The sequence below is a fragment of the Paenibacillus sp. MY03 genome (assembly GCF_002165585.1).
GTDB lineage: Bacteria > Bacillota > Bacilli > Paenibacillales > Paenibacillaceae > Pristimantibacillus > Pristimantibacillus agaridevorans.
Genome location: NZ_MXQD01000014.1, coordinates 115,344 through 230,686, shown reverse-complemented (window position 1 = coordinate 230,686; position 115,343 = coordinate 115,344). Strand labels below are relative to the sequence as shown.

The following is a 115,343-nucleotide window of genomic DNA, read 5'->3' as shown; positions in this document are numbered from 1 at the left end:
GTTGCGGGACAAAAAGAACGTGGATGGTCTGTGCGATGTGATGGTGCGCGCCGAGGATGCCTCCAAAATTAATCGAATCGTGGAACACTTCCAGTTGGCGACCGTGGATACGGCTAGCATCAGGCAGGAAATTGAACAAGCCCGTCAAGAGAAGCTGCCGGACAGCCTGGAAGCGGAACGAGCGATGGAAGCTGCGGAGCATCAAGAGCCGGTAGCAGAGGAGCAAGAGGCTCCTGCAGCGGCAATCAGCGAGGAGTTTTTGGACGAACTTCTGGGAAAGCCGGAACCGCCGGAAGGGGTGGAGCAGGGAAACGAGGCGCGGGAAAGAGATCAGCAGGTGCACGAGGAAGAGCCGCGGGCCGAAGCGGAGGAGTTGGAGCAGTTATCTCTGTCTCGCCAATCCGAGAGCCAGAACCAAGTGGAACGCCTCTCTCCGTCCGTGCCTATCTCCGCGCACAGAGAGGCATCCGAAATGATTTTTGAACAGCCGAAGGCGAAGGTGTCTGTACGGCAATTGCTGCGCGAGATTCGGGAAGAGAGCCGTGCCGTGGAGAAACAGCGGCAGCAACAGCAGAAGGAGAGGGAGCTCGGCTTGCCCAAACGGAAGAATCGGGGCATGGCACCTGTTGCCATTAACGCACCTATCGAGACACCGAAGCGTAGCAAGCGAAAGGGGAAATCGAAATGAGCGAATGGGATGATTTGTTTCGTCAAGAAGCACCACCCGTGATCGCTACCGCACAAGATCAGCCCTTCGACAAGGAAGCCTGGGTGCAGAAGAAACAGGAGCTGCGCCAATGGACTTATGAAACCATTGACGTGACCACGGCATTGGCCGTGCAAACCGGCGAACAGTTTCAACAGTATTTGAATATACAAAGCCGCTTTGGCCGGTACAGTGTTTCTAATGCATTACTTATTATGGCGCAGCGGCCGGAGGCAACGCGAATTGCCGATTTCGAGGGCTGGAAGGCAATGGGTTTTCGCATACGTCGGAAAGAAACAGGCTTCTATATTTTGGAGCCGGGCGAGACTTATAAACGGGAGGATGGCAACGCAACAGTAAGCTACAATCCGAAAAAGATGTTTGACGTTGCCCAAGTTATCGGAGAGAAACCGGATCTACCCCCTCCACCGGATGAACGAACCCAGATCAAGGCGCTCATGCATCGCTCTCCCGTTCCGATTCAGATGGGCGACGCCTTGCCAGAGGGCATGCATGCTCTTTATCAGCCGGATGTCCGCCAGATTGTGATTCGGCGCGGGCTGTCGGCAAGTGATATTTTTCGTTCGCTTGCGCAGGAACTGGCGCATGCGGAACTAGATCAGGGTAAGGCCGACTACAGCCGCTCGGATCACCAGGCCCAAGCGTACAGTGTTGCATATATGCTGAGCAAGCAGTTTGGCGTGGAGACATCGTGCTTTCGCTTAAACCGTGTTGTAGAAAGGCTGAAAGGGCTGGAGCCTCAACAGATTCGTACGGAACTATCTATCATTCGGGACACAGCCCATACGATGAATAGCCGAATGTACCACCTGCTAGGCCAATTGCGGCAGCAGCCGAGTCGCCGTGACACGGTTCGTTAACGCTATGGCTGGCAAATGAACATTTCGATGACGTGGGAGGAAGGCCAATGAAAGAGGACGAGCGTATTCTTAGCTTGGATCATTACGAGCATGGTATCGTCATCAACGCCCTGAATACCCTGCGTAATGGCTTGATCGGGGAGCGGCGGTCGACAGATGCCGTGGATGACCTGCTGCTGAAAACGATAGATGCCCCCTATCGAAAAGCGAAGCATCGGAGCGAGCATGCGGCGCGCTAATTCCGCAACGAGTCAGCTTATACTCGTTGCGGTATTTTTATTGCCGGTCATCTGGCTGGCGCTGCATGCTGCCCCTGCCCTATCGGAAGGCTTGCCTGCCTTGCTGTTGCAGCTCAACGCAGCAATGGAGCATCCCCTCCATATCCGTTGGGTGGCGGATACGCCGCGCAGCCTACTGCTCTTTACGCTGGCGTATGCCGTCTGTATAGGTGTGTATATGTCCTCGTTGCGTAATTATCGCAGGCGTGAGGAGCATGGCAGTGCCCGCTGGGGAAAAGCAAAGCAGCTCAATGCCATATACCGAAGTAAAGAGCTGGAGCAAAACAAAATCCTGACGCAACACGTTCGGATCGGCCTTGACGGCCACAAGCATCGGCGAAATGTGAATGTACTGGTGGTCGGCGGCTCGGGAGCCGGTAAAACGCGCTTTTATGCAAAGCCGAACGTAATGCAGGCCGCAACGTCTTTTGTAGTGCTTGATCCCAAGGGAGAAATTTTGCGGGATACCGGCGGCTTGCTCCAGACAGAAGGATACGATATCAAGGTGCTGGATCTCATCAACCCTCACCTGTCGCACGGCTACAATGCGTTTGCCTACTTACGGGACGACAAGGACGTACTAAAGCTGGTAACGAACCTCATTCGCAACACGACACCGAAGGGAAGCAATACGAATGATCCGTTTTGGGAGCGTTCCGAAACGGCGCTGCTGGAAGCGCTTGTGCTATACCTGCTCTACGAAGCGCCGCCCGAGGAGCAAAATTTCCCCATGGTGATGGAGATGATCGCAGCAGCGGAGGTTCGCGAAGAAGATGAAACGTATCAAAGCCCGCTGGATGAACTTTTCGAGCGGCTGGCCATGCGAGAGCCAGAGCATTTGGCGGTTAAGCAATACAACATTTTCAAGCTGGCAGCAGGCAAGACGGCCAAGTCCATTCTCATCGGTCTCGGGGTACGGCTGGAAAAGTTCAATTTGCCCACCATTGCAGGCATGAGTGTGGTGGATGAACTAGACTTGTCCGCTATGGGCACGAAAAAGACGGCGCTTTTCGCCGTCATTCCCGATAACGACAGCAGCTTCAACTTTATCGTCGGCATGCTGTACACGCAGCTGTTCCAGAGCTTGATGTATGAAGCCGATTATCGGCATGGGGGGCGCTTGCCCGTTCATGTCCATTTTGTGATGGACGAGTTTGCGAACGTCGCGTTGCCAACAGAGTTCGACAAGCTACTCTCGACCATGCGGAGCCGGGAAATTTCGGTGTCCATCATCCTGCAAAATTTGGCCCAGCTCAAGGCGTTGTACAAGGATGAATGGGAATCGATTGTCGGCAACTGCGACCTGTTCCTGTATCTCGGGGGCAATGAGCAATCCACGCATAAGTATGTGTCGGAGCTTCTGGGCAAGGAGACGCTTGACACGAATACGTATGGACTCAGCAGAGGACGCAATGGCAGTTATTCGATCAATTATCAGCAAACAGGTCGGGAACTGCTGATGCCGGACGAGGTTCGGCTGTTGGACAACCGTTATGCCATTTTGTTTATCCGCGGCGAACGGCCGGTGCTGGATGAGAAGTATAACGTGCTTCGGCATCCCAATGTTTCATTGACGCTGGACGGTCATGGAGAAGCCTATCGTCACGGAGACGCGGAGCACGCTGTGGACTGGACGAAGGTGATGCTGCATGAGCAAGGCGACTATGAATTGCTGTCAGAGAGAGAACTAGAAGAGTTGATTTTACAAGGAGATGATCGGCATTGAAGCGTAAAATGCAGGGGTTGCTAACGTTGGGTGTGATGCTTGCATTCGGAACCCTGTGGGCTTCGACGGCCTATGCTGCAGGCGATCCGATGGAGACGGTCAATAACTTCTCTGATTTCATTTTTGGCCTGATCAGGGCGGTAGGGATGATCATCTTGGGTTTCGGCATCGTTCAGATCGGCTTGTCGCTCAAGTCGCATGACCCGTCTCAACGAGCCAACGGATTTTTAACCCTGGCAGGTGGCATCATTATTACGTTTACGAAGGAGATTCTAGCTTTAATTGCGGGATAACGATCACGCCGGAGGGGAGTACTCGCTACTCCCCTTCTGTACTAAAGGGTGAGAGCATGTCGAAAAACAGTTGGGTCGAAGAAAATCTGGAGAACGCGTTAAACACCTGGAACGACAAGATGAACGAGATTTGGCAGCTAGTCACACAGTCGCCAGCTGATTTTAAAGGTGGAGCGATCTGGCAGGTCGTCACGGATATCCATGGTGCGCTGCAGGCGACCGGGCTTGCGCTGCTGGTGCTGTTTTTCGTGGTAGGTGTGATGAAAACAGCGGGCAATTTTGCCGAAATCAAGCGGCCCGAACTGGCCGTCAAACTGTTTATTCGCTTTATTCTCGCCAAGGCGGTTGTGACCTACGGGTTGGAGTTGATGATGGGGCTGTTCACCATCGTACAAGGCGTCATATCGACCATTATGGGGAACTCCGGCTTTGGGGCGATGGAAGGGATCAGCCTGCCGGGTACGATTTCACAGGCGATTGAGGACGTTGGGTTTTGGGAGAGTATCCCGTTGTGGATTGTCTCCTTGCTTGGCAGCCTGTTTATTACCGTGCTGTCGTTTATTATGATTCTATCTGTCTATGGCCGATTTTTCCGTATCTATTTGTATACCGCGATAGCGCCTGTTCCATTGTCAGCATATGCTGGTGAGCCGAGCCAAAGCATTGGAACCTCCTTCCTCAAGGGATATGCGGCGGCATGCCTGGAGGGGGCGATCATTGTACTGGCCTGTATCATTTATGCAGCTTTCGCCGAAGCGCCCCCTGCTGTTGCAGATGGAGCCGGAGCGGTGACGATGGTTTGGACCTACATTGGCGAGTTGATCTTTAACATGCTGGTTCTGGTTGGTGTTGTCAAAATGGCAGATCGAGTCGTGCGAGAGATGATGGGCTTGTAGAGAACGGAACTCTTACTCCGTTTCCTCGCCGAGCAAATGGCCGACAGTAATCTCCAAGGCTTTGGCAATAATCAGTACTTCGAAGTCTTGTACCAGTCGATCTTGGCCTTCTAGACGTGATAGACTGGTCGGACTGAGATCAAGACCCAAAGTCTGCAGACGAGCCAGAAACTCCTTTTGCTTCATCTTCCTTGCTTTGCGAATGACAACAACCCGGGAACCGATAATATTTTTGTCGCCAGGCGGGTCTTTTCGATGCTTCATGGTGGACACCTCACAATGGTTTACATTGTACGAAATGGCATGGTTGTTTTAATGCGAATATCGAATTAAAATAAAATAAACCGATAATCGCATTAAAATCTGCCGTCGTTGTCTACTATTTACAAAGGAATGGGTATGTAAACCGAACAGAGGAGTGGATGAATGAGCCGTTTTCTAAAAATATTGGAAAAGGAACGGCAAAAGCTGAACCAACTTGGATTAGAATCGTTAAAACAATCAATTCCGTTGGCAGATAATCCAAAGGTTCAGAAGCAAAGCCGTATCGTAGATGAATTGGTTGCTCAATATCAACAAAGAAAGGCCAAACGACGTCATACGGTGAGATAAAGGGAGGAAGGGGGCAGGGGCATTTGAGTTACTGCCCCATTGTCAGTTTTTTTTAGAGTAGCAGCAAGATGAACAAGGTTTAGGGCTCGTGGTCTGATTAATCGTTAGCTTGGGAGTGATGCAGATGGAGATCAAAATTAACCGGGAGATCCGGGCGTATACGGAAAGCTTATTCTTTGGACTGTCCTTGCGGCAGTTCTTTTTTTCTGTTTTGGCTGTAGGAGCGGCGATTGGCCTGTACTTTGGCTTACGCAACCATTTTGGAATCGAAACGGTGAGTTGGATGTGTATCCTGGGGGCTGCTCCTTACGCCGCGCTGGGCTTCATTGAGTATCACGGCATGACCGCAGAGCAATTGTTATGGGCGTATATAAAGTCGGAGTTTTTGATGCCGAAGCGGCTCGTCTTCCATTCGACCAACCATTATGTTGAAGCGTTGCGGGTGAAGCTACGGCAGCGTGGTCTGGAGGAGACACGATGATTAAAACGCTCAAGCGCATCCTGAGCCAAGACAAGGAACGTTTTGTCGTTCCAAAGGGTGTTCAGCAAGCGATCCCGATTCGAGCCATGTGGCCGGACGGGATTTTTTTGGTTGGCAACAAATTTTCTAAGTCTTTTTGCTTTGAGGATATTAATTATGCTGTGGCCTCACGAGAGGACAAGGAAGCGATGTTCCTCGCATACGGAGAGTTGCTTAATTCGTTGGACAGCGGTGCAACGACGAAAATTACAATCAACAACCGCCGACTGAACCGGACGGACCTGGCCGATTCGATTTTGATCCCGTTGCGGGAGGACGGCTTAGACTCGTACCGGGAAGAATATAATCGTATGCTGCTCGACAAAGCGACCGGTGCCAATGAAACGTATCAGGAAAAATATATCACCGTCTCGATTGCAAAAAAGAACATTGAGGAAGCGCGGCAATATTTTGCGCGGATCGGTGCCGAGTTGTCCGGGCATTTTACACGGCTCGGCTCCAAATGTACGGAGCTGAATGCGACGGATCGCTTGCGCAGACTACATGATTTTTACCGAATAGGCGAAGAGGGCGGATTTCGTTTCGATTTGTCGGAAACGATGCGCAAGGGGCATGATTTCAAGGACTATATCTGTCCAGATACGCTGGAGTTTGAGCGGGATCATTTTCGGATGGGGCGTTTCTACGGCCGCGTGATCTTCCTGCGGGAATACGCCAGCTATATCAAGGACAGCATGGTTGCCGAGCTGTGCGACCTGAATCGAAACCTGCTGCTGTCGCTCGATGTCATCCCGATCCCGACCGACGAGGCGGTGAGGGAGGTGGAAAACCGGCTGCTTGGCGTGGAGACCAACATTACGAACTGGCAGCGGCGGCAAAATAAGAACAACAACTTTTCGGCGGTTATCCCTTATAACATGGAGCAGCAGCGCAAGGAGAGCAAGGAGTTTCTGGACGACCTGACCACCCGGGATCAGCGAATGATGTTCGGATTACTCACGATGGTGCATATTGCAGAGAGCAAGGAGCAGCTTGACCAGGATACCGAAGCCTTACTGACGACAGCCCGCAAGCATCTGTGCCAGCTTGCTCCGCTGACCTTCCAGCAGATGGACGGCCTGAATACAGTGTTGCCGTATGGGCTGCGCAAGGTACAGGCGTTGCGGACGCTCACGACCGAAAGCACGGCAGTCTTCATCCCGTTTCGCGCCCAGGAGGTCATGCATCCCGGCGGCGTTTACCAAGGGCAGAACGTCATCAGCAAAAACATGATCTTTGCCAGTCGCAAGCAATTGCTTAACGGAAACAGCTTTATTTTGGGCGTTCCCGGCTCCGGCAAAAGCTTCACGGCAAAACGGGAAATCGTGAATCAGGTGCTGGCAAGCGACGATGATGTGATCCTGATCGACCCGGAAAGGGAATATTCCGCCTTGGTGAAGGCGCTTGGCGGCGAGACGATTCATATCTCGGCCACATCGCCGAACCACATTAATGCCATGGATTTGAACCGGCAGTATGGCGACGGAGCCAATCCGATCATTCTGAAGTCCGAGTTTGTGTTGTCGCTGTGTGAGCAGTTGATGGGCGGGTATCCGCTCGGGGCGAAGGAAAAATCGCTGATCGACCGTTGCACCGCCAGTGTCTATCGAAGTTTTTTGCAGAGCCAGTATAAGGGGGAGCCTCCGACGCTACGAGACTTCCATGCGGAGCTGCTTAGGCAAGCGGAGCCGGAGGCACAGGACATCGCACTCGCGATAGAATTGTTCACGTCGGGTAGCCTGAACACCTTTGCCCAACCGACCAACGTGAATGTTCATAATCGGCTGATCAGCTACGACATATTGGATTTGGGCAAACAATTGCTGCCGATTGGGATGCTGGTTGTGCTAGATAGCATTATCAACCGCATCACGCAAAACCGGGTAAAGGGCAAAAACACGTATATCTTCATTGATGAAATCTATTTGCTGTTCCAGCACGAATATAGCGCTAACTTTCTGTACGCCTTGTGGAAGCGCGTCCGAAAGTATGGTGCTTTTTGTACGGGCATTACGCAGAACGTGGACGATTTGCTGCAAAGCCATACCGCCCGAACGATGCTGGCTAATAGCGAATTTATCGTGATGCTTAACCAGTCCAGCACCGATCGGAAGGAGCTCGCTGAGCTGCTGAACATTTCGGACTTGCAGCTCTCCTACATTACCAATGTGGACGCCGGAAACGGATTGATGAAGATCGGCAACTCGTTGGTACCCTTCGCCGATCAGTTCCCGCGGGACACAATGCTGTATCAATTGATGACGACGAAGCCAGGGGAATAAACATGCCTGATTTCGCCGCGTTCTACTTGAGCTAGATAGCTGCCCGCCATGCCAATGCGCTCGCTAAGTAACAATCAGTTCAAAGTATGATGAAACCTCAAAAGGGAGGAACTGTGGCACTGGGCCTAGGTTCCTCCCATTTTATCGTAGAATCAAGTATTCCAGCTATCCAAAGAGAGTTTGGCGAGCCGTTTGCTTGATCTTTTTTCGCAAGCGATAGATTCGCGTTGTGACAGCCGTTTTCGAGAGGTTGTATTTTTGGCTGAGCGCGTGTATGGAAAGGTGATCCTTGAAGTAATCAACATAAAATTCCGTTTCCGTGCGGCTGAGCTGCTGCAAGACATGACGAACCATTTTGTTCATGTCCAATGTGCCGATTAAAACCTCGTACAATTCACAACTATTGGCTGTCAGTTGATTGGCTATGCTGTCGCTGATCGCAATTTCGTACTTTCGTCGTCGATAGAGCTTCCGGTAATAAGCGTTCACTTGATTCCTCGCGGTCTTGCACAACCATCCCGCTAGATTAGGATGAGCCTGCAAGGCCGTGATATTCTCTTGCACCTGTACAAAGGTGTTCTGCGCACATTCCTCGGCCATCTCGATAGCCTGTCCCCTCATTAGCCTCTTGCAGTAGTTCAAAACTCGGGTGAAATACTTGCGAAACACATCCACGAAAAACGTTTCATTACTCCTGAGCTTCATCAAATTCGCGTCCTCCTTCTAATTCAGGTACAAAGACAACGACTAATGGAACGGAGCGGCTGGCAAATCCCCTCCGTAATCTAAATTGGTTCCAAAGGCGTTGTTCATTCCTAGATGGAGTGCCTCCTGCGAGCGGACACTCCCGATATATGGTGTCGAATCCCTAATCCCTTCGTCATAGAGCAATAATTTTTTGACGTTTTATGTGATTTTGCGACTATAAAGCGACATTATATATAAGGGAATATTAACCTAATTTAGATTCTTCAACCAATAGTCTTTTAGAACTAAATAATTTAAGTGGAGTATCAGGCTTGAGGTTTCGATCATCCATCATTTGCATCTCGGTTAGCGCCAAGACAACTCGAGACAAGCAATCACAGTGGTGCTGCCTTGCAGGCAGGAGCTGATAGATATGCGATCTCCTCGAACGCACGATCGTTTAGTTACTTTCCGATTTCTTGCTGCCGGTAGTGGGCAGTCTGCTTTCTTGAGTCAATCGGTTATTCGTTGGCCGAAATATGTTGGTGCCGGAACCTCTCAAGCTGGAGGTTCTTTTTGTTTGCCAGAACGTCGAAGGAAGCGATGGGCAAGCAGCAAGGGCTGCCGTTCTCCGCCTCCGGTTTGGTTTATCAAAAAAACCAATCTGGAGGCGGTAATAATGAAGCTAAAAGTCAACCTGCGCGAAATCTATCCCTTCTATCAAACGGATGTTTGGGTGGAGGTAGAAGAAGAGATGGCTCGTGAACTGAGACAGTTTGAATTAGATGAAAACGCATATATTTTAAAGCGATATCGTAATCGTGCCTATTTCTCCCTGAATCGGGAGGATGGTATTGAGCAAGAAGCCTTGTACAATACGGCTTCTCCAGAGGAGCTGCTGTTACATAAGGCTTCCCGTGAAGAATTGTACAAAGCCCTGTGTCAATTGCCGGACAAATGGGTGCAACGCATTTATGCGCATTATATGTTGGGTATGAGCAAAGTAGCGATCGCGCGATCGGAGCAAATTGATGAAAGTACCGTTCGTAAGTCGATTGAACGGGGACTTCATCGACTAGCACGGTTGTTAAAATCGGAGTAGATGAGCCGTGAGATCGGTAGAAAGATCATCATTTGAAACATAACATATGGAACGTAGAGTGCCCGATTCGAGCTCCAAAATGAAACGGATAGTAGAAGGACTTTTTTGGCCTTCTTGCTTCTATCGATTATTTTGAGAGGTGAATAAACATGAAGCCCACTTTATTCCTAGACTCCGAACACGAAGCCTTCTACTATCGGATGCTGGATGAATGTCGAAACGTAGACGGCTATCATCGCGCATTGTTTTACACGCTGGGTATATCCAAGGATACCCGCGGAAACATTCACGACGTATTCGACTTTTCTAACGGGGGGATTAAGCCGGAGGGCTTGTCCGCCCCATGGCAAACGGGCAGTTCTGTCCGTACTTGCCGCTTGGCATTTAATCTCTGGAATGGCTGGAGCCAGGCTGGAGCGGAACGATATTCCACTCCGCACGAGCTTTTCGATTGTGGTTTTGCTCCTTACTTTGTTGAAGCAATCCGTCTTCGCTATCCCGAATACTGCAAGGTTCAAATCCCTCCCGTTAAGTTCAAAGCAGAACGCAGCCGGTAGGTAGGGAGGGTAATAGCGGTGAAAAAGCTAAAAACCAAACGTATCGTCAAGTCGATCAAGCAGATTAACAAGCAGGCTCGCGTACTCCAGAGAGGGGTACTTCGAAGGAACAACACCGCCCGCTACAGAGAGCAGGAGCGGCCTCGTTCTACTTCGGAGGAGATACAGGACCGCAATGATGCGAATATGCAGCGAGCAATAGGAAGCATCGTACGTGTATCAATGGTAGCTGCAACCATTATCCGAAAGCGATGGCACCTTGTCGATCAGGCATATCATTCTCATCCAGAAGCCGACCGAGATTCGCGGGCGAGCATGCCTATCCGATTAATGCGGTGGCCAATTAACGGGATGAAACCACGAAACGCAAGGCGGAAATCGCAGCGCTTAACTGGAAAGGCGGTGGGTCAACACCTGCCTGAGAGGCAACCAGCTGGGAAAAAGAGGGTTGGACATGAAACAGCCAGTATCAAAGCGGCCCACAACGTAAAAGTGAAAGGATATGCGCCGCGGCGGATGGCCGCTGCGGCGGCTTCTCCGTTAGCGGAGAAGATGAAACAGAAAGGAACAATTCGCCAGAGGATAGCGCTTAAGATGGTGGATCGCACGATTAAGTCTGTTCATCTCTCCGCATCAGAGGCAGGTCATGCTCGTAAGGAAGCAAAGCATGATGTTCAGCAGAAGCGAATGCTACAGACTGTAACCCAGGCTCGGCATTCGATTCATGCGGCACGAGCAGTCGCTCACATGAATCTTCGTTTGATGAAAATACTCGTTCGAGCCATAGCACTATTGGTGAAGGGAATGGCTGCTCTAATGGGAGTCAGCAGTAGCGTTATTATCCTGCTATGCATCATTATGATCATCGCGGCGCTTCTCTCCTCCCCGTTTGCCATATTCGTGGCAGATGAAAATACAGAACCCGGTACACAGAAGCTATCGTTGATTGTAGAGGAGTTGGATGAACAATTTAAGACTCGATTGGTGCAGGAACGTCAGGCGGCTGGAAATGTAGATCGCGTAGAAATGCATTACGTTGGCAGCGCGGACAACAGCCGTATCGACAACTGGCCGGAGGTATTGGCCGTTTTTTCGGTCAAAACGTCCATGTCCACGGTGGGCATCGACGTGGCAACGATGGATCGCAAGCGGGTAGAACTGTTGCAAACGGTTTATTGGGATATGAATCAGCTCGATTCGCATGTGGAGACGCTGGAGCTTACGGAAATGGTAGTCATTGAGCAGGAGGATGGAAGTACAGAGGAACAACAGGTGACACAATATGAACGTGTCTTGCGTCTATCGATTACAGCCCGAACGGCAGAGCAGCAAGCGGCTTTCTATGATTTTAATTCTGAGCAGACCGATATGATAAACGAATTGTTGTCAGCCGAATTTCGTCCCATGATGCTTGCGCTACTTGGCAAGGACGAGCATGTAGGCTTGTCATCCGGGGAGCTTGAGGCGGTCCGAACAGACTTACCAGCGGGGGTGCTTGGAAGCCAGGCTGTTGATATGGCGTTGACTCGGCTGGGTGATCCTTACAGTCAGCTAAAGGCAGGACAGGGCAACTTTACAGATTGCAGCTATCTCGTTCAGTGGGTGTATCAGCAATTGGAAGTCGGTTTGCCAAGAACGGCGGCAGAGCAGGCGCGTTTTATCGTAGAAATCGGACTGACACTAACTGCTGATGAACTAATGGCTGGCGACCTAATTTTCTGGAGCTACGAGCAAAATGGGCGATTTATGGATATAACGCATGTCGGCATTTATGCCGGTAACGGCATGGTCATTGACGCATCCTCCAGTCGCTTGCAGGTTGTATATCGGAAAGTATTCGACGCCGAACTTCAAGTGATGTATGGCAGGCCATATTTTCAGGGGGAGAAAACCGGAATTTATTAAACGAGGTTTTGTGAAGTGGCCTGTAAACGTATCACAGCCCTGCAGCCCTTCGGTCATTTTACAGATGATCTGTACGGTTTTCATAAAAAACATAATTTTTCGAACCGTTTTTTGACTCGTTTAATATGCCAGAATCCCATGTACCATAATGCTCCGAAAATGCAGGATTACGTGAGGCCACAAGTGGCAATCGGTAGAAACTATACAATAACTACAAAAGCACCATGCACAATCATTATGCGCATTCTAGAGTGATAAATCTCTACGATCGCTTGGCCGAATCAATTGGAGCAGGACCCGACTTACCTGGTGCCAAGTCCTCATTTATCGGATGAGTTTCCCTGGCTATCGACCCTCTCAGGTATCTCATCCACCAAACGCGAGACATCGATCGTGATCACATAATAAGGGTATATTCAGGCTGTATTGAGCGGAATAATGAAGCTTAAAAAAGCTAATATATTTATAGAGCCTCATTAATATATTCGTACTGCTTAAAAGAGGGAAGAGTTTAAAATGATGAAATCCTACAATTAAGAGGTGAAGGTTATGATGACGGGGACAAAAGGGAATACGACCTATTATCGACTTTATATAGACGGACTATGGATGGATTCGGCCTCCGGGCGCTTGACTGAGGTGTTGAACCCGGCCAATGAAGAAGTGATTGGATATGTCAGCGATGCGGACCTGGAGGATGTGCAGAAGGCGCTGCTCTCCTCGGAGAAAGCTCAGCGCTCGTGGAAGCTGCTGCCTGCTGTTGAGCGGGCTCGGTATTTGGTCAAGCTGGTGGACCGCATCCAAGAGGAGCGGGAGCATTTCGCCCGGCTGCTTGTGCTTGAGCAAGGCAAGACCTATCGCGAGGCGCTTGGCGAAGTCGACGATACGATGGCTTATTTCATGTACGCGGCGGAATCGGCTACCCGCTTGAAGGGCGATGTGCTGCCGGCTAACCGTCAGGGCGAGATGCTTATGATTCAGAAGGTGCCGTACGGCGTCACTGTAGGGCTGTGCGCCTGGAACTATCCCCTCGCGCTCATTGGCCGCAAGCTGGGCCCGGCGCTGGTGACAGGGAACACGATGATCATTAAGCCGCATGAGCTCACGCCGATTGCGTCTGCCGAGCTGTTCCGTCTCATTGATGAGGTTGGCTTCCCGCCTGGAGTGGCCAATCTCGTTACGGGCACAGGCGTGGAGGTCGGAGGGGCGCTGGTCAGCAGTCCCATTACGAAGCTAGTCACTGTTACGGGCAGCGTTAGAGCGGGACAGGCGATCTACAAGGCGGCGTCGGACAACATTACGGCGTTATCTCTGGAGCTGGGCGGCAAAGCGCCGTTTGTTGTGCTGGAGGACGCTGATGTGGATCAAGCGGTAGAAGCGGCTGTTGGCGCGCGCTTCGCGAACTGCGGGCAGGTGTGCATCTGCAATGAGATGGTGCTTGTGCATGAGAGCATTGCCGATGCATTTACGGAGAAGCTGCTGGAGCGAGTGAAGTCCATTAAGCTAGGCGATCCCTTCGACGAGTCGGTGACGATGGGGCCGAAGGCGAACGGGCGGGATCTGGAGAAGATTGATGCTATCGTGCAGGAGACGGTCCGACAAGGCGCTACTCTGGCTGCCGGCGGCAAACGTCCAACAGGAGACGGGTTCCAGAAGGGCTACTGGTACGAGCCGACGGTACTCACGAATGTTACGCCTGATATGGCTGCAGCACGAGAAGAGATCTTTGGACCGGTCCTGCCGATTGTTCGGATCGGAAGCTTCGAGGAAGCGGTGAGCATCATTAATGCCAGCGAGCTTGGCTTATCGGCTTATCTGTACACCAATGATTATCGCAAGCTGATGCAGGCAATCCAGGTGCTGGAGGTGGGAACGGTATTCCTGAACCAAGGCATGTCAGGCTGCATGCAGGGCCATCACAGCGGCCATAAGCTGAGCGGCATCGGCGGCGAGGATGGCGAATACGGTATTGAGGGCTATCTCCAAAAGCGTACTGTTTACTTGAATTATGCCTAATAGAGGTTAAGAAGCCATATAGGAGCAGCGGGGCTGAAAGGTTAAGCCCTCGCTGCTCTTTCTTGTACAGGCTGGGAGAACGCTTACGATTTTTATAGGATTGCCATGCAAATGCTTAAGATATTTATGCGATTGGCCCAGCATAGTTCGATAGAATGAAGGGGCAGATGAATCGGAAAGGGGTTAACAAGGAATGAAGCGACACAGTTTGATGATTCTGGTCTTCCTCCTCATGATGGGAGCGTTCTCATCGCAGGCGTATGGCATGTCCTCCAAGCACTGGGCGGATGGCACAATACAGGCTTGGGTGCAGGCGGGATATGTTGAGGCGGCATCAGAAGAGGTAAAAAATCCGAATCGCGCGCTCTCTCGCGAGGATGCGGCGAAGCTGATTGGGAGCTCCATCGGCTGGGAAGCCATGGATGCTTCGAGACAGTCGAATGCGGGAGCAGCGGCTTGGGCTGTTCAAGCGTCCCAAGGTAAGTCTATTGATCAGGCCAATAAAGGAGTTACTCGAGAGGAAGCTGTCATTGTCGCTTCTGCATTCATAAGCGATGATGCTGCAGGAAGCGTTGAGCTGGACCGGATTTTCCGGGATATTGCCGGTATGAGCGCTGAAGGGAAGGCGGCGCTTAAGACCGTATATGGTGCTGGAGTGTTCGTAGGCAACGGGAGCAAGCTGCGCCCTCAAGCGAAAATTACGTTCGCAGAGCTGGTGACAGCGCTTGACCGTGTCATCTCGCATCGATATGGATTCCCTTCTCTTGATTTCGAGAATGGTGCAATTCCAGACTTTGTAACGACAGGAGATTCCACGATTGAGGTTGTCCACAACGAGGCAACGGACTCCAAGGCGCTAAAGGTCGTGTACGCCGCTGCGGACTTCCCGACTGTCAAATTCACGGCGACTACGCCTTGGCAATTCGGCAGCGGCAAAGCATTGTCCTTCGAGGTCACGAATCCGACGGACAAGGACATTACCTTCTATCTGCGTATGGATGATGACAAAAGCGCGGACGGCGTGGCGCATTCCACTGTAAGCGCTGCCGTTGCGAAAGCAAACAGTACACAAAAATATTTTCTCAGCATGGGCTCGGAAGCGCTGGATCTCGGGATGCGGTTTCTGCCGCCCAATCCTGCCGGCAGCCAGCTTGGCTACGGCTGGGGAGAGAAGGGGCTGGACAGCAGCCATATCGTGGAATTCCAGCTGTGGCAAATGTATACGAAGCAGGAATCCACTCTCCTATTCGATAACATTGCCGTAATCGGCGATCCCAATACGGATCTCAGCTACATGGACGACCTGGTGGATGGCTATGGCCAATACAGGGGCTTGGACTGGGAGGGCAAGGTACATACCGATGGGGATTTCCTTGCTGACAAGAAGGAAGAGGCTGCTGCGCTCGCCAGCGCCAAGCCGTTGGAAACAAGCAAATATGGCGGTTGGCTGAACGGACCGAAGCTTGAAGCTACCGGGCACTTCCGTGTGGCGAAGCATGAAGGCAAGTGGACGCTGGTGGATCCCGAGGGCTACTTGTTCTTCTCCAATGGTCTTGATATCGTTCGACTGGATGATATGAATACCTGGATCTCAGGCCGGGAAAATATGTTCACGGAGCTCCCCTCCAAGGATGGAGAGCTGGGCGAGCATTACACTTATACATCCATAGTAGGGGCTCCTCCACTGGGGCAAACAGAGGGCTGGCTGTTCAACCATTACCAGGCCAATCTGGAGCGCAAATACGGACAGGACTACGTGAAGGCATGGAAGGACATCTCTGTGGATCGCTTCAAGAGCTGGGGCTTCAGCTCGCTCGGTAACTGGTCGGACCCGGCATTATTCTTCGGGAAGGGCGATGAGCATGGTATCGCTTATGTTGCCAATGGCTGGACGCATTGGGGACAGCATGCCACCATTCCAAGCGGAGGCGGCTGGGCGCCGGTAGCAGATCCATTCGATCCGGCGTTCAAGACAAGCGTGGACGACATGCTGGACGAACAAATATTGGCGTATGGCGTTGAAGATGACAAGTATATGATTGGGGTGTACATCGACAACGAGATCGCTTGGGGCAATCCCGCCAATACGGGAAGCAAGTACGCGCTGATCAGCAACATTATGGCCATGGACAGCTCAGCCAAGAGCAGCTATGCCAAACGCACAATGATTGCCCACCTGAAGTCTGTTTATCAAAACAAAATTGAAAGTCTGAACAGCCAATGGGGCACCAGCTTCGCCTCCTTTGACGCTCTTGGCAAGCCTTATCAGCCGGCAGAGCTGTCCGAGGGCATGCTGCCTGACTATTCGACCATGCTGAGTCTTCTGGCGGATGAGTACTTCCGCATTGTGGATAAAGCGGTGAGCGCGAAGCTTCCCGATACCCTTTATCTGGGCTCGAGATTTGCGGAGTGGGGCACAAGCGAAGAGGTGCAGAAGGCAGCGGCGAAGTATGTGGACGTCATCAGCTTCAATGTGTATAAAGAGGATGTGGAAGGCGAAAACTGGATGCATCTTGAGGAGCTCGATATGCCGGCGATTATCGGTGAATTTGCTTTCGCTTCGGATGACAGAGGCATGTTCGGAACGGGACCAAACGCGGATACGTCGGCTGTGGATCAAGAGAATCGCGGCGAGAAGTATGTTCATTATATGGAGACTGTACTGAACAATCCTTATTTTGTCGGTGCGCATTGGTTCCAATATGTGGATCAGCCGCTGCTTGGACGCGCATGGGACGGGGAAAATTACAACCTAGGTTTTGTGGATGTAGCCGATGTGCCTTACGAGGAAATGGTTAGCGCTGCAAAGGATGTGCATGCGAGAGCATATGACATCCGGTTTCTTGGCAAGGGCACAGGTACAGGAGGCGGCCAGCCAGGCAAGGAGTGGCTGATGTCCTTTGAGTCGAACGAGGATTTGTCCATCGTTACAGCCTACAAAACAGCCGTTGTTCAGTATGGAGCCACTGGCGCAACGGATGGCAAACGGGCGATGAAGGTTAGCGTAGGTACGCTAGACGCGGATTACTCCGGAGTGGAGATCAAGCCGGCAGCCCCATGGAACCTGGGAAGCAAGCCGCTCGTGGTCGCCGATGTGACCAATCCCAATGCGCTGCCGATCCAGCTTCGCGCGAATGTAACGGATAAGAAGGGCGCGCTTCGTACGTATTATTTTGCCATTGGGGCCAAGGAATCCCGCACGATTTCGATAGCCCAGTTCAAGGCCTCCGACCCTGTATGGGGGGAGCAAGAGGGCTTCTGGGGAGCGGAAGCGACGGGGCTCGACGCTTCGGGAATCGCCTCCATTCAGCTGTATCTGTGGGAGGATGCGCCGGAGAGCGGAGATTCGTTCGTGATCGATAACCTTCGTTTGTCACAGAAGTAGGCTGTCCCGCTGGTTTGAGCACTTTGTTTCCAATTGGAAACGGGTGCTCTTTTCCACTTTGTATCTCATCCCTTACAATAAGAGGACGTGATACTGGGAAGGAGAGGTGGAGCATTGCGAGTCTTGTATGCTATAAGCCGATACATCGGCAAGTCCCTGTATCGCAAAATATTATTGTCTTATTTGATTATTATCGCTTTAATTGTATTCGTGCTCCTGTTCGACTTCTATTTCCGAACGGCTAATGACTTGCGGGCACAGGCAGTAGATAGTCATCTTCGCCTGACGCAGCAATCCGCTTCCACGCTGAACGCAAATATGACGAACGTCAAAAGCTTTGCCTGGAACTACTTTGGAGACTTTGACTTTCATCAGTTTGTGCGCGGTATGGGCACGGATCCGGAGGGACAAAGCTCTTACCGCGGCAAAATATCCAATTTTGTATACAATCATCCCATTGTATCGAATGTGGTGATCTCGCAGCTTGACGGCTTCGCTATGCGGGTAGGCGGTCTGGTATCCACCCTGATTGCCCCCAGTGAAATGCAGCGCTTGACGGAAGTCGCGATTGGAGCCAATGGCAAAGGCTTGTGGCTGCCTACGGACATGTACAATCCCAGCGCGTCAGGACAGCGGGTCGGTTACACGCTGTCGTATGTCCAAGCGATTCGACAAATTACCTTGACATCGCCCGGTCCCATTATTGGTGTGATGCATTTTACGCTGTCATCGGAATCGCTGGAGCAGTGGCTGGCGGAAAGCGAGGGGAGCCGAGAGGGCAGAACCTATCTGGTGGATAAGGAGCTTGGCACCATCGTGTATTCCAGGCATGCCGCTGAGCGGGGCAAGCGCATCTTGACCGCTGAGGAGCTGCTGATGGTGGGCAGCCAGAGCAAAGGCCACTATTACCGTTCCAGCTTAGGAGAAAACCAATTGATCGCTTATGACAGTCTGGGTCATACGGGCTGGCTTGTCGTTACGGAGGTGCCTACTCGGGTGCTGACGGAGTCTGCCGACAATTTCACGAAGCGGACGATCTGGATTGGCGTGTTCACCCTGCTGTTCTCCATGCTGTTGGCGGGATTTATATCGTCCCGCACCATTACGCCGCTTAAGCTGCTCAGCAAAGGCATGAAAGCGATTGAGAAGGGTAATTATTCCGTCGTGCTTCCCGTGCGTACCGAGGATGAGATCGGGTATCTGAGCAAATCCTTCAATCGTATGACCAGGGAGATTAACCGTCTGATCAGCAAGGTATATGAATCGGAAATAGTGAAAAAAAATGCGGAAATCAAATCGCTGCAATCGCAGATTAATCCCCATTTCCTGTACAACACCTTAGGCATTATCGATAGTATCTCCTCGCTGCACGGGGACGATCGAGTATCTCTGATCAGCCGCTCGCTGGCCAAGATGTTCCGTTATAATATAAGCGGCAATGATGTGTCCAAGCTGGATGCGGAATTTCAGCAAATCAGGCTCTATTTGTCCATACAGAAAATCCGGTTCGACAGCAGGCTGGACTACACCATTTATTTGGAGCCGGGTCTGGAGCAGGTGCCGATCCCAAAGCTTCTGTTCCAGCCGCTAGTGGAGAACAGCGTCAATCATGGAATCAGCCATAGCATTGATGGCGGGATTGTCCGAATTGAAGCGATTTCTCTGAGTCAGGACGAGCTTCAGGTGAAAATATGGAATAATGGTTTGGTCATTGATGAGGAGCGGCAGCAGTGGCTGAGGGCGCTGCTGCAACTGGAGGATGCTCCTGCAGGGCTTGAACATCAACAGGCTTCTATTGGCCTTCACAATGTGCAATCCCGTATCCGCATGTTATATGGTTCGGAATGCGGCATTACGTTCAGCAGCGACGAGCAATATGGGACAACCTTTTCAATTACGATCAAAACCTATTTGCCCGACCAGGAGGCTTAAACGATATGAGAATTATGGTGTTGGATGACGAGCCCATTATTCGACAAGGCATCATCCATAAGATTCGTCAAACCGGTCTGCCTGTAGAGGTCGTAGCGGAAGCGGGGGACGGGCTCAAGGGGCTGGAGCTGATGAAGACAGCGAAGCCGGAGCTGATTGTAACGGATATTCATATGCCCGGCATGAACGGTCTGGAATTTATCCGACATGCGTTGGAGCTGGATGCCCGGGTTAAGCTGATCATTGTCACCGGCTATGATCAATTTGATTACGCCAGGCAAGCGATCAAATACGGAGTCAGCAATTATCTGGTGAAGCCGCTGGAGGACGATGAGCTGTATGCTACGCTGATGGAGCTGTTGGAGCGCAGAGAGGCGGAGCAGCAGACGGATCAGATGATTCAGGAGCTGAAGTGCGTGGCTGAAACAAGCCAGGAGGCTTCCCGTCAGCAGGCGCTTACCCAATTCCTGCAGGAAGAGGACTTCGCGGAGGCCAGCAGCGAGCTGAATGAGCTTGCGAAGCATGGAGCTGCATTTACGGCGGTTGTCCTCCAATTGGAGCCGTTCAAGGTGCCTCATGGCTCCTTTGGTCCAGGTGAGGAGGAGCTGCTCTGGTTCGCAATCAAAAATATTGTAACGGAGCGCTTCCTGTCCAATGCTATCAGGGGCATCCTTGTGCATCATTCGCTGAGGCGCTTCGAGCTGGTGTACGTGCTTGGACTTCAGAAGGGGCAGGACAGCGCGGGAGTGACCTATACGCTGGAAGCGATTTCGTTCGGCATTCGGAAGTATCTCAAGCTGGGAGTCACGATAGGCATAGGGCCTTATCAGCCACAAATGGCGAAGGTGCAGGAGAGCTACCGGGAAGCGAAGCAGATCGCCAGGAACGCGATCCTTCATGGAGGGAATCGGATCTATCAGGCCCAGGGCGCAGCGAATGGGGGCCAAGAGGCGCAACGGAAGTCCTTTATCGGCCAAGAGGATGTCAAGCTTCTGGAGGATTGGCTGGGCAAGTGGGAGAAGGACAAGGTTCACAAGTGGATCGAGCGGCGGCTTGGCGCCATTGTGCAGGAGCCCGCCTCCAGCTATGTGATGGTGGAATGGTTCTGCGTGGATTTGTATCTATTCCTCAACAAATATTGGATCACCCATGCCACGGATTCGCAGTGGGCGATCGGCGAGCTGACAGATTTGCAGCGAGAGCTGCAGCAAGCGACAGCATGGCATGAGATTGTCGAGCAGATGAAGCGGCTCGTTACGAATATGATTGGCTTATTGTCCAAATCCAATAATATTGAAGGAAAAGAAATTATGGAGGCGGTTCGGCTCTACTTGGAGCGCCATTACGCAGAGCCTATCCAGCTGGCGATGATTGCGGAACGGTTCTTTATTCATCCCAATTACTTCTCCAAGCGCTTTAAGGAGAAATACGGGGAATCCTTTGTTGATTTCTTGAATGGGCTTCGGATGAAGGAAGCGGCGCGGCTGCTGGTGGAGACCGATATGAAGATACGCGATATCAGCGAGAGGGTCGGTTTCGACGATGCGGCTTATTTCGGAAGCGTATTCCGCAAGCGCTTTGGCGCTACTCCAGGCCAATATAGGGATAAGAGCGCTCCGCATGCGTAGAAAGGAGGGGAGAAGGATGGTTGCAGGTATTGTGACAAGAGCGACATTAGCGGCGGGCGCTGTCCTATGGTTCCTATTGTCTTTGACCGCGTGCTCCGGAGATAACCATCTGAAGCTGGAAGATGGCTTGACGGACCCTGTTATCGAAATTGTTGTCTGGGACAAGCCATTCGCGGGCTCGGCAGAGAAGGCGTATTACGAGCGCATGTTTCAGGAATTCGAGCAGGCCTATCCCCATATCCGGGTGATTCATATGGAGGCGGCCTTCCAGAAGGAACGCGAGCAGTTTATGACCGCTGTCGCAGGGGGCGAGCAGCCGGATTTGTACAATGCCGCATTTCCCGATATGGAGTCGTACATTGATCAGGGCATTCCTGCCGATATTACAGAGCTGTGGACACAATATCCGGACAGCGCCGACTATTCCTCCATTGCTATGACGACAGCGGAGAAGGATGGACGAATCTATGGTATTCCTAACTTCATGTATGTGACAGCCTTGGCGTATAACAAACGGATTTTTGAGGAGAATGGCATCAACCCGGAGGAAGCGTTCTTGAATTGGGACTCCTTCGCAGCGGCGGCGGAGCAAGTGACCGACCGCTCCAGCAATCAATATGGCTATACCATTCTGGGAACCGAGTGGGCGGATTGGTTCTATGAATATTATGTGTGGCAAGCCGGAGGTGATCTTACCAGCAAGAATCCTGATGGAACCGTGCAGCTGACCTTTAATTCCAATGCCGCGGTTCAGGCGCTGAGCTATTATCAGGATTTGAAGTTCCGCTATGGCGTGACGCAGCCCAACACGCTGCAAAGTCTGGATGACAACAAAAAAGACTTCTACGCTGGGCGCGCCGCGACGATGATTACAGCCTCCAACTGGTTCGGGGAAATGCTGGAATCGGGTGTTGACATGGATGATATCGGTGTGATGACGTTTCCGAAGGGTCCCGCCGGCGTGTCACTCGCACAAGTGGGCGGGGGCATCTGGATATTGAACCCGAACGCAACGGAAGAGAAGCAGCGGGCAGCCTTCACCTACGCGACCTTCATGACATCCAAATACGCGTTGGAGGAGATGCTTCGATTCCAGAAGGAGCACGGTATGCTGCCCAATCTATTGTCAGTGCGGGAGGATGTTGATCCTATCTCTTACGCCGAAGGGATGCCGGAGGAGCTTGTCCGCAGTATTCAGCGGGCAGCCGAGGGGAGTCGGCTTGAATATTTCCTGAAGTCCCGTCTAAGCCCTTATGTCTCTGCTGCGGTTCAGGAGGTTCTGCTGAATGAAAACACAAAGCCATATGATGCCCTCACCCGAGCGCAGGAGAAAGCTCAGCGCGAGGTCATTGACGCTTATAATATGGAGTTCGACTAATCCAGGCGAGCGGACAGCCTTCCAAGGCTTCCGCTCGTTTCTGTATGTATGGTTAAGATTTTCGTATGAACCGCCTAATATATTCTTACAGCTCACGCCCCCATTCCTTCTACAATAAGAAGTGTAAAGCAAAGCAAAGCAAAGTTTAAGCACATCACTCGAATGGGGGAACTATCAGTGAAAAAGAAAGCAAAGCTAATGGCTGTTCTGGCCCTGACTCTTGTTGTATCGCTGTTCATGGCAGCATGCTCCGGCAACAACGGCGGCGGCAATAATGGAAGCGGCAACGGAGATGATGCCGCGTCAGCACCGCCTGCTACGGATGAAGTGGTTGAGATTGTATCATGGGACATGCCGCAGGACGGCGACCCGGCTAAGCCATATTGGGAGCAGGTGTTCAAGGATTTCGCCGAGAAGTATCCCAATATCAAGGTTGAACACGTCATGCAGACGCTGACCAAAGAAAGAGAGCAGTTCATGACAGCCGTTGTAGGCGGCGAGCAGCCGGATCTGTACGCAAATGCGTTCCCGGATATGGAATCCTACATCGACCAAGGCATTGCGGCTGATATTACGGAGCTGTGGAACAACTACGCGGAGAAGGATATGTTCCTGCCATCCGCTACACAGGCAGCTACAAGAGACGGCAAAATTTACGGCATTCCGAACTTCATGTATGTAACGGGACTGGCTTACAACAAACAAATGTTTGCTGACGCGGGCCTGGATGAAAAAGAAGCCTTGAAGGACTGGGAGTCCTTTGGAGAAGCGGCGCAGAAGCTGACGGACGCCTCCAAAAATCAATATGGCTACGCTCTGCTGGGTATGGATTGGGCGGACTGGTTCTTCGAATATTATGTATGGCAAGCCGGCGGCGACCTGACCGAGCAGCAGGAAGATGGAAGCGCTAAGCTGACCTTCACATCTGAGCCTGCCGTAAAGGCGCTTCAATACTACCAAGATCTGAAATTCAAGTATAAAGCGACACAAAAAAATGTGGTACAAAGCCTGGATGAGAATACCAATGACTTCTATCAAGGACGCGCAGCTTCGATGATTGCGGCATCCAACTGGTTCGGCGGTATGGTATCCTCGGGCATGGATATTGAAAATATTGGCTTCTCCGCACTGCCTCCGGGCCCAGGCGGAACATCCCCAGCACAGGTAGGCGGCGCGGTGTGGATCTTTAATCCGAAGGCAACGCCAGAGAAGCAGCAAGCGGCGTTCACATACGCAACGTACCTGATGTCAAAGGAAGTACAGGATGGCCTGCTGCAATATCAAATGGATAACGGAATCTTCCCGAATCTGCTGAATGTAAGATCTGATGTTGACGCATCCCAATTCGTAGAAGGTATGCCCCAAGAGCTGATTGAGAACGTGCAAGCGGCTGCCGGCGAAGGGCGTCTGGAATACTTCCTGAAAGCGCGTCTGAGCCCTTATGTGGTCAAAGCTGTTCAAGAGGTGCTTCTGGATGAGAAAGCGGATCCTATGGCGGTTATGCAGAAGGCGCAGGGTCTGGCACAGCGTGAAGTCGTAGACAAATATAATCAAGAAGTTAAAAAATAATAGCCATTGGGATTCTCCCGGCAGGGGGAATCCCGATAGCCGTTCCTGGGGTGAGGGAGACATATGTTGCGTACATTAAACATTCGCTGGGTGCCTGTTCTGTTTCTGTTGCCTTCCGTCGTATGTTATTTGCTGTTCAAATATTATCCGTTGTTGAATATGGCGTATATTAGTTTTTTTGACTATAGCATCGTTAATCCGCCTGGCAAATTCATCGGCTTCGCCAACTATACAGAATTTCTGAGCTCAACCACGTTCTGGCAAGCGATTTCGAATACATTTATATTTTTTGCGCTTTATTTGGGCCTGACGTTCTGGATTCCTATTGTTCAGGCTTTGTTCCTATACGACATTCAGAAGGGTAATGCGTTTTTTCGATTCATGTATCAAATGCCGACAATCATGCCGCTTGTAGGCGGGGTGCTCGTGTGGAAGTGGATGTACAACCCGGATTTTGGTCTGCTCAACTATTGGCTTGATTTTGTAGGATTAGGTCCATACCTGTGGCTCAACGACGCCACGATGACGAAGCTTGCGATTGTGTTGCCCGCTGTATTCGCCGGCAACGGCATATCGCTGCTCCTGTATTATTCTGCGCTGAAGTCCATTCCAACGGAAATATTGGAGGCGGCGAAGATGGATGGAGCTGGTCCATGGAGAAGAATGTGGACGATGCTTCTGCCCAACATCAAATTTATTATAGTTATTCAATTTGTAGCCTTTATGTCAGGCGTATTGCTGGCTTATGACCATATCTATATTATGACGCAAGGCGGACCGGCCGGAAGCACAACCGTGGTGTCCATGCTCGTGGTCAACTCGGCCTTCCAGCAATCCCGATTCGGCATATCCGGTGCGGTATCCGTATTTATGTTTATCGTCATTGCGGTGCTGACCCTCATTCAGAATAAAATTTCCGCAGAAAAGGATTGATCATATATGGAACGTACACGCATCAGGGAAAAAGGCGGAAGATCGCTTAGGATTACGGCCTATGTGGTGACGATATCATTCGTAATCTTTGCGTTGATCCCCATTCTGTGGATGTTCGCCTCCTCGCTTAAGACGGAGAAGGATATTAACTCCTATCCGCCCAAGTGGCTGCCGACGATTCCCCAATCCATTGAAGTGACCATCGATTATACGGGGATCAATGAAAGCGATCCGGAGTTTTACGAGAAGGACGCCATGAGAGCCATGTGGTACCCGTGGATGAAAAATATTCGGGAAAGCATCGGCGATGTGACCGTGACTGGCGTGAAGGACGGGCGAACGCTCTATACGGCAGAGACCGTCTCCTCCATGTTCTTCGTAGGACAGCCCAAGGTTGTGCCAACCACGATCTTCAACGACAAGATGATGGATAAGAAGCTGCCGATTATTCGGGAGAACAAGCTGTCCAAGTTCAATTGGGAGGGGGAGGGCGGCAAGAGCATAGCGGTAACGCCTTCTATAGCGGAGTCGGATCTGTCCACTCGCTTCTCGGCCTTCTACGGATCCAATGAGCTGGTTAAAGGTCAAGTAGTTGCCATTAGCGAGACATCCAATTGGATTCGGATATTCAGCAGCTATACGGCGCTGAACAAGGTGGCGCAGGATACGGCCGGGGCGCTGGGCTTCGCCCAATACTTCCTGAACAGCGCCATTATTACAGTGGCGAGCGTGCTTGTGCAGATGGTGCTGGGCGGGCTTGCCGGTTATGCGCTGGCTCATCTGATCGAGAGCAAGAGATGGAAGTTTATATGGGTGATGTTCTTCTTGGCCACTATTATGATTCCGGATATATCCTTGCTGCTGCCCCTGTACCTTCTAATGAAAGACTTGGGTCTCGTCAACTCTCTGCTTGCGGTTATCCTGCCGCACACCGCGTGGGGGATTGTGATCTTCCTGTTCAAAGGCTTCTTCGATCAGGTGTCCAAGGAGCTGCTGCAGGCGGCCAGAGTGGATGGCGCATCAGAGCTCAGAACCTTTCTGCAAATCGTGACGCCACTGTCCATTCCAATCTTCACTACGGTCGGCGTTATGACCTTCATACCGGTATGGAATGAGTTTCTGTGGCCGCTTGTCGTCAACAGCTCGCCGAAATATTGGACCTTTACCGTTGCGCTCAACGATCTGCAAAATCAGCCAAGCGTGCTGCAAAACATGCTGATGGCCAGCGCGTTCGTATCTATGATTCCACTGCTGCTGATCTTTCTGTTCGCGCAGAAGTATATTGAGAAGGGCGTTGCGTTCTCTGGCGTGAAGGGTTAAGCAGCTTCAGGACAAGGAGGCCGATTAGCGATATGAAAGGAAAGGTTGCGATTGTAACGGGCGCCGCTGGAGGCATTGGCAGAGGCATCGTCGAGGTGCTGCTTCGAGAGGGCTGCCGCGTCGCTATGCTGGACTGGAACGAGGATGCTGGCGAAGCGGCCATGTCAGAGCTGACTGCTACCGGCGGTGAAGTGCTGTTCATACGTACGGATGTAGCCAAGGAGGAGGAATTGCAGGCGGCTGTGGAGCAGACCGTCTCCCAATTCGGTGATGTTCACATTCTGGTTAATAATGTAGGAACTCATTATTACAGGCCGGTGGAGCAGATTCATTCGGAGGAATTGGATCGTGTGTTGCGGACGGACCTGAAGGGGCAGTTCCTCCTAATTCAACAGGTGCTGCCTCATATGAAGCGGAACCAGTCAGGTTCCATTATTAATATCGCCTCCGTACATGCGCATGTTACGCTTCCGGGCTTCAGCTCCTATGCGGCGATCAAGGGCGGAGTAACGGCCATGTCGAGGAGTCTTGCGTTGGAGCTGGCGCCATTCGGCATCCGGATTAATGCCGTTCTGCCAGGATTAACGCGGAACATAGCTATGGATCGATACCTGAGCACCATTCCCGTTGATAACCGCAAGACGAGGGAAGCGGAGCTGACCCGGAATATCCCGCTGGGAAGAATGGCGGAGCCTGACGAGATTGGCGAGCTGGTCGCCTTTCTTGCAAGCGACAAGGCATCCTATATGACGGGCTCCTCTCTTGTGATTGACGGCGGGGTTTCGATCCGGCTGCATAATGATTATTGACTGCGTGAACAAGACGCTTCAGCGCTGTAAGCTGGAGTGTCTTGTTTTACCTACTTAAGTTTATATATAAAATTGTGTTTGACATAAAAAATGAAGGGGGTATAATTGAAGTAATCGAACGCAAAGGGGAATGCGGGATGCGGATAACAAACGTTCAAGTGCATGTCATGAAATCGCTGCTGGAGGAACCTTTTTATTTCTCTCAAGGCTGGGTGAAGCAGCGCTCGTCGGTGCTGGTGGAGATCGAGACGGATGCCGACATTACAGGGTGGGGAGAGTGCCTGTGCCATGGGCTCCAGCCGCCGGAGATTGCCGCCGCCTTTATTAGACACGCGTTTGCGCCACTTCTAATAGGAAGAGATCCTCATGACACGGATGTGCTCTGGGAGGAAATGTACAATCTGTCGCGTCCTTACGGCCAAGGCGGCGCGGCGGTGAATGCTATAAGCGGCATTGATATCGCATTGTGGGACATTAAGGGCAAAAGCTGCGGCCTTCCCGTCAGCAAGCTGCTCGGCGGCACGTTCCGCACGCAGGTTATGCCGTATGCGACCGGCTTCTACCGGACGGCGAAGGGCAGCTACCCCGCGGATGGCGTAGCAGAGGCGTTGCAGCATAAGGCGAATGGTCTTCGTGCCATGAAGCTTAAGATCGGCTTCGGCATAGACGAGGATCTGGCCTTGATCACCTCCGTCCGGGAAGCGGTGGGACCGGAAATGCGGCTCATGGCGGATGCCAATGGCGCCTATAACACGGGACTGGCAAGAAGGCTGCTGCTGGAGTCGGAGTCGTCTAAGCTGTATTTTATGGAAGAATTGCTGGCTCCGGAGGATATAGACGGCTACAAAGCGATTCGTCATGCTACAGGAACATTAATTGCATCCGGTGAGAATCTGTTTGGCAAGATGGGCTACCGTCACTGGATTGCGCAAGGCGCGCTTGACATTGTGCAGCCTGATCTCTGCTCCTCGGGAGGCTTCACGGAATGCAAGAAGATTGCAACGCTCGCACAAGCCTGGAATACGATGATGGTTCCTCATGTTTGGGGTTCGGGAGTTGGCCTGGCGGCCTCGCTCCAATTCATTGCGTCCCTGGCGCCGACCCCGCTGGGCCTGTTCCCTGAGGAGCCTATGCTGGAATACGATCAATCGTCCCATCCATTCCGTGCGGATCTGATCGGTCATGCCATTACGATGAAGGACGGTATGGTGTCGATTCCGGATGGACCTGGTATTGGTGTGGAGATCAATCGCGAGATTATTGAGAAATATGCGGTGAAGGATTTAAAGGGCATGATTTTGCCGTTTAAAGAGGAAATGAAGTGATGCTAACCGCACAGCAGTAGACAGAGACTAGCAAGGGCGTGGCGATACTTCGCAAGCAATGATGTAAAAAGGCAGCGGCCGGGAATGCTCCGTTACGCTGCCTCTTTGGCGTGTGCATAAGTATATTCATCAGAGTCCTCGCTTATATATAAAAAGCCAGCCGCTCCCGAATAACAGAGGGCCTGGCCGGCTTTTCACAAGCTGATGCTAGATTAATGGCAGCCAGACCGACATGTCGCTGTGGCTGCGGTTGTTCCAGGCATAGTAAGGAACGAGATTAATCTCGATATCTTCCGTCTGCAAAGGCGAGAACGGCTTGTATAGAGCATCGCTATGATCAGCAGGCGGAAGCTTTACGGCAGTTCCCTTCAGTCTCGTTACACCGCCCAGCAACTCGCTGTCGTACTGTGCCGTAAGCTTGATCTGATGCGGAATACGGATCTGGTCGATGCAAGTGTCTTCCGGAAGGTCGACGCTCTCCAGGCAGTATACGAAGGGACCGTACGTAAACGCAACTTGTCCGCGCGCTTCCTCCACCATCGGATTGGCTGCGATCATGCGAACCTGCATCGGCAAGACGAGCTCAATAGCATCGCCCGCCTTCCAGGCCTGACGGGTCTCGAAATAGTTACTAGCCGTAACGCCTTCAAGCGCTTGCCCGTTCACCTTCACGGAAGCTCCCTCCGCCCAAGTCGGAATGCGCAGGAAGATGGAGGTTTCTTGCTTCAGGCTGCTCTTGACCGTGATGCGGACGGTTTCCTCGGCCGGGAAGCGGGTCTGAACGTCCAACTCCAGCGTTTCTCCGGATTCCAGCACCGTCTTCAGCTCATTGCCGCTGTAGAGGTGGAAGTACAATCCGTCAATGGATTGTCCGTAAGCCCACTGATTCAGCTTGGCCACTGTACGCAGCACCTGCGGCGGGCAGCAGTAGCAGGTATGCGTGAACCAGCGCTGCGTCCGGAAATGTTGGGTCTGGAGCGAGGAATGGTTGAACAGCTTGCCGCCGCGGGTTTCCAGTGGGTTGGTGTAGCAGAAATGCTGGCCGTCAAGGGACATGGAGCCCAACAGATTGTTGTAGACGACTTTTTCAAAAACATCCATATATTTAGGGTTCTGGGTCAGGTCAAACATCCGCATGGACCACATGGCATTCCCGATGTTTGCGCATGTTTCGGTATAAGCGGAACGATTCGGTAGATGATAGTCGGTGCCAAAGGCTTCCCAGATTTTGTCGCCGTTCGGAGAGAGACCGTTGTAAATGGAACCGATTCCTCCGGTGATGTACATCTTCTTAAGGTACATATTGTCCCATATTTTCTCCAGCGCGTTCATAATGGATTTCTCTTGGGTGTGGGCGTACACATCCGCAGCACCAGCATACAGATAAACAGCGGTAACCGCATGGCCTGTGGCCTCGATCTCCTCACGAAGCGGTGTGCGGTCCTGGTTCTGGTCTTCGCCGCCGTAGCCTGCTCCTCTCATGGTCATAAAAATATCTGCCAGCTTCAGGTGCTGCTCATTGTCTGTTATACGGTATAGTTCCACAAGGCCCATAATGTTGGATGGGTTCCAGCCATAGTGGATCAGGTGCTTCGGACAAGGGTTGAAGGTATGGTTCAGATAGTCCGCCGCTTTGATAGCAACGTTGAGGAAATTGTCCTTGCCGGTCGCTGTATGGTGCACGCACGCCGCCGTCAGGAGGTGCCCGAAGTTATAATCCTCATGGAAAATCCGTTGTCCCCAGCGCTGCTTGTGGCTGAGCTGCACGTTCGTGCTGATGTAGCCGTCTTCTTCCTGAGCCTTCGCGATAAAGCCTATATACTTGTCCATCTTTTGGTTCAGCTCAGTGTCCTTGGTCAGGCCATATACGTGCGCACACGCTTCCAGAAACTTGTAGCAGTCGCCGTCAGACCAGTCCTCGCCGTAATGCCTGTCGGTTTTCAGACCAGCAGCCACCTCGAAGTTCGGCATATATGCACCGTTCTCCTTTACCTGCAGTGCCTTCTCCATGGAATCAATCATCTCGTTGTGGCAAAGTCCAAAGCGGTCCGCCCAGAATCCAGTCGTCCAGCGGGCGGCTGTCATTTGAAGAGGTTTTACTTTACGAATGTCTTGTTTCAAGGGTAGTCCTCCTGTATGAAAATGTGATGTTCTTAAAGCCATTGTAGTCATATTTCACACCCTCATCCATGCAGTAGAAGGAACAAAAGTAGTACTATTTTTACCTTTTAGGTTACAAGGGACAGTGGCGGGATACGGGTGTTGATTTAACTCAGTGACTGAAAAATGCTTGTTTTCTTTTGCCATAAACTCTAGAATATCCAGCCTGCGGGAGCAGTTTTAAATCTTGTTTGTAGAAAACGAATTCAACTAACCAACTATATATAAAATAATTTTTAATATTTAAATTTATTTAAAGTTAAGCATTGACAGCTGAAAATGCTGTCGCTATCATTTAAATATAGAATGAAAATTTAAAAATGGAGTTGGGGCCAATGTACAGTCATTATATTGGTGGTATTGCCGTAGAGGGTGTGGGTGATGTGATGCTCGTCCACAATCCTGCGACAGAGCAGCTGGCCGGAGAACTGCGCATGGCAACAGAGGTTCAAGCCGAAGCCGCATTAAAGAGCGCCGAGAAGGCATTCCCGGAATGGTCGCGCACTCCGCTACAGAAGCGTGGAGATTGGATGGAGCGTCTGGCACAAGCAATTGAGGAGAAGCGGGAGCTGATCCTGGATGTACTGATGAGCGAGACCGGCAAGCCGCTGGCCCAGGCGGAAGAGGATTTCGAAATGCTGCCTCGCTGCTTGCGTTACTATTATGAGGAAGCAAAGCGCCTGCATGGGCGAATTATCGAAGACGAAGACAATTCATATATGAATTTGATCAAAAGGCAGCCGGTAGGCGTAGTGGTCGGTTATCTGGCCTGGAACTTTCCGATGCTGAACCTCGCCTACAAGCTCGGTCCGGTATTAGCCTCGGGATGTACATGCGTGCTGAAGCCATCGCCGTTGACGCCACTCTCTACGCTGATGATCGGCGCAATTGCCGAGGAAATCGGATTCCCAGCTGGCGTCATTAATGTAATTACAGGGGATACCCTGAAGCTGGCAGCCGTCATGAACCAAAGCACCATTCCACGAATGATTACGTTGATCGGCTCGACTGCAGCCGGCAAGGCCATCATCGGGCAATCGAATACGTCGATCAAGCGCTACTCGCTAGAGTTGGGTGGCAATGCGCCGGCCATCGTGCTTGCTGATGCAGATCTGGAGCAGGCAGCCAGCCAACTGGTGTCCCTGAAGTTCGGCAATGCCGGCCAGATCTGTGTATCGCCGAATCGGGTATTTGTCCACGAATCCGTGCAGGAGGCTTTTAAAGAGAAGGTTGTGGAGAAAACGAAGCAGATCGTTCTGGGCTGGGGACGTGAGCCTGGGGCAGGTATGGGTCCGATGATTACAGACGGCCACCGTTTGCGGGTGCAGAAGCTGATCGCTTCCGCTGTATCGGCAGGGGCTGAGATTGAAATCGGCGGCAACGTACCTGCAGACAAGAGGGCGGGCTACTACCTGGAGCCAACCGTTATCAGCGGTGTACGTCCGGATATGGACATCTTCAAGGAAGAAATTTTTGGTCCGGTGTTGTCGCTCCTGACGTTCCGTGAGGTGGAGGATGTGGTGAAGGAAGCGAACAGCACGGAATTCGGCCTGGCTTCGTATGTGTTCGGCACGAATCTTCAGCATGTTCTGAATATTTCAGAGACGCTTGAGGCAGGCACTGTATGTGTCAACGGCCCGCACTATAATGTGACCCTTCCGCATGGCGGGATGAAGGAAAGCGGCGTAGGCAAGGACTGCTCAACCTATAGCCTGGAGGAGTACTACTACATCAAGCGTATTTCTATTCGAAAATAAGAGATCCCATCAAGCGGGGGGCGGGCTGATCGACATCTGCCCGCTCCCTGCTATTAACTTAGGGGGAAGCATCGTGAAGTTGTTAGTCATTGACTGCGGAACGACCAACTGCCGCATGAGGTTGTTGGATCATCATACTTTGGTTGTAAGCATCAAGAAACCGGTAGGAGCTAAGGATGTTGCAATCTCTGGCAGCAGCGATCCGTTAAAGGCCGCGTTGAAGGAAAGCTATATGCAGCTATGCACCCTCCACCCGAAGCTCATGTCACAGGTGGAAGCGGTCATTGCATCCGGTATGATTACGTCCAATGCTGGGCTGTATGAAGTGGCTCATGTGCTTGGGCCGGTGGATGAAAGGTCTGTGGCGGCACGGATGGAACGGCAGTTGTTATCAGAAGTCATTCCCTATCCGATCCTGTTCGTACCCGGGATTAAATTCATTCGGGAGCAGGAAGAAGAAAGTGATATGATGCGGGGAGAAGAAACGGAAATATACGGGTATCTGAGCCGTCAAGAACGACCGGGCCAGGATAACGCGTGCCAGCTCGTCATGCACTATGGCTCTCACCACAAGTGGATCAAGCTGCGGGAGCAGTCCATTGAGGGCTGCTTGACCTCGGTGTCAGGTGAGCTGCTGATGGCGGTGTCCCAGCATACGATCCTAAAGGACAGCGTTCTTTCACTGGACGAGGTGGTTCCTGAGCTTCCCTGGGTGAAGAAGGGGCTCCAAGCAGCCAATACGTATGGCACGGGCCATGCGCTGTTCTCTGTTCGGACTTTAGGGCTGCTGTCCGGCCACAGCAAGCAGGCGGTGACGAGCTTTTTGCTGGGCGTGGTGATCGCTATGGATCTGTCGATGCTGACTCCGCACATGCTGGAAGGCGTGAAGCGGATTGTGCTGTACGGAAAGCCGCTGTTTCCGTCGCTTGTCGCCCCTATCCTCGTTGAAGCTTATCCCGGCCTGCAGATTGAAGTGGTTTCCGAGCAGGAGTCCGATTTGCTGAGTATGTATGGGGCTGCCAGGCTGTATCAATACTACATTGGAGGTATGCCGTCATGCTGAGTACCGTACAGGAAAAAATCGAACAACATCAAGTTATTGCCATTTTGCGTAATGTTCCCCCGGATCGCTTGAACAAGGTGATGGACGCGTTGTACGCCGGAGGAGTGCGCCTTGCCGAAATTACGTTGAATTCGGAAGGCGCGCTGTCCGGCATTGCTTCCATGCGGAAAGCCTTTCATGGCCGCATGCTGATTGGAGCGGGGACGGTCATGAACCGCGAAGATGCGAAGGAGGCCATGGAGGCGGGAGCGGAGTTCCTGATCTCCCCCCACGTCAGTGAGGCGGTCATTGAGACGGCCCTTGCCCGTGATGTGCTTCCGCTTCCGGGTGCCATGACGCCGACAGAAATTGTCCGTGCGATGGAAGCCGGCTCTAAATATGTCAAGCTGTTTCCGTGCTCCTCCTTCGGACCCGGATACGTGAAGGAAATTCTGGCTCCATTAAATCAGGCCAAGATTATTGCCGTCGGCGGCGTGAACGCACTGAATGCTGCGGAGTATATCCGCAATGGCGCTGTCGGTGTCGGTCTAGGCAGCAGTCTGGTTACGATGAAGGATATTCTTGCCGGCGATTTCGAGACGATCGAGCGAAATACAGCCAGGATGATTCAAAGCCTCTCCGGCGACTAAGCCATTCAAGGTGCAGCTTCATACGCAAGGAGGTGAATGCCAGGGATGAACGGCGTTCAATTCAATCTGGATGTTCTTCCCGACGTGCAAAATATGGGGCTGTTCCGCACCCAGGACGTATGGGCACATATGGACCGCGTAGTGGATAGCGACGTGCTGATTTTTGTCAGAAAAGGGCTTGTCCATATTATTGAAGCGGACGAGGAGTACTATATCGGCCCCGGACAGGTGTTTTTTATGAAGCACGGGGTCCGGCATTACGGCCACAAGAAGACCCAGGCGGGTTCGGAGTGGAACTGGATCACGTTTACGCCCGCGGCTTCCCCCACACCCGGCTCGGTGGATATGAAATGGCTGGAGGTTGAGGATTACCAGCGTACCTGTGTCAGGCTGACCAAGCTGCTAGACCATTATATCAGCGGCTCCGATTATGATGAGCTCAAGTTGAAGGTCGGGACGCTAGATTTGCTGCTGGATCTGTACCGGGAGATAAATCGGAAGAGAAGCGGCAATCAGAAGCTGGTGACCGATGTGAAGAAATTCGTGCACAGCCATGTTCACGAGGAAATCCGTTCTACGGACTTAACCCGGTCGTTGGCAATGAATTACTCCTACATCAGCCGAGTGTTTTCCAAGACGGCTGGCCTGTCCATTCAGCGGTACATTATGGAGCAGAAGATCAAGGAAGCGATTCGCTTGTTCAGCGAAAGTTCTATGAACATCTCGCAAATTAGCGAGAAGCTGGGCTACTCCAACCCTTACTATTTTACGAGAGTGTTCAAGCAGGTGACCGGCACCAATCCTACTTCATTTCTGAAAAAGGGTTATTACGATTACACTTCAAGCGGCGAATTCACAGGATCGGTCGTAAACGGGAGAGGAGACGGACATTTTTGAGGCCAAATATTTTGTTCATTATGACGGATGAGCAGCGGTTCGACACCTTGGGAGTCGTAAATCCTGCGGTAAGAACACCGGTACTGGACCAGCTGGCAGAGGAAGGAATATTGTTCACGCGTGCATATACAACGAACCCGTCCTGTGTGCCGGCGAGAGCTGCCATTAATACCGGGAGGTATCCTAGCAAGTGCGGCGCTCCAACCTACATTACCCATCTGCCCTCCTCCGAGGTCACATTTACCTCCCTGCTGCAGCAGCAGGGTTACCACACCGCGGTATTGGGGAAGCAGCATTTCGGCGATTCGCTCATTGATCAGGGCTACGATCATGCAGACATCATCGATTTGCACGGGCCGGGCGAGTGGGAGCGTAGCGGGGAGTCGGAAACCTCGTACATGAAATTTCTGAAAGCGTCCGGCTTCACCAAGACGTCTGAGTTTAGTGAGCCTGTCAACCGTTTCTGCAGACGATGGACGGCTGATGTCAAGTACCATATCGACGATTATATCGGAGAGCTGGGCAAGTCGTGGATCCGGCACCAAAGGCCGGTAGACAAGCCTTGGTACTGCTGTGTTTCCTTCCCCGGGCCTCACATGCCATTTGATGGCGCGGGGCTCCCACAGGAGGAAGCATACCGGTTGGAGCAGATCGATCTGCCCCTGACCTCGGAGGGCGACCTTGATGGCAAGCCGCCTCACTTCAAGGAGCAGCTCCGGACCGGGCAGGGCAATCCCGGCGGGGCCAACGCCTTTGGCATGACCGAGCAGGAACTCAAGGAGACCCGGCTGACCTATTATGCGAACATGACATTAATTGACCAAAAGATTGGCGAAATTATTGCAGAGTTGAAGGCAGTCGGCGAGTATGATAATACGCTCATCCTGTTTACGTCCGATCACGGCGAATATATGGGTGATTTTGGAATGATGGGCAAGGGCCAGTATCTGTCCGAGGTGCTCATGCGTGTGCCGTTCATCGTCAAGCCGCCGGGTTCCGGGTTTGCCGGGAGGACGGAGGAAGCTTTCGTCTCGAACCTGGACATTGCAGCGACCTGCCTAAGAGCCGCCGGGGCAGAGGTGCCGGAACGCATGGACAGCGTTGACCTGAATCCCTTCTGGGAGCGGCCGCCTGCGGCACCGCGCAGGGAGACCATGTACATGGAGGCCGGAGATTTGCGCGCCGTGCGGACGGAGGAGTGGAAGCTGGTCTATTACCGGGGACGGCCATACGGTGAGCTGTACCACATCAAGGAGGATCCCTGGGAACGGTATAACCGGTGGGAAGATGCTGCGGCGGCCGGCGTCAAGGAGCAACTAAAGACGTTGCTAATAGATGAGTTGCTTGCGTTAGGAGAGTGCTCATGCATGCCGTGGAATTACGGAGCTCCACAAATATAACGGAAGGAGAGTCAACATCACATGACTATTAAAAAAAGACCAAATATATTGTTTCTTATGACCGACCAGCAGCGATATGACACCTTTTCCTGTATTAATCCCGAGGTTCAAACCCCTCACCTTGATGAACTGATCAAGGATAGTGTGTTCTTTACGAACGCCCGCTGTGCTAATCCTTCCTGCGTGCCTTCCAGGGCTGCAATTATGACAGGGAAATTTCCGTCAGAGTGCGAATGCCCTTCTTATATCACCCAACTGCCGGCTTATGAAACGACCTTCATGACACGCCTGCAGGAGGCCGGTTATCATACGGCGGTAGTCGGCAAGCAGCATTTTGCAGGCTCTGAAATCAAGCGGGGCTTTGATGATGAGATGATCGTGGACGGCCACGGCGCTTTCGCTGAGAACCAGTATATTCAGCCTTATCTGGATTTCCTCAAGGAAAACGGCATCGACCGAAAGTCCGTATATACGAAAGAGTTCATCAGCGGCGGCCGCTGGAACGTGGACACCAAGTATCATCTGGATGATTTTCTGGGTGAGTTGGGTAAAACCTGGCTGGAAAATAAAGCTCAAGAGAAGCAGGAGGAAGACGCCAAGCCATGGTTCTTCACGCTCTCATTCTCCGGTCCGCACCACCCTTATGATCTGGAAGGGACTGAATACGCCGAGGCTTATGATCTCAATGAGCTCTCGTCTCCCGATACGACCTATGAGCAGTTGGACCAGAAGCCGCCTCAATTTAAGGGCATGGATTCCTATGCCCAAATATATCTGAAAGATTTCACCGAGGAGCAGTTCAAGAAGACGAAACGCTCCTATTATGCGAACATTTCCTTAATTGACCAAAAGATCGGCGAAGTAATTCAAATGTTGAAGGATCGCGATATGTATGAGGATACGCTCATTATTTACACCTCCGACCACGGAGACTTTATGGGCGACTTCGGCATGGTGGAGAAGTTGCAATGCCTGACCGACAGCCTGATGCGGGTTCCGTTATTCGTAAAGCCGCCTGTCAAGGGCTTTAAAGGCATAGAGGTAGCCGATGAGGTCTTGAATATCGACATTGCTGCCACCTGCTTGGAGGCCGCGGAAGCAGAGGTGCCAGAGAAGCTATCGAGCTTCTCATATAACGGCTACTGGGATCGGAATAAGGAGGTCAAGGTCAGAGATGTTGTGTACATGGAGGCCGGTGCGATAAAGGGCTGCATCTATAACGGAATTAAGACTGTGCACTATATGGACCGGGATTATGGTGAATTGTACGATCTGAAGCAGGATCCGAAGGAAACGAACAATCTGTGGGATGATCCGGATTACCAGCAGCACAAGTTGGAAGGCACCCGCATCATTCTGAACCATATGTACCGGGCAATCCCGAAGTGGAATATTCCGTGGAATATCGGTACCCCGGACATTTAAAGTTCTAATTCGAACCTATACACAAGCGGGCAGCCGTTGGGCGGTGAAGGTGCGCGTGAACATGAACAGGTCGGAGTAGCCCACGGTCAGAGCAGCTACCTGACCTAACATTCTGATATGAATTCAGGACTTATTTGACAGTAACATTCGATATAAGAATTGAATCTGGGGGAGGGGGAGCGCTATGAAAAAACCTAACATTTTGCTAATTACAAGTGACCAGCAGCACTGGAATACGATCGGTGCCATTCAGCCGGAGCTGTCTACACCGAATCTGGACCGGCTCGTGCGGGAGGGGACGACCTTTCAGCGTGCATACTGCCCGAATCCGACCTGCACACCCACCCGCGCATCCATCATTACCGGCCAGTATCCGAGCCAGCACGGAGCCTGGACGCTCGGGACCAAGCTGATGGAAGACCGCAAGGTGGTCGGTGACTATTTTCAGTCCGCGGGCTATCAAACGGCTCTCATTGGAAAGGCTCACTTTCAGCCGCTTCACAGCACGGAGGAATACCCGTCACTGGAGTCGTATCCGCTTCTGCAGGACCTGGAGTTTTGGCGCCAGTTTAAAGAAAACTTCTACGGATTTAACCATGTGGAGCTGGCACGGAACCATACCAACGAAGCTCATGTAGGCCAGCACTATGCGATCTGGCTCGAAGAGAAGGGCTGCACCAACTGGAGGGATTATTTCAAGTCGCCTACAGGAACGATGGATCCGGACAAACAGCATACCTGGGATATTCCGGAGGAATACCACTACAACACCTGGATTGCCGAGCGGACCGAGGCACAGCTGTACAAATATCAGCAGGAAGAAGACAGCTTTTTCCTTTGGGCGAGCTTCTTTGACCCGCATCCGCCATATCTGGTGCCGGCGCCGTGGGATACGATGTACGATCCGGAGGAACTCACGATCCCGGCTGTCGTGCCCGGTGAGCATGACCGCAATCCGCCGCATTTTGGCAAAACCCAGCAGGTACGCCCGGACTTTTCTTCCTTGCGTGAAAGCGGGCAGCCCATTCATGGATACCATTCCCATCTCAAGTCTGAGGAGGAGCGCAAGCAACTGGTAGCGACCTATTATGGCATGGTCAGCATGATGGATAAATACATTGGCCGCATTCTGGATCGGCTGGATGAGCTGGGACTGGCGGACAACACCATCGTCGTCTTTACCTCGGACCACGGGCATTTCTTCGGTCAGCACGGGCTTCAGGCTAAGGGCGGCTTCATGTATGAGGATCTGATCAAGGTACCTTTCATCGTCCGGTATCCGGGCCAGGTGGAGGCAGACCTTAAGAGTGATGCGATGGTGTCGCTTGTGGATCTTGCGCCTACGCTACTATCCCTTGCTGAACTGCAGGTTCCCCCACACATGACCGGAATCGATCAGTCTGAGGTATGGCTGGGACGAAAGAGCCGAGCTCGGGATCACATTTTGTGTGAGTTCCGCCATGAGCCTTCGACGATTCACCAGAAAACCTACGTGAACGACCGTTACAAGTTGACGGTGTACTATAACCAGACATACGGCGAGCTGTTCGATCTGCAGGAGGACCCGCAGGAGTTGAACAATTTATGGGACGATCACGGCAGCCAGCGGCTGAAGAGCGAGCTGCTGCTCAATTATGCCTGGGCGGAGCTGGGCAAGGAGCCAATGCCGATGCCGCGGATTTATGGAGCCTGACAATAAAGTGCTAGGTGGGAAGTGCAATGAAAGCGATGACGAATGAGGAACAAAACGGAAGGCAGATCATCCCGCTGAAGGAAGGCTGGAAATTTACACGGCATTCGCTGGAGGAGCCCGAACCCGTGCAGGGAAGCCGGGTTCATCTGGATGAGAGCGGATGGGAGACGGTGAGAGTGCCGCATGACTGGGCTATTGCCGGCCCGTTTCACCCGGATCATGATGTCCATGTCAATTCGGTTATGGAGGACGGCATTCATGACAACATTACGCATGTCGGCAGGACGGGTGCTTTGCCGATCGTCGGAATCGGCTGGTACCGCCTTCACATTATCATTCCGGAGGCATGGAGAGGCCGGCTCATTACAGTGGAGTTCGATGGGGTGATGTCGAACAGCACCGTTTACATGAACGGAACAGAGTGTGGCTCCTGGCCGTATGGTTACACCTCCTTTACCTTCGATCTGACCGAGCATGTGACGTTTGGCGGGGAGAATGTTCTTGCAGTGCAGGTCTGCTCACTACCAAGTTCCTCCCGCTGGTACCCCGGAGCAGGCATCTACCGTCAGGTGAGGCTTGTCGTCAAGAGCCCCGTTCATGTTGCCCCATGGGGCACGTATATTACGGCATCGGATATCTCGGAGCAGTGTGCTTCAATCAGGGTCCGCACGAACGTAGCCGGCAGCTCGGACTCCGCAGCGAAGGTGGAACTGATAACGCAGCTCCTAAACCCTGAAGGGATCCTCTGCGCGCAGGCTACCTCGGTGCAGGAGGTATGCGCCCATGCGGAATTCGAGCAGCACCTGACGGTGAAGCGGCCTGCGCTATGGGGTACCGCTCATCCCAGGTTGTACAAGGCAGTCTCCACTGTGCTGCTGGACGGGGTGGAAGTGGACCAATACGAAACGCCCTTTGGCATCAGGACGATTTCCTTTGACGCAAAGGAAGGCTTTCGCCTGAACGGGGAGTACATGAAGCTGAAAGGCGTCTGCCTGCACCATGATCTAGGCCCGTTAGGCGCGGCCGTTCACGTCCGGGCGATGGAGCGGCAACTGGAGCTGATGAAGGAGATGGGCTGCAACGCCATCCGCATGAGCCACAACCCTCCCGCGCCCGAACTCTTGGATTTATGCGATGCCATGGGGCTGCTGGTCATCGACGAGGCCTTCGACGAGTGGGGCGTAGGAAAGGTGGAGAACGGATACCACCGACTGTTTAAGGACTGGGCCGAACAGGATTTGCGGGCCATGATCTCCCGCGACCGCAACCATCCGTCTATTATCATGTGGAGCATCGGCAATGAAATGCGGGAGCAGCGGCTAGAGAGTGGAGCCATAACGACTGCGTTTCTAACTGGAATTGTCCACGACGCCGATCCTACCCGTCCGGTGACGGCCGGTTTCAGCATGTCGGATGACGCGATAGAGAACGGTCTGGCGGCCGCTGTGGATATTCCGGGCTGGAACTACAAGCCCCATCGATATGAGGAGTATCATCTCCATCATCCGGACTGGATCATGTACGGCAGCGAAACCGCCTCGACGGTAAGCTCCCGGGGTGTATATCACCTGCCTGCTGTAGAGGACATACCCGTGGAGCCGAAGTCAGATCTGCAGGCAAGCTCCTATGATTTGAGTGCTCCTCCATGGGGAACTACACCGGATCAGGAGTTCATGGCCCAGGAGGATCTACCTTATATGCTGGGCGAATTCGTCTGGACCGGGTTCGACTACTTGGGAGAGCCGACGCCTTATCGGAAGGAATGGCCAAGCCGTAGCTCGTATTTCGGCATTATGGATCTGTGCGGGCTACCGAAGGACCGGTATTATCTGTATCAAAGCCAGTGGTCAAGCAAGCCGGTGCTGCATCTACTGCCGCATTGGAACTGGGAAGGACACGAGTGCCGGGAAATTCCCGTCGTCTGCTACACCAGCTATCAGGCGGCCGAATTGTTTCTGAACGGTGCCTCGCTTGGTATTCGGCGAAAATCAGCTTCTTCTCAGCCAGAGCGGTATCGACTGCGCTGGAACGCCGTCCCGTATGAGCCCGGATGCCTTCGGGTAGTCGCTTATGATGAGAACGAGGCACCGGCCATGACGCACGAGGTCCGTACAGCGGGTGCACCTGCCTCTGTCCAATTGGAGGCGGACCGGAACGTTATCCGGGCGGATGGAGAGGATTTGTCCTTCGTAACGGTTAGCATAGTCGATGAGCAGGGGATTCTCTGCCCCCGTGCAAATCACCCTGTGTCCTTCTGTTTGGAGGGGCCAGGTGAGATTGTGGCTGTGGACAATGGCGATCCCACCAGCACAACCTCATTCAGCGCCATGAGCATTTCTACATTTTCCGGCAAATGCCTGGTCATTGTGCGCTCGCGAGCCGGCGAAGCAGGATCAATTGTCGTATATGCCAATTCGAATTTGCTGCATATGGGTAAAACTGTAATTAGTCTCTTGTAACCTGTTTTCCATTTCTTGCGAAGGGAGTGGTCTAATTTGATAAGCAAGCCGAACATTCTTATTTTTATGACTGATCAGCAGCGGGGAGACACTATACCGCCTTACGGATTGGCGCTGACTCCTCACCTTGACCGATTTTGCAAACAGGGTCTTGTCTTTTCGAATGCCTATACAGTATCGCCGCATTGTTGTCCGTCCAGAGCTACTTTTTTCACGGGATTGTATCCTTCTCAGCACGGTGTGTGGAACAATGTCAGTGTTGGCAGTGCGCTCTCTAAAGGTCTTTATGAAGGTGTCCGCTTGTGGAGTGAGGATTTGCGAGATGCGGACTATGATTTATACTTTCATGGAAAATGGCACGTAAGTGATCTTGAACAGCCGGCAGATAGGGGCTTCAATGGGGAGTTTTCAATGTCGGAGGACAAGATATACAGACATAAACTGCCTGATCCGGCCGAATGGGATAGATATACCAACCATAGAAGGAATCAAGTTGAAGTTCGGACTGAAGGAGAAATAATTCGAGATGGCTATCCCCGTTACGTCCACTACGGAGAAAGTGATAATCCTTTCAATGACAACAATGTTGTGAATGAAGCTGTTGAAGCCATCAAGAAACATGTAAACGGTAAGCCATGGTGCCGTTATGTGGGCACCCTTGGACCGCACGATCCTTATTTTGTTCCTCAAAGGTATTTGGATATGTATCAGCTGGAAGATATTGTGCTTCCCGACAACTACGCAGACAGGATGGAGGATAAACCCTCATTGTACCGGAAAATCCGGGAGCGGTTCGATCAATTGAGCGAACAGGAGCACAAGGAGGCGATTAGACATTACCTAGCCTTCTGTACATACGAGGATGCACTGTTTGGGAAGTTGCTGGAGGCACTCGAGAAGTCAGGCGAAGCCGAGAATACGCTGGTCGTTTACTTATCCGATCATGGGGATTATATGGCGGAGCATGGACTGTGGTGCAAGGGTCTACCCTGCTTCAAAGGGGCATACCATATCCCGCTTGCCATGCGATGGCCATGCGGCATCTCAAGTCCAGGAAGATGTGAGAGCGCTTTCGTTATTTTAGCCGACATCGCGCCAACTATCCTGGAACTAGCCGGTGTGCAGGCAGATCGGAGCTTTGCGGGTGAAAGTCTAATGCCCTTTTTGAAGAACCAGAAAACGGGGTCGTGGAGGGACGCTGTTTTTACTCAATCCAACGGAAACGAGCTGTATGGAATTCAGCGTTCTGTCATGACGAAGAGATGGAAGTTTGTTTACAACGGATTTGATTATGAGGAGCTGTACGATTTAATTAATGATCCCCAAGAGACCAATAATCTGTTTGGCAAAAAGGAGTTCAGCTTCGTAGTGAAGGAGTTATCTAAGCGGATCTGGTCTTTCGCGTACAAGGTAGGGGATGCTTGCATCAATCCATATATAATGACGGCGCTAGCGCCACATGGACCAGGCACAGCTTTTGAAAACAGTGGGGAATCGCAGTAATATAACGGGAGGCAGTCCCGATATGGAGCAGTATCCGCAAATAGACAGCACAAAAAATAAATGAAAAAGCCTTAGTTCTGAGATCGAACTAAGGCTTTTTCATTTGCTCATGCCCAATTTTGTGTAGCCTCTTTAACCCCAACTTGTCCGCACCCAATCTGTTAATTGAAGCTGAACTTTTGTGCAACCGTATGTTCTACTCATGCATGCCCCCCATCACGGCAACAGGTAATTATTATTTCACTTGTCCTAACGTAAGGGAGGCAAACCATTGTTGGAATGGCTGCCTTTCATTATATACTTGTTCATGGTTCACTCAACAGACAATCACTCTATAAATATTTGAATGTTTTACGATTTAACGGACTCCTGAGTTTTCTGTCTGTCGCACTGGGTCAGTCCCTGGTCTGCCTTCAAGGCATCCGACACTTTGGTCCAGTTGTTCGCCTGATCCAGAATAAATTTATACAGGGTCTTCATGTTCGCCTGCCTCAGCCCACGGTAATCGGCCAGCGGGCCTAGCCCTTCCTTCCAATGTGCCAGTTTGAACTGAAGACGGGCTTGCTGCTGTGCGTAATCCGGGTCTCCGAACAGGTTTCGCTCCTCATAAGGGTCGTTGCGGAGATCGTAGAGCTCTCCTTCCACGAGCGGCTGATCAAAGAATGCAGAATATTTCAGATAATGGTCCCCGTACAGTTTCTCGTGAATGGATTCCTGCTCCGGATATACCGTCAGCTTGAAGTCATGGTCTCGAATCATAAGTGCAGGCTCGAAGTGGATGGATCCACAGAAGTACTGGCTGTGCGCTTCGGTCCGGTGGACCGTGCGCTCTCCCCGGCAAACCGGCATGAGGCTCATGCCTTGAACCTCTTCCGGAATTTCAATGCCGGCTGCGTCCAGTACGGTCGGCAGCAGGTCAATGATCTCGGCAAACGTATCCAGGCGAAGGCCGGAATTATAATTCTTCGGCAGCTTGACCAGCAGCGGGATGCGGACAACCGGCTCATACATATGGCCCCATTTCTCGATAAAGCCGTGCTCTCCCATCATCGATCCGTGGTCGGAGGTGAAAATTATGAGCGCATCGTCATACAACTCAAGCTCCTTCAGGCGGTCAATTACTTTGCCGATCCGGTCATCAACATGGGTTACAAGACCGTAGTAACTGGCCAGACTCTTCCGGTAATCCTCTTCATTCAGCTTGTCAAAGCCACGCACCTTGTGAAAATAGCGCTGCGTAATCGGTTTGTCAGCCAACGTGCGCCCGGCATTCTGGGGCAGCGGCAGCTTCTCCGGGTTGTAGATTTCCGAATACGGCTTCGTCGGCATGTATGGCGTATGCGGATCCAGAAGCGACAGGTAATGGAAGATTGGTTTCTCATCGGTCTGAATACGGTCCATTCGTTGAATATAGTCCGCAGTCAGGCGAGAGCATGAAGTCTGATCCGGGTGCGTAGGGCTCTCGCCGTGAATGACTAACGGAATATCACCCTCATTCTTCTTGAAGGTGGCGTTCTTGCGGACCTCTGGGTCCTGAATGCCGAGGAAGCTGGTGTACGGGTCCGGATATCCAAACTTAAATTCATCAAAACCACATTCCTCTGGGGTCCGGTGGACATGCAGCTTGCCGTACATCGTTGTGGTATAGCCGTTCTTGCGAAGCAGGTCAGGCAGAGGCTTCTCATCCTCTACCATCCGCATAGCATTGTCCAGCACACCGTTGCTGAGCGGATTGCGTCCTGTCATCATGCTAGCTCTCGCAGGCACACACATCGGACAGTTCGTATAGGCATTCTCAAATATGACGGAATCCTGGGCCAGCTCGTCAAGATGAGGAGTCTGAACTACAGAATTCCCCATAAATCCCAGGCTGTCAGCCCTGAGCTCATCGCACATCAGAAAGAATACATGCGGTCTGGCATTTGTCGTCAATGGAATCACTCCTTTAATCATGATAGATCTTCAACGATAACGGACGTATAAATTAACCATACTCGACCTTTTATATATAGTCAACAAATTTATAAATAAATTATAATCTTGAATCTCTGTATAATCAGTTGACATTTGAAAACGCTTTTATTATTATATATATGCATTATTAATTTATATTTAGATTTACCGGAAATGAAGTCAGACAACCTTCTTTCTGGTTATTACATGGATCATTTCTACCTTTCAAATCTTCACGGATATAACAACTTCAATATCGAGGACCCTGTGTTTACAAGATCGCTGGAACGAATTTATAATATGATGAATGTTGACCAAAGCATGCCGACCCATGCGAGTAAGGTCACCTTCAAGATCAATTCTCTTGCCTTATGAATGGATAAAACGGCATGAATATCCAGGGAGGCTGGGTGCCACCTTGGGCGGCGAAAAAAGGAGAAGTTTCCGCGGGATTGGAAGCTAGGGGTAGCACAGTTTCCGGTGGACAGCGGGGAGATGACCAAGAACTAGAGCAGTGTAAACGATTTCGGTATCTCGCCGACCTCGGCAAATCCTGAACTTGCACTGGACATTGCCGTAGAGTTGAGCAGGCTGATTCAGAACATCAAGTCCCGGGGGGACAAAACGATTCAGGAGAAGTAAGATACACACAGATACCCTATCCAGTGCGGCTTTTTTGCACTGGATAGAGGTCTTTATGCCATGACTTCAGAGAAGAGGTGAGATGGAAGGTGCGATTTGCCAGGCTGAAGAAATTAAAGAACATTTCACTATTTTACAAATACCTAATTTCCTATGCCTTGTTGTTGATCCTTCCTGTTATCGTCATCGGACTTTTTGTGAATCATTTTATTGTTTCCACGCTTCAAACGCAGGTGCAGCAGACGAACCGGGCAATGCTTGAGCAGGTGAGGGACACGATGGATGGCCAATTGGCTGAGATGAGGAATATTGCTATTCAACTATCCGTGCAGCGTGAATTTGATCCCGAGAGGCTGAGCAGTAATTATTCCATTTATGAGGCAAAGGACAAAATCAGCTTGTATGCGGAAGCCAATGCCTTCTTCTCGGAGGTAGTGTATAAAGCTAGAAATCAGGACATGCTGATCTCTTCCAAAAGTACGTATCTTTCCGTCGTGTTCTATAACATGTTTCTGAGCCAGCACCTGACCTATGATCAATACTTGCGGCTGCTGGAGTCGGATGTGCCCACGGTAAATGCTGCAAACGCCAGCCAGTCTCTGGAGCCGTATCTCTCGGATCGTTATTTGAGCTATGCCATTCCTGTCCCGGCATTCGGTTCCACCAGCAAGAACAAGGGAACGCTGTTATTTCTGATCAAGGAGAAGAAGGTCAAGCAAATGTTCTCGTCCTTCTTGCCTTATCGGAAAAGTAATGTGTATCTTATAGATGGCCAGGGACAGTTGGTAGCTTCTCTTGTCGATACTGGAAGTGTACCGGACGGCCTCTTAGACGTGAAATCGGAAAGCAGTGAAATTCGAAAGTTAGATGGAGATCAATACTATGTATCTAAGGTGATCTCGACTTCTTCCGGCTGGACCTATGTGACGGTTGTTTCGGAAACCGAGCTGATGAAGCCCATAGAACAGATGCAACTGAAGGCTGGAATTGCGCTGGCACTCATACTTGTTGTCGGCTCCAGTATCATTTATATCAATATGAACGTTCACTATCATCCGCTTCGCAAGCTGATTGATGTGGTGGACAGCAAGCTTCATCCCGCAAATGTTAAAAGCCCTTCCGGCGGCCTGGAGAAGCTTCGCTCTGCCTTCGATTATATGAGCGACCGCAGCCACACGCTGGAATCGCAGATAGAGCGCGGACGCCCAGCGATGCGACAGCAACTGCTAAACCAACTGCTGTCGGGACAGATCCGGGAGTGGTCCGAGTTCAAGGAGCTGGGGACTCCCCTCGGCATAACCCTGCAGACCGACCAGTACCGGGTGGTCTGTCTCCAGGCCCATCAAGGCGCAGAATTGAGCTTGATTCGGGAACAGCTTCCCGCTTTATGGAGGTCTGTAGTGCCGCACTTCATCGAGCTGTATTCCATTGATACGATTCAGCCCGAGCAGTGGATATGGATCCAGTCCTGTCCGCCGGAATCCGGCGGCGGCGAAAGCTGGAACGAGTGGCATCAGAAGTTGAAGGAGTCGACCGGCCTTACTTGGACTATCGGGGTCGGGGAGGCAGTAGAGGCTTTGACGCTGTTGCCGAAGTCTTACATCAGTGCAACGACGGCGCTGCAATATCGGCTTATTCTAGGGAATGATCGTGTAATTCTGCCGCACCAACTGAATCAGGAGCATCAAAAGTTGCCGGTTTATTCCGCGCAGCAGTTCCAGACGTTGCCCATGCTCCTGCGCGACCATGATACTGACAAGGTGAAGCAGCATATCAAGCAACTGCTGGAACACATTCATAGCAGCAGCTCATCGCTGCTGTCGGCAAAGTACATTTATTTTGATCTCATTAATACGCAGGTTAAGGCAGCAGCCGAGGCCGGTGCGGAGAGAGGCATGTCTGTAGAGTATCCTGACGTGATCGCATTAACCTCATGCACCTCCTATCAGCAAATGGATGAGATTGTCTGGAACACGTTTGAACAAATCCGGCCGTTGTTGATGAAGGAAGCTCCTGTTGAGCAGGACCGCATTCTGCTGCAGGAGATGATTGAGCTTCTGCAAGAGAAATATGCCGATCCGCAGTTCAGCATCCAGAGCATGTCCAGCTATTTCTCTCAATCCATCTCCTCACTGTCGCGTTATTTCAAAGAGCAGACCGGCCAGACGATATCGGAGCATCTTCATGCCATACGGATCAACAAAGCAAAAAGGCTGCTGATCGACACCGACTTGTCGATCGCTATAATCGTGCAAAAAATCGGCTACAGCGATCCTTCGAGCTTTATCCGCAAATTTAAAGCTGAGGTTCAACTGACGCCGGGAGAGTATCGGAAACGACTGCAGCAGAATGAGGACAAGAAGTAAGGCAGGTTGCTCTAAGTAAGCCCGGAAACCCTTGCTATATAAGGGTTTCCGGGCTTTATATATTTCGCATACCGCTCTGAATTTGGCTGATTGCGCACTTTATAAGGTGGTTGGTAATATAAATTGCATTACGGTGAAAGCGCTTGAAACCACAATCAACATTTTGAAAGAACGGGAGGGAAAGCTTTGCTGAAGCAATGGAAAAGGCACTATGAACTATACTTACTGCTGTTTCCAACACTGATTTATTTCGCCATTTTTGAATATGGCCCCATTTACGGCTTGCAAATTGCCTTTAAGAATTTCCTGCCTTTCAAGGGGATTGCAGACAGCCCCTGGGTCGGATTCGAGAACTTCCAGCGGTTCTTTGAGAATTACAAGTTCTGGGAAATTCTCTTGAACACGCTGACAATCAGCTTATATGAGCTGGCGTTATTCCCGATTCCGGTCATTCTCGCGCTGCTTATTAACCAGTTGACGAGCCAGCGCTTCAAGAAGCTGGTCCAGACCGTAACGTATGCGCCGCATTTTATCTCCACTGTGGTCATTGTTGGGATGCTGTATTTGTTCCTGTCGCCTACCAGTGGTGTCATCAACCATATGCTGATGGGCCTTGGTATTGAAAGCCAATATTTTATGGCAAAGGCTGAATGGTTCGCATCCATCTTCGTCTGGTCCGGTGTGTGGCAGAACGCAGGCTGGGGCACAATTATATACCTAGCGGCCCTAACCGCCATTAGCCCGGAGCTGCATGAATCTGCTGTCGTAGACGGCGCCAGCAAATTAAAGCGCATTCTTCATATTGATTTGCCGGGCATCATGCCTACGGTCATTGTCCTGCTTATTCTGAATATCGGCAGCTTTATGTCCGTCGGCTTCGAGAAGGTGTATCTGATGCAGAATCCGCTTAACATCAACTCTGCCGAAATCATTCAAACGTATGTGTACAAGAGTGGCTTGCTCAATGCACAGTACAGCTACTCGGCAGCGATCGGGATGTTTAACTCTGTCGTGAACTGTATCCTGCTTGTCGTTGTCAATCTGATCGCCAAACGCTTCGGCAAAGCGAGTCTGTGGTAGGAGGGAAAAGAGATGGACGTATTAAACAAAAGCAGGTCCGATAAGCTGTTTGATTGGTTTAATGTACTGTTGTTCTGCGGAATCCTGTTTGTGGTTATTTATCCGCTGTATTTCATTATCGTAGCATCCGTCAGCGATCCGGATCTGGTCAATTCCGGACAAATTCGCTTTCTGCCAAAGGATGTCACCTGGATCGGTTATGAACGAATATTCAACGATGATGAGATCTGGCGGGGGTATTCGAACTCTATATTTTATACCTTCTTCGGGACGTTGTTCCGTGTCAGCTTGATCATTACTGGCGGTTATGCCTTGTCGCGCAAGGACCTTCCGTTCTCCGGTGTCTTGATGGTTCTGATCCTGTTTACGATGTTCTTCAACGGAGGTCTGATTCCGACGTACCTGCTGGTGAAGGAGCTCGGTATGGTCAACACCGTCTGGGCTATGATCGTTCCCGGTGCGGTCAGTGTGTATCAGCTCATTATTGTCAGAACCTTTTTCCAGAACACGATTCCTGGAGAAATGCTGGAGGCAGCGATGGTGGACGGCTGCGGCAACTTCAAGTTTTTCATAAGAATGGTTATTCCATTGTCTCTGCCGATTATTGCGGTCATGGTGCTGTTTAATGCGGTGGCGCTGTGGAACTCCTATTTCCAGGCCCTGATTTATCTGAATGATGCAAGCCTGCATCCGCTGCAAATTATTCTCCGCAAAATTCTGATTGTCAGCGAAGCACAGCTGGATATGATCGATAGTTCCAACGACGCTGTGGAGGAGCAAAAGGTCGCTGGCCTTGTGAAGTACGGCATGGTCGTAGTAGCGAGCCTGCCGGTGCTCGTATTGTATCCTTTCCTGCAGCGTTATTTTGTCAAAGGTGTCATGATCGGCTCCGTTAAAGGCTAACAGAGCTTCATGAATATAAAAGCAGTATTTGAACTTATACCCTGGGAGGTCATGAAATGAAAAACAAGAAATTGTCTGCAAGCTTGAGCGCCATACTGGCTGCAGCGCTGTTGTTGAGCGCCTGTACAAGCCCCGACAGCACTCAATCAGCTTCAAAGAAGGACAACGGTAAGTCGACAGAGACAACAGAAATTCAGTTTCCCCTGGAGAAGCCGGTCAAGCTTGAAATTCTCGCAAGCACAGCGCCGCAGGTTAAGAAGAACTACAACGAAATGCAGATGTTCAAAGAACTGAACGAGATGACCAATGTTGAAGTGGAATGGACACAGGTCGGCTGGGAGCAGCTGGCGGAGAAGAAAAATATCGTCATTGCGAGCGGCGACCTTCCGGATGCATTCTACGGACGTGGAGTCCTGCTTGATCAGGAAATCGTGAAGTTGGGCAGCCAGGGGGCTATTATTCCGCTGGAGGACCTCATCGAGCAGCATGCGCCTAACCTGAAGAAGGTGTTCGAGCAGCGTCCTGATTTCAAAACGATGCTGACCGCGACGGATGGCCATATTTACTCCCTGCCAACATTTGTGGAGCGGGATTTCAACGAAATCCCTTCGGTGCTGTTCATTAACAAGAAGTGGCTGGACCAGCTCGGTCTGTCTGTCCCGACGACCATAGACGAATTTTATGATGTACTAAAGGCTTTCAAGGAGAAGGATCCGAACGGTAACGGGAAAGCAGACGAAGTTCCATTCTCCTTCCTGTTCAACAATGCACAGAACGGCTCGAACGCTCTTGCGGGATCCTTTGGAATTAAACAAGACGATCCGAGAAACAACTTGTACCTGGATAACGGAGTCGTAAAATATGCACCAGAGCAGCCGGGCTACAAGGCATATCTGGAATACTTGAACAAGCTTTTTAAGGAAAAACTTGTGGATCAGGAAGTGTTCACGCATGACCAGAACACATATTTGACAAAGGTTAGAAGCAATGACGTTCCGATCGGCGCGTTCTTCGGTTACTCGCAAAGAAGCATCTTCGGCAACCTGAACGAGGATTATGTGCCTGTTCTTTCGCTGAAAGGACCGGATGGCGAGCAGGGTTGGCTGCGGATGCCGGCCGCGGTGATCAAGGGCTCTTTTGCCATCACAGCTTCTAACGAGCATCCGGAAGTGACGATGAAGTGGATGGATGCGATGTATGAAGAAATGCTGAGTTTCCAATTCGAGATTGGCCCGGTTGGCTTGACGGTGAAGGAAAATCCGGATGGTACTTTCGACAAAATGCCGATTCCGGACGGTATGAACTCGGGTGACTTCAAGCACTCGGAAGCTCCAGGTAACGGCGCAACCGTTATTGTACTGCAGGATGTGGTAGACCGCCTCATCGACGAGCAGGCTGATGAGAAGCGTGAATACTACGAAATGTATGATCCAGTTGCATCCAAGGATGTCATTCAGGATATGCTGTGGTCCGCTGAAGATGGCGAGAAGTTGGCCGCCATCAACCTTGACTTAAATGGTAAAAATGGATACTACGCAAGCACCTTCGCCAAGTTTGTCATGAATGGCTTTACCCAGGCCGATTGGGACAATCACCTGGCACAGCTGAAGAAGCTGAAGGCGGACGAATACGTAGCGCTGTACCAAAAATATTACGACGCAACGAAGGGGAAATAAATCTTTTGATTGAGCTGGACCTGGATCTGATCCAGGTCTAGCTTTCTTCTAAATTATGTATTGTAATGAAAGGGGCAAATGACATGAGAACGGATACGATCGTAAAGTTTCAACCTGTCAGGCTGGGAGAGGCTAAATTAACTGGTGGCTTCTGGGGAAATCGGGTGGAAGATTATATGCACGTCATCAAGAGCATGGAAAGCTCCCTGATGCACCCGGACAATGCTGCACGCCTGATCAATTTTGGCATTGCTGCGGGGGAGATTGAAGGAAAGTTCCACGACAATGATTGGTCCGATGGCGATTGCTACAAATTTATTGAAGGTTGTGCCAATCAGTATGCAGTGTCCAAAGACCCGCAAATTTTGGAGATTCTGGACAAATACATTCCATGGATCGAAGCCTCTCAGGAGCCGGACGGATATATTAACACCCAAATCCTGCTGACAGACAAGGAGCGTTGGATGCACCCGGCGCACCATGAGCTGTACAACATCGGCCATTTGTTTACAGCAGCTTGTTCGCTGCATGAAGCTGCAGGGGATGACCGTTTGCTTCAGGTTGCGGTACGTTGCGCAGATTATTTGTGCACGGTATTTATGCCGCTGAATGCGGAACTGGGCGACTTCTGCTTCAACCCGAGCCAGATTATGGGGCTCGTGGATCTGTACCGTCTGACCGGTACCCAGCGTTATCTGGAGCTGGCGGACATATTTGTTACCATGCGCGGCACCAAGCTGGGCAACGGAGACCAGAATCAGAATCGTTTGGCTCTCCGCGAGGAATATAAGCCTGTTGGCCATGCTGTAACGGCTTCTTACCTCTACGCCGGGGCAGCGGATGTTTACGCACATACTCAGGACGAGACTCTGTTGACCGCACTGGAGAGAATCTGGAATGACATGATCACTCGGAGAATTTATATCACGGGCGGAGTATGTCCGATCTATGAAGGTGTTTCAGAACGGGGGGACCGGGTTCAGGAAGCATTCGGAGATGAGTATAACCTGCCGCACCGTATTGCTTATAACGAAACCTGTGCCAATATCGCTGCCGCCATGTGGGCGCACCGGATGCTGCATGTGACGAATAAAGCTGTTTACGGCGACTGGATGGAAAGCATTCTGTACAATGCCGGCATCTCCGGAGGAAGCTTGGATATGACCAGGTACTTCTACGCGAATCCGCTGGCGCATCGGGTTCACGAGCGCATTAAGCCGACTTTCCGCCAATACGCGCATGCGCCTAATGAACGTTTTGTCACCTTCGGATGCTGGTGCTGTCCGCCGCAGCTGTGGAGAACCCTGACCGGCATGCCGAAATGGATCTACTCCACATCTGAACAGGGCGTAGCGATTAACCTGTTCGCAGGCTGCGAACTAAACTCCCAGCTGGCAAACGGAGCGCCGGTGAAGCTTCGCATGGAGACGCACTATCCATGGGACCAGGAAGTGAAGATTTATATTGACCAGGCGCCTTCAGAGGGCATGAAGCTCTCCTTCCGAATTCCTGCATGGTGCACGGATGCGACCTGCAAAGGCCGGCCGATTCAAAGCGGCATTCATGAAGTGACGGTTCAGGTCGGGGAGGAAATTACGATTATGTTGCCGATGAAGGCACAACTGTATCAGGCGAACCCGATGGTAGAGCAAGCTAACGGAATGGTTGCTGTAAAGCGCGGACCGGTAGTATATTGCCTGGAGGGCTGTGATATCTCTGGCGAAGCAACACTGGATGAGCTGGCACTTCCTATAAACTCCACCTTCCAGGAGGTGCCAATTGCCGAGCTGCCTTATCATATGGTAGGCTTGCAGACAGAGATGGTCATCCGGCCGAAGGGCGATGCGCTGTATCATCCGCTAGTGCAGGATCAGAACAAGACCGTGACGGTCAGACTGATCCCGTATTTCTCCTGGGCGAACCGGGAAGAAAGTGATATGAGCGTCTGGTTCCCGAGAGCGTGATGGTTTCATATTAATCCTGTAACGAGGCTGCTCCCGCAAGATTCTGATATCTGGGGAGCGGCCCTTTTTTCTGCTTGCAAATGCCCATCAAAGGCACGTTATCCCCCGCTGCCGAATCTCACCTATCGAGGTTTAGAGCTTGAAAGGCTTGGTATATCAAGCTTTTTGATACTTCGCCGTTTCGCATATGCCTCCAATTTTGGCTGATTGCAATAAGCTTGCCTTCTCTGCTATTGTGAATCACACAACGAGATGTAAGCGCTTCATGTATGACGAGGGTCAGGTAGTCAAACAAACATTATTGGGAGGTTGTACACATGAGAAAGAAATGGTTGGTCCCCTGTGTAAGTGCAATGGCAACGATGGCGCTATTCATTAGCGGGTGTTCGGAAGGCGGTGGCACACCGACGGCTTCAGAGAATCCAAAGGCTTCGGCGGAGGCACCGTCCGCAGGTACGGAGGACAAATTCAAGTTCCCACTGGAGAAACCGATCAAGCTGAAAATTTTTGCGAATACGGCGCCGCAGGTCAAGAAGGACTATAACGACATGCAGATGTTCAAAGAGCTGAACGAGATGACCAATGTGGAAGTGGAATGGACTCAGGTCGGATGGGAGCATCTGGCCGAGAAGAAGAACATCATTATCGCGAGCGGCGACTTGCCGGATGTATTTTACGGACGGGCTGTGCTGCTGGATCAGGAGATCGTCAAGTTGGGCAGCCAGGGTGCATTGATTCCGCTGGAGGGAATGATAGAGCAGTATGCACCGAACCTTCAGAAGGTGTTTGAACAGCGCCCCGAGTTCAAGAAGATGCTTACAGCACCGGATGGCCATATTTACACGCTACCGACTTTGGTGGAAAGAGATTTCAACGAAATCGGTTCCGTTCTGTACATCAACAAAAAGTGGCTGGATCAGCTCGGCCTGTCCGTTCCTGAAACGATTGATGATTTCTACAATGTACTGAAAGCGTTTAAAGAGAAGGATCCGAACGGAAACGGCAAGCCGGATGAGATTCCGTTCTCCTTCCTCTTCAATAATGCTCAGAACGGGGCTAATTCTCTGGCAGGCTCTTTTGGCATCAAGCTGGATGATCCGCGCAACAACCTGTACGTGGACAATGGCACCGTTAAATATGCGCCGGAGCAGCCGGAGTACGAGAACTACATGCAGTATATGAACAAGCTGTTCAAGGAGAAGCTGATTGACCCGGAGGTCTTTACTCATGACCAGAACACGTACCTGACGAAGGTGCGCAGTGAGGATGTGCCGATCGGATCGTTCTTCACCTACTCCAACCAAGGGGTATTCGGTTCGATCAATGAGGATTATGTTCCAGTGCTGCCGCTGAAGGGAGCTAATGGCGAGCAAGGCTGGCTCCGTATGCCGGTATCGCTCAGCAAGGGAGCATTCGCAATTACGTCAAAAAACAAACACCCAGAAGTGACGCTGAAGTGGATGGATACAATGTATGAAGAAAAGCTGAGCTTCCAGTTCGAGGTAGGCCCAATTGGCCTGACCGTGAAGGAGAATCCGGACGGTACTTTTGACAAGCAGCCGGTTCCAGAGGGTATGAACTCTGGTGACTTTAAGCACTCGGAGGCACCGGGCAATGGCGCTACCGTGATGGTGCTGAAGAATATGGTAGATCGGCTGATTGATGATCAGGCGGACGAGAAGCGCGAGCATTATAAGATGTATATGCCATTTGCATCCACCGAGCTCATTCACGACATGCTGTGGTCGCTGGAAGACGGCGAGACGCTCGCGGCCATCAACCTGGACCTGAATGGCAAGAACGGCTATTATGCCAGCACCTTTGCCAAATTCGTCATGAATGGTTTCACCGATGCAGATTGGGATAATCACCTGGCCCAACTGAAGAAGCTGAGAGTGGAAGAGTATGTAGCCCTGTATCAGAAATACTATGATTCCTCGAAATAAGCATTAGTTTAGAATCAAGGAGCCATATCTTTGGCGGGTAGAGGGTAAACTCCTTTACAAGCAAAGATGCGGCTTTTTCTCAACCGCTGATTGTAGATAGAACAGGGAATAGAGTGCCATAAGTTCACAAAATGTAAACGTTTTTCTAAGGAGGCCGACATGAAAAGATTATTGTCCTTATTTATGAGCCTGAGTCTCATTGCAGCACTGGTGGTTCCTCCTGCTCCGCTGCAAGCCGCCATGATTGCGGATGCGCAGCAGTTAGTGGAGTTCCTCCGCACGAAGCTGGATGTAGGCGGGGATGCTTCCAAGATCAAAACGGCTGACGGTAACATGACAGCACAGGTCAGCACCCCGGTTACGATTAACGAGACGTTTAACGTACCGGTCGGTGTGAAGCTGCAGCTGTTCGTGAAGTTGGGCATTCAGGAAGAAGTTACGGTAGACGGGAAGCTGCAGGACAGCCGAGCTCTTGAATTTCGCCGGGATGGTGTTGTTGGCACCGGTATCGGCTCGGTGCTGCTGAATTCGGGGAGCAGCTACTACCAGCAAGGCATTGAGGTCGTGGGAGCGGCCGGCGTTCTGCAGCCAGGGGCCGATTCCAGCGTGAGGCTGCTGGCAAACAGCGAGCTGTACGTAACCTCCGGGACGGTCACAGTGGCGGCCGGCAAGACGGTGACGTCAGATATGTTCAAGAGGATTGAAGTTGCAGAGGGAGCGAAATTCGAAGTCAAAGGAGTAATCAATAATGATGTTGTCGTTGTAACGCCTGTCCCTACGGGATCGGATCAAGCGGTAGACAAGGCCGCGCTGGTCCAGGCGATCTCCGGAGCGATTGCCAACAAAGACGCCACGGCAGTTAGCGTGGATGGTACAGATGTGCCATCGTCCGGAAAATGGGTTACATCATCGGCTGCGGATGCCTTAATAACAGCCATTCAATCGGCCATCGGGGTCAGGGATGATGCCGCGGCCACCCAGAGTCTGGTCACGGAAGCGGAGGCTTCCCTGGCAGCAGCAGTCCAGGTATTTGATGCTGCTAAGCAGGATGGCACCCGTACGGGCCTGCCTGCGGAGATTAAGACCGCACAGGATCTTACGGACTGGCTCAGAAATGTGACCGTGAATGACACGCTGGTGAAGTTGAGTGGAAATACTGTGGAGCTTTATGAATCAATTGCGATTACCGAGCCGCTGTCCATTCCGGCGGGCGTGAAGCTGCAAAGCTTTGCCAACATGACCGTGAATGCGGCAGTGACCGTGTCGGGCACCGTTCAGGACAGCCGCACACCGGACAAGCGAGGAGCAGGGCTTGCTGGCAACGGTTCCGGTGCCGTGGTGTTCCGCACGGGAAGCAGCTACTATCAGCAAGGCACCGAGGTGGTGGGTCCGAACGGTATATTCAAGCTGGGTGCAGATTCGAGTGTAGAGATGCGGGGGAATCACCATCTGCGTATCGCTTCCGGCATTGTAACCCTGGCCAAGCCGGTTATGACGTCCGTGGTGCAGCGGATTACAGTAGCCTCAGAGGCCATATTTAACGCCTCGGCCTCCAATATTGGGGCCGGTGTTGACTATACGCCGGTTAGCGCTATCCTTGTAAGGCTGAATGAGCTGATCCAGCTGGCTGAGGCTAATATATCCTCCACGCCGGTCAGCGTGAACGGTGCCGGACTTACGTCAGATCAATACTGGGTAACGGCAGCGCATCAAGATGTATTCGCCCAGAATATTGAAGACGCGATCATGACGAAGAACAACAGCTCGGCTACGGAGAGCGACTATCAGACTGCAGCCGCAGCGCTGGAGGCTGCAGCTCAAGCCTTTAACGATGCGAAGCAGCCAGGTGCGGTGCTGGCCGAGGAGATTGCGACGGCGGATGAGCTGCTGGAGGCAATGAACGGTCTGAACGGAGGCGCAGAGTCTGTGGCAAGACGCTTGGCTGACGAAAGAGTAGGCGAGAAGACGTTCCATGTCGTGGAAGTGTTCAAGCCGGTTACTGTTACGAAAAAACTGACCGTGCCCTCTAATGTGCGGCTGAAATTCACGGCCCAAATGACGGTTCATGCAGTCATTCAGGTAAAGGGGCAGCTGCAGGACTTCCGCGATGAAGGCTTCATTATCGGCAATGGCATTGTCGGAGCTAGCGGTATTGGGTCCGCGGTGTTCGAGCCAGGCAGTGCCATGTACATCAAGGGCAAGGGAGAGACGATCGGTGACACCGGGATGCTTCGGGTAGAGCCAAATTCCAAGCTGAGCATGTATGCGAAGAATCGCATGGAGATCACAACAGGTAAAGCGACCGTCCTGAAGCCGCTCATTACGTCGCTGACGACGCAACTGAGCGTACAGTCAGGTGCGGAGCTTACGGTGATCGGCTCCATTCCGAAGGAGATTGCCGTTCAATCCAGCGGAACCTACATTGATGCCAGCACTACGAATACCGAGTCCAAGCTTGGTATGGTTGGCGACTCGGCTGAATCCTCGGATGAAGCTGCTCTGGCGGCTGATATCCAGGACGGGCGCATCTATCTGACGGTGAAGTCGATGGAGCAGAAGAAGGTGACCGTGACCGTGAAGGCAACGGATGGCCGGACGGCGACGATTGAAGCTGATCTGAAGAACGGGGGCATTGTGTCGAAGAGTATTTTGAAATACGGCGCACTGTCCGCGGCAGAGCTAAAGGCACGCATTCAGTCCAAAATCAGCGAGCTGGAAGCCCTGATCCTAAAAGCGCAGGCCCGCCAGCTTGATACAGAGCGGGAGAAGGGGGCGGTCTGGTTCGCGAAAGAATATGACAAATATGCCGACTGGGATGAGAAGAATATTGATGTGAACAAGAAGATGTTCGGGGTTATTCCATCCTACAGCCCGGGTGGCAGGTCACCGGAGGAGCTCGCGCTGGAACTGCCGGAGTTCCAGCGTACGGAAGTCATCGCGCTGCTGGATACGTCAATTGCCGAGCTGACAGCGGTGCTGGACGGAACGGTCGTGCGGAGGCCGGTGCGGCTCGTGGATTGGGACGGCATTGAGCTGCAGGGAAGTAATTTCTACAGCGAGGGCAAGCCTGTATTCCTGCACGACTATTTCTCCAAGCCACTTGATGTGTCGAAAGACAACGCGACCCTGTACAACGACTATCTCGGCAAAATAGATGTGCCCAAATCCATCAATCCGAGCTTTGTAAGCGACGAAAATGGTACGCCGACTGCAGACAAGTACGGAGATTTACAGAACCGTCCGAGCAACAACATGGGCTATACCATCTTGTGGCATGATCCCGCTCCCGCTTGGGCCACCAGTAAGCACGGGGAGACGCTCCGTGACGGCATTACAACCTTTACGAAATACGACATTAATCACCCGGAGATCCGTTCGATCTGGAGTAATGTGCTGAAGCAGACCGGACCAATCACGAGCGGAAAGCCTTACACGGAGCTGGGATATCTGCTGGCGAACGAGCCGCACTGGTTCCTGGAGAAAGGCCACTGGGCAACACCTAAAAAAGTAAATGGCCAAGAGGGTATTTCCGACATTGCCTTGCAGCAATTCGCATCATGGCTGCAGGAGCGCCATCAGACGATCAGTGACCTGAATGCACTGTGGGGAACGAGCTATGCAAGCTTTGATGTGGCTTCGCGGAGCGTCATTCCACTGGATAAGAAGTATAAAGGAACGCCGATCGGATATGATGTCAGCTTGTTCAATATGGAGCGGGGAACGGAATGGCTGCGCTTCCTGCATGAGCAGGTGAAGAAAAATGATCCAGAAGCAAACACGCATATCAAAATTATGCCGGACCTGTTCGTTGAGGACAACCGGACACATGGCATCGACTTTGAGAAGCTCACGGAAATGGTCGATATCATCGGCGACGATGCGAAGACCCGGAAGGAGAACTTCAAGTCAACCGGACAAGCGGAGGATTGGAAGGAGCATTACTCCTATATGTGGAAAGAGCTGGCCATGTCCTACGACTTTATGTCCTCGGTCAGCCCGGAGAAGGCCCATATAAACTCAGAGGTGCATTTCCTGTCTACCGTCGCTTACCGGGATCTGTATATGAAGCCGGAATATGTACGCAACACATACTGGCTTGCCACTCTGCTCGGTATGGATGCAGGCTTTACATGGTTCTGGGGACGAAATCCGGATGGCTCGATTGAGAATCGTCTGATGACCACCTCGGTGCAGGGGCTGCTGGAGTCATATCCGGGAACCGTTGCTCAGCAGCCACGGGTAGCGAATGAGCTGAGCAAGACGATGATGGACCTGAACGCTTTCTCCGAGGAGATTGTGAAGTTCCAGGAGCAGCGCAAGCCAGTGCGTATCTTCTACTCTGAAACTGCGGCAATCAATGATACGCATTATATGGAGGATCAATTTGAGCTGTACGAAGCCTTGTACTTCAGCGGTGTGCCGGTCGGGTTTGTGACCGCAAGCATACTGGAGAAGCAGCCGCATTCCAACTGGGATGCCGTGGTGATCCGCAAGACCGAGGAAGTCACTGACGCTGAATTTGCCGCGCTGCAGTCTTATTTAAATCAGGGAGGAACGGTCATTACAGATGCCGGCAGCTTGAAGGCGACCGAGTACAAGAAGCCGCGCACAGCCGCATTAACCCAAGGAAGCGGTGTGCTTCTCAAGCCGGTGGACGAATCAGCTGTGAACATGGCAGAGCAGGCGTTTGGCGTGCTTGAGCAGAAAGACAGCCTTTCTCCGGTCAACCTGATGGAGACCAACGGATCGAGTCAGCGCGGGGCTATGTGGCGTGTAGTACCGTATGGCGACGACCGATATATGATGACGATTGTGAACCTTGGCAAGCATGAGGCTTCGCTGAAGGCAGCGATGGCCGACAACCAATCATTCACAGTGAGAGACATGATGACAGGCCAAAGCCTCGGTACGTCCTGGACACTGAAGCCGGAAGGAGTCATGCTACTGGAGCTTCAGGCGGTACCAGCAGGAGGCGGAAGTCCGGCCCCGGACAATAGCGGACCGGTAAAACAGCCTTCCGCTCCAGTTAAAGTGACAGCGGACACCATTAAGAACGGTGTCGCGCGCTCCAAGCTCTCTGGCAGCCTGCTGCAAAGTGCAGTGGAACAGGCTGTAAACGGCACGGTGCGTATTCAGGTAGAGGTGCCGGCAGCCGTGAATGAAATACAGCTTCAGCTTCCCGCTTCAAGCGTGAGCGCTGCAGGTAAGGCGCAGATCAAGAAGCTGACGATCGATACCGGCCTCGCTGTCGTCTCGATCCCGCTGTCCATGCTGCAGAAGGACTTGGGCTCTAACGCCCAAAATGTAGAGATCACGGTGAAGAAGACCTCCGTGAAGCTGGACAGCGAGAAGACACGGGCCGTGGTAAAAGACAATCCTGTCTATGACTTCACACTGTCCGTAGACGGGACGGCGATCAGCCATTTCGGCAACAGACATACCGTGGAGTTGCAGTTGCCTTATACGCTGAAGGCTGGCGCTAAGCCGAAGTACATTGTTGCCTATTACATTAACGACAAGAGCGAGCTGGAGGTGGTTAAGAACAGCCGCTATGACGAGAAGTCAGGAATGCTTATATTCCATGTGAAGCATTTCAGCTACTATACGGTAGCTGCAGCAAGCGTCAGCTTCAAGGACCTGGCGACTGTTCCATGGGCTGAGGAGAGCATTCTGTCTCTGGCAGCGCGGGACATCGTGCAGGGTACTGGCGCTGGAGCCTTCCAACCAGTGAAGCAAGTGAGCCGCGCCCAGTTTGTTCAAATGCTCGTCAACGCCTTTGAGCTTGGCTCTGGCGAGCCTGCGGTCTCTACTTTCAAAGACGTGGAACAGGAAGCATGGTACAGCGGGGCACTCGGCACAGCACAGGCGCTTGGAATCATTTCCGGCAAGCCGGATGGCAACTTCGGTGTTCATGACTCCATAACGAGACAGGAAATGGCGGTCATGGTGCATCGCTTGCTGGAAGCAGAGCGTATTTCACTGCCTGCAGGCACAGGCTCTTTACAAGCCTTCAAGGATGAACAGCTGATATCCGGCTATGCTGCAGCCAGCGTAAAGGCTTTGCAGACCTCCGGCTTGCTGGAGGGCTCGAGCAACGGACGATTTGGTCCGAAGGATCTCACGACGCGGGCCCAGGCAGCTGTGCTGCTGGAGCGTCTGCTTGAGCTTCAATAAATAAGGCATTAAACCGTATTTGCAAGGCACAGGGAACCAACACAAATCAAAGGAAAGGAAAGAAGCCGCTCCTGAACAGAGCGTGCTTCTTTTCCTGCATGCCCTAAAGTTACTACATTAATAATTTTAGAAAATACAAAAAATGTATTTACTTAACAACTCATGTAAAATAATATAAATGTGAAATTAAATTTTAAATTTAAACGGAGGTGCGTGAATGGGAACAAAACAGATGCTGATCAGCCTGACCTTGTGTGTCGGATTGATCATGGGTATGACCGCAGCAGACCGCTCGTCAATCGCATTAGCTGCTGAAACCCCGAAGCAGGAGGCCGTCAGAAAGATGGGCGAGCTGAACGCGTTGATCACACAGGCGAAAGGAAGTGGAATTGACACCACCCGGGAAGAAAGTGCGGTATGGATGGCAAGTGAGTTTATTAAATACGCAGACTGGGACGCTGCCAACGTTGCCAAGAACAAGGCACAGTTCGAACGAGTAAAAATGTTCCAGAATAACGCGCAGCAGCTTGCGAATGACCTGCCCAATTTTGAGCGCAGAGAAGTCATTCAAATGCTGGATACGGCCAAATCCGAACTGACACAGGTAATCAACGGAGCTGTGACGCGCCGGGCAGTACCGAAGGTGAACTGGTCGAACATTACGGTGCAGAACGATCAATTCATGTCAAACGGAAAGCCGGTGTTCCTGTACGATTACTTCTCTAAGCCGCTGAATATTACAACTTCCGATCCGACACTGTATAACGAATACTTGGGCAAGCTGGATCATCCGAAGGCCATTAGCCCGATCTTCGCCCTGGACGAGGCCGGGACAATCGATCAGACCAAGCTGGCTGATCTAAAGAATCGCCCGACCAATACAGCCGGATACCTCATGCTGTGGCATGATCCGCTGCCGCAATGGGCAGCATCCAAGTATGGGCCAGAAATATTGAAGGGACAGAGCTTCTTCACCAAATATGACATTGACCACCCTCAGGTACGGGAAATCTGGAAGGATGTCTTCAAGGGAACGATCCCGACGACGGCCGGCAAAAATTACACCAAGCTCGGTTACATTCTCGCCAATGAGCCGCACTGGTTTACGGCTAAAGGGCATTGGGCCGCCGTTTCAAACGTCTCTACGTACACGATGAGCAAATTCAGAACATGGCTTGAGGCCAAGCACGGCACCATTGCAAAGCTGAATGGGCTGTGGGAGACGAGCTACACCAGCTTCAACCAGGTGAATCTTTCCATTCCACTGGATGCGTCCTACGAGAACACTCCAATCCGGTATGACTGGTCACGCTTCAATATGGACCGGGGAACAGAATGGCTGACCTTCCTGCATGATGAGATCAAGAAATATGATCCAGCGGCCCGGACACAGCTGAAGATTATGCCGGACCTCTTCGTCGAGGGCCCTCGTGATCACGGGATCGACTTTGAGGCGCTGACAGAGATGACAGAGATCATCGGCGACGATGCGAAGATCCGCAAGCGTAACATGAACAGCACGGGTCCGGAGAGCTGGGAGTCCAAGTACGCCTACTACTGGGAGGAGATGGCGATGTCGTATGACTTTATGGATTCCGTCAGCCCGAACAAGCCACACTTTAACTCCGAGGTGCATCTGCTTTCGACTACACAATACCGAGATCTGTACATGAAGCCCGAGTATGTTCGCTCCACATACTGGCAAACCACGCTTCACGGCTTGAACGGAGGTCTGACATGGTTATGGGGTCGTAACGCCGACGGCTCGATTGAAGAGCGGTTGCAAAATGCGACAGGCGGCCTTGGTGAGTCGTATGCTGCCTCTGTGGCACAGCAGCCGAGAGTGGCGCAGGAACTCACCAAGACGATGATGGACATGAACGCCTTCTCGAATGAGATCGTCAAATTCCAGCGGGAGCGCAAGCCGGTTCGCCTGTTCTACTCCGAAGCAGCGGCAATCAATGATTATAATTATATGGAGGATCAATTCGATCTGTATGAGTCTATGTACTTTAGCGGGGTACCGCTCGGCTTTGCAACGAAGAACATTATTTTCAAGCAGCCGAACACGGATTGGGATGTCATCGTAGTCCGCAAGACCGAAGAAGTAACCGAAGCGGAATTTAACGCGCTGCAAATTTATCTGGACAACGGGGGAACAGTAATCATTGATGATGTCAGCCTCAAGTTCAATGAATACAAGCGGCCTCGCGCAAAGACCCTGACCGCAGGATCTGGCAAGCTGATCAAGATGACAAACAATGCGGTGTCCGGCATCGTATCCAAGGTAATGATAGAGCTGTCGGCCAAAGGTCAGCTGCCACCGGTTGTCCTGACGGAGAATAATGGCCTGCCATCCAAGGGAGCCTTCTGGCGGGTCGTGCCAAATGGCGCGAACACCTACCTGATGACGATCGTTAACATAGGGAAGAACACATCCAATATCAGTCTGAAAATGGCGAACAACAAAAATGTCACCGTCAAAAACCTGATGACCGGCAAGAGCTCGCCTGCGAGCTTCAGCCTGGGCTCGGAGCAGGTGCTGCTACTGGAGGTTAAGCCGGTGCCATAAAGCACACATGCTAGTCAATTTAAGATAACAACAAGGGACGATCTACCGAAGCTTGCTCGGCGGATCGTCCCTTTCTCTTGTTACCGATACAGCTGCTGCTGGTAATCGCGCGGCGACAATCCGGTGACCTGCTTGAACACCCGGCTGAAATAATAGGGGTTCGGAAACTGCAGCTGCTCGCTGATCTGGGATATGTTTAGCGCTTCAGCGTGCATCAGCTCAATTGCGCGCTGGATTTTCAGCTTGCGGTAGTATTCATTGATCGTGCTTCCGGTATCGGCTTTGAACACCCGCCCTAAATAGGTGTAGTTCATGCTTAGACTGTTGGCAATCCTCCGGCTGTCAAAGGGCTGCTCAATCTGATGCTTCAGGCAGGCCATGATTTTGGAGGAGAGCGCGGAGGCACGGTGCTCGTCCCTTCGCCGCAGATCCTGCTGCAGTAGCTCATACAGCGCCTGATAGAGCAAGCCGTTCATGCGCTCGGTACTGAATGGGGCAGCAGAACGGTACAGCCTCAGCATGGTGTTCAGGATATCGATAAACGACTCCGGTGAGGATAAGGTGAGCTGCTTGGGTAGAAAGAGCGGCTCTTGCTCCGCCCGGGGCTGGAACGGTACGAAGGAGACCCAGTACCATGTCGAGCCGGGCGCGACGGGGGCTTTTCCCCAGTGACGGCACTGATTTTTGAGAAAAAAAGCTTGTCCGCTGCCGATCGTATAGTCGGTATCCTCCTCGCACACGGAAACGGCTCCGTCCACGACATACAGCAGGGTATCCATATGCAAGATCCGGTCAACGTGAATCCAGGGCTGCGCCGGCTTGAACACCCCCATCGTAATTAAAGCAGGCAGTTCGCTGCGGTTTATCATGACACGCTGCTCCATTTGCACGGTTCCCCCTTCAGCCTTTCGTTTAGAAACATTGTATATAAGTTGAAATAAGATATCAATTTTGCATTCCCATGTATTTTTAAAGCTCTGACGCTGCACTATCATATGGATATATGGTAAATGCGAAGGAGGAAGTCTGATGGAATTTACACCCATCAAGGTGGAGCGGGACCTGACGATTGTTGGGGGCGGAATGCCGGGCATCTGTGCTGCAATTCAGGCTGCAAGGCTCGGCATGAAGGTGTCATTAATCAACAACCGGGGGTATTTGGGCGGTAATGCGAGCCCGGAGAACCGGATCAATGTAGTCGGTGCCGATGGTGCTCAGGAGTTTAACTTCTATGCACGGGAGTCAGGCATTATGGAAGAGCTGCGCCTCGAGAACCTGTACCGGAATCCGCAGGGCAATGCGTATTTGTGGGAATCGATTCTGCTGGATTTTGTCCTGGGAGAGCCCAATGTATCTCTATTTCTGAATACGAATATTGATAAAGTCGAAACGGATGGAAACGGTAACATCCTGTATGTGTCAGGATCGCAGCTGGGGGCGGAGAAGCGCTTTGACTTTTACAGCCCGCTGTTTCTCGATGATACCGGGGATGGAACGATCGGCTATCTTGCCGGTGCGGAGTATCGCACGGGAAGGGAAGCGAAGTCGGAATTCAATGAGCGGATCGCCCCGGATGAAGCGGACGAGAATATGCTGCTGAGCACCCTGTCCTGGTATTCAAAGGACACCGGACGCCCTGCGCGGTTCGTCATGCCGGAATTCGCCAAAAGCCTGAAGGTAGAGGAAGCGCTCCAGTATCGGCAGATTCCAGATCGCATTCCGGGCAATTCGCGTTATGAGGCATACCGAATGCAGTGGTTTTATGAGATTGGCCACGGGAAGGATCCGATCAGCCAGAACGAGGAAATTATGCAAAGCCACAGAGAGCTCGTATACGGAATCTGGAATCATATCAAGAACAGCAGAAATTACGATGCTTCCCAATATGATCTTGAGTATGTGAGCGGCGTTCCGGGGAAGAGAGAATCGAGAAGGCTGATGGGGGATTATATCCTGACCGAAGGAGATGTCGTTGAGCAGAAGGATTTCGAGGACACGATCGGCTATGGCGGCTGGTCGATTGACCTGCATGCGGTCGAAGGTTTTTTCTCGAAGGATATGACGACCCGCCACTTCGTGTTGCGGGGAGTGTATTCCATTCCGTACCGCAGCTGCTACTCCAAAAATGTAAACAATCTGTTTGTGGCCAGCCGCTGCATGTCCACCACTCACGTGGCCTTCGGTTCTACCCGCGTTATGGCTACGCTTGCAATGCTGGGGCAATCCTGTGCCGCCGCTGCCCACTTGTGCAGGAAATACAATGTGCAGCCAAGAACCATTTACGAGCAGCATATGGAGGAACTGCAGCAGCTTCTGATGGCGAATGACCAATACATCATCGGGCAGCGCAGCCATGATCCGCTGGATTTGTGCCGTCACGCCGATATTCAGGTCAGTTCGGTGCAGCCTTCCTTCCTTGAAAGTGCGGATTTCAGCCTGCCGCTGGATGGGCGGTATGCTTTCATTGTGCCTGTGAAAGAGCCAATTCAACAGGTGGCGCTGCGCTTTAGCAGCCAGAGCGAAAGCCGTCTCCGGTATACCGTCTACACGCCGGTGAAGCTGCAGAACTATTCACCGCAGCACAAGTTGTATGAGGGCGAGATTACCGTACCGGCCTCGTCAGAGCTTCGTTGGGTGAACCTGCCGCTGAACGGCAAGAGCGAGAGCGGCAAGCTGTTCATTGAATTTGAGCCGAATGAGTCGATTCAGTTGGGCATGTGCGATGACGAACTAAACGGCGTATTTTTCCTGAAAAAGCATGCCATGAACCGTCGCACGACCTTCTGCGATATAGATACCCTGGAGGTGAAGAAAGAAATGTGGCGAGCGGAGAAGGGGCTTCCTTGCTACCGTACAGGCACGGACCAGGACATTTATAACGGGGGCAACCTGAACAACGGACTGTCGAGAAACCACGGCCTGCCTAACATGTGGCTGTCTGCACTGACCAAAGGGGATGAGTCCATTACCGTGGCTTTTCAGGAAGCTCGGAACGTCAGCCGGATCCAGCTCGTCTTTGACTCCAATCTGAACTATCACTATGACAACCTTGAGATCTATCAGGATTTCACGGTATTCCAGACCCTGGTGAAGGACTATACCGTCTACTGCAAACAGAATGGGGATTACCACGAGCTGATCTCGGTGACAGACAATTACCAGCGCGTCAACAAGCTGTGCTTTGATCCGGTCTGGACGGATGAGCTGAAGGTCGTCTTCCACCGGACCAATGGCGCGAAGAGGATAGGTGTGTACGAGATTCGGGCATACGAGTAGGGCTGTCGCAAGTCTGCGCGCGGCGCAAAGGACGAGACTGTAGAAGCCAAAGTAAAAAGGAGGCATGAATGGGATGGCCAAGAAGCCGCATGTGTTTTTTATAATGACCGATGAGTTGCGGGCGGACACGCTGGGATATATGGGCCATAGCACAGTGCAGACGCCCCATCTGGATGCGTTTGCGAAGGACTGTGCTGTATTTACGAATGCGTATACGAACTGCCCAATGTGCGCCCCGGCGCGCGTAAGCCTGGCTACCGGACGCTACGGCCTCAGCCACGGCGTGCTGGATAACGCCTTCGCCCCGGTGGAGGATGAAATGTCACTCTACAGCACGATGAGCCATCAAGGGTATCATACGATCAACTACGGAAAAATCCACTATAATACGCCGGGCTCCTTCGGCTTTGAGGAGCACTATCCCCGCGGGCAGTTTGCCGGCGGAGAGGTCGGCGTGTTCGGCGTCACGGACCGCGAGCTGTTGAAGAAGAGTGTATATAAGAAAAATGAAGGCGAGGTTTCGCTCGTCATTCACGGAGTGAACCCGCAGAAGCCCGAGGAAACGGCTGATTCGCTGCTGACACAGGCTTATATCAAGCGGCTGAATGACCTGAAGGACAGTGAGCGGCCCTTGTTCCACCGGCTGTCGATCATTGACCCGCATACGCCGTATTTTCCAGTGGAGCCCTATGCGTCGATGTATGACTACCGGGAAATGCCCCTGCCGGATACCTGGAGGGAGGACCTCTCCACCAAGCCGTTGCTGCATCGCTATTACTACCGGGCGCGCGGGTTTAACCGCTTGACGGAGGAGGATTACCGCAAGAGCATGGCCAGCTATTACGGTCTGGTCACGCATGTGGATGACCGTGTTGGCCAGGTTCTGGCGAAGCTGAAGGAGCTTGGCCTGTACGATGAGTCCATTATCGTATTTACATCGGATCACGGCTCGATGATGGGAGAGCATGGCTTTATCGAGAAATGGGGGATTATGTACGAAGAGGTGTCCCGGATTCCGCTCCTGATCAAGTTTCCTAAGAACATGCTCCAGGGAACCTATGAGGCCTTCGCAGAAATTGTAGACATCATGCCGACCCTTCTGGATGCCGCCGGCATCGACATCCCGGACTGCGTGCAGGGACAATCACTCCTGCCGATGCTCAACAAAGAGCCGGGAGCTGCCAAGAACGAAGTGTTCGGGCATATCTTCACGGGCGGCCTGCAGCGCGAGCCGGCGCTAATGATCCGCAAGGGGCCATGGAAGCTCACCTGGTATCCAGGACAGGAGGAGCTTCACGATCGGCTTATGAATGACCACTGCTTGAAGTTCACGCATATGTTCCTTGAGGACGTCGTGGAGGGCGAGCTGTATCAGCTGGAGCAGGACCCCGGAGAATCACATAACCTGTTCCATACTCCGGACTATGCCGACATCAAGGAGGAGCTGCTTCAGCGGCTTACAGAGTGGCGGGACGGACTGGGGCCGTTAGCCGACCTTGAAGATATGCAGCAAGCTCGAAATACTGTGAACAACTACCATTTGATGCAGGGGGACAATTTGGCCAGAATGCAGACCTTGATGAGAGCGGGTGGAACCGTCAAGCAACTGGTACGGCAGGGTATTAAGAAGTAATGATAGTACTACTCTCGCGAGAAGGTAAAAATAGTACTACTATTGTTAGGGTATGTGCATGGCAAAAGGCTCTGCCCAGCAGATATGATGGGAATAAGACCTCGGATGCCGATATCGGGCATCCGAAACTTTGAAACATCATATTTTGTACTCAGGAGGTTATTTAAATGAAGGATCTGAAGAAGGTCTGGGAAAATCTTGACGTGCTTCATATCAATCGGGAAGCCCCGAGAGCTTACTATATACCGTATGCTAATACAGAATCGGCGAGGAAGGGGAAGCGAGGGAAATCCCCTTATTACCAAACACTCAACGGACAATGGAAGTTCCGCTACCACCGCAGCGTGCAAGAGGTGCGGGAGGCTTTTTACGAGGAGGCTTATGATTACTCCGGCTGGGATGACCTGCTTGTGCCTTCCTGCTGGCAGTCAAACGGCTATGACCAGATGCAGTATTGCAATGTGAATTATCCGATTCCGTGCGATCCGCCCTTCGTTCCGGACGAGAATCCGGCGGGCTTGTATATCCGGGAGTTCAACGTTTGCACCGATTGGAAGGACCAGGCCACACACATCGTCTTTGAAGGCGTGAATTCCTGTTTCTATTTGTGGGTTAACGGTACTTTTGTCGGCTATAGCCAGGGCAGCCGCATTCCGGCAGAATTTGATCTGACCTCCTATGTGCGCAGCGGAAGAAACCGCATGGCTGTTATGGTGCTCAAATGGTGCGACGGCACCTATCTGGAGGATCAGGATGCGTGGCGCTACTCCGGCATTTTCAGAGATGTATATCTTCTCGCCCGCAGCAATGAGCGGATCCGCGACGTGTTCTATCAAGCTGATTTATCTACGGATTACAAGTCGGCCTTGTTGCGCTGTGATATCGAGAGCCAGGGCAGCGTAGAGGTGCAGATTCAGCTGCTGGATGCCGAGGGGCGCGTGATCGGCGCAAGCACTGCCCGGGTGAAAGGCAAGGAAACGCTTCGGTTGGACATTGCAAGCCCTATGCTGTGGAGTGCAGAAAATCCGTATTTGTATTCGCTGCTTGTGAGTGGTGCTGGCGAAGTGCTGCATTTCCATGTCGGGCTCCGTAAGGTAGAGGTGCTGGACGGGGTCTTCCGCATCAACGGCCAGGACATCAAGCTGAAGGGTGTTAACCGCCATGATTCCCATCCAGAGTTGGGACAGACGATTCCGCTGAAGCATATGATTCAGGATTTGAAGCTTATGAAGCAGCATAACATCAACACGATCCGTACCTCCCATTACCCGAACGACCCGAGATTCCTGGATTTGTGCGACCAGTATGGCTTCTATGTAATTGATGAAGCCGATCTGGAGGCGCACGGGGTGTTGCATGCTGGGGATTATCACATGCTCACCAAGAATCCGGAGTGGGAAGCGGCGTTTCTGGACCGTGCTGTCCGTATGGTCGAACGGGACAAGAACCATCCGTCTGTCGTGATCTGGTCCATGGGGAATGAATCCGGCTATGGCGTAAATCATATTGCGATGGCACGTTGGACCCGAGAACGCGATACGACCCGGCTTGTGCATTATGAAGGGGCGGCGCTGAAATATAACGGCCATCCCGATACCAGCTGCCTTGATATGAATAGCAGAATGTACGCCACCGTGCAGGAGATGGTCGCCTACGGCAGCGATGAGAGCCAGACCAAGCCTCTCCTGCTATGCGAGTATAGCCATGCCATGGGCAACAGTTGCGGAGACCTGAAGGATTACTGGCACGTTATCTATGCGTATCCGAAGCTGATGGGCGGCTGCGTTTGGGAATGGTGCGACCACGGCATCAAAACTCAATCCCTAGACGGGCAGATGTTCTTTGGCTATGGCGGTGATTTCGGAGATGTGCAGAACGACGGTAATTTCTGCATTGACGGGCTGGTCAGCCCGGACCGGATTCCCCATACCAACCTGCTGGAGCTGAAGAAAGTTATGGCGCCGGTGCTGTTGGAGGCTGAAGCTGCCGCCGAAGGCAAGGTTCGCGTGACGAACCGCTATGATTTCATCGACCTCTCGGATGTCGTGATAAGCTGGCGGGTCGAGCGTGATGGTGAAACTGTGGAGCAGGGCGAGCTGCCGTCGTTGCAGACGCCTCCTCACGGAACGGAGCTCGTTACCATTCCTTATTCGCTTCCGAATGCGGCGGGACGTTGGTTCCTCAGCCTGTTCGTGACGCAGCGTACAGACAAGCTTTGGGCAGCTTCAGGTCATGAGCTGACCAATGAGCAGTTCGAGCTGCCGGTGCCTGCTTCAGTGCCTGCACCGGCTGCGGAGCTGCGGGTATGGCCGGACATCGCCGTGGAGCAGAAGGACGATGAGGTGATCGTGGAAGGCTTTGATTTCCTTCATGTATTCGATCTCCACGCCGGAGCGTTTACCAAGGTGACCAAGCATGGCGTGCCGCTCATTCAAGGCAAGCCGCAGTTCAGTATTTGGCGTGCGCCGGCGGACAATGACCGCAAGATCAAGGTGCTTTGGAGCAAGGAAGGCTATGAGCGCGCCATGACCAAGGTCTACCGCGCAGAGGTCACCCATGTGTCGGCGAAGCGGGTTCAGATTGAAGTGGACTTCGCACTGACCTGCAACATCAAGCAGCCGCTACTCAAGGGCAAGGCCGTGTGGGAGGTTGACGGTGCCGGAGTCATTACAATGAAGACTTCGGTTCAGGTGCGGGAGGATCTGCCATACCTGCCTCGCTTCGGACTGCAACTCGTCATGCCGGCAGGAAATGAGCAGGTGGAATATTTCGGCTACGGACCTCATGAAAGCTATATTGACAAGCGCCAAAGCGTCAGAAAGGGCAAATATGAGCTGACCGTCGACGATATGCACCATTCGTATGTAGTGCCGCAGGAGAACGGCTCGCGTTACGGTACGGAGTGGGCCTCCGTCAGCAATGCACTCGGCATGGGTCTCCTGTTCACCAGCCCGGGCTCGGAGTTCTCGTTCCAGGCGCTCCATTACACGCCGGAGGATATGACCCAGGCGAAGCATACGCATTCCCTGCGTAGGCGCAAGGAGACGATCGTGCATCTGGATTACAAGATGAACGGGATCGGCTCCAGCTCCTGCGGAACCGATCTACTGGAGCAGTACCAGTTGAGCGATAAGGAGATGGCCTTTGAGCTGCGAATCGCACCGATCCTGACAGAAGACGAATAGCAGCCCTTCAACTTAGCCGTCCTGACGGAGGATATGGGACTGGCAACGGCATCGTTCCCTCTATGGTTGATTACGGTACATAGGGTCTTCCTCAGATCATGTCGAGATGTCAGTCCAACTTGTCGACCCAGATAAGTTGGACACTGATGTAGCAGAAGCATTCTTTCGAGGATCTTGACACTGTTCTATGGGCCCGGGAGGGGATTGAAGCGTTGGCTGTCAGAGGGATCGTAAACGGAGTCGGCAATCATGATTGGTTTCGAAGACGGACGCTTCGGGCCACACAAGTCTGCTACAAGAGCTGAAGCAGCTATGCTTATCTATCGATTGTTTCAGCTAAATACGACAAATAACTAACGACACACAAAGGCCGATGAAGCACAGCAAAGTGCTTCATCGGTCATTCTGTGTTCTAGGCTATTATGAATCTCGAAAGCCAGGTTTACCGGAGATAAATGCGACAAGTCGCAAGCGCAGTTGCTCGCAGATTGCTTGTATTATTGCGACTTAAAAGTTAATAATCCATGATTTGTTCCGCCGTCAATGGTTTGTTTGTTTTCGTTCTGCCATCTTCTCTGTAAAGTACGCCTCCATTCGTAGCTAAGGAATGAGTGAATCCAATAGACTGAATGTTGGCAGTAGTGAAATCCATCGTATAATTTCCGCGTTCAATACTGAACTCGGTATCCGACCGGTATTCCTGCGAAATCATAAGCACGGGTACGACTGGAGTCGTTAGACGTTTGGAGCCTTCAATGTTTGGAGCGTAATCCGAATAATTTCCTGCTCCGTCTCGCTTACTATATTCGATATACAGAAGATCACTAATAGCGAACCAGGCTAGCTTATCTGTTCCTTGTTGTGTTAGTGAAATTTCCCCCTTGAGCTTTACATTTTCAAAACGCCCGCGCTGCCTGTGAACATTATAGGTGTCACCTCCATAAGAAACCGTGACATTGTCATCTGCTTTAAACTTAGCTACATCTGCATGTATGGCGAATGCGCTGTTGACTGCTGAAATATTCGCTAAGGTAATATTGTGGTTAAGTTTAGCATGGGGCTTCAAATAGACCGTTGCAAAACCGTTTGTGTTGCTGATATTTACCAGTGCGATATTGTGTAAGGCTCCCAGATCTGGTCCGGACATGCTTATATAATCCGTATTCTTTCCGCTGCCCGGTTCTAAACGGACAGTTACTCCATTATCTCCGTCAATATTACGCATAAGGACGTTGTTTCCACCAAACATTTGTACTGTGGCATATCCGCCGTGAATCTTGGTAGCCCCTACATTTTGAATCACGCCGTAGGTAGGAACGAGTCCGAAAATGGGATTATAGGTTTGTTGGCCATCTACCAATATAGTCCCAGGGCTACCGTCTTGATAGGGTGCTAATACGATAAAGGGCTGTCCCTCGTAATTTCCTGAAATATTAATTCCGGAAACAGCAAAGTTCTTCACATTTGATAATCGAACAGGGCGCTTATCGCCGCCAACATTGCCATTTGTATTAATTTTAAAGCGGCCTGGGCCAATCGATGCTATTTCTACATTCTCGATTCTTGGTGATGTCACAGTTGCCGGGCGAATATCAAACAAGATGTTGCTGTTCATGTTGAAGATGGCATTGCGATCAACCTCCACGCGAGTATTGGATTGGTTGATTTTCATGACGCCTAAATTGTATGTGCCGGCCGCGAATTGAATGATGCCACCGGCGTCAAGCTTTGTTTGAATTGAACTTAACGTATCGCTTGGTGTTACGAGTACCTTTGTTGTTGATGTTATTTTATTTTCAAAGTAAGTCTTACCCGCGTACACGGCCTTGCCAAGTCCTTGATAAGTTACGGGATAGGCTGCTTTAGCAGACTGTGGAACTTGAAGAGCCATAATTGCTAATGCAGCAATTATGGTCAAGCATACTTGTTTGAACAACATTTTGTTTAGCATCTTCAATTACCTCCTGAATAAAAAATTTAAATGCCGAATGAATTGAATTCGTATTTTGACATGTAAGGGGGGCGACTCAACTCTCCTTTCTCGATAAATGAAAGCGATTACAGTCTAGCGTCTTCACGAGCTACGCTGTAATAAATTGTAACTCTCATTTTAAATATAGTCAACCTATTTATATATAGTCCAAATAAGAGGAGTACATGCTTAAGTTGAATATGTCTATATATAATTTTGTTATTGATATATAAAATTTTAACTTGACACATGAAAGTGCTTTCAATATTATCTAAATATAAATAGTGATTTTAAGTATAGTATATTGAGCTTGATCAAAAACAAAGCTATCATGGCATGACTACGGGGAGTGGATGAATCTGAGGTGGAAGAGAAGCATCAGAAAAAATTTGGTAGGCTATTCGTTTATAATACCTGCCGTCATTGGGTTCCTAATGTTTATGGCTTATCCCTTGTTCAATTCCTTGTACCTAAGTTTTATGGATTGGAACATGTTCAAAGGAGCCGCAGGATCGACGTTCATCGGACTAGATAACTATAAAGAGGTATTTCAAAATGAATACTTCCGATCTGGCCTGCTGCATAATCTGCTGCTAATGATAATGGGGGTCCCGCTTTTAATTGTGTTAGCTCTTGTTATCGCCAACCTGTTAAACGCCAAAATTTTCGGACGCGGACTGTTGAGGGCTATGTATTTTGTGCCATATATAACGACAATTACGGCTTCGGCATTGGTATTCTCGGCACTATTCCATCCGGAGTTTGGTCCTATCAATTCTTTCTTGCGCTCGTTAGGCATTGAATCCACACCGGGCTGGGCAACAAGCGTGAAGTGGGCGTTGCCTACAATCGCATTATTCTGGGTGTGGAAGAACGTTGGATATTGCACCGTTATTTATCTAGCGAGCTTGCAAGGAATATCCAAAAGTTATTATGAAGCAGCTTCGATAGACGGGGCCAACAAACTGCAACAGTTCTTTCATATAACTGTACCAATCAGCTCGCCTACGACATTCTTTCTCATCATTACGTCGGTTATTTCTTCCTTTCAAGTATTCGCTGAAGTACAGGTAATGACGCAAGGCGGGCCAGGCACGGCTTCTATGACAATCGTCTACCATATCTATGATACGGCGTTCAAGCAATATCATATGGGTTACGCTTCAGCCGTATCGTGGGTATTCTTCGTGCTGGTAGTGATCATCACGTTAATTCAATGGATCGGTCAGAAGAAATGGGTCAAATATGTATAAGGGGGCAGCGAAGTCATGATTAAGAGTAGACTTGGCGGCAGAACGCTGCTTACCGCATTGTTAGCCGTTGTTGGTATTGTTATGGTGTTTCCGATTGCTTGGATGTTATCGGCGTCATTTAAATATGAGAGTGACGTATTCAAGATGCCGATTGAATGGATTCCCAAAAAGTTTAATCCTAGTAATTATGCAATGGCTGTTACCGACTTCCCGTTTGCGACCTGGTATGCCAATACGGCGTTAGTGACGATATATATCGTTGTGTTGGTTCTGACAGTAAGCACGATTGCTGGCTATGCCTTTGCGAAACTCGATTTTAAAGGTAGAGATGCGATATTTCTCATCTTCATCGCAACGATGATGATTCCGGTAGAAGTGCGTATCATTCCCCAGTTTATGATTTTCAAGTCTATGGGATTAATCGACAATGTGCTTAGCGTTGCTCTTCCTTGGATGTTCAATGCCTTCTCGATTTTTCTGATGAGGCAATTCTTTACTTCAATTCCGAATGATCTCATAGAGGCGGCGAGAATTGACGGGTGCAATGAATATACGACTTTCTTTCGAATCGTGCTTCCGCTAGCCAAATCGCAAATTTCAGCCTTGTTTATCCTTGCATTCACTTGGGGCTGGAATGAGTACTTCAGCGCTTTAATTTATATCAACGATACGAATAAGCAAGTATTAAGCGTAGGAATTGCCAGTTTCAAGGGTGAATATTCGGGCAACTTTGCCGTCCAAATGGCTGGAGCAACATTAGCATTAATTCCGATTATCGTGGTTTATCTGTTTGCTCAGAAACGATTTATTGAAGGGGTTGCCATGTCCGGGGTCAAAGGGTAATTGCAACAGATCGAAATTAAGCAGTTTTTGTACTGCTTGATCAATAAATATTAAAGGGGAAATTTAGATGAAAAGAACAGTTAGTTTACTTCTTGTAGCGGTTCTGGCATTCGTAGTGCTTAGTGCATGCAGCAACTCTACGGAAAACAGCAACTCAACGGCAACTAACCAAAGTGTTAGTACGCCGGAGAGTGTTGCTAAAAAAGATCCAATTAAAATGATTATTCATCTTAACGGTATTGATGAGGACATTAAGATGAAAAAAGCTATGGAAGAAATTCAAACCCTGGATAAGTACAGTCATGTTGCCTTCGAATTTCACGGAAGAGAAGCAGACTTTCTGACTTCGGTTCCGATCTCAATCGCTGGCGGTAAGCAAGTGGATATCATTATTGTTGCTAATCCGATTATTCAACAACAGTGGGCCGACGCAGGTACGATTGTTCCTCTTGACGATCTTATCAAAGAGACAGGAGTTGATTTCAATCAAGAGTTTGGTCCTTATGTAGAGAATGCAAGCAACAACGGCCAAATCTTCATGGTTCCGCACAACATCACAAGGTGGGCGCTTTATTATAATAAATCCATCTTCGATAAAACCGGTGTACCTTATCCCGATGACAAAATTCCGATGACCTGGGATCAGTATCGCGATGTAGCCAAGAAGCTGACAAGTGGTTCTGGTGCTGACAAGACTTATGGCGCATTCTATCTGCCATGGGGCACGTTCTGGTATGGAGATGCCATTATGGAATTAGGCGGAGGAGAGAACTTCTACAACGACCAAGGGTTGTCCAATATCGAAAATCCGGCATTCGCCCGTTCGATGGAACGCTTGTTCAATATGATGCATATCGATGAAAGCACGCCAACGCATGCGAATACAATCACTTCAAAAACAGGCGCAACGTCCTTTATGAACGGCCAATATGGCATGGATATTCAAGGCGGTTGGGTATTGCCTTGGGCTGCGGACAAAGAAAAGTTCCCTAGAGATTGGAAGATTGGCGTTGCCCCAATGCCGGTAGATAGCGGTGATAAGATGAAAACTTGGGGAATTGTAAATGGTCTTGCTATATCGCCGACTTCGGCAGACCCAAAGCTTGCATTAGAAATCGGTCTTGATCTGAGCAGACTGTCTGCCAAGTATGCCGATTCCTCTGAATCGGCGAATCGCACCGTGGAGCAGAATGAATTGTTTAAAGTGTTTGGCGAGTCTTTAGCAGGTGACGATATTAAGGTTGAGCAGCTTGAATATATTTTTACCAGCCCGGATGCGATATTTGTTGGAGAGAAAATCATGGGCGCTAACAACGTCAATTATGAGAAGATCATTACCGAAGAAGTTGAAAAGTATTTGGTTAAACAGAATGATCTAAAAACAACGATCGCCAACATTAAAGAACGCGGAGATAAAATCATCCAGGCGAAGTAACGATCCGTAAGTAGACATAAGAAGAAGCCACCCCCTATCCAGGCACATTGTGCAGCGATAGGGGTCTAACTTTCACGCGAAAGATCGAGGATAGGATACAGAGGATGAACATTTATATGATTCTGGCTATAACTGAGGAACGCATCATTATGGCCGCTATCATTCACGGGTACGATATGGCTACATCCTCGGGGCTGAATGGCATGGAATCGCAAGGTGCAATGACCAATTTACCGTAAATCTAAAGCGAATACTGAAAGCAATAATCTGAGAATACTAGAAAAAGAAGCCCACAGAAGCTAGAGAAAAAAGCATCCCGCCCCCCGAAAAATGGGGCGGGATGCTTTTTTTACTTGTGCCTAACTTGCCAGCGAAGAGTAACGAAAATTCTTCAGTGGCCTCTTTGTGCTTCCGGGCTTTTCTTCTGGTTGTTGAAAGAGGAGTTGATGGACATAGTTTACACTGTAACTCCGGCCTCATCAGGAGAAATCACAGAATTGTAGCTTGTCACTTTCATCCGCTAAGGACTCCTGTAGCCCAACTGCTCGGAAATCGCTTGGGATTGCTGCAAAGCGAGCCCAATATATCGGTCCATCGTCTTCTTGGACATTCGGAAGATGGGACCGGATACACCAATGGCTCCTTCTAGCTGCCCAGCCGCATTCATAATCGGCACGCCGATGCACCGAAGGCCCTCACAGGATTCCTCCATGTCGAGGGCATAGCCTTGCGCGCGAATCTGCTCCGCTTCTTCTCTAAGCTTCGCCGGATCGGCAATAGAGCCCGGAGTTGCGGGTTCGAGCTCGTGATGGGCCAAATACAGCTCCAGCAGGTCCGGGCTGTAGGCCAGCATCGCCTTGCCCATGGCGGAGGTATGGGAGGGATACTCCAAGCCGACAGTCGAGAGAAACTTAATCGGTTCCAGACTCTCCAGTTGATCGACAACCAGTGTTCTACCCAGCGAGCTAGGCTTCGTCAGCAAGGTCGTTTCCCTCGTGCCATCTCTAAGAGCCCGCATGGAAGGCTCCGCTACTTCCTTCAGCGTAATCCGGTTGGCGATAGAGCTGCCAAGGTAATACAGCTTGCCGGTCAGCTGGTAGGTGCTTTCACTCTCTTTTTTCTGAATATACTTTTTTTCCTCAAGCTCCTTCAAGATTCGGAAGACTGAGTTAGTCGTTATGGATAATGAATTGCTGATCTCCGTAACCGAAAAGGGCTTGTTTTCTCTGGCCATTAGCTCCAGAATATCCAGCACCTTCTCGGCAGCGGGAGCTTTATATTTTTTATTCGTCATGAGCGCGGATAGCCTCCATTTTAAACCGATTCATAACTCTATAGTATGCCACTTCATTCGAACGTTCAAGGGGAAGTGTGGGATGAACCTGCCAGCCCTTGTTGTTTGTCGGAATACTGCAACGATTAGGCTTGATTGTTCAAATACAGAATTCATACATTTAAGTATGATAAGGAGAATTAAACCAAACTTTCACGGAATAGGAGCTGTTAGAATGTCGGATATATCTCATGCAGTGTTGGAGCCATCCAAACCAGTCAAAGAACGGTATGGGACATGCGCAAGATCAACTTGCCGCGCAGCATGTCCATTCGCTCAGCGCTGCGGTAAAAAAAGTGCCGCTGTGTTAATAAAAGGGGCAGCGAGGGTGGAATTGAATCAGATAAGCGATCACAATCGATGAGCCCTTCGGTATTTCGAGGGGCTCATCCCTATATGAAGGGAAAATACTCGACTGAAGTAGAAGCCATTCTCATACCCGCACTCCTGCGAGATCAGATCCACGGTAAGAGTGCTTTCCATCAAGAGTCGTTTCCCGTGGTCGAGGCGAAGCTGCCGAACGTACTCGGAGGGGGAGCAGCCAAACGCAACTTTGAAGCGTCGTGTAAACTGGACGGGACTTAACCTTAATTCATCTGCGATCGCTTTCAATGATAGGCATTGAAAGGCCTGCTCTCGGAGCTTGCGGCGTGCGCTGAGCATAAGCGGATCTTTGGTGCTTCGATCTGCTGATTCTGGAAGAAGCTGCTGCAGGACATAACCATCCCAAATTTCTTGAACGAAGCGGTTCCGCCATAACATGGCCTGCTCGGGTGGGAGAGCGTATAGCTGTTGCAGGTAGCGATAAGCAGAGGCAAGACGTTCTTGATCGGTGAATGTAAGTTTGCCCAACGGAAGGTTAGATGGCGGCGTTGACCAATCAAAGCCTAAATAAAAAAAGCTGAGCGGGTGTATAACTTCGCGACCAAATGATGTCCCCGGGGGACAAATGACCCAATCGCCGCTAATGGCTTCGCCATCATCGCTGTCGCCTAATTTGTAGCGAAAGCGTCCTTCTTGAACAGCGAAAACTACCCAATAGGAGTAAGTGTCTTCTTCAAACCGAAAAACTTGTTTCCTCTCCCAATAATGATAATGAAGCAGTTGAATTTCCCCGGTAAGTATTTCGATCATGGCCGGACCTCTCCAATGAAATAAAGTATATCCTTTATGATAGTTTATTGCATGTCATATGAAAATAGGGTGATATAAGATGAAATTAAAGTATATAAGAGGAGGGTTAAGCATGAGACAAGAAAGCTTGGCTATGCGCAGAGCAAGAGAACGCGAGTATGGGAAGGACAGCACTTGGTATTGCCAGTTCAAATATGCTCCTGTAACGGGGCTGGGCTATGAGGAAGGCATTCACCGGCGGGATCCCAGCAGTGTAATCAAAATCGGAGAGGTTTATTATGTCTGGTATACCAAATCCTCAGGTCCAAGCGTCGGCTATGATACTGGCGATTTGGATGCCAAGGTATGGCCATGGGATTGGTCCGAGATCTGGTATGCAACATCCAACGACGGGGTGAACTGGCATGAACAGGACCTCGCAGTAGGTCGAGGAGAGCCCGGCGCTTATGATGATCGAAGCGTATTTACACCTGAGGTGCTGGCCCATAACGGCAAGTATTACCTTGTCTATCAGGTCGTGAAGCATCCCTATTTGAGACGCTCCAAGGAATATATCGGACTGGCTCAATCGAGCTCTCCTGACGGTCCATGGGTGAAGGCTGATGAGCCGATCCTGTCGCCTGCAAGCAATGGAGAGTGGTTCGGAGAGGTGGACAACCGCCACCTAGTCATGCATAGAGGCGACTTCGACAGCCATAAGACCAATGATCCATGTCTCTTCTTCTATAAGGATCAATTCTGGCTTTATTATAAAGGCTATCCTATGGGTGAGCAGCTCACCTGCGCGGGCAGGGAAACCAAATGGGGAGTCGCTGTAGCTGAGCGACCGGAGGGGCCTTATACCAAATCGGTGTACAATCCGATAACGAACAGCGGCCATGAGACATTGCTCTGGCCATACAGGGGAGGCATGGCGGCTTTGTTGACGACAGATGGACCGGAACGCAACACGATCCAATTCGCTCAGGACGGGTTGCAGTTCGAAATTCAAGCCTTTATCGAGCACCCTCCGGCAGCGGGAGGCCCGTTCCGTACGGAGCATCCTGATATTCATCCGCTGGAAGGCCTGCGCTGGGGACTCAGTCATGAGATTAACAGCCAATGGCATTATATTCAGAGGTTCGAGGTGGATGAAAGGACAAAGCATTTGTGCAATAACAAATGTAATCACTAGGGAATTACTACAGCAGCCTGCAAAACTTGCGATATTCGCCTGGCGGCATGCCCTCCCACTTGTGGAAGATCCGAACGAAATAATGTACATCCGTGTAGCCGATCGTATGTCCGATCCATTCGATCGTGTCGTTGGTATCGCGGAGCAGTCGTTTCGCTTGGGTGTGACGGATCCCCTGGACGAATTTGTTGGGACTGGTGCCCATGATTTTTTTGAACAGACGTCCCATATAATCCACATTAATATTCAGCATGTCTGCCATTCTCTCATTGGACCACTGTTCCCCTGCGTTCTGCTCAATAGCAGTGGCTAATTCAGCAATCGCCAGCTGCATGCCCGCGCTTGCGCCCCCCCGCTGACGCTGATGAATGGCTCTCGACAGATGAGCGAATAGCTGCAGCAGCAGGCCCTGACAGCACATCATATAGCCTGCCGGCCGATGGGTGAATTCATGTATAACGGCTTCCAGCAGGCTGTAAACCTCAGAGGTCGCATGCAGGCTGCCAGCGTTTATCCATTCCAGAAATTCCGGCGTCTGAGGCATGCTGCCATAATGATGATCGTCCTCGTTATGATCGAGAGAGACAATGATGTCTTCGTCCTTCGCGATATAGAGCTCATTGTAGAAGTCAAAGTGAACGCCCAGGAACAACGCGTCTGGCTGCGACAGCACCTCTACACGATGCTTGAGCTTCGCGGGCAGCAGAAAGAACTGGCCAGGCTGAACGCGGAAGGGCGCCTCCGATTCAATCTGAACCTCGACCTCGCCATGCTCCAGCAGCAGAATTTCGAAATCTCGAATACGCCGCTCAATAAGCCGCTCCTTGGCCTGCCGATGCTGCTGCGCCCAATGGACAACCGGATTTAATGGTCTTATTTCAGCTGTTGCTTGCACCCTGAACTCCCCCTGTTTCATAAGTCGGTAAAGTGCAACTATTGACCTCAATCGTTCAAATACAAACAAGCATACCCATGATAACATATGGGATATCAAGAGTCGAACAACAATATGAGGAGTGAATGGGAATGTCGGATTTGAATAAGCTGCCAGAACTATCAAGTGATTATGGACTCACGACGGAGCAAATTCAACAGTTCCAGGAAAAGGGACATATTAAGCTGAGTCAAGTCGCATCAAACGAAGAGGTGGGAGTATACCGTTCCATCATCGGTGAGAAGGTGAAGGAGCTGAATTATCATAACAAGCCGATTGAGGAGCGGGATACTTACGGCAAAGCCTTTATTCAGGTTTCGAACATTTGGGAGAAATCCGCGGAAATCCAACGCTTCGTATTTGCACGCCGATTCGCCAAGATTGCTGCTGAGCTGCTGGGTGTAGACGGCGTTCGCATCTACCACGATCAAGCGCTGTTCAAGGAGCCGGGCGGTGGAATTACTCCATGGCACCAAGACCAAATCTACTGGCCTGTAGATACGGATAACTTCATCACCATGTGGATGCCGCTTGTTCCTGTATCAGAGGAAGTAGGCTCGATGAACTTTGCGAACGGCTCCCACAAGTTTGGCTACATCAGCAAGTTGGCAATCTCCGATGAATCTCAGAAAACGCTGGGTCAATATATTGAAGCCAAAGGTCTTGAGGTTGAAAATTACGGTGCACTGGAAGCGGGCGACGCAACCTGGCATTATGGCTGGACGCTGCATAGCGCTCCAGGCAATCCGACAAACACGATGCGCGAGGTCATGACAGTCATCTATTACGCGGATGACGCGAAGGTCATAGAGCCGGACACGAACGCTCGCAAGACTGATCTGCAGAAATGGCTGCCGGGCCTTGTACCTGGCGATCTTGCGGCAAGCAAGCTGAACCCGATTATTTATAAGAAGAGCGAATAAGCTTCTAAGATAGCGAGCCCCTACCTGTATGCAGGCGGGGGTTCTTCCTTGCTATCGGCTTGGTATGGAGAAATCGCTTGTTTGGACAACTAGCTTGTTGACCAAAATACAAGTGAGGGTTATAATTCAAGTATCAATAAAAATGAAATGAATTCCGAATTTCAAAGAAATTTATTAATTAAATGGTTTGTTGTCTTATATCATCCAGGAGGGAGAAGGTTTAAACATGAAAAAAGAAAGCGCTGCAACGATTCGAGGCAAACAATATACGAAAAATGCCGACTGGTTCTGTGAGTTTACGTATGAGCCGGTTGATGGTCTGGGCTATGAAGAGGGCGTTCACCGCCGTGATCCCAGCAGTGTGGTCAAGGTGGGAGAGCTTTATTATGTATGGTATACGAAGTCCGTTGGCGAAGCTGTAGGCTTTAATACAGGCGACCCGGAAGCTAAGGTGTTCCCGTGGGATCAATCTGAGGTGTGGTATGCAACCTCTCCGGATTCCAAGACTTGGACGGAGCAAGGGCTTGCAGTGGGCCGGGGTCCCAAGGGCTCTTACGATGACCGAAGTGTGTTCACGCCTGAGATACTGCATCATGACGGCAAGTTTTATCTGGTGTATCAAGTTATTGAAGGCCAATACCTGCTCAGGAAATACGAAAATATTGCCATGGCAATCGCTGAGTCGCCAGAGGGACCTTGGCGCAAGCTGGATGCGCCGATTCTTCGTCCTGCGATGAACGGCGAATGGTTCGGCGATGGAGATAATCGTTTGACCGTGAAGCATAAGGGCGACTTCGACAGCCTGAAGGTGCATGATCCTGTTCTCTTCCATTATAATAACCAGTTCTGGCTCTATTATAAGGGCGAGCAGAAGGGCGAAGAGATGACCTTCGGCGGGCGGACGACAAAGTGGGGCGTTGCGATCTCAAATCATCCGGAGGGTCCGTACGTGAAATCGGAATACAATCCGGTGACCAATAGCGGTCATGAGACGCTGCTTTGGCACTATCGTGGGGGCATGGCGGGGCTTCTCTCGACAGACGGTCCGGAGAAAAATACGATCCAATATGCACATGATGGCATTAACTTTGAGATTGAGGCCGTCATTAAAAATCCGCCAGAGGCGGCGGGTCCATTCCGGACCGAAGATACAGAACGCAGTCCGCTTGAGGGCATTCGCTGGGGATTGTGCCATAACGTCCATTCCAAGTGGAACCATATTCTAAAATTCAGAACGGTGGAGGATTACAAGCATCACTATGCGAATAAGGTGAACCCTGAGGTGCTCTGGTTAGGCAAGAAAGCGCAGCGAGAAAAGGATTAAGAGGTAAAAGCCGAGCTGTCTGCTGCAGACACTCGGCTTTTTGTCATATCGGCAAGCCATTCCTGACGACGATACGAGAATTTAGGAGAGATAGATAGAGCGCATGGAGGGTGCGAAGCCCAGTCGCTTGGAGATCAGGGAAGACTTCTCCTTGACGTGCGCCTCCAGTTCATCCTGCTTGTCGAAGATGCGAGCGGTTGGTCCCGCTACGCTAATGGCCGCGATTACTTTTCCTGTATAGTTGAACACGGGTCCGGCGATAGAGCTTAAGCCTTCGTCGTATTCCTCGCGATTGACGGATATGCCCGTCTGTCTGATCTTGCTCAGCTCTTGAAGAAATTGCTGATGGTCTGTAATTGTAGTTGGAGTGTATTGCTTAAGCCCTTTCTCGCTGATGATTTTGTCGACATCTTCAAGTGAGAAGTAAGCCATAATGGCTTTCCCTAGACCCGTGCAATGAACGGGGTTTCTAGAGCCGAGAATCGCATTCATAATAACGGATGCGCTCCCGTCTACCTTATAGATATAGATAACCTCGCCCTCGTTGTATACGGAAAGGAACGCGGTTTGACCCGTCTGTGCAGCCAGATCCTGAAGATGAGGAATCGCGGCTTCTACCAGATCGATGTTATGAAGGCCGGCCATCCCGATCTCAATAGCCTTCAGTCCTACAAAATACTTCTCCGTTGACGGCTCCTGCATAACAAAACCCGCCTTCATGAGTGTCTCCAGTATACGGTGTGTCGTACTCTTGGGAAGTCGAGTCGCTTCCGACAATTCTCCGATTCCGGATCCACCCTTATTTAATGCCAGTTGCTCAAGCAGGAATAGCGCGCGTTCTAAGGTGGAGCTCGTTTTATTCGTTTCCATGCTCAAAGGAAACACCTTCTTTCGCTTCATCTCTATTCCGTTATTTTAAATAATGTTTTGAAATGAGTCAATCTTGAAATAAAAATGATATATTGTTCCGATTTATTGTTGACTTAATATATTTAGTGTAATAACATTTAATTAATTGGAACGATTGACTTCCGATCATTGACAATAGAGGGTGAACATAATGGCTAATGGAAAACGAATTACTCATATTCAAATCGATTATTTCCTCGTGCCTCTCTCGGAGCAATTGGGAGATGCGCGGCACGGCATTCATTCGAATTTCGAATTAATTACCGTCACGATTGGTCTGGAGAACGGCAGTGAAGGTGTCGGCTATACCTACACAGGCGGCGTAGGTGGAAGAGCGGTCTGTCAGATGATCGAACATGATCTGAAGCCGTTCCTGCTGGGCAAGGACGCCAGTTGCATCGAGAAGCATTGGGAAGAGATGAATTGGAAGATTCATTATGTAGGGCGCGGCGGCATTGCTTCATTTGCCATCTCGGCTATTGATATAGCCCTGTGGGATCTACGCGGGAAGAACTGCGACGAGCCGCTGTGGAAGCTGCTTGGCGGCCATGCCTCTTCAACGAAGGCTTACGCCGGAGCGATTGATCTCAATTTCACCAAGGAGAAGCTGTTAGCTAATATTCAAGGGTATATGGATAAAGGCTTCCAGGCCGTGAAGATCAAGCTGGGACAAGAGCGTCTGGCAGAGGACATCGAGCGTGTAGCAGCCGTTAGAGAGCTGATTGGACCGGACCGCACCTTTATGGTGGATGCCAATATGAAATGGTCGGTCGAGACCTCCATCAAGGCAGCAAAGCTGCTAGCCTCACATGATATCTTCTGGCTGGAGGAGCCGACAATTCCAGACGATTATGACGGCTACCGCCGGATCGGCGCCGAGGGCGGCTTGCCTATCGCGGCAGGCGAGAACTTCCATACCGTCTATGAATTCGTGAACATGATTACTCGCGGCAAAATTGATTTTCCGCAGCCTGACGCGTCCAATATTGGCGGCGTAACGGGCTGGCTGAAGATTGCGAATCTTGCTTACGCTTACAATCTGCCTGTGTGCACACACGGCATGCAGGAGCTGCACGTCAGCTTAATGTCAGCGATGCCGAATGCGTCGTATCTGGAGGTGCACAGCTTCCCGATCGATCAATATACGAAGCGGCCGCTTGTTATTGTGGATGGAAGAGCCGTCGCTCCGGATGTGCCGGGCACAGGCGTAGAGTTCCGGTGGGAGCTGCTGCAGCCTTACAAGCAATTATTTTAAACATCTAATAGGGAGTGGATGGCAATGAAAGCGGCATTCTATGAGGGGAACAAAAGCATTGTAGTCGGTACAGGCGCGCGCAGAGAGCCAGGGCCTGCCGAGGTAGAGATCAAGGTCGCTTATGCGGGCATATGCGGAACGGACCTGCATATTTATCACGGCCACATGGATCATCGTGTGAAGCTGCCTCAAGTGATGGGGCACGAGATGTCGGGCGTCATCGAGCGTGTTGGCGGCGAGGTTGCGGACTATAAGCCGGGCGACAAGGTTACGGTGAAGCCGCTGGGGCCATGCGGAGAATGTCCGGCATGTCAGGATGGCTGCAGCCATATCTGCCATCGCTTGCAGTTCATGGGCATCGAGACAGACGGCGCGTTCCAATCCTATTGGACCGTTCCCGCAAGCACGCTGCATAGGCTGCCAGATGAGCTCAGCCTGCAGCATGGCGCGATGATTGAGCCGCTCGCCGTAGCTTGTCATGACGTTCGACTGGGTCAAGTAGCGCAGGGCGAATATGCCGTTGTAATCGGCGGAGGGCCCATCGGTACGTTGATAGCGCTTGTTGCCCGTGCTGCTGGAGCAAGGGTAGTTGTAGCGGAGATTAATCCATATCGTCTCCAGCTGTTGGAGGAGCTTGGCTTCGAAACATGCAACTCCAAGGAGCGGGATTTGGCGGAGTATGTGCAGGAAGCAACTGGCGGCAAAGGCGCCGATGTTGTGTTCGAGGTGACCTCCTCTCTGGCTGGCGCTGAGGTCATGACCAAGCTGCCGAAGGTTAGAGGACGTATTGTCATTGTTGGCATATTCAGCAAGCCTGTCCCGGTAGATCTGCATCGCTTCTTCTGGAGAGAGCTTCAGCTGTTCGGCGCGCGCGTGTATGAGCATAAGGACTTCGAGCAAGCGATTCAGCTTGCGGCAAGCGGCGAGCTTGGGCTTGATCGTCTGATCAGCGAGGTCTATCCTATCGAGCAGATTCAAGCGGGCTTTCAGCAGATGGAATCCGGCAGCGGCGTGATGAAGGTTCTTATTCAGTGCAATTAAGCGGGAGGTAGCGGGATGGCTATATTGGATTTATTTTCACTGCGGGGCAAAAAAGCATTGGTGACGGGCTGCAAGCGGGGCATCGGCAAATCTATGGCGATTGCGCTGGCGCAGGCTGGTGCGGATATTGTTGGCGTAAGCGCAACCCTGGAGCCAGGGAGCGAGGTGGAGCAGGAGGTGCGCCAGGCAGGGCGAAGCTTCGCCGGTTATGCCTGCGACTTCAGCGACCGCAACGCGTTGTACGCGTTTATCACCAAGCTGAAGGAAGAACATGCTGATATCGATATTATGGTGAACAATGCCGGCACCATCATGCGCAAGCCGGCAGCGGAGCATCCCGATGATTATTGGGATCATGTTATCGAAGTGAATCTCAACTCCCAATTCATATTGGCCAGGGAGATCGGACAAGGCATGCTGGAGCGTGGAGTGGGCAAAATTATTTTCACCGCGTCTCTTCTTACGTATCAGGGCGGCATTAACGTGCCTGGCTATGCAGCGAGCAAGGGCGGCATTGGACAGCTGACCAAGGCGCTGGCGAATGAATGGTCCTCGCGCGGCATTCAGGTGAATGCGATTGCTCCCGGCTACATCGAGACGGATAATACGGAGCAACTGAGAGGGGACCCTGTCCGTTATGAGGCAATTCTGGGCCGGATACCTGCAGCTCGCTGGGGAAGACCGGAGGACCTGAATGGAGCTGTTATCTATCTGGCTTCCTCCGCATCCGATTACGTAACCGGGACGATTGTTACGGTGGACGGCGGATGGATGGGCAGATAGCACTCTGACATGAAAGTAGGGATCCCATGACGCGTGAGACTAAGACTGTTGTCATTACGGGAGCTACAAGCGGCATTGGCCGCAACATGGCGCTTTATTTTGGGAATAAAGGCTATCAAGTCATTGGCACGGGCAGGGATCGCAATCGCATGAATGCCCTTCAGGAGGAGCTTGCAGCCTTCCCGACGCCAGGAAGAGTCTTCCAGGTGGATGTTCGCAGGTATGAGGAGATGAAGGAGCTTGTCCGTCGACTGGAGTCGGAGTGTGGGGTTGTTCATGTCTGGATCAATAATGCAGGCGTGAATCGAGCGATTGGACCGACATGGGAGGTGGACCCTGAGACATGGGGAGAAGATGTGGATATTAATCTTAGAGGAACCTTCTATGGCGTCCATGCGATTGTCCCCATGATGCTGAGACAGGGATTCGGCCGCATCGTCAATTTAATTGGCGGCGGAACCACTCATGCGATGAAGAACAGCAACGCTTATGGAACGGCTAAGACGGCGGTTGCCAGATTTACAGAAAATTTGGCGGAGGAGCTGGAGGAGACGGGAGCTTCTATCAAGGTGTTTGCGTTGAATCCAGGACTGAATGATTCGGAGATGACAAGAGCTCTGCGAGCAACGCCGGAAGGGAAACGGTATTTCCCCGATATGGAGGAATGGATACGTAATAGCGCCGCGAATCCTCAGGAAGCGCCGGCATGCGCCTACAAGCTGGCGGAGGGACTGGCGGACCAATTCCATGGATGCATAGTGACCATATACGATCCTATAACGGAAGCGGGTTCGCTCCAGCCTGATCAATACAAGCTGCGACTGCAGAGCTGAGAAAAGGTGAAATCCATGAAATTACATCTATACAAAGCGCTCTGGGGGATGGAAGGCACCTATAGCGAGCAGTTCAAGCGAGCGGCGGATGCGGGGTATACCGGCATTGAAGCGCCAATGCCTCTGCCAGAGCAGGAGGCGGCCTTCCGCGAAGCGCTTCAGACCTATTCGCTTGCCTATATCGCCCAGATTTTCACTGGCGGTGAGGATCATATTGAATCCTTCAAGGAGCAGGTGGAGAGAGCTGCCGGCTTCGAGCCCCAGCTCATTGTTTCGCACAGCGCCCGGGATCGTATGAGCCATGATGAGCAGGATCGGTTCTTCGAGGCGGCGCTCCGAATAGAGGGGGACAACGGTATAACAGTTGCACACGAGACACATAGGCATCGGGCCATGTTCTCGCCGTGGACAACGGCAAGACTGCTGCATAAGTTCCCGGAGTTGCGAATTACGGCAGATTTCAGCCATTGGACGAATGTATGTGAATCTCTCCTTCATGACATGGAGGAGGAGATTGAGCTTGCCATCGCACACACCCATCATATCCATGGCAGAATCGGCTTCTCCCAGGGCCCGCAGGTTCCGCATCCTGCAGCACCGGAATGGAGCATGGAGCGGGAACGCTTCGAGGGCTGGTGGAAGCGGATGTTCAGCCGTCGCCAGTCGCAGGGGGAAGCTGTAAGCACGATGACGCCTGAATTTGGGCCAGTACCCTATATGCCGACGCTTGCCTTTACGAAGCAGCCTGTTGCAGATCTATGGGATGTGAATGAATGGATTGCCAATCGGGTGAGAACCAGCTATCCAGACTGGATTGCTGCTGATGGCAATTGATGCCTTGTCCGGCTGAATGACACATAGAGCACTCGGGTTCCTTCGGAAACGGGTGCTCTTCGTCTCCCTTAAGGGATTAGCATAACAATTTATAGGAGTGATACCTTTGCTGGAAATCAATAAGTATTGGGAAGATCCCCGTACGCTGCACATAAACCGCGAGAAGCCAAGAGCTTATTATATTCCGCATGTGGATGCCGATGGAGCTGCCTCCCGGAAGAGAGGGCGCTCTCCTTATTATCAGACCTTAAACGGCGCATGGAAATTTCGATATTACGCCAGCGTGGAGGATGTTCGCGACAGCTTCTATGAAGCGGATTATGATGCAGGAAGCTGGTCCTCCCTATTAGTACCCTCCTGCTGGCAGAACAACGGCTATGATGGCATGCATTATTCCAATCTCAACTACACCATTCCATGCGACCCTCCCTTTGTACCGGACGACAATCCCGCAGGGCTGTACATTCGGGAGTTCAACCTCTCACCGGATTGGACGGAGAAGGAAAAATACGTGGTGTTTGAAGGTGTGAATGCGTGCTTCTATCTATGGGTGAACGGAAGATTCGTCGGCTATAGCCAAGGAAGCCGGGTGCCTGCCGAGTTCAACATCAGCAAGCACCTTGTCTCTGGCGTTAACCGGATGGCGGTTATGGTGCTGAAATTTTGTGATGGCACTTACCTCGAAGACCAGGATTTGTGGAGATATACGGGCATATTCCGGGATGTCTATATGCTGGCGAGGGATAAGGCGCATATTCGCGACGTGTTCGTGCGTACAACGCTGCTGAACGGCGACCGGGAGGCTCAGCTGAATATCGAGCTGGAGATGGCCGGCGGTGCCGTTGTACAAGCTGTTCTGCGAGATCCAAGCGGCCTTGAAATAGCTGCGGCGAAAGGTGAAATAGGGCAAGCGGGACAGCTTCTTATGCAGGTGCTGGATCCGCAGCTCTGGAGTGCGGAGCAGCCGGTGCTGTATGAGCTGCTTTTGTCTTCGGGTGAAGAGGTGCTGCGCTTCAGCGTTGGCTTCCGCCGTGTGGAGATTCATGAGGGCGTGTTCCAGATCAATGGCGTTCCCGTGAAGCTGAAGGGCGTCAATCGCCACGATTCCCATCCAAGCCTTGGCCAGACTATTCCTCTGCAGCATATGATTCAGGATCTTCAGGTGATGAAGCGCCACAATATCAATACCATTCGGGCATCTCATTATCCCAATGATCCCAGATTTCTGGAGCTCTGCAATGAATACGGCTTCTATGTGGTGGATGAAGCGGACCTGGAGTGTCATGGGCTGGCTATCGCCGATAACTGGGACAATATGGCCAAAGGGCTTGGGATGCAATCCTATACGGACTTCCATGAGCTGTCCAACAATCCTGATTGGGAGGAGGCCTTCGTCGATCGGGCGGTTCGCATGGTGGAGCGCGATAAAAACAACCCTTGTGTGGTGTTCTGGTCGATGGGCAACGAGTCGGGATACGGTCCTAATCATATTGCCATGGCGAAGTGGACGCGGGAGAGGGACAGCGCAAGGCCTGTTCATTATGAAGGAGGGGCCTCCCTGTACCTGGGTCATCCCGATACAAGCGTGTTGGACATGGAAAGCCGCATGTATGCATCTGTTCCGGAGATTGAAGCCTATGCCAAGGATGAGTCGAAGCTGAAGCCGCTGTTCCTGTGCGAATACAGCCACGCCATGGGCAATGGCCCCGGCGATTTGCTGGACTACTGGAAAGTCATCTACGCCGAGCCAAAGCTGATGGGCGGCTGTGTGTGGGAATGGTGCGACCACGGCATTGAGAGGGAAACCGAGCATGGCGAAACGTATTATGCGTACGGCGGCGACTTCGGCGAGAAGCCGCATGACGGCAATTTCTGCATTGATGGCCTGGTAGCTCCCGATCGTACGCCGCATACCGGCCTGCTGGAGCTGAAGCAGGTCATAGCGCCTGTTCGGATGGATGCCGTTGAGCTGGAGAAGGGCCGGCTGCAGATTCGCAATCTGTATGACTTCGTGGACCTCTCCCATTTGGTCTTCTATTGGAAGGTGGAGCGTGAGGGCGTGCTCCTCCAGCAAGGCGAGCTTCGGGGCTTGCGAACGGCTCCGCATACCGGAGAAGTGGTGGAGCTTCCGCTGCAACCGAAGCTGTTCTCTCTGGATGCGGTTAGCTTGACCATATCCTGCTGCCTGGAGGAGGAGAACGTGTGGGCGGAGCGTGGGCATGAAATCATGTTCCAGCAATTTGAGCTGACGTCAAGTGTTGGCAGCGGTGCTTCCAAGCTATTTGAAAACAAGGCCTCTCATACCTCCATCCAAGTGCTGGAGGTGGAGCGTAAGCTCCTTATTACTGGCTTTGACTTCAGCCATTCCTTCGATCTGCGGAAGGGTATGCCGGATCAGCTGACAAGGCACGGGGTGGCGCTGCTGGAGCAGCCTCTATCCTTCAATATGTGGCGAGCGCCTCTAGATAACGACAGACCGCTGGTCACGAGATGGCAATATGAAGGGCTGGAGCATGCCGGCATGAAGGTGTATCGCTGTGATTGGGAGCAGCGTGCCGAGGGCGAGGTTGTCGTGACCGTTGAGTTTTCCTTGGGTCTCTACACGCGTAAGCCTATTGTGCGAGGGTCAGCCCAGTGGCTGTTCGATGCCCAAGGCGCGGTAACGGTGAAGGCAAGCGCAGAGGTGAAGAAGGAGATAGACTTCCTGCCTCGCTTCGGCTTGCAGCTAAGAATGCCGGCAGCCATGAATACGGTGGAGTATGTCGGTTATGGACCGCATGAGAGCTATGTGGACAAGCGTCAGAGCGTACGCAAGGGCAGATATGTACAGCGCGTTGAGGAAATGGGCGAGTCTTATATTATGCCGCAGGAGAACGGCTCCAGATGGGGCACGGATTGGGCTCTCGTATCCAATGAGCTGGGCATGGGGCTGCTGCTGGACGGTACAGAACCCTTCTCGTTGAACGCTTCCCGTTATTTGCCTCAGGATCTGACGGCAGCCAAGCATACGTATGAGCTTCAGCAGAGGAAGGAAACGATCGTTCAGCTCGATTACAAGATGAGCGGGGTAGGCTCGCACTCCTGTGGTCCCAAGCTGATGGATAAGTACCAGCTGAAGGAGAAGCAATTTGATTTCCAATTCACATTAAGACCTGTGTTTAAGGAAGATGAGTAAAAACGTATTGACGCCTAGCCTATCCAACTGTATAATCAACTAAAAACGGAACAATGTTCCGAAAATAATTAATTAAACAAAATTTTTGGGTTATTGTTCTGTATTAAAATGTAGACCTATAATGGGAGGTTATGGCATGTCACGTGTAGTGAAGGATTTAAGCGGCAAGCTCTGGCAGATGGAGAAGATGAGGGTAGGCGAAGGGGAACGAGAAGGGTTCCATATCCTTCCGGCAGAGCGGCAGGGTGTTATATTCAGCTGGAATTATGCTTCTGTGCCAGGGGATGTATACACGGATTTGCAGCGCGCCGGTGAATTGGAGGATCCTTACTTCGGCCGCAATATGCACAAGGCCAAGTGGGTGCAGGAATATGAGTGGTGGTACATTCGCAGGTTCAACGTCTCGCAGGATATGAAGGGCAAGAAGGTCCATCTGGAATTTGAAGGCGTTGACTACAGCTGCACCGTATGGCTGAACGGCCAACTGCTGGGCAGTCATGAGGGCATGTTCTCTCCGTTCTCCTTCGATGTCAGCCAGTATCTCAACTTTGATGGATGGGCTGGCGGCTCCAATCAGCTTGCGGTCAAGCTGGACCCGCCACCGAAGAACTTCCGCAATGTCGGCGGCAAGAAGGTGAACTTCTCTGGCGATTATTTCACCGGCCTAGTGCCATTCGGCATCTGGCGCCCCGTACGCCTCGTGGCTACAGAGGATGTGCGCATTGTGAATTATCGCACCGAGTCCGAGCTTAAGGATGAGGGCGCTGCCGTTCATGTGGAGGTTGAGCTCGACAATATGGCTGCAGAGTCGGCAACCGTCCAACTCCAGATCGCGTTGAAGGGCAATAACTTCGAATCCGAGACGATCACTCGTACGGTGGAGGCAGAGGTTCAAGCCGGCAGCCATACAGTAAAGGCAAGTGTAGAAGTTGCGGACGCGAAGCTGTGGTGGCCTTGGGACATGGGCACTCCGAATTTGTACGATATGGAAATTACAGTCCGGAAGAACGGTTCGGAGCAGGATCGTGTTGAGGACAGAATCGGCATCCGTACGATTCAGATGGAGAAGAATCCAGGCTTCACCGAAGAGGAGTCGGAATATCCGTGGACCTTCGTTATTAACGGCAAGCGCCAATTTTTACGCTCGGCATGCTGGGGCGGTCAGCCGTCCTTCCTGTACGGACGGAACAGCACGAAGAAATATGAGCATCTGCTTCATCTGGTGAAGGAGAGCAATATCAACAATCTGCGTATCTTCGGCTGGCATCCGCCGGAAATTCCGACCTTCTATAAGCTGTGCGATGAGCTCGGCATTACGGTGTGGACGAACTTCACGTTCTCTACACAAGCCTTCTCCAATGAGCCCGCATTTGTAGACTCGGTAGCGAAGGAATGTATTGAAATTGTGAAGCTTCGCCGCAATCACCCCTCCAATATTTATTGGATGGGCGGCGAAGAGGTGTTTTTCACAGATGCTCATATTGAGAGCGGCAACAAGGAGCTCATGGAAGCGATCGGCGTTGCCATTGGGGCATACACCTCCGTTCCTTACGGGCTTGCATCGCCGCTTAGCAATGAGTTCGGCCAGAGCATGGGCTTCAAGCCCAAGGAGTCCCAGCACGCCAATGAGCATTATTACGGCGGCGGCCGAAGCTTCATGGAGGAATATTACCCGGCTCTGGATTGCTCCATCATTCCGGAATTGACGGCGGCGTCGGCGCCATCTATCGAAAGCCTGAGGAAGTTTATTCCGGAGAACGAGCTTTGGCCGATGGGACCAAGCTGGGGCTACCACTGGGCCGATATCCACATTCTCCAAGGACTGAACATTGAGGTGTTCGGCGATAAGAGAATGGATTCACTGGAGCAGTTCGTGGAATCGACTCAAATCGCCCACGGCACGATTCTGCAGTTTGCCCTTGAATTATACCGCAGACGGAAGCCGCGTATGAGCGGCGTGTCACTCTGTCACTTCATTACGCACTGGCCTGACATCAAGTGGGGGCTTGTCGATTATTACGGCCAGAAAAAAATCAGCTTCGACTATGTCAAGAGGAGCTATCAGCCGCTTCTGCCAAGCTTGGCATTCGCGAAGAGAAGATGGAATCCGGGCGAGACGTTCCAAGGCGAGCTCTGGGTTGTGAACGACTACCATGAGACCTACGCGGACACCGAGCTGGAATGGACGCTAAGCAATCATAAAGGCGAGGTTGTACAGAGCGGAACGATAGAGGCGCAAGTCGCTTCTAACAGCTCCGCCAAATTCAGCGACATCGCATGGACGGTGGATGCTGATGCAGCAGGCGAGTTCTCGGTATCGCTTACGTTGAAGCAAGGCGGCAGCGTTCTGGCTAGCAATGCATACAAGCTGCTTATTGGCGATCAAGCTGAGGCGAAGCGCATTTGTATCGAGCATCTGGATGAAAGCAACAAGCTGCGCGATGAATATGGCCACAGCTATTACCGCTACAACCCTGAGCTTTGGGAGCTGGAGTAATATCGGCAAGCGGTTGAATAATTATCGGTTCTTGAGGGAGTAAGGGATGAACATGCGACTACGTTTGTTCCATCCCTTCCCCTGTTTCTTGGAAGATTGTAACGGCTCAGGAGGGGATGGCTTGCTTCCATTAGAGGGTTTGCTCGTTGTGGAATACTGCACGCAGCTTGCCGGTCCCTTCGCGGGGTTAAGACTGGCTGATCTTGGGGCGCGTGTCATCCGAATCGAGGGGACGGAGGATGAGCCGCTTCCGCTCATCAGCTTGTACCGCAACAAGGAGAGATTTCAGTTCTGCGTCGCCACTGGAGGAGAGCATGCGAAGCTGAGCAAGCTGATTGCGGAAGCTGATGTTCTCATCGAAGGGCCGCCTGCAAGCGGGTTGCAGACAACGCTGCTCCCCTATGAGAGAACGCAAGCGCTGAATGCCAAGCTGATCCATGCCAGCATAACGGGTTATGGCCGGAAAGGAGCCTGGAGTGCGAAGCCGTATGATGACTTGTTCGTCCAGTCACTCACGGGCATGCCTTGGCTGAGCGGAAATGCCAATGATCCCCCAATCCCATTCCCGCTGTCCACGGTGGAGATGTTCGCAAGCGCAAATCTCGTGCAAGGCATTCTGGCCGCTCTTGTGCTCCGTTCCAAGTCGGGGGAGGGAATGCTTGTTGAGGTTAGTCTGCTGGAGTCGGCGATTGATTATCAATTCGAGGTGTTGACGACTCATCTTAATGATGGAGGACAGTTGCCGCAGCGAAGCTCGTTAAATAATGCCCATGCTTATCTGGCGGCTCCATATGGAATCTATGAGACGGCTGATGGGTATTTGGCTCTGGCTATGGGCTCTGTGCTGGAGCTGGGCGCGCTGCTGCAATGCGAAGCTTTGGCCCACTATGAGGATGTTGCCAGCTGGTTCTTGAGGCGGGATGAAATTAAAGGTCTGCTCGCCGATCATCTCAGAACCAAAGCGGCTGCGGACTGGGCGGAGGACCTGGTAGCGGGCGGCTACTGGTGCGCCGTGGTTCAGACGGTTGACGAACTGCTTCAGCACGAAGGCTTCCTAGCCTTGCGGAATATACAGCAGGTGCAAGCGGAGGAGCGAGGCTTATTCCTTACGCCTTATTGTCCCATTCGATTCGACAACAACTATATGGGAAGTCGCCGTGGAGTGGGGCAGGCGGGCATGGACAACGCCAGGCTTGAGGCGGAATTTCAGCTGCTATAGCCGCAGCAGCTGCATATTAAGTTGAAGCGAGAGTGATACATCATGATGCCGAGACCGCTGGAGGGCTTGCTTGTGCTTGACTTCAGTCAATTCCTGTCTGGTCCTTATGCAGGCTTGCGATTAGCGGATTTGGGCGCGCGAGTCATAAAGATTGAGCGGCTGGACTGCGGGGATTTGTGCAGAAGGCTGTATATTTCGAATTTGGAGCTGGATGGGGACAGCACGCTGTTTCACTCCATCAATCGGAATAAGGAAAGCTATGCTGTCGACTTGAAGTCCGAGACTGATCGTTGCAAGGTGCGGAAGCTGCTGAGCCATGCGGATATGATGGTTCAGAATTTTCGGCCGGGTGTCATTGAGAAGCTTGGTTTCGGCTATGAAGAGGTGAAAGCCATTAATCCGCGTCTCATCTACGGCTCTATTAGCGGATATGGAGGGAACAGTCCACTCCGTGATAGACCTGGACAGGATCTGCTGCTCCAGGCGCTCACGGGGCTGCCCTGGCTGCACCGAGACAAGTCGAGACGGGTGCCTATCCCATTTGGTCTTGCCATTGCAGATATGATAACCGGAGCCCACCTTGTGCAAGGCATGCTGGCGGCTCTTGTGCGTCGATCCATCCAAGGCAGCGGCGCATTTGTAGAGGTCAATATGCTGGCATCCACCTTGGATGCCATGCAGGAGATCTGGGAGGAAAAGTGGATGCCGGATCGAGGCTCTAGCTTACCTGTCGAAGGAGCAGAAGGATCGGAGTCCATCCGCTGGCTGAAGGGGCTGTATCCAACAGCTGCAGGCTATATTGCGCTCGGCGATATGCCTCTTCACACATTGGCCCAGGCGATTGCCCCTCACTTCACCTTGGATACGCTCGGCGAAGCTACGGCTGCCCGCATGGAGGAGCTGCTGACAACACGTCCTGCTCATTATTGGAGCGTTGAACTGCAAAAGGCCGGCATTCCTTGCGAGGAACTGCTGGATTGGATGCAGCTTATGCAGGAGGAAGCGTTCAGAGAGCTGCGTATGACGCAGGACATCTATCGAAGCAACGGAGCCCGTATGACGGCAATCTCCTGTCCCATCAGGTTGAACGGCCATCGGCTGCAGTCCTCTAGAGGAGCGCCGCGTATTGGAGAGCATAACGCCGTTGTTGAATCGGAATGGAACATTACACGTTGAAGAGATGGTGATGAAATTGAAATTAAAAGGAATGACATGGTCTCATGAGCGCGGCTTGAACCCATTGGCAGCCGCCTCTGAGGCGTTCCGCAAGCTGGAGCCTAACGTCGAGATTGAATGGGACGCGCGTTCTCTGTCTGATTTCGAGCTGTATCCGCTGGAGCTGCTTGCAGATACCTATGATCTCATTATGATTGATCACCCCCATATAGGAACAGCAGTTGCGAAGGGACTGCTGTTGCCCTTGAATGATCGGGTAGAGGAGGCTTTTCTGAAGGATCAGGAGCTTCATTCGACAGGATTAAGCTACGCCAGCTATACGTATGAAGGCAAGCAGTGGGCGCTGCCTGTGGATGCAGCAGCTCAAGTCAGCGCCTACAGACAGGATTTGCTGGATCAGGTCGGTCTATCGCCTGCCCGAAGCTGGAGCGACGTGCTCGCCATCGCCAAGAAACTGCCCAAAGGGCAGTCAATTGGCCTACCGCTTGTGCCAGTGCATGCGTATTCAACTTTCTTCACGTTATGCGCGCAGCTGTCGAACCGGGCCTATTGGAGTGAAGGTCTTGATCTTCCTATGGAGGTAGGCGAGCAGGCGCTTGCGCTTATGGAAAGCCTGATGCCGTATGTACATTCGGAATCGGTGCATCAGGATCCCATTCAAATGCTGAATCTTATGGGTACCAGCAATGAAATAGCGTACATTCCGCTTATCTACGGGTATTCCAATTATGCGAGAGTCGGCTTTCGACCGTACCTGGCGAGCTTCGGCAACATTCCATCTGACAGCGGCGTGCCAAGCGGCAGCATGATTGGCGGTGTAGGGCTTGCGATTTCGTCGCAATGCCGGCATTCTGACATCGCTGCCAGTTTCGCCGTTATGGTCGCTTCACCAGAGTTCCAGCGCACCTCGTTTTTCCTGAATGACGGTCAGCCAGGCCATCGGGAGGCATGGCTGGACCCCGAGGTGAATCGTCTCTCCGGCGGCTTCTTCAAGAACACGCTGGACACATTGACACACGGCTCCATGAGACCGCGTTTCCATGGCTATATCAGCTTCCAGGAGCAGGCTGGCAATCTGATTCGGTACCGCCTGATGAATCAGGCGCCGGAGCGGAGAACGGTTATTCAAACCTTAAACGAAATGCATATACAGGTTAGACGAGAGCATCAGGAAACGGGGATGTGAGCAGAATGAAGCTGCTGGAGGATATTGTTGTACTGGATTTCAGCCAATATCTGGCAGGTCCTGTCTCAGCGCTTCGGTTAGCCGATTTGGGGGCGCGAGTCATCAAGATCGAAAGGCCGAACGCGGGTGATGGAAGCCGCCAGCTGACATTGTCAAATCTAAGGGTAGACGGAGAGAGCACCGTATTCCAGTCTATGAATCGGAACAAGGAAAGCTATGCTGCCAACCTGAAGGACCCCTCTGATCTCGCAAAAGTAAAACGGTTGATCCAGCAGGCGGATGTCATCATTGAAAATTTTCGCCCCGGCGCTATGGAGAAGCTCGGTCTTGACTATGAATCGGTCAAGGCGCTGAATCCTGGCATTATATACGGCAGCATTACTGGCTACGGCGTGGAAGGCCCTTGGAAGAACAAGCCGGGTCAGGATTTGCTGGTTCAATCTATGTCCGGCTTAGCCTGGCTGAACGGCGACGGCGAGCAGCCGCCTGTTCCCTTCGGATTAGCAACAATTGATTTGCATACCAGCTCCGTATTTGTTCAGGCATTGCTGGGCTTGCTGTACAAGCGAGAGAAGACCGGTCAGGGCGGACTAGTGGAGATCAGTCTGATGGAGGCGGCTCTGGATTTCCAATTCGAAGTGCTGAGCGCTTATATGAACAAAGAGCCGAGAGAGCTGCCCAAGCGAAGCAGGTTCCGGAATGCCCATGCTTACCTTGGCGCGCCATATGGCATCTATGAAACAAAGGATGGCTATATCGCGCTGGCTATGGGCTCCATTCTGACATTAGGCGAACTGCTGCAGTGCGAAGAGCTGCTCGTCTATACGGAGCGGTCAGCTTGGTTCGATGAGCGGGACACCATTAAGGGAATATTGAATCGTCATCTGAAGACGAGGTCGACAAAGGAGTGGCTCGATATTCTCGAGCCGGCCGATTATTGGTGCGCTGAGGTGTTCGATTGGGAGCAGACTCTTCAGCATGAAGGCATCAAGGTGCTGGATATGTTCCAGGAGGTCGTAAGGCCAAGCGGCGAGGTGTTCAAGACGACGCGTTACCCGGCAAGGGTGAACGGACAGCTGCTCAAGCATGAGAAAGGAGCGCCTCCAGTCGGCGAGCACACGGTACGAATTAATAGGGACTTCGGTCTTGAGGGTTCGGTGGACAACGATGGAGGGAGGTAAGTCGATGGACAACAACGATATTCGATATGAGGTTGACAATTATGTAGGAACGATTACGCTTGCCAGACCGGGCAAGCTGAATACCGTCACGCGGGCGATGGGCGAGCGGCTCAGCGAGCTTTGTCAGGGGATCAACAAGGATAAGGGCGTACGAGTCGTCGTTCTCACCGGCGAAGGCGAGAAGAGCTTCTCCGCCGGCAGCGACATTGATGTGCTGGATGATTACGGAAGTCCATGGGATCTGCGTAATCGAGATGATTATTGTATGGCGATTCGCAGCATTCGCAAGCCTGTCATCGCTATGGTTAATGGGTATGCCATTGGCGGAGGACTGGAGCTTGCGCTGCAGGCCGATATTCGTATGGCGTCATCCAATGCCAGGTTCAGCGCAGCTGAAATTAAGCTGGGCTGGATCGGAGGCAGCGGAAGCACGCAGTTGCTTCCGAGAATTGTAGGTGCAGGCAAGGCTGCGGAGATGGTGTTGACGGGGAGGCTGTTGTCAGCGGAGGAAGCTTTGCGTTGCGGATTGGTTGAGCAGCTCGTGGAGCCTGGTGAGCTGAAGAAGCTGGTCTACGAGACGGCAGGCGCCATCGCGGCATATAGTCCAATCGCTGTTGAGAACGCGAAGCTTGCACTTCGAGCGGCCATGAATATGCCGCTTGACGCAGGCCTGCAATATGAGAACAGCCTGTTCTCCTTCTGCTTCACGACAGAGGACGCGCAGGAGGGCAAGGCTGCCTTTAAGGAGAAGAGAGCTCCGCAATTCAAGGGCCAATAATAATAGAAGCGAAAGGGAGATGGAGCACAATGATGAAGGGCAATCGCAATGGACAAGACTATTATCGTTTATATATAGACGGTCAATGGGTGGAGGCATCATCGGATCGGCTGATTGAGGTGCAGAACCCGGCGAATGAAGAGGTGATTGGACGGGTAAGCGATGCCTCTGCCGAGGATGTGCAGAAGGCGCTGGAATCGTCCGAGCGGGCGCAGCAGGCGTGGCAGGCGCTGCCTGCCGTGAAGCGTGCGTCTTATTTGGTCAAATTGGTGGAGAAGGTGAAGGAGAAGCGCGAGTTCCTAGCCAAGCTGCTGGTGATGGAACAGGGCAAGACGTATCGTGAGGCGCTCGGAGAAGTGGAAGATACGATGGCTTATATGATGTTCGCCGTGGAATCCGCCAACAAAATTAAAGGCGATATTCTTCCTTCCAATAAGGAAGGCGAGATGCTGCAGATTCGCAAGGTGCCATATGGCGTCACTATTGGCTTATGCGCATGGAACTATCCGCTGGCCTTGATCGGCAGGAAGCTTGGACCGGCGCTTGTGACGGGCAATACGATGATCATTAAGCCGCATGAGCTTACGCCAATCGCTTCGGCCGAGTTTTTTAACCTGATTCATGAGGCAGGCTTCCCTCCTGGCGTTGCGAACTTCGTGACAGGCACAGGCGCGGAGGTGGGACAGCTTCTGGTGAGCAGCCCAATTACGAAGATGGTAACGGTAACCGGCAGCGTACGCGCGGGTCAGCAGATCTACAAGGCGGCTTCCGACAACATTACCGCATTGTCTCTGGAGCTGGGCGGCAAAGCCCCGTTCATCGTATTGGAGGATGCTGATATTGACCAAGCGGCGGCAGCGGCTGTCTCAGCCCGATTCGCGAACTGCGGGCAGGTATGTGTGTGCAATGAGCTGGTGCTTGTTCACGAGAAGGTGGCCGAAGCCTTCACAGCCAAGCTTCTGGAGCATATGAAGGCTATTAAAGTGGGGGATCCTTTCGACAGCACTGTAACGATGGGGCCTAAGGCGAATGGCAATGATCTGCAAAAAATTGACGACATTGTTCAAGAAACGGTAGCCCAAGGCGCCAAGGTAGCCTTTGGAGGCAAGCGTCCTAGCGGCGGCATCTTCGATAAGGGCTATTGGTATGAGCCGACTGTCCTTGTTGATGTGAAGCCGGACATGGCAGCTGCGCAGAAGGAGATATTTGGCCCGGTGCTGCCGATTGTAAAAATTAAAAGCTTCGAAGAGGCTATCAAAATTGTAAATGCAAGTGAACTAGGCTTGGCCGCCTATCTGTTCACGAGCGATATCAAAAAGATGATGCACGGTACTGACGTCATTCAGGCAGGCACTGTATTCGTCAACCAAGGTATGTCGGGCTGCATGCAAGCCTACCACAGCGGTCACAAGCTGAGCGGTCTTGGCGGTGAGGATGGCGAATATGGACTTGAGGGGTACATGCAGAAGCGAACTGTTTTCATTAATTATAAGTAATTGTCGTCAGATTGGCCTGCGGTCTACCGACCGCAGGCTGATTCCTTATTAGGAATAGGTGGTGAAGGATAAATGCTGCAAGGCTCGCGCATACGAGCTAATGAGAGGCTGATTGACGAAATGAATGCAACAACTCCGCCTTACGGCACCCTTGCGATCTGGCTGCTGGGCCAGGAGAGCATTGTGGTGAAGGGGGACGGCATCCTTCTCTACTTCGATCCCTTCGTATCCGATGATGTGAGGAGCAAGTTGGGTCTCCAGCGATTGTATGAGCCGCCGCTTGTTCCAGCCGATATTACGAATGCTGCTGTCAGTCTCATTACGCATGACCATGAGGATCATCTGGATGCCGGTACGATGAAGGTTATCTGTCATAGCAGCCCGGACAGCCTTGTTGTCGCTCCCAAATATTGCGCCAGCACGATTGTGGAACTTGGCTTTGCGCCTCATCGTGTCTTCAATGCCCATACAGAGGAGCCTCTGTCGCTGCTTGGCGATCAGCTTCAAGTATGGTCTATACCGGCCATGCATGAGCAGTTCGAGGTTGACGCTGGCGGGGAGCATCGGTATGTCGGATACGTCATCCGATTGAATGGCGTGACCCTGTATCATGCGGGAGATACGCTGGTCTATGACGGATTGGCCGCACGGCTGCGGAGTGCGTGCATAGATGTAGCCTGTCTGCCTATTAATGGACGCGACTATTATCGCGCCAGCCGGAATATTGCCGGCAATATGAATTATCGGGAGGCAGCGGAGCTGTCTTGGGAGATTGGCGCGGACACCGTGATCCCTCTTCATTATGATACGTTCGATTGGAATACAGAGAAGCCGGGCTCGTTCGTGCAGTATGTATACGAGCAGTATCCGGAGCAGAAGTGTCATCTGTTGGCGCGCGGGGAACGCTTCATCTATGTGTCGAGCTTCGCATTTATGAATGAGAATGAACCAAGGGAGAGATAGCGAGATGAGAGGAATTCCTTTTATACAGGACTGGAAGTTTATGCTGGGGGAGCCGGAGTCTCCCCATTTGCTGGCAACGGATGATACCTCATGGCGAACACTGGATCTGCCCCATGATTGGAGTGTGGAGTTCCCGTTTGATCAGGAGAAGGGGGAAGCCTGCACCGGCTATCTGCCCGGGGGAATTGGCTGGTATCGCAAGCGCTTCACGTCCACGCCTGAGATGATCGGAAGCAAGATCATCATCAACTTCGACGGCATCTATAATCGGGCAAGCATCTATTGCAACGGGCAGCTTGTACGGTTCCATCCCTACGGCTATTCGCCATGCCTGGTGGATATAACGGATTGCCTGCATGCTGAGGGCGAGGACAATCTCATTGCGGTGAAGGTCGATCATTCCCGCTACGCGGACAGCAGATGGTATACGGGCTCCGGCATTTATCGGAAGGCAGCCATTCATATTATGCCTAAGCTTCATATCCCCGTGTGGGGCACCTATTACACGACGCCGGTCGTCGATGATGCGTTTGCTGTTGTACGTGGGGTCATCACCTTGCGGAATGATGAAGCGGGCCTGCAGCAAGCGGAACTGATCGGCAGCCTCTTCGGACCGGATGGTCAGCTTGCAGCCAAGGAGAGAGTGAGCTGCTCTCTGGCAGGTAATCAATCAGAGGAGCTTCAGATGGAATGGAAGATTCCGAATCCGGAGCGATGGGAAATTCATGATGGCAAGCTGTACCGCGCAATTGTTGAGGTAGTGGGAGACGGACGGACCATCCAGACGGTAGAGGATCGTATAGGCATACGAGAGTTCCGATTCGATGCCGACAAAGGCTTCTTTTTTAATGGAAGGAACACGTTAATTAAAGGGGTCAATCTGCATCATGATGGCGGGCTTGTTGGCGTGGCGGTGCCTCTGGATGTATGGAGACGCAGGCTGGAGACGCTGAAGGCATGCGGATGCAATGCCATCCGGACAGCCCATAACCCAGCCTCGGAGGACTTCCTGGATCTATGCGACGAGATGGGCTTCCTGGTGCAGGAGGAGTTCTTCGATGAATGGGATAATCCGAAGGATAAGCGCAGCAACGGCGGGGAGCAGCGGGTGGATTATATTACGCGGGGGCATGCCGAATATTTCCGCGAGTATGCCAAGCAGGATCTGCAGGACACGGTGCTGCGGGACCGGAACCATCCTTGTATTTTCCAATGGAGCATAGGCAATGAAATTGAATGGACGTTTCCGAAATATAATGAAGCGACCGGCTACTTCGGCATGAATGCATCTGGCAATTATTTCTGGACACTTCCGCCGAACAGCAAGGATAAAATTCGCGAGATCATTCAGGGGCTGCCAAGAGACGCCTATGACATTGACAAGACAGCCCGGCTCTTGACACGCTGGACCAAGGAGCTGGATACAACGAGACCCGTTACAGCGAATTGCATTCTGCCCAGCGCAAGCTACGAAACGGGCTATATCGACGAGCTGGATATTGCAGGGTACAGCTACCGCCGGGTGATCTATGATTACGGACATCAGCATTATCCCGACAAGCCGATACTGGGAACGGAGAATGTAGCCCAGTGGCATGAATGGAAGGCGGTGCTGGAGAGAGAGCATATTCCAGGCATCTTCCTCTGGACAGGCATCGATCATATGGGCGAAGCCATTCAGAAGCCTTGGCCGCGGAAGGGCTCCAATCTTGGTCTGCTGGATTTCGCCGGGTTCCAGAAGCCTTCCTATCATATGTTCAAGAGCTTATGGAATGAAGAGCCGCATGTCCATCTCGTCACGCAGGCTTTGGAGGAATCCTTGTATCGCCTGAATGAGGCCGGTGAGCTGGTGGAGAAGGTGCCTGGCGGCTGGCAGGAGAGAGTGTGGTTCTGGCATGACGTAAATTCCCATTGGAACTATAGGGATGGAGAGCTGGTTGTGGTCGAGGTATATTCCAATTGCGAAGAGGTTTCCTTGTATTTGAACGACACCTTGCTTGCCGCCAAACGCCTGGAGCAGTTCGAGGACCATATCTACAAATGGGCAGTGCCTTATGCCGCAGGAGGGATGCGAGCTGTCGGCAAGCGAGCCGATGAATCAACCTCTGCCAGTATTCATACGGTAGGCCCTCTTCATACCATTCAGCTGCTTGTGGACAAGGACACCCTCCAGATTCATCCCGATCATGTCGTTCATGTAACCGTTCAGCTATTGGATGAACAGGGGCATGCCATTACGAACCAAAATGTTGAGCTTGCCTTCGAGGTGGAGGGTGAATGCCGCATTCTTGGGGTAGACAATGGCAGCCCTGACAATGTGCAGCCTTATCAGAGCACAAGCCTTGTGACAGAGCTGGGCAGAGGACTGCTCCTTGTACAGGGCACCAAGCCAGGCGAGCTTGCGATAAAGGCGATTTGCACTTCTATCCAAGCCGTATCCAATACCTGTAAGGTTAAAGTTGTCGAATAGGCCTCGCGCGAGTCGATAGAAACTTGTTTCGATTTTAATCGGAAAAATCCAACAATATGGCGAATTGTTTCAATTATTTGCGGGATAAGCCGTGATACGATTCTATTATCAATTCGATATCCCATGAGGAGGCAACAAGAATGAAGCTGGTACACATTCAATTAGAGGGCAAGTTAACCTGCGCGGTTGCGGGAGAGCAAGGGATTCTGCCGATTGAAGCGAGCCTGGAGGACGTTATTGCCGGAAGGGCTGATGCAACGGAGCTTGCCGCTGCAAGCCATGGTGAGTGGCTGCCGGAGCAAGAGGTAGTGTTCGCACCCTCCATACCGGCAGGGAAAAAAATTATTTGCATCGGTCTTAATTACAAGAAGCACGCGGAGGAGGCGGGACTCCCCGTACCTCAGGTGCCTATTCTGTTCAACAAATTCTCCAATGGCCCCGTCGGACATGGAGCGGAAGTGGGGCTTCCCGCTCAAGCGGTCAAATACGATTACGAGGCTGAGCTGGGCATCGTGATCGGCAAGACGGCCAGAAACGTCAAACAAGAAGAAGCGCTGGATGTCGTATTCGGCTACTGCAACGTCAATGACCTGTCTGCGCGTGATCTTCAGATGCGTACGAGCCAGTGGATGCTTGGCAAAATATTAGACGGCTTCTGTCCGGCTGGCCCTTATCTTGTCACAGCGGATGAAGTAGGCGATCCCAACGTGTTGGATATTAAGCTATATCTAAACGGGGAGCTGCGGCAGAGCTCGAACACGAGAGACATGATTTTCACCGTTCCAGAAATTATTCAATACATCTCCCAATATATGACGCTGGAGCCTGGCGACCTTATTCTTACCGGGACGCCTGAGGGCGTGGTGGCCGGTTATCCGGAAGAACGTCAGGTTTGGCTGAAGGACGGGGATGTCGTCACCGTTAAAATTGAGAAGCTCGGAGCCTTGACCAATGTCATGAAGGGATGCTGATCGATGAAAGCCTTGGTTATCCGCAACCCGCATCATATGCAACTGGAGGAGATGGAGGCCCAGCCGTTAGGTCCTCATGATGTTCGAGTTCGATCCAAGGCCGTCGGCATCTGCGGGACGGATCTCGAAATTTATGAAGGGCAGATTTCCTCCGATTTCGTGAAGTATCCCGTTATACCTGGACATGAATGGAGCGGAATAGTCGTAGAATGCGGCACCGAGGTGACAAGCGTCAGGCCAGGGGACAGGGTCATTGCCGAAGGCTTATTGTCATGCGGCAGCTGCGCCTACTGCCGAGAAGGTCGGACGAATCTCTGCCATCAATATGATCAGCTTGGCTTTACCCGCCCTGGCGGCGGGGCGGAGTTGGTCATTGTTCCTGCCCGAGCCGTCCATCTTATCCCGGCTGAAGTCTCCTATGAAGCTGCTGTATTAATCGAACCGGCTGCGACGGTGCTTCGCGGCATTACGAGAACGCCAATTCAGCCTGGAATGAAAGCGGTTATTATTGGACCTGGTACGCTTGGTTTGTTGACCGTACAGCTATTGAAAGCTTTCGGCGTGGATTCCATCTGTCTGATCGGACGGAGGAATGAGCAGTTGGAGCTAGGACGAACAATCGGCGCTTCGCATTTCGTCAACAGCCGCATTATGGACGTGCACGCCGCCATCCAAGTATGGACAGAAGGGCAAGGCGCTGACCTCATTGTCGAGACATCTGGCAGTGAAGAGGCGGTCAGGCTTAGCATGGAGCTGGCGCGCAGCGGAGGCCATATTGTGCTGACTGGTGTCGCTGGAACAGGCAAGAAGCTAGTCGTGGAGAGCGATTATATGATGCTGAGAGATTTGACTGTGCATGGCATCTTCTCCTATACGACGAAGTCCTGGCATCAAGCGCTGAAGCTGTTGGAAGCCCACAAGCTGGAGCTGGAAGTGCTTATTACGCATCGCTTCTCTATTGACCAATACGAGGAGGCTTTTGAAGCGCTGCGGAACAAGACGAAGCCAACAGTCAAAATCGTCATGCTACATGATGGAGAGGAGTTGGCACCATGATTCTGGGGTCTGCAAACGAGGTGAGAGCTTACCTGCTGAGTGTGGAGTGGCTGACCGCTGACGAGCCGAGTGTCATTACCGAACTTAGCGGAGGCGTAAGCTGTCAGGTATGGAAGATTGTAACAGTCCGGGGGCGATGGGTGTTAAAGCAAGCTCTTCCTCAGTTAAAGGTTCAATCGGAATGGTTCTCAGATGTAGCTAGAATTGAACGGGAGCAGGAGGCGATGCTCGCCATGTACCCCCTGCTGGATGTTGGTCAAGTTCCCTCAATCGTCTATCAGGATAAGGATGCGTATCTATATATGATGACCTGCGCGCCAGAAGGAGCGGTAACCTGGAAGTCACAGTTGCAGGAGGGACACTTCAGGACAGAAACGGCAGAGGCTGTCGGAAGGATGATGCGGAGGATGCATGTGGCAAGCCGAAGCCTTCCGATGGAGAGCATCGATTCACTTCAGGATATGAAGTATTTTGATGAGTTGCGCATCGATCCGTTCCATAATGAACTAGCCAGGAAATACCCTGAGCTGCTTGGCCCTATTGAGGACTTGAAGCGGGAAGTGACGGAGGTTGGCCGTTGCTTTGTGCATGGCGACTTTTCGCCCAAAAACATACTGGTTGCGGGATATGATGAGGTCATATTACTTGATTATGAGGTCGGACATTGGGGCAACCCGGTGTTCGATCTGGCCTTCTGTATCGGCCATCTCGTACTGAAGGGAATAGCATACGGGCGTGAGGAGGATGCGAGGCGGAGCATTGAAGCGTTATTATCTGGTTATGGTGCCGTCCCTTCAGGACTCATGAAGCATCTAGGCCTTATGCTGTTGGCAAGGATAGATGGCAAATCGCCAGTGGAGTACATCACGAATGCCGCGATGATGGAGCATGTAAGTTGGTTAGGCAAGCAATGGTTGTTAAGTTCGAGCAAGGAGCAGGCAAGAGAAGTAATTGCGCAAGGTTTGGGAGTGAGGGTCGGCCATGGCCAAAATTAAACATGTTATCGGGAGAGAAATACTGGATTCACGGGGATACCCAACCGTAGAGGTCGATGTTGTCCTGGAGAGCGGACATCGCGGGCGTATGATGGTCCCGTCAGGCGCATCGACAGGCAGATTCGAAGCATGGGAACTTCGGGACGGCGAGCCTGCACGCTTCCAGGGCAAGGGAGTACGGAAGGCCGTTGACCATATCAATCATGAGCTGTCGAAGGCTGTTGCAGGTGTCGAGGCGGGAGAACATCATATGCTGGATCAGCTGCTTGTAGAACTTGACGGCACGCCTAACAAATCGAGAGTGGGGGCCAATGCGATTCTTGGCTTATCCTTTGCAGCAGCTCATGCCCAAGCGGCAGCCGAAGGCCTGCCCTTGTATCGCTATTTCGCCAACCGGTTTCTAGCTGAAGGAGATACGCCTGCTCTACCGCTGCCTATGGTCAATATCATTAGCGGTGGTTTGCATGCCGGGGGCAATATTGATATACAGGATTTTCTCATTATGCCGGTAGGAGCTTCCTCCTATCCGGAGGCTCTGGAAATGATATCTGCCGTTTACTTCCGTACGCAGCGCTTTCTAGCAGCCAAGGGCTATCAATCCCGCCTGCTCGCGGATGAAGGGGGATTCGGACCTGCCCTTGGCAGTCATGAAGAGGCGCTGGATATATTGTGCGAGGCGATCGAAGCATGCGGCTATAAGCTGCGAGATGATATGGCGATTGCACTAGATGTTGCAGCCTCCCATTTCTACGAAGAGGATAAGGGTATATACCGGCTGGGAGCGGATCATCGAATGCTGCAGTCCGAAGAAATGGTAGCGCTGCTGGAGTCATGGGTAGACAGGTATCCCATAATCTCGATTGAGGATGGACTAGCTGAAGAGGACTGGAGCGGCTGGGTGCTGCTTACGAAACGTCTTGGCCACAAGATCCAACTAGTGGGAGACGATCTATTTACTACCAACCGGGAGCGAATTCAGAGAGGAATTCTGGAGAAGGCGGGCAACGCTGTTCTTGTAAAGATGAATCAAATCGGTACGTTATCGGAGACTGTGGAGGCGATCAAGCTCGCCGAATCCTCGGGCTTGTTAACCGTTATATCTGCTCGATCCGGCGAGACTGAGGATTATACGCTGGCGGACCTTGCAGTGGGGCTGAACGGCGGTCAGATTAAGATCGGCTCTGTAGCTGGTTCCTCGCGGCTCGCCAAATATAATCAGCTGCTCCGAATTCATGAAGATATCGGCAGGCATTATGCGGGAAGGGCCGCATTTCAAGGGAGGTTCGAGTAATGAAGATAACGGATATAGAGCTGTTCCAGATTGAGCCTAGATGGCTGTTTGTGAAGATCAGCACGGACACGGGCTTGGAGGGCTGGGGCGAGCCCATTCTGGAAGGCAGGGCCTCCACCACCAGGGCGGCGGTTGAGGAGCTGAAGGATTACCTGATAGGGAAGGATCCGCTGAAGATCGAGGATCTCTTCCAGGTCATGTACCGCGGCGGCTTCTATCGGGGCGGTCCCATCCTCATGAGCGCGATCTCAGGTATCGAGCAGGCATTATGGGATATCAAGGGCAAATACTACAACGCGCCGATCTACGATCTTCTTGGCGGCTCGGTACGCGACAAGATCAAGGTGTACGCCTGGATTGGCGGAGATCGGCCAAGCGATGTGAGCAATCATGCCCTGATGCAGGTTGCCCTGGGCTTCAAGGCGCTGAAAATGAACGCAACGGAAGAACTTCATTATATAGACGATTATAGGAAGATCGACCAGGCCGTTGAGCGGATGCAGGCTGTGCGGGCTGCGGTGGGGCCGGATGTCGGCATTGCGGTTGACTTCCATGGCAGGGTGCATAAGACGATGGCCAAGATTCTTGTAAAGGAGCTGGAGCCGTTCAGACCTATGTTTATTGAGGAGCCTGTGCTGCCGGAGCATAACGAAGCGCTGAGGGACATTGCTAGAATGACGAATACGCCGATTGCAACGGGCGAGCGTATGTATACGCGCTGGGGCTTCAAGCAGCTGCTACAGGATGGATATGTAGATATTATCCAACCAGACCTCTCCCATGCAGGCGGTATTCTGGAGACAAAGAAGATCGCAGCTATGGCGGAAGCATACGATGTCAGTCTGGCGCCGCATTGCCCGCTTGGACCGATCGCGCTGGCCTCATGCTTCCAGGTCGACAATTGCACGCCGAATTTCGTTATTCAGGAGCAAGGGTTAGGCATTCATTATAATCAAGGCAGCGATGTTCTCGGCTACTTAAAGGACCCGGATGTATTCCAATATGAAGCGGGTTATGTGCGCATGTCCGGCAAGCCTGGCCTCGGTATTGAAATCAATGAAGCTGCGGTCAGAGAAGCGGCCAAAAAGGGGCATAACTGGCATTCCCCTATCTGGCGCAACGAAGACGGCTCCTACGCGGAATGGTAAATAAGAAGGACAGGGGGAGAAAGTATGGCTGAAACGATGCGAGCGTTATTGTATGAAGGTCCCCGGCAGCTGGAGCTTCGTACCATGGAGATTCCCCAGCCCGGGGAACACGAGGTGCTTGTACGTGTTCACTGGGCGGGCATATGCGGCTCAGAGCTGAGCGGCTATCTGGGACTTAACTCGCTCAGGAAGCCTCCGCTTGTGATGGGGCATGAATTTGCGGGAGTGATCGAGCAGGCTGGCACCCGAGTGGAGGGACTTCAGTCAGGTGATCGGGTGACAGCTAATCCTCTGATCTCCTGCGGGATCTGTATGGATTGCTACAGCGGTAGGGCGAACCTGTGTCCAAAGCGAAGTCTTGTCGGAGCAGGCAGGCCAGGGGCGTTCGCCGAATATGCCGTTGTTCCTGCCGGGAACATTCACGTGCTTCCTGAATCCGTTTCATTAGACGCTGCTGCGCTAGCGGAGCCGTTTGCCTGTGCGGTTCGTATTGCCCGCTTGGCCGCGCTGGAGCCATCAGACAGTCTGTTCATTGCCGGTGCTGGGCCTATTGGCCTGTTTGTGCTCCGGGCTGCGCAGCGGTATGGCGTTCAGCATACAGCGGTTATGGATTTAAATGCGGAGAGGCTTGGCATTGTCAGGGCAATGGGAGGTATTGCCGTCTCCTGTGATGAGGATCTGGCCAGAGTGACACCGGCGCGAGGCTTCGACAAGTGCGTGGATGCTGTCGGCATCGATGCCACCAGGCAGCAGTGTATGGGTATCGCCAGACCAGGCGGTAGAGTGGTGTTCTCAGGTCTTCATACGGCAGACAGTGTTGTGCCCGTCAATACCGCTATTCGCAACGAGCTCACGATGCTGGGCTCCTTCGGCTATAATCCAATCGACTTTCAAATCGCGCTCAAGTGGATCGAAGAGAGCGGCACTGGCCTGGAGAGATGGACTGTGCATGAGCCGCTGGAGAATGGCAAGGCATGCTTTGACAAGCTACTGAGCGGTCCGGGCTCCGTAGCCAAAATATTGTTAGATCTGAGCTAAAAGAATGGGGCGTTAATAAATGAAGCCTAATTTTGTCGTATTTGTTGTCGATCAGATGCAAGCTCGCACAATGTCTCTGCATGGCCATCCAGACGTGCATACGCCGAACTTGGATCAGCTGGGACTTGAAGGCGTGTCCTTCACCAGAGCCTATTGCAACAATCCCGTATGTATGCCTTCGCGTGCAACCTTGCTGACAGGCCTCACTCCCAGGCAGCACGGCTGCTTGACGAATGGCAATGCTGTCCCTGAAGGGCTGCCTACGCTGCCGGGGACGCTCGCAAAGGCTGGATATCGGACACATGCCATAGGCAAGCTTCATCATCAGCCAATCGGCTCCGTCAACAAGGGCGAGGAGATGGCATTCTCATGGGAGAGCAGAGCGCGGTGGGAGGCTGGAGAAATTACCGCGCTGCCAATCGATTACTACGGCTATCAGATGACGGAGCATGTAGGCGGGCATGTCGACTGCTACGGCGATTATTTGACATGGCTGGAGAAGGAGCTGCCGGGAGGGAAGGAGCGTTTGCTGCGGGCGGGAGCCTACGAGAAGAATAGCCTGTACGAGCAGAATTGGAAGATTGACCTGCCTGAACCGCTGCATTACAACCGTTGGATAGCTCGACGCTCAGCGGCATTCCTGGAAGGTCTTCAGCAGGAGGATCTCTTCTATCTCTGGTGCTCCTTCCCTGATCCGCATCATCCATTCGCGGCCTGCCGTCCTTATAGTGAGATGTATGATCCGCAGTCGCTGACGTTGCCGGAGGACTGGAATGAAGAAGCGGATTCCATCGATTGGCTAAAAGGCTTAAGGACCGTTCATCCTGGGCACTCGCAGTTCGATGAAGCCACGCTGAGGAACATATTAGCACAGACCTACGGCATGATTTCGCATGTGGACAGCTGTATAGGAGAGGTGCTGGACAAGCTGAAGGAGCGGGGGCTCTATGATAACACTATCATTATCTTCATGGCCGATCATGGAGAATATTTGGGCTCCCACCGGTTGCTGACCAAGGCAGAGTGGCCCTGGGAGGAGCTACTGAATGTCCCGTATATATGGAGAGTTCCCCAGGCTATTAGGCAGGGCGTCTATCGTGACCGCGTCGTGAGTCTGCTGGACTTCGTGCCGACCATTCTGGACTTCGCTGGTATTGATCAGGCTGTCATGGATATGCGCGGCATATACAGCGCACCGCCACTTGGCTTGCCGGGGCGCAGTCTGCGCGCTGCCGTCGAAGAGGGCAAGGAACTGCCTGCCCGTCCGGCACTCGTGGAATACGATGAGGATTGGTATGCGCCTGAGACGACCCGAATGCGCACACTCGTTGCGGAGCAATATAAATTAACAGTGTATATAAATTCCGATGAGGGGCTGCTGTTCGATCTGGCGGCAGATCCTCGTGAGCAAAATAATCTATGGAATAATCCTGAATACGCTCACGTTCGTTGTATGATGACAGAACAGCTTCTGCGGGAGCTGATTCGTACCGACCGTTTCGATACACTTCGGATAACAGGAGCATAAGCGGCCGGCCTGGGCTGTCTGGAAGAGTGGTTACATCACTTTTCTGGACAGCTTTTCTATTTGTTCCATTTACATAGGGTATTGACGTAATGTAATGGC

Annotated in this window: 82 protein-coding genes (1 of these 82 only partly in view); 72 read left to right on the top strand and 10 right to left on the bottom strand. The window is 51.7% G+C overall.

Translation table 11 applies throughout. From position 1 onward, the window contains the following. The 6 genes in view from B1748_RS16580 to B1748_RS16555 are tightly spaced (at most 56 nt apart) and all read left to right on the top strand, a layout consistent with a single transcriptional unit that may run on beyond the window. A protein-coding gene (locus tag B1748_RS16580; protein ID WP_256975717.1) for a PcfB family protein crosses the window boundary here: on the top strand, nt 1-688 show its 3' portion. The gene continues 263 nt to the left of window position 1, outside the view; 688 of the gene's 951 nt are visible here — the last part of the coding sequence; its start codon lies off the left edge, out of view; it ends in the stop codon at nt 686-688. After that, nucleotides 685-1,587 (top strand): hypothetical protein, encoded by a 903-nt coding sequence (locus B1748_RS16575; protein WP_087569039.1) that lies wholly within the window; start codon nt 685-687, stop codon nt 1,585-1,587. Before B1748_RS16580 ends, B1748_RS16575 begins: the two co-directional genes overlap by 4 nt. A gap of 47 nt (nt 1,588-1,634) precedes the next feature. Further along, complete coding sequence (locus B1748_RS16570) at nt 1,635-1,826, top strand: hypothetical protein (RefSeq protein ID WP_087569038.1); 192 nt, start codon at nt 1,635-1,637, stop codon at nt 1,824-1,826. After that, entirely contained in the window at nt 1,813-3,591 is a 1,779-nt protein-coding gene (locus tag B1748_RS16565; RefSeq protein WP_087569037.1) for a VirD4-like conjugal transfer protein, CD1115 family, read from the top strand. Before B1748_RS16570 ends, B1748_RS16565 begins: the two co-directional genes overlap by 14 nt. Next, complete coding sequence (locus B1748_RS16560) at nt 3,588-3,884, top strand: glutamyl-tRNA amidotransferase (protein WP_425517428.1); 297 nt, start codon at nt 3,588-3,590, stop codon at nt 3,882-3,884. The genes B1748_RS16565 and B1748_RS16560 overlap by 4 nt, the downstream gene beginning before the upstream one ends. A gap of 56 nt (nt 3,885-3,940) precedes the next feature. Continuing rightward, the gene (locus tag B1748_RS16555) at nt 3,941-4,780 is read left to right on the top strand and encodes a VirB6/TrbL-like conjugal transfer protein, CD1112 family (RefSeq protein WP_087569036.1); all 840 of its coding nucleotides are present in this window, start codon (nt 3,941-3,943) and stop codon (nt 4,778-4,780) included. Between the two features lie 12 nt (nt 4,781-4,792). Here the strand turns inward: B1748_RS16555 and B1748_RS16550 are convergent, their stop codons facing one another. Beyond that, on the bottom strand, nt 4,793-5,044 hold the full coding sequence (locus tag B1748_RS16550) for a helix-turn-helix domain-containing protein (protein WP_087569035.1): 252 nt from the start codon (nt 5,042-5,044) through the stop codon (nt 4,793-4,795). 162 nt (nt 5,045-5,206) lie between these two features. Between B1748_RS16550 and B1748_RS16545 the strand changes: the two genes are divergently transcribed. The 3 genes from B1748_RS16545 (at nt 5,207) to B1748_RS16535 (ending at nt 8,194) form a co-directional block, all read left to right on the top strand. After that, nucleotides 5,207-5,392 carry a hypothetical protein gene (locus B1748_RS16545; RefSeq protein ID WP_087569034.1) on the top strand — a complete coding sequence of 62 codons (186 nt, stop codon included), beginning with the start codon at nt 5,207-5,209 and terminating at the stop codon, nt 5,390-5,392. A 124-nt stretch (nt 5,393-5,516) separates the two neighbouring features. After that, nucleotides 5,517-5,873 carry a PrgI family protein gene (locus tag B1748_RS16540; RefSeq protein WP_087569033.1) on the top strand — a complete coding sequence of 119 codons (357 nt, stop codon included), beginning with the start codon at nt 5,517-5,519 and terminating at the stop codon, nt 5,871-5,873. Continuing rightward, entirely contained in the window at nt 5,870-8,194 is a 2,325-nt protein-coding gene (locus B1748_RS16535; protein ID WP_087569032.1) for a VirB4-like conjugal transfer ATPase, CD1110 family, read from the top strand. Before B1748_RS16540 ends, B1748_RS16535 begins: the two co-directional genes overlap by 4 nt. A gap of 165 nt (nt 8,195-8,359) precedes the next feature. Here B1748_RS16535 and B1748_RS16530 read toward each other — a convergent pair whose 3' ends face one another. Continuing rightward, nucleotides 8,360-8,899, bottom strand: a complete 540-nt coding sequence (locus B1748_RS16530) for an RNA polymerase sigma factor (protein WP_087569031.1) — start codon at nt 8,897-8,899, stop codon at nt 8,360-8,362. Between the two features lie 661 nt (nt 8,900-9,560). Between B1748_RS16530 and B1748_RS16525 the strand changes: the two genes are divergently transcribed. The 13 genes from B1748_RS16525 to B1748_RS16465 all read left to right on the top strand — a co-directional run bounded on the left by B1748_RS16525 (nt 9,561) and on the right by B1748_RS16465 (nt 28,740). Continuing rightward, a complete protein-coding gene (locus tag B1748_RS16525; protein ID WP_087569030.1) occupies nt 9,561-9,983 on the top strand; it encodes an RNA polymerase sigma factor in 423 nt (140 codons plus the stop codon). Between the two features lie 149 nt (nt 9,984-10,132). Further along, nucleotides 10,133-10,540 (top strand): DUF6075 family protein, encoded by a 408-nt coding sequence (locus B1748_RS16520; protein ID WP_087569029.1) that lies wholly within the window; start codon nt 10,133-10,135, stop codon nt 10,538-10,540. A gap of 18 nt (nt 10,541-10,558) precedes the next feature. Continuing rightward, nucleotides 10,559-12,445, top strand: a complete 1,887-nt coding sequence (locus B1748_RS37230) for a C40 family peptidase (RefSeq protein ID WP_209071905.1) — start codon at nt 10,559-10,561, stop codon at nt 12,443-12,445. 549 nt (nt 12,446-12,994) lie between these two features. After that, the gene (locus B1748_RS16510; protein WP_087569028.1) at nt 12,995-14,461 is read left to right on the top strand and encodes an aldehyde dehydrogenase family protein; all 1,467 of its coding nucleotides are present in this window, start codon (nt 12,995-12,997) and stop codon (nt 14,459-14,461) included. A gap of 193 nt (nt 14,462-14,654) precedes the next feature. Then, nucleotides 14,655-17,846 (top strand): S-layer homology domain-containing protein, encoded by a 3,192-nt coding sequence (locus B1748_RS16505; RefSeq protein WP_087569027.1) that lies wholly within the window; start codon nt 14,655-14,657, stop codon nt 17,844-17,846. A gap of 114 nt (nt 17,847-17,960) precedes the next feature. After that, on the top strand, nt 17,961-19,778 hold the full coding sequence (locus tag B1748_RS16500; RefSeq protein ID WP_087569026.1) for a cache domain-containing sensor histidine kinase: 1,818 nt from the start codon (nt 17,961-17,963) through the stop codon (nt 19,776-19,778). 5 nt (nt 19,779-19,783) lie between these two features. Further along, nucleotides 19,784-21,406 carry a response regulator gene (locus tag B1748_RS16495; RefSeq protein WP_179215624.1) on the top strand — a complete coding sequence of 541 codons (1,623 nt, stop codon included), beginning with the start codon at nt 19,784-19,786 and terminating at the stop codon, nt 21,404-21,406. 16 nt (nt 21,407-21,422) lie between these two features. Next, entirely contained in the window at nt 21,423-22,784 is a 1,362-nt protein-coding gene (locus tag B1748_RS16490) for an extracellular solute-binding protein (RefSeq protein WP_087569024.1), read from the top strand. A gap of 177 nt (nt 22,785-22,961) precedes the next feature. Beyond that, the gene (locus B1748_RS16485; protein WP_256975716.1) at nt 22,962-24,353 is read left to right on the top strand and encodes an extracellular solute-binding protein; all 1,392 of its coding nucleotides are present in this window, start codon (nt 22,962-22,964) and stop codon (nt 24,351-24,353) included. A gap of 63 nt (nt 24,354-24,416) precedes the next feature. Continuing rightward, nucleotides 24,417-25,286, top strand: a complete 870-nt coding sequence (locus tag B1748_RS16480) for a carbohydrate ABC transporter permease (RefSeq protein WP_087569022.1) — start codon at nt 24,417-24,419, stop codon at nt 25,284-25,286. Between the two features lie 6 nt (nt 25,287-25,292). Further along, nucleotides 25,293-26,606 (top strand): carbohydrate ABC transporter permease, encoded by a 1,314-nt coding sequence (locus B1748_RS16475; RefSeq protein ID WP_087569021.1) that lies wholly within the window; start codon nt 25,293-25,295, stop codon nt 26,604-26,606. Between the two features lie 32 nt (nt 26,607-26,638). Beyond that, nucleotides 26,639-27,415, top strand: a complete 777-nt coding sequence (locus B1748_RS16470; protein ID WP_087569020.1) for an SDR family NAD(P)-dependent oxidoreductase — start codon at nt 26,639-26,641, stop codon at nt 27,413-27,415. 137 nt (nt 27,416-27,552) lie between these two features. Next, nucleotides 27,553-28,740: a mandelate racemase/muconate lactonizing enzyme family protein gene (locus B1748_RS16465; RefSeq protein WP_087569019.1), complete on the top strand. Its 1,188-nt coding sequence runs from the start codon at nt 27,553-27,555 to the stop codon at nt 28,738-28,740. A gap of 207 nt (nt 28,741-28,947) precedes the next feature. Here B1748_RS16465 and B1748_RS16460 read toward each other — a convergent pair whose 3' ends face one another. After that, on the bottom strand, nt 28,948-30,861 hold the full coding sequence (locus B1748_RS16460; protein ID WP_179215623.1) for a glycoside hydrolase family 127 protein: 1,914 nt from the start codon (nt 30,859-30,861) through the stop codon (nt 28,948-28,950). A gap of 374 nt (nt 30,862-31,235) precedes the next feature. On the opposite strand from B1748_RS16460, the gene B1748_RS16455 reads away from it, so the two are divergent. From B1748_RS16455 to B1748_RS16415, 9 genes are all read left to right on the top strand, one after another. After that, complete coding sequence (locus B1748_RS16455) at nt 31,236-32,657, top strand: NAD-dependent succinate-semialdehyde dehydrogenase (RefSeq protein WP_087569017.1); 1,422 nt, start codon at nt 31,236-31,238, stop codon at nt 32,655-32,657. 73 nt (nt 32,658-32,730) lie between these two features. Beyond that, entirely contained in the window at nt 32,731-33,720 is a 990-nt protein-coding gene (locus tag B1748_RS16450) for a 2-dehydro-3-deoxygalactonokinase (RefSeq protein WP_087569016.1), read from the top strand. Beyond that, the gene (locus B1748_RS16445) at nt 33,714-34,349 is read left to right on the top strand and encodes a bifunctional 4-hydroxy-2-oxoglutarate aldolase/2-dehydro-3-deoxy-phosphogluconate aldolase (RefSeq protein ID WP_087569015.1); all 636 of its coding nucleotides are present in this window, start codon (nt 33,714-33,716) and stop codon (nt 34,347-34,349) included. The genes B1748_RS16450 and B1748_RS16445 overlap by 7 nt, the downstream gene beginning before the upstream one ends. A 45-nt stretch (nt 34,350-34,394) precedes the next feature. Further along, entirely contained in the window at nt 34,395-35,246 is an 852-nt protein-coding gene (locus B1748_RS16440) for a helix-turn-helix domain-containing protein (protein WP_179215622.1), read from the top strand. Next, a complete protein-coding gene (locus tag B1748_RS16435) occupies nt 35,243-36,646 on the top strand; it encodes a sulfatase family protein (RefSeq protein ID WP_087569013.1) in 1,404 nt (467 codons plus the stop codon). The genes B1748_RS16440 and B1748_RS16435 overlap by 4 nt, the downstream gene beginning before the upstream one ends. Nucleotides 36,647-36,667: 21 nt before the next feature. Then, on the top strand, nt 36,668-38,071 hold the full coding sequence (locus tag B1748_RS16430) for a sulfatase family protein (RefSeq protein WP_087569012.1): 1,404 nt from the start codon (nt 36,668-36,670) through the stop codon (nt 38,069-38,071). Between the two features lie 184 nt (nt 38,072-38,255). Then, entirely contained in the window at nt 38,256-39,764 is a 1,509-nt protein-coding gene (locus B1748_RS16425; RefSeq protein ID WP_087569011.1) for a sulfatase family protein, read from the top strand. A gap of 26 nt (nt 39,765-39,790) precedes the next feature. Then, nucleotides 39,791-42,223, top strand: a complete 2,433-nt coding sequence (galB, locus tag B1748_RS16420) for a beta-galactosidase GalB (RefSeq protein WP_087569010.1) — start codon at nt 39,791-39,793, stop codon at nt 42,221-42,223. Between the two features lie 36 nt (nt 42,224-42,259). Further along, a complete protein-coding gene (locus B1748_RS16415; protein ID WP_087569009.1) occupies nt 42,260-43,726 on the top strand; it encodes a sulfatase family protein in 1,467 nt (488 codons plus the stop codon). A 351-nt stretch (nt 43,727-44,077) separates the two neighbouring features. On the opposite strand, the gene B1748_RS16410 is transcribed toward B1748_RS16415, so the two are convergent. Continuing rightward, nucleotides 44,078-45,679 (bottom strand): sulfatase family protein, encoded by a 1,602-nt coding sequence (locus tag B1748_RS16410; protein WP_256975715.1) that lies wholly within the window; start codon nt 45,677-45,679, stop codon nt 44,078-44,080. Nucleotides 45,680-46,410: 731 nt separating this feature from the next. Between B1748_RS16410 and B1748_RS16405 the strand changes: the two genes are divergently transcribed. The 8 genes from B1748_RS16405 to B1748_RS16370 all read left to right on the top strand — a co-directional run bounded on the left by B1748_RS16405 (nt 46,411) and on the right by B1748_RS16370 (nt 65,002). Beyond that, nucleotides 46,411-48,687, top strand: coding sequence for a helix-turn-helix domain-containing protein (locus B1748_RS16405; RefSeq protein ID WP_087569008.1), 2,277 nt, complete (start codon nt 46,411-46,413; stop codon nt 48,685-48,687). Between the two features lie 186 nt (nt 48,688-48,873). Further along, nucleotides 48,874-49,767, top strand: a complete 894-nt coding sequence (locus tag B1748_RS16400) for an ABC transporter permease (RefSeq protein ID WP_087569007.1) — start codon at nt 48,874-48,876, stop codon at nt 49,765-49,767. A gap of 12 nt (nt 49,768-49,779) precedes the next feature. Further along, entirely contained in the window at nt 49,780-50,670 is an 891-nt protein-coding gene (locus B1748_RS16395) for a carbohydrate ABC transporter permease (protein WP_087569006.1), read from the top strand. A gap of 56 nt (nt 50,671-50,726) precedes the next feature. Further along, the gene (locus tag B1748_RS16390) at nt 50,727-52,346 is read left to right on the top strand and encodes an extracellular solute-binding protein (RefSeq protein WP_087569005.1); all 1,620 of its coding nucleotides are present in this window, start codon (nt 50,727-50,729) and stop codon (nt 52,344-52,346) included. An 83-nt stretch (nt 52,347-52,429) separates the two neighbouring features. Then, entirely contained in the window at nt 52,430-54,310 is a 1,881-nt protein-coding gene (locus tag B1748_RS16385) for a glycoside hydrolase family 127 protein (RefSeq protein WP_179215621.1), read from the top strand. Nucleotides 54,311-54,627: 317 nt separating this feature from the next. Then, entirely contained in the window at nt 54,628-56,256 is a 1,629-nt protein-coding gene (locus B1748_RS16380; protein WP_087569003.1) for an extracellular solute-binding protein, read from the top strand. Between the two features lie 159 nt (nt 56,257-56,415). Next, entirely contained in the window at nt 56,416-62,430 is a 6,015-nt protein-coding gene (locus B1748_RS16375; RefSeq protein ID WP_087569002.1) for an S-layer homology domain-containing protein, read from the top strand. A gap of 217 nt (nt 62,431-62,647) precedes the next feature. Next, nucleotides 62,648-65,002, top strand: coding sequence for a beta-galactosidase (locus B1748_RS16370; protein ID WP_087569001.1), 2,355 nt, complete (start codon nt 62,648-62,650; stop codon nt 65,000-65,002). A gap of 80 nt (nt 65,003-65,082) precedes the next feature. Here the strand turns inward: B1748_RS16370 and B1748_RS16365 are convergent, their stop codons facing one another. Continuing rightward, nucleotides 65,083-65,886 (bottom strand): helix-turn-helix domain-containing protein, encoded by an 804-nt coding sequence (locus B1748_RS16365; protein ID WP_087569000.1) that lies wholly within the window; start codon nt 65,884-65,886, stop codon nt 65,083-65,085. A 145-nt stretch (nt 65,887-66,031) separates the two neighbouring features. Here B1748_RS16365 and B1748_RS16360 point away from each other — a divergent pair, with 145 nt between their 5' ends. From B1748_RS16360 to B1748_RS38050, 4 genes are all read left to right on the top strand, one after another. Continuing rightward, nucleotides 66,032-68,278 (top strand): FAD-dependent oxidoreductase, encoded by a 2,247-nt coding sequence (locus B1748_RS16360; RefSeq protein WP_087568999.1) that lies wholly within the window; start codon nt 66,032-66,034, stop codon nt 68,276-68,278. 73 nt (nt 68,279-68,351) lie between these two features. Continuing rightward, the gene (locus B1748_RS16355) at nt 68,352-69,911 is read left to right on the top strand and encodes a sulfatase-like hydrolase/transferase (protein ID WP_087568998.1); all 1,560 of its coding nucleotides are present in this window, start codon (nt 68,352-68,354) and stop codon (nt 69,909-69,911) included. Between the two features lie 167 nt (nt 69,912-70,078). Continuing rightward, nucleotides 70,079-73,096, top strand: a complete 3,018-nt coding sequence (locus B1748_RS16350) for a glycoside hydrolase family 2 TIM barrel-domain containing protein (RefSeq protein ID WP_087568997.1) — start codon at nt 70,079-70,081, stop codon at nt 73,094-73,096. 246 nt (nt 73,097-73,342) lie between these two features. Next, nucleotides 73,343-73,453 (top strand): S-layer homology domain-containing protein, encoded by a 111-nt coding sequence (locus B1748_RS38050; RefSeq protein WP_371822916.1) that lies wholly within the window; start codon nt 73,343-73,345, stop codon nt 73,451-73,453. 157 nt (nt 73,454-73,610) lie between these two features. Here the strand turns inward: B1748_RS38050 and B1748_RS16340 are convergent, their stop codons facing one another. Next, nucleotides 73,611-75,047 carry a hypothetical protein gene (locus B1748_RS16340; protein ID WP_087568995.1) on the bottom strand — a complete coding sequence of 479 codons (1,437 nt, stop codon included), beginning with the start codon at nt 75,045-75,047 and terminating at the stop codon, nt 73,611-73,613. A gap of 374 nt (nt 75,048-75,421) precedes the next feature. Between B1748_RS16340 and B1748_RS16335 the strand changes: the two genes are divergently transcribed. The 4 genes from B1748_RS16335 to B1748_RS37225 all read left to right on the top strand — a co-directional run bounded on the left by B1748_RS16335 (nt 75,422) and on the right by B1748_RS37225 (nt 78,838). Next, nucleotides 75,422-76,321 carry a carbohydrate ABC transporter permease gene (locus B1748_RS16335; protein ID WP_087568994.1) on the top strand — a complete coding sequence of 300 codons (900 nt, stop codon included), beginning with the start codon at nt 75,422-75,424 and terminating at the stop codon, nt 76,319-76,321. A 15-nt stretch (nt 76,322-76,336) separates the two neighbouring features. Further along, entirely contained in the window at nt 76,337-77,164 is an 828-nt protein-coding gene (locus B1748_RS16330) for a carbohydrate ABC transporter permease (RefSeq protein ID WP_087568993.1), read from the top strand. A 67-nt stretch (nt 77,165-77,231) separates the two neighbouring features. Further along, complete coding sequence (locus B1748_RS16325; protein WP_087568992.1) at nt 77,232-78,599, top strand: ABC transporter substrate-binding protein; 1,368 nt, start codon at nt 77,232-77,234, stop codon at nt 78,597-78,599. Between the two features lie 104 nt (nt 78,600-78,703). Next, nucleotides 78,704-78,838: a cytochrome P450 gene (locus B1748_RS37225; protein WP_218781637.1), complete on the top strand. Its 135-nt coding sequence runs from the start codon at nt 78,704-78,706 to the stop codon at nt 78,836-78,838. Nucleotides 78,839-79,119: 281 nt separating this feature from the next. Here the strand turns inward: B1748_RS37225 and B1748_RS16320 are convergent, their stop codons facing one another. Further along, entirely contained in the window at nt 79,120-79,893 is a 774-nt protein-coding gene (locus B1748_RS16320) for an IclR family transcriptional regulator (RefSeq protein ID WP_087568991.1), read from the bottom strand. A 390-nt stretch (nt 79,894-80,283) separates the two neighbouring features. Continuing rightward, nucleotides 80,284-81,066: an AraC family transcriptional regulator gene (locus tag B1748_RS16315; RefSeq protein ID WP_087568990.1), complete on the bottom strand. Its 783-nt coding sequence runs from the start codon at nt 81,064-81,066 to the stop codon at nt 80,284-80,286. A 112-nt stretch (nt 81,067-81,178) separates the two neighbouring features. Here B1748_RS16315 and B1748_RS16310 point away from each other — a divergent pair, with 112 nt between their 5' ends. Beyond that, nucleotides 81,179-82,240 (top strand): glycoside hydrolase family 117 protein, encoded by a 1,062-nt coding sequence (locus B1748_RS16310; protein ID WP_087568989.1) that lies wholly within the window; start codon nt 81,179-81,181, stop codon nt 82,238-82,240. A 7-nt stretch (nt 82,241-82,247) separates the two neighbouring features. On the opposite strand, the gene B1748_RS16305 is transcribed toward B1748_RS16310, so the two are convergent. Then, nucleotides 82,248-83,135, bottom strand: coding sequence for an AraC family transcriptional regulator (locus B1748_RS16305; protein ID WP_179215620.1), 888 nt, complete (start codon nt 83,133-83,135; stop codon nt 82,248-82,250). Nucleotides 83,136-83,266: 131 nt separating this feature from the next. On the opposite strand from B1748_RS16305, the gene B1748_RS16300 reads away from it, so the two are divergent. Together B1748_RS16300 and B1748_RS16295 are read left to right on the top strand one after the other, a co-directional pair. Beyond that, the gene (locus B1748_RS16300; RefSeq protein WP_087568987.1) at nt 83,267-84,097 is read left to right on the top strand and encodes a phytanoyl-CoA dioxygenase family protein; all 831 of its coding nucleotides are present in this window, start codon (nt 83,267-83,269) and stop codon (nt 84,095-84,097) included. 226 nt (nt 84,098-84,323) lie between these two features. Then, on the top strand, nt 84,324-85,421 hold the full coding sequence (locus tag B1748_RS16295; protein ID WP_087568986.1) for a glycoside hydrolase family 117 protein: 1,098 nt from the start codon (nt 84,324-84,326) through the stop codon (nt 85,419-85,421). A gap of 81 nt (nt 85,422-85,502) precedes the next feature. Here B1748_RS16295 and B1748_RS16290 read toward each other — a convergent pair whose 3' ends face one another. Beyond that, nucleotides 85,503-86,291: an IclR family transcriptional regulator gene (locus B1748_RS16290; RefSeq protein ID WP_179215619.1), complete on the bottom strand. Its 789-nt coding sequence runs from the start codon at nt 86,289-86,291 to the stop codon at nt 85,503-85,505. A gap of 190 nt (nt 86,292-86,481) precedes the next feature. Between B1748_RS16290 and B1748_RS16285 the strand changes: the two genes are divergently transcribed. The 22 genes from B1748_RS16285 (at nt 86,482) to B1748_RS16180 (ending at nt 115,244) form a co-directional block, all read left to right on the top strand. Continuing rightward, nucleotides 86,482-87,585: a mandelate racemase/muconate lactonizing enzyme family protein gene (locus B1748_RS16285; RefSeq protein WP_087568984.1), complete on the top strand. Its 1,104-nt coding sequence runs from the start codon at nt 86,482-86,484 to the stop codon at nt 87,583-87,585. A gap of 24 nt (nt 87,586-87,609) precedes the next feature. Further along, nucleotides 87,610-88,626, top strand: coding sequence for a zinc-dependent alcohol dehydrogenase (locus B1748_RS16280; protein WP_087568983.1), 1,017 nt, complete (start codon nt 87,610-87,612; stop codon nt 88,624-88,626). A 15-nt stretch (nt 88,627-88,641) separates the two neighbouring features. Then, nucleotides 88,642-89,409 carry an SDR family oxidoreductase gene (locus B1748_RS16275; protein WP_087568982.1) on the top strand — a complete coding sequence of 256 codons (768 nt, stop codon included), beginning with the start codon at nt 88,642-88,644 and terminating at the stop codon, nt 89,407-89,409. A gap of 26 nt (nt 89,410-89,435) precedes the next feature. Further along, complete coding sequence (locus tag B1748_RS16270; protein WP_087568981.1) at nt 89,436-90,242, top strand: SDR family oxidoreductase; 807 nt, start codon at nt 89,436-89,438, stop codon at nt 90,240-90,242. A 15-nt stretch (nt 90,243-90,257) separates the two neighbouring features. Beyond that, a complete protein-coding gene (locus B1748_RS16265; protein WP_087568980.1) occupies nt 90,258-91,076 on the top strand; it encodes a sugar phosphate isomerase/epimerase family protein in 819 nt (272 codons plus the stop codon). Between the two features lie 97 nt (nt 91,077-91,173). Continuing rightward, on the top strand, nt 91,174-94,251 hold the full coding sequence (locus B1748_RS16260; protein ID WP_306299329.1) for a glycoside hydrolase family 2 TIM barrel-domain containing protein: 3,078 nt from the start codon (nt 91,174-91,176) through the stop codon (nt 94,249-94,251). A 136-nt stretch (nt 94,252-94,387) separates the two neighbouring features. Next, nucleotides 94,388-96,748 carry a glycoside hydrolase family 2 protein gene (locus B1748_RS16255; protein ID WP_087568978.1) on the top strand — a complete coding sequence of 787 codons (2,361 nt, stop codon included), beginning with the start codon at nt 94,388-94,390 and terminating at the stop codon, nt 96,746-96,748. Nucleotides 96,749-96,869: 121 nt separating this feature from the next. Then, the gene (locus tag B1748_RS16250; protein ID WP_087568977.1) at nt 96,870-97,967 is read left to right on the top strand and encodes a CoA transferase; all 1,098 of its coding nucleotides are present in this window, start codon (nt 96,870-96,872) and stop codon (nt 97,965-97,967) included. A gap of 42 nt (nt 97,968-98,009) precedes the next feature. Next, nucleotides 98,010-99,143 carry a CaiB/BaiF CoA transferase family protein gene (locus B1748_RS16245; RefSeq protein WP_087568976.1) on the top strand — a complete coding sequence of 378 codons (1,134 nt, stop codon included), beginning with the start codon at nt 98,010-98,012 and terminating at the stop codon, nt 99,141-99,143. 10 nt (nt 99,144-99,153) lie between these two features. Continuing rightward, the gene (locus tag B1748_RS16240) at nt 99,154-100,329 is read left to right on the top strand and encodes an ABC transporter substrate-binding protein (RefSeq protein WP_247740848.1); all 1,176 of its coding nucleotides are present in this window, start codon (nt 99,154-99,156) and stop codon (nt 100,327-100,329) included. Between the two features lie 5 nt (nt 100,330-100,334). Further along, nucleotides 100,335-101,510: a CaiB/BaiF CoA transferase family protein gene (locus tag B1748_RS16235; protein WP_087568975.1), complete on the top strand. Its 1,176-nt coding sequence runs from the start codon at nt 100,335-100,337 to the stop codon at nt 101,508-101,510. A 4-nt stretch (nt 101,511-101,514) separates the two neighbouring features. Then, entirely contained in the window at nt 101,515-102,288 is a 774-nt protein-coding gene (locus tag B1748_RS16230; protein WP_087568974.1) for an enoyl-CoA hydratase/isomerase family protein, read from the top strand. Between the two features lie 29 nt (nt 102,289-102,317). Further along, the gene (aldA, locus tag B1748_RS16225; protein ID WP_087568973.1) at nt 102,318-103,784 is read left to right on the top strand and encodes an aldehyde dehydrogenase; all 1,467 of its coding nucleotides are present in this window, start codon (nt 102,318-102,320) and stop codon (nt 103,782-103,784) included. A 120-nt stretch (nt 103,785-103,904) separates the two neighbouring features. After that, complete coding sequence (locus B1748_RS16220) at nt 103,905-104,747, top strand: MBL fold metallo-hydrolase (protein ID WP_256975714.1); 843 nt, start codon at nt 103,905-103,907, stop codon at nt 104,745-104,747. Nucleotides 104,748-104,751: 4 nt separating this feature from the next. Further along, nucleotides 104,752-107,217 carry a glycoside hydrolase family 2 TIM barrel-domain containing protein gene (locus B1748_RS16215; RefSeq protein ID WP_087568971.1) on the top strand — a complete coding sequence of 822 codons (2,466 nt, stop codon included), beginning with the start codon at nt 104,752-104,754 and terminating at the stop codon, nt 107,215-107,217. A gap of 140 nt (nt 107,218-107,357) precedes the next feature. Continuing rightward, a complete protein-coding gene (locus B1748_RS16210) occupies nt 107,358-108,188 on the top strand; it encodes a fumarylacetoacetate hydrolase family protein (RefSeq protein ID WP_087568970.1) in 831 nt (276 codons plus the stop codon). A 3-nt stretch (nt 108,189-108,191) separates the two neighbouring features. Continuing rightward, complete coding sequence (locus B1748_RS16205) at nt 108,192-109,244, top strand: zinc-dependent alcohol dehydrogenase (RefSeq protein WP_087568969.1); 1,053 nt, start codon at nt 108,192-108,194, stop codon at nt 109,242-109,244. After that, the gene (locus tag B1748_RS16200; protein WP_087568968.1) at nt 109,241-110,239 is read left to right on the top strand and encodes a phosphotransferase family protein; all 999 of its coding nucleotides are present in this window, start codon (nt 109,241-109,243) and stop codon (nt 110,237-110,239) included. Before B1748_RS16205 ends, B1748_RS16200 begins: the two co-directional genes overlap by 4 nt. Continuing rightward, the gene (eno, locus tag B1748_RS16195) at nt 110,226-111,530 is read left to right on the top strand and encodes a phosphopyruvate hydratase (RefSeq protein WP_087568967.1); all 1,305 of its coding nucleotides are present in this window, start codon (nt 110,226-110,228) and stop codon (nt 111,528-111,530) included. Before B1748_RS16200 ends, eno begins: the two co-directional genes overlap by 14 nt. Further along, nucleotides 111,530-112,678 carry a galactonate dehydratase gene (gene dgoD / locus B1748_RS16190; protein WP_087568966.1) on the top strand — a complete coding sequence of 383 codons (1,149 nt, stop codon included), beginning with the start codon at nt 111,530-111,532 and terminating at the stop codon, nt 112,676-112,678. The genes eno and dgoD overlap by 1 nt, the downstream gene beginning before the upstream one ends. Nucleotides 112,679-112,702: 24 nt before the next feature. Beyond that, a complete protein-coding gene (locus B1748_RS16185; RefSeq protein WP_256975713.1) occupies nt 112,703-113,716 on the top strand; it encodes a zinc-dependent alcohol dehydrogenase in 1,014 nt (337 codons plus the stop codon). Nucleotides 113,717-113,735: 19 nt separating this feature from the next. After that, on the top strand, nt 113,736-115,244 hold the full coding sequence (locus B1748_RS16180) for a sulfatase family protein (RefSeq protein ID WP_087568965.1): 1,509 nt from the start codon (nt 113,736-113,738) through the stop codon (nt 115,242-115,244). Nucleotides 115,245-115,343: the final 99 nt, after the last annotated feature.

Excerpts from the sequence above, each read along its gene's own strand:
- B1748_RS16265 (WP_087568980.1), top strand. The coding sequence starts at position 90,258 with ATGAAATTACATCTATACAAAGCGCTCTGGGGGATGGAAGGCACCTAT.
- B1748_RS16385 (WP_179215621.1), top strand. The coding sequence starts at position 52,430 with ATGAGAACGGATACGATCGTAAAGTTTCAACCTGTCAGGCTGGGAGAG.
- B1748_RS16375 (WP_087569002.1), top strand. The coding sequence starts at position 56,416 with ATGAAAAGATTATTGTCCTTATTTATGAGCCTGAGTCTCATTGCAGCA.
- B1748_RS16315 (WP_087568990.1), bottom strand. The coding sequence starts at position 81,066 with ATGATCGAAATACTTACCGGGGAAATTCAACTGCTTCATTATCATTAT.
- B1748_RS16340 (WP_087568995.1), bottom strand. The coding sequence starts at position 75,047 with ATGCTAAACAAAATGTTGTTCAAACAAGTATGCTTGACCATAATTGCT.
- B1748_RS16350 (WP_087568997.1), top strand. The coding sequence starts at position 70,079 with ATGAAGGATCTGAAGAAGGTCTGGGAAAATCTTGACGTGCTTCATATC.
- B1748_RS16445 (WP_087569015.1), top strand. The coding sequence starts at position 33,714 with ATGCTGAGTACCGTACAGGAAAAAATCGAACAACATCAAGTTATTGCC.
- B1748_RS16330 (WP_087568993.1), top strand. The coding sequence starts at position 76,337 with ATGATTAAGAGTAGACTTGGCGGCAGAACGCTGCTTACCGCATTGTTA.
- B1748_RS16370 (WP_087569001.1), top strand. The coding sequence starts at position 62,648 with ATGGGAACAAAACAGATGCTGATCAGCCTGACCTTGTGTGTCGGATTG.
- B1748_RS16395 (WP_087569006.1), top strand. The coding sequence starts at position 49,780 with ATGGACGTATTAAACAAAAGCAGGTCCGATAAGCTGTTTGATTGGTTT.
- B1748_RS16295 (WP_087568986.1), top strand. The coding sequence starts at position 84,324 with ATGAAAAAAGAAAGCGCTGCAACGATTCGAGGCAAACAATATACGAAA.
- B1748_RS16180 (WP_087568965.1), top strand. The coding sequence starts at position 113,736 with ATGAAGCCTAATTTTGTCGTATTTGTTGTCGATCAGATGCAAGCTCGC.
- B1748_RS16185 (WP_256975713.1), top strand. The coding sequence starts at position 112,703 with ATGGCTGAAACGATGCGAGCGTTATTGTATGAAGGTCCCCGGCAGCTG.
- B1748_RS16320 (WP_087568991.1), bottom strand. The coding sequence starts at position 79,893 with ATGACGAATAAAAAATATAAAGCTCCCGCTGCCGAGAAGGTGCTGGAT.
- B1748_RS16380 (WP_087569003.1), top strand. The coding sequence starts at position 54,628 with ATGAGAAAGAAATGGTTGGTCCCCTGTGTAAGTGCAATGGCAACGATG.
- B1748_RS16240 (WP_247740848.1), top strand. The coding sequence starts at position 99,154 with ATGAAATTGAAATTAAAAGGAATGACATGGTCTCATGAGCGCGGCTTG.
- B1748_RS16480 (WP_087569022.1), top strand. The coding sequence starts at position 24,417 with ATGTTGCGTACATTAAACATTCGCTGGGTGCCTGTTCTGTTTCTGTTG.
- B1748_RS16525 (WP_087569030.1), top strand. The coding sequence starts at position 9,561 with ATGAAGCTAAAAGTCAACCTGCGCGAAATCTATCCCTTCTATCAAACG.
- B1748_RS16325 (WP_087568992.1), top strand. The coding sequence starts at position 77,232 with ATGAAAAGAACAGTTAGTTTACTTCTTGTAGCGGTTCTGGCATTCGTA.
- B1748_RS16555 (WP_087569036.1), top strand. The coding sequence starts at position 3,941 with ATGTCGAAAAACAGTTGGGTCGAAGAAAATCTGGAGAACGCGTTAAAC.
- eno (WP_087568967.1), top strand. The coding sequence starts at position 110,226 with ATGGCCAAAATTAAACATGTTATCGGGAGAGAAATACTGGATTCACGG.
- B1748_RS16565 (WP_087569037.1), top strand. The coding sequence starts at position 1,813 with ATGCGGCGCGCTAATTCCGCAACGAGTCAGCTTATACTCGTTGCGGTA.
- B1748_RS16575 (WP_087569039.1), top strand. The coding sequence starts at position 685 with ATGAGCGAATGGGATGATTTGTTTCGTCAAGAAGCACCACCCGTGATC.
- B1748_RS16205 (WP_087568969.1), top strand. The coding sequence starts at position 108,192 with ATGAAAGCCTTGGTTATCCGCAACCCGCATCATATGCAACTGGAGGAG.
- B1748_RS16310 (WP_087568989.1), top strand. The coding sequence starts at position 81,179 with ATGAGACAAGAAAGCTTGGCTATGCGCAGAGCAAGAGAACGCGAGTAT.
- B1748_RS16475 (WP_087569021.1), top strand. The coding sequence starts at position 25,293 with ATGGAACGTACACGCATCAGGGAAAAAGGCGGAAGATCGCTTAGGATT.
- B1748_RS16495 (WP_179215624.1), top strand. The coding sequence starts at position 19,784 with ATGAGAATTATGGTGTTGGATGACGAGCCCATTATTCGACAAGGCATC.
- B1748_RS16455 (WP_087569017.1), top strand. The coding sequence starts at position 31,236 with ATGTACAGTCATTATATTGGTGGTATTGCCGTAGAGGGTGTGGGTGAT.
- B1748_RS16390 (WP_087569005.1), top strand. The coding sequence starts at position 50,727 with ATGAAAAACAAGAAATTGTCTGCAAGCTTGAGCGCCATACTGGCTGCA.
- B1748_RS16270 (WP_087568981.1), top strand. The coding sequence starts at position 89,436 with ATGACGCGTGAGACTAAGACTGTTGTCATTACGGGAGCTACAAGCGGC.
- B1748_RS16360 (WP_087568999.1), top strand. The coding sequence starts at position 66,032 with ATGGAATTTACACCCATCAAGGTGGAGCGGGACCTGACGATTGTTGGG.
- B1748_RS16550 (WP_087569035.1), bottom strand. The coding sequence starts at position 5,044 with ATGAAGCATCGAAAAGACCCGCCTGGCGACAAAAATATTATCGGTTCC.
- B1748_RS16535 (WP_087569032.1), top strand. The coding sequence starts at position 5,870 with ATGATTAAAACGCTCAAGCGCATCCTGAGCCAAGACAAGGAACGTTTT.
- B1748_RS16220 (WP_256975714.1), top strand. The coding sequence starts at position 103,905 with ATGAATGCAACAACTCCGCCTTACGGCACCCTTGCGATCTGGCTGCTG.
- B1748_RS16365 (WP_087569000.1), bottom strand. The coding sequence starts at position 65,886 with ATGGAGCAGCGTGTCATGATAAACCGCAGCGAACTGCCTGCTTTAATT.
- B1748_RS16510 (WP_087569028.1), top strand. The coding sequence starts at position 12,995 with ATGATGACGGGGACAAAAGGGAATACGACCTATTATCGACTTTATATA.
- B1748_RS16335 (WP_087568994.1), top strand. The coding sequence starts at position 75,422 with ATGAATCTGAGGTGGAAGAGAAGCATCAGAAAAAATTTGGTAGGCTAT.
- B1748_RS16215 (WP_087568971.1), top strand. The coding sequence starts at position 104,752 with ATGAGAGGAATTCCTTTTATACAGGACTGGAAGTTTATGCTGGGGGAG.
- B1748_RS16245 (WP_087568976.1), top strand. The coding sequence starts at position 98,010 with ATGATGCCGAGACCGCTGGAGGGCTTGCTTGTGCTTGACTTCAGTCAA.
- B1748_RS16290 (WP_179215619.1), bottom strand. The coding sequence starts at position 86,291 with ATGGAAACGAATAAAACGAGCTCCACCTTAGAACGCGCGCTATTCCTG.
- B1748_RS16275 (WP_087568982.1), top strand. The coding sequence starts at position 88,642 with ATGGCTATATTGGATTTATTTTCACTGCGGGGCAAAAAAGCATTGGTG.
- B1748_RS16570 (WP_087569038.1), top strand. The coding sequence starts at position 1,635 with ATGAAAGAGGACGAGCGTATTCTTAGCTTGGATCATTACGAGCATGGT.
- aldA (WP_087568973.1), top strand. The coding sequence starts at position 102,318 with ATGATGAAGGGCAATCGCAATGGACAAGACTATTATCGTTTATATATA.
- B1748_RS16410 (WP_256975715.1), bottom strand. The coding sequence starts at position 45,679 with ATGATTAAAGGAGTGATTCCATTGACGACAAATGCCAGACCGCATGTA.
- B1748_RS16505 (WP_087569027.1), top strand. The coding sequence starts at position 14,655 with ATGAAGCGACACAGTTTGATGATTCTGGTCTTCCTCCTCATGATGGGA.
- B1748_RS16425 (WP_087569011.1), top strand. The coding sequence starts at position 38,256 with ATGAAAAAACCTAACATTTTGCTAATTACAAGTGACCAGCAGCACTGG.
- B1748_RS37225 (WP_218781637.1), top strand. The coding sequence starts at position 78,704 with ATGAACATTTATATGATTCTGGCTATAACTGAGGAACGCATCATTATG.
- B1748_RS16440 (WP_179215622.1), top strand. The coding sequence starts at position 34,395 with ATGAACGGCGTTCAATTCAATCTGGATGTTCTTCCCGACGTGCAAAAT.
- B1748_RS16530 (WP_087569031.1), bottom strand. The coding sequence starts at position 8,899 with ATGAAGCTCAGGAGTAATGAAACGTTTTTCGTGGATGTGTTTCGCAAG.
- B1748_RS16210 (WP_087568970.1), top strand. The coding sequence starts at position 107,358 with ATGAAGCTGGTACACATTCAATTAGAGGGCAAGTTAACCTGCGCGGTT.
- B1748_RS16355 (WP_087568998.1), top strand. The coding sequence starts at position 68,352 with ATGGCCAAGAAGCCGCATGTGTTTTTTATAATGACCGATGAGTTGCGG.
- B1748_RS16235 (WP_087568975.1), top strand. The coding sequence starts at position 100,335 with ATGAAGCTGCTGGAGGATATTGTTGTACTGGATTTCAGCCAATATCTG.
- B1748_RS16430 (WP_087569012.1), top strand. The coding sequence starts at position 36,668 with ATGACTATTAAAAAAAGACCAAATATATTGTTTCTTATGACCGACCAG.
- galB (WP_087569010.1), top strand. The coding sequence starts at position 39,791 with ATGAAAGCGATGACGAATGAGGAACAAAACGGAAGGCAGATCATCCCG.
- B1748_RS16280 (WP_087568983.1), top strand. The coding sequence starts at position 87,610 with ATGAAAGCGGCATTCTATGAGGGGAACAAAAGCATTGTAGTCGGTACA.
- B1748_RS16200 (WP_087568968.1), top strand. The coding sequence starts at position 109,241 with ATGATTCTGGGGTCTGCAAACGAGGTGAGAGCTTACCTGCTGAGTGTG.
- B1748_RS16465 (WP_087569019.1), top strand. The coding sequence starts at position 27,553 with ATGCGGATAACAAACGTTCAAGTGCATGTCATGAAATCGCTGCTGGAG.
- B1748_RS16255 (WP_087568978.1), top strand. The coding sequence starts at position 94,388 with ATGTCACGTGTAGTGAAGGATTTAAGCGGCAAGCTCTGGCAGATGGAG.
- B1748_RS16285 (WP_087568984.1), top strand. The coding sequence starts at position 86,482 with ATGGCTAATGGAAAACGAATTACTCATATTCAAATCGATTATTTCCTC.
- B1748_RS16540 (WP_087569033.1), top strand. The coding sequence starts at position 5,517 with ATGGAGATCAAAATTAACCGGGAGATCCGGGCGTATACGGAAAGCTTA.
- B1748_RS16520 (WP_087569029.1), top strand. The coding sequence starts at position 10,133 with ATGAAGCCCACTTTATTCCTAGACTCCGAACACGAAGCCTTCTACTAT.
- B1748_RS16230 (WP_087568974.1), top strand. The coding sequence starts at position 101,515 with ATGGACAACAACGATATTCGATATGAGGTTGACAATTATGTAGGAACG.
- dgoD (WP_087568966.1), top strand. The coding sequence starts at position 111,530 with ATGAAGATAACGGATATAGAGCTGTTCCAGATTGAGCCTAGATGGCTG.
- B1748_RS16470 (WP_087569020.1), top strand. The coding sequence starts at position 26,639 with ATGAAAGGAAAGGTTGCGATTGTAACGGGCGCCGCTGGAGGCATTGGC.
- B1748_RS16545 (WP_087569034.1), top strand. The coding sequence starts at position 5,207 with ATGAGCCGTTTTCTAAAAATATTGGAAAAGGAACGGCAAAAGCTGAAC.
- B1748_RS16490 (WP_087569024.1), top strand. The coding sequence starts at position 21,423 with ATGGTTGCAGGTATTGTGACAAGAGCGACATTAGCGGCGGGCGCTGTC.
- B1748_RS16300 (WP_087568987.1), top strand. The coding sequence starts at position 83,267 with ATGTCGGATTTGAATAAGCTGCCAGAACTATCAAGTGATTATGGACTC.